The following is a 115,343-nucleotide window of genomic DNA, read 5'->3' as shown; positions in this document are numbered from 1 at the left end:
AATCGGGCTCAACGTGGTGCAGGCCGCGCGCATGGTGGGCGCGGACCAGATTGTCGGCGTGGACATCAACCCCGCGCGCAAGGCCATGGCGGAGAAGTTCGGCCTCACCCACTTCGTCAATCCGAAGGAAGTCGAGGGGGACCTGGTGCCCTACCTCGTCAACCTGACGAATGGCGGCGCGGACTACAGCTTCGAGTGCATCGGCAACGTGAACACGATGCGCCAGGCGCTCGAGTGCTGCCACCGGGGCTGGGGCGAGAGCATCGTCATCGGCGTGGCGGGCGCCGGGCAGGAGATCAAGACGCGGCCCTTCCAGCTCGTCACCGGGCGCGTGTGGAAGGGCAGCGCGTTCGGCGGCGCGCGGGGCCGCACGGACGTTCCCCAGATTGTCGACTGGTACATGAACGGGAAGATCAACGTCGACGACCTCATCACCCACACGCTGAAGCTGGAGGACATCAACCAGGGCTTCGACCTGATGCACCGGGGCGAGTCCATCCGCAGCGTGGTGAAGTACTCATGACGGCGGCCCCCACACTGCTGAGCCAGCACCGCTGCTTCGACGGCACCGTCGGCTTCTACAAGCACGTGTCCGAGGCGTGCGGGGGTGACATGCGCTTCGGCGTCTTCGTTCCGCCTCAGACGCGGGAGCGCAAGGTGCCGGTGCTCTACTACCTCGCCGGCCTCACGTGCACGGAGGACACCTTCCTCATCAAGGGAGGCGCGCAGCGCGTGGCCTCCGAGCTGGGGGTGATGCTGGTGGCACCCGACACCAGTCCTCGAGGCGCGGGCTATCCCGGCGAGGACGCGTCCTGGGACTTCGGCGTGGGCGCGGGCTTCTACCTGGACGCCACCCAGGCGCCCTGGTCCGCGCGCTACCGCATGGGCACGTACGTCACCCGGGAGCTGCCCGCGCTCATCGCCGAGCACTTCCCCGCCCGGGAGGACCGCGAGGGCATCTTCGGGCACTCCATGGGCGGCCATGGCGCGCTGGTGTGCGCGCTGCGCAATCCGGGGCGATACCGCTCCGTGTCCGCCTTCGCGCCCATCGTCGCGCCCATGCGCGTGCCGTGGGGCCAGAAGGCCTTCAAGGGCTACCTGGGCGAGGACACGGCCACGTGGCGCGAGTACGACGCCACGGAGCTGATCCGCTCCGCGAAGACGCGGCTTCCTCCGCTGCTGGTGGACCAGGGAACGGGCGACAAGTTCCTCCAGGAACAGCTCAAGCCGGAGCTGCTGAAAGAGGCCTGCGAGGCCACGGGGCAGCCGCTCACGCTGCGCACCCATGACGGGTATGACCACGGCTACTACTTCATCTCCACGTTCATGGAGGACCACCTGCGGCACCACGCCGCGGCGCTGAACGCGTAGCCTCGCGGACACCTCGCGGGGGCCCGGTGACGGACACGTCCGGGCCCTCCGCGAGCGAGCAAGCCCGACCACTCGTCGGCTTTCGCTCGGGCCCTCGCGCCCGCCTTTGACGACCCTTTCGTCGAGGCATAGGGTGGGAGATCCGCTGGAGGGCCGGGCGATGACGGGTGCACTTCCATCCACGACGACACCGTCCGGCACGGGGCGCCTGAACCGGCCCCGGAGGCTCGCGGTCGAAGCGCTCGGCTGCGGGCTGCTCGTGGTGGCACTCGAAGGGGCCCACCACGGCGCGGAGCACCTGGGAGTGAGCGCCACCGACGGGCGCCTCTTCATGTCCCTGGCCGCGGGCGTCGTCCTCGCCTGCCTCACGCTGGTGCTCCAGCCGTTGTCCGGGGCGCACTTCAATCCCGCCCTCACCTTCGCGGACGCGCTGGAGGACGGCACGCCGTGGCGGGACGTGCCGCGCTACGTGCTCGCGCAGCTCGGTGGTGGCCTGGTCGGACGGCTGGTGGCCCACCTCATGTGTGGGGAGCCCCTGCTCATCGCGACGCGCGCGCCCTCGGCCAGCTCCGCGCAGTTCCTCACGGAGCTGGTCGCCACGTTCGGCCTGCTGGTGGTGGTGCGCGGGTGCGTGCGCAGCCGTCCCTCCGCCACGCCCCTCATCGTCGCGGGCTACGCCGCCGCCACCGTCTGGTTCACCGACTCGCGCTCGCTGGCCAATCCCGCGCTCATCCTCGCACGCGCCGTAAGCACCCGCGCCAGCGCCCTGCATGCGATGGATGTCGAGTCCTTCGTCGCCGCGCAGATGCTGGGCGCCACGCTCGCCGTGCTGCTCTTCCGCTGGTTGATGATGCCCGCGGAGAAGCCCGCGCACAGGCCCTGGTGTGTCGTCTTCCAGTGCTCGCGTCCAACCGTGGCCGAGCAGGCCGTCACCGTCTTCAATGGCCTCTCCGCCCAGGACCGGGCCCGGGCCACGGTGGATGGCGCCGCGTGTGACGGGGATGCGAACGGACCGCCGCCGCTCGTGGTGCGGCTGGTCCTGGCCGGTGAGGATGCGCCTCCGTTGGCGGGAGGCGGCGCTTCCTGGCGGGTGCCCGTGAGTGAAGATGGCACTCCGGATGAGGTGCAGCGACTCCGAGCGTCACTGCGCGAGCCCATCCAGAGATTGTTGCGCGAGCGCGGATGGTCGCGGCTGCACGCCGTGGGCGACGCGGCGCACGAGGCACCGCGTCACACCACTTGAAGACTTCGATCCACGAAGGAGAGGCTCCCCCTTGATGGAAGGACTTCCGCCGGCCGTTGCGTGGCCGCCGCTCCAGACGTTGATGCGTTTGACGCTGGCCCTGGGTGTGGGGCTCTTCGTGGGATTGGAGCGCGAGTGGCGTGGCAAGGAGGCCGGCTTGCGCACCTTCGGCTTCGCATCGCTGCTGGGGGCGATGGGCGGGCTGCTGGGCACTCCGTTCGCCATCACCGCCGTGGCCCTGCTGGGTGTGCTGGTGGGCTTCCTGAACTGGCAGTCGCTGCGCGCGAACGAGGGCGCGGAGCTGACCACCTCCGCCGCGCTCCTCGTCACCGGCTTCACCGGAGTGCTGTGTGGATTGGGGCATGTGGTGACACCCGCGGCGGTGGCCGTGACGAGCGCGGGGCTGCTCACATGGAAGGAGCGACTGGCGGGCTTCAGCAGCAAGATCACCGCCGAGGAGCTGCGCTCCGCCATACTGCTGGCCATCCTCGCCTTCGCCATCTACCCGGTGTTGCCGACCGCGCCCGTCGACCCATGGGGGCTCATCGTGCCCCGCGTGGCGTGGGTGACGGTCATCCTCATCGCGGCGATGGGGTTCGTGAACTACGTGTTGCTCAAGCTCTTCGGCACGCGCGGCGTGGAGGTGACGGGATTCCTGGGAGGGCTCGTCAACAGCACCGTCACGGTGACGGAGCTGGCCCATCGCGTGAAGGAGACGGACGGACGGCTCCAGGACGTGGCGTATCGAGGCGTCATGCTGGCCACGGCGGCGATGGCGATGCGCAATGCCGCACTGCTCGGCATCCTGTCCTATCGGGCGCTGGTGAACTCCGTGGTGCCGCTCACGCTCATCCTGCTGTCGAGCATCGGGCTCGCGCTGGTGAGGGCCCGCAAGACTCCGAGCAGCACGGCCGCCGTGCCCTCGCTGCCCCTGGAGAGTCCCTTCTCGCTCACGTCCGCGCTCAAGTTCGGAGCAATGTTGCTGCTGTTCCAGGTCGTGGGCACGGTGGGGCAAAGCCTCCTGGGCCACGCGGGTTTCTATGCGGTGAGCGCGCTGGGAGGACTGGTGTCGAGCGCCTCGGCGGTGGCCTCGGCCGCGTCACTGAGTTCGCATGGGTCGCTGTCACCGACCACCGCGGGAGTCGGCGCCACCATCGCGTCACTCGCGAGCGCCGCCGTCAGCTTCGTGGTGGTGGCACGAGTGGCGGGGCAGCGGGCGCTCACCGTGCGATTGGGATGGGCCCTCGGCACGGTGTTCGTCCTGGGCCTCGCCGGGGCCTTCGTCCAGACCCGAATCGGAGGGCTGTTCCCCTGAGCCCTGGGGCCGAGTCGAGCGAGTCGGTCCGCGGCTAACGACGCTTGCGCGAGCCGCCGCCGAGAAGTGCGAGGAGGATGCCACCCGCCAGCGCGGCGCCGCCGCCCGCGATGTACAGCGTGGTGTTCTCGCTGTACTTGCCCGTGAGGGCCTGCGTCGCGCGCTCGGTCAACGACTCGCGCGCATTCAGTCCCGTCCACAGCAACACGCCGCCCGCGACGGCGAGCATCACTCCCACGAGCCGAATCATTCCCACGGTGACTCCTCGAGTTGAACCGAGAGCGTTATAGCGCCCCAGGAGAGCGCCCGGTGGAAATGAGGGGCGTCCCCCAACGGCGTCGCCTGCCTACTCCTGCGCGGACGACTGAGCAGGCTGCTTGGGCTGCTTCGCCAGGTCCATGAGCTTCCTCATCCGGGTCGCCGTGTCGTCCTCGGGCAGGATTCCAGCCTGCTCCGCGATGGTGTCCGCCGCCTTCCGCCGACGCTCTTCCTGCAGCGCGGCCACCGCTTCGTGGTCGGGAAGGTTCGGCCCGAGTCCCCCCACGACGGCGGCACGAATGCTCATCGCGGCGTTCCTCACCACCTGCGCGTTCTGGAAGACCGTCCCCTGCTCCTTGGACTGCGTCGCGCCGGTCCCGTACGCGGACACCACGCCACTGAGAAGCGTGAAGGCCTTCACGGAGACAAGCCTCCCGCCGCTCGACCCCACCGCGTCCTCCAGCATGACATGCGGCATGACCCACACATCCGGAGAGATGCCCTTCTCACGGGCGGCGGCGATGCGATCCTCATCCGACGCACCGATTCGCGCCGCGCTGCCAGTCAGCCCCGTCACCGGCACGATGCGCAACAGGGGGTCGGCGGAGAGTTCGCGCCGGAGAGATTCGTCGAGCTGCTTCCGGTCGAGCGCCTTGGAGAGCGCTTCAGCGACCGTCGTCTCGAACACGGCGACCTGGATGGGGTCCTGGGGCGAACGCCGAGGTGCTTCGGCGATGGCCTTGGCGTAGGCCTCCTTGTCGCGCTCCTTCGCGTCGATGCGTGCCTGCTCCGCCGGGTCCGAGCTGCGAACGGTGGTCTTACCGTCAAGCCCCGTCGAGGTCGTGGTCACGGTCATTCCGGCACAACCGACGAAAGCGAAGACAACCAGGGCTGAGACAAGGGCGCGCGAATACATGTCATCTCCGGGGGGACTGTGCAGGAGGACTGACCATGGACCGTCAATGTCCATGGGCACGCTCAGGACGAGGTCCCTGGAGAAAAATTCACACGGGACAGGTGGCAGTGTCGCGCGCCTCGAGTGGCCCCCATGGGCGCGCGCTCAGGCCAGTCGATACGGCTCGCCCCTGAAACCCTCTGCGCGGAGTTCGTCCGCCAGCACGAGGTAGGGGTTGTCGGCCGGGTCCAATCCCCGCAGGAACGCGTCCCATGCGGCGCGGTCCGCCGCCTCATCGAGAGGCACGGTGAGCGACTCGAACCAGGCACGCGGAATCGGTGGTTCGGCGGAATGGTCGAAGGTCCGTGCGCTGTGCGAGAACCCAGCGCTGCACGGATGGGCCGCGCTCAGTGCGGCCAAGGTGCGTTCCAGCCAGTCCTCGTACCCACTCGACGCGGGCACCACCCTGCGCGCGAGGTGCGCGGATTTGACCGCGGTCCATTCGAGCGCCGTGCGGCTCTTGCCCCAGGCGAAGTGCAGGTCATCGAGGAGGATCAGCGCCTTCTGGCGAGGCCCGTCGGGATCTCCCTTGCGATTGACCTCGTCACGGACGTCGTCGAAATCCAGGCTCCTCGCATAGCCCGTGTCGAGGATGGATGCCCAGGCGGCCTCGACACGCTGGAGCGGATCTCCGACATCCGTGTGGCCATCCAGCCGAAAGAGCACCCACTCCAGGCAAGCCAGGCCAAGAGCCGCCTTGGCTTTGTAGTCGAGCGACCAGATCTTCTCGACCAACTGCCGAGGCTGCGCGTTCGGATCGCTGAACGAGACAGCGATTTCGTTGCTCCAAGCGAAGGACAGCGGCGCCGAAGACAGGTCGGCCGGCATGTAGCGAGGACGGTGAAGCACGCGAATCTCCAGGCCAGCGTCCTCGATACACGTCAGCGACAGGCGTCAGCGCTTCGTCCGCCCCTTGACCGCGCCGCGCCCCTTGCCGCCCGACGCAGGTGACTTGCCGGGCTTCGCCGCGCTCTTCGCCTGGACCTTGGGAGCCTTCGACCGGGGCGACTTCACCTGGGTCTTGGGCACCTTGGACCTGGTCGGCTTCGCCGTGGCCACCTTGGCCTTCGCGACCTTGGCCTTGGGCGACTTCTTGGCGACGGGCTTCGAAGGAGCGGCCTTCTTTGCCGCGGCCTTCTTCACCGGAGCCGGAGCCTTGCCCGAAGCGGCCTTCTTCACCGTGACGACGGGCTTCTTGCCCACCGCCTTCGGTCTCGCGGTCGGAGAACGCGCCACCGGGGCCGCCTCCGAGGACGCCTTGGCCGCACCACGCTTGACGGCGGTCGTGCGCTTCGGTGCCTTCTCGGGCGAGGGATTGACGCTCTCGCTCTTGGGCCCAGGCTGCGTGGCTACCTCCGTCGTGGGCCGAGCAACAGGCGACTCGGACACAGGCGGAGCGCGGACTTCCGCCGCTGGGGGCGACAGACGCTCAGGCGACTTCGCGGGGACCTCCGCGGGCCGCGCCGCCACCACCTCGGGCGTCGAACGCGCTGCGGGCTCTCGCTGCTCGCGAACCGGCGGCTTCGCCGGAGGCTCGGGCGGAACCGAAGGCTGCCAGTTCTCCGGCGCGAACTCGGGCTTCGTCTCCACGGGCGGCTTCGGTGGCACGAACACGGACGCGGGGCGGTTGAAGCGAGAGTCCTTCGACGCGGGCTTGCCTCCACGTCCCTGCCCCTGCCCATGACGCGGCTGCGAGGGCCGGCCACCCTTCCCCACGGGCTGGCTCTGCGAGGCCAACGCACGCAGCCGGTCAAAGCCGGGATGCGGTGACGCCCCCATGCTCTCGCTCGTGCTCGGATCCGACCAGGACGTCGTCGTGTCAGGCACCTCGGGAACGGTTTCCTCGCGGACCTCTTGCGTCTCCTGCACGGGCGCGCTGCTCACATCCGAGCTCGCGCCCTGCTCCGGCCGCACGAACATCCGCCGCTTCGGCCCGTGAGCTTCTCCCGGGGACCGAGCCCCCGGAGGACCGGCTTGCGTCTTCGCCGTGTCGTCTCGCCAGGGCTTCTTGAACGTGGACTCGCTGCGGGGAGGCGAGGCCTCCTCGCGTCGCCCCTCGCGCACGAAGCGCCCACGAGGACGAGAGGGTTCCTCACGCGCGGCCCAGGAGCGAGCCGGCGCTCCCTTGGTCGTGTCGCGCTCCCACTGTCCGGGCTTGCCCGGCTTGGGCTTGCCGTACGGCAGTTGCTGCTCGCGCGGCTCGGGGCGACGACGCGCGGGTGCGCCACCCTCATGACGCGACAGCGGCGCTTCGCCCGCGAACTGGAGCGCGTCGAAGTCGATCTTCCGCGCCGTCGGATTCGCCGATAGCAGTCGCACGCGCAGCTTCTGCCCCACGCGCACGCGCCGCCCGTTCGGATACACGAGCGAGTGCGTCTGCTTGTCCAGCTTCGAGCCGGGCCCCAGCGTCTCCGCCTTCACCAGACCCTCGACGTGCTCGGCGTCCAGTTCGACGAAGAACCCGAAGTCGGTGATGGCCGCCACGGTGGCCGCGAACTCCTCGCCGACCCGGTCCTTCATCATCAGGGTCGCGTAGAAGGACACCACCTCTCGCTCCACCTGCATGGCCGCGCGCTCCCTGTCGGAGCACTGCATGGCCATGTCCTCGAGCTTCTCCTCCTCGCGGTCCAACATCGCCAGGGACGGCTTGCGCCCCTCCCGCGCCCAGTGCGCCTTCAACAGCCGGTGCACCAGCAGGTCCGGATACCGCCGGATGGGCGAGGTGAAGTGCAGGTAGTGCTCCGCCGCGAGGCCGTAGTGGCCCACCTTCGACGGCGTGTACACGGCCTGCATCATCGAGCGAAGCAGGAGCTGGTTCAGCGCCCGCTGCTCCGGGTGACCCGTGAGCTGGCTGATGAACGCATCCAGCTCCTTCGAGGACACGCCGTCGTCGATGACCAGCTTGAAGCCATACGCCTGCGCCAGCGCCCCGAAGGCAGCCAGCTTCTCCGGGTCCGGCTCGCCATGGAACCGGTACACCGTGGGCAGGCCCTCGTCCTGGAAGAAGCGCGCCACCGCCTCGTTGGCGGCGAGCATGCACTCCTCGATGAGCCGGTGGCTGTCCTTGCGCTCGCGCTTGTCCATGCGCTCGGGCAGGCCGTCCTTGCCCAGCACTACCTTGTGCTCGGGGATGTCGAAGTCGATGGCGCCCCGCTCCTTGCGCATCTTCATCAGCGCGCGGGCCAGCGACATCATCTTCTCGAAGTGCGGCTTGAAGGCATCGCGGTGCGGCACGCTCTTGCCGTCGAGAACGTCCTGCACCTCGTTGTACGTGCAGCGCGCCGCGCTGCGCATCACCGCCGGGTAGAGCGTGGACGAGCGCCGCTGTCCCTGGGCGTCGAACGTCATGTCCGCCACCATGCACAGCCGGTCTTCGTCCGGCCGCAGGGAGCAGATGCCGTTGCTGAGCCGCTCCGGAAGCATGGGCAGCACGCGGTCCGGCAGGTACACGGACGTCGCGCGACGCAGGGCCTCCGCGTCCAATGCGCTGCGCTCGCGCACGTAGTGCGTCACGTCCGCGATGGCGACCACCAGCCGCCACCCGCCCGCGAGGTCCTCCACGTACACCGCGTCGTCGAAGTCGCGCGCGTCCTCACCGTCGATGGTGACGAGCTGCATCGAGCGCAGGTCCTTGCGCTGCTCGCCGCTCGCCTCTTCCTCCGACACCTTCACGGCGTAGCGGTCCGCCTCGTCCATGACCTCCGGAGGGAACTCGTCCGAGAAGCCCTGCGAGTAGGCGATGCCAATCACTTCCGAGCTGGGAGTCCCCGGCTTGCCGAGCGAGCCGGCCACCTCGCCGAACAGTCCGCGTCCCGGCTCCAACAGGTTCGCGCCCACGCCCAGGCGCACCTTCACCAGGTCTCCTTCCTGGGCCATCTGCGTCTGCGGCACGCGGATGGGGCCGGGAAGGCTGGTGTCGGTGGGCAGCACCAGCGCATGGCGGCCCTGCGTCGTGTAGACGCCCACCGCCAGCTCGCGGCGACGGTCGACGACGCGCACCAGGCGCCCCTCGTACCGGCCGGGCCGACCCGCCACTTCCACCACCACCCGGTCATTGTCGAGCGCGCGCTGCGCCTCGGCGGGAGGCAGGAAGATGTTCTCGCCCTCTCCACCCACCGGATGCACGAAGCCGAAGCCGTCGCGGTGGACGTGGAGGATTCCCTCCACCGTGTCCAACACCTCGCCGAACGCCGGACGACGCGGGCCCCGATGACCGAAGCGCTCGCGCCCCTCGTCACGACGCGACGAGCCCGGCTTGTTGAAGTCCCGGCGCTCGCGGCCACGCGCGCCGTCGGTCCGCGCGAAATCTCGCGAGCCTTGGGCGTTGGGTGAGCCGCCCTTGAAGCCACCGCCCTCCTGGCCTCGGGCACCCTGGCCCGTGAGGCGCTCGCGCGTGGGGGCGTCATAGGGGCGCCCCTTCTCCTGCCGGGGTCGGTGGTCGCCGCGCACGGCGACGACGTCCGGCACGTCGGGAGCTACGGGGGGAGGAACAGGCAGGCCGTCATCACGCCGAGGTTGGGGGCGCAGGAAGCGCTTGCCCTCCTTGACGATGTGGCCCTGACGCACGAGGTCCCGGAGGGAGCGCTTGAGCTCGGTCTGCTGGCCAGGGTGCAGGCCCGCGAGTCGCAGGAGCTCCTTGATGCCCAGCGGGTGGTCGGCGTCGGAGAGGATCTGCTGGAGAAGGTCGGAAGAAATGCTCACGGTGGGGTCGCGGCTCGGCCGCTACGGGAACGGGTAAGCCCGAAGCGGCCGGGCGGGAACCCCCCGGCGACCGACTGCTTCCCGGAACCTTCTCCAGGAAGCGAAGTTCAGGGCTTGACCGTGACGTTGATCTTGAAGGAGCGGTCCACCAGGCCCGGCGTCAGCGCCTTGGCCAGGAAGAACTCCACCTCGAAAGTCCCCGGGTTTCGGGGAGTGAAGAAAAACTCGCGCGTGGCCGAGCCGCCGTTGGGACCCGGTTCGAAGTTGGCTTCGCGCAGACCCACGCGCTTGGCCGCCGTGGGCTCGATGGCCCAGGTGAACCCGGGCTGCTCGGGCAGGCGCACGGTGAGGCCGTGGTTGAGCTTCACGTCCACGGACGTGGGGACCTCGCCCTCGATGTGGACCATCTCCATCTCGTCGCGCGACACGGCGCGAGCTTCCGACGGACGCGGCTCCACGTTCTCCGCGGTGATGCGACCACCCCAGCCGGAGAGCTTGTCCACCACGCCCATGACCTGCAGCGTGTGGCCCACGTTCTTGCGCAGGCTCTTGACGGCGGCCTTGCCCTCGATGAGGAACGACACCTGCTGGCGCGTGCCGCCGTTGGAGACGACGAGGATGAACTCCTCGCCGTTCATCTCCAGGTTTCCGCGCACGGCCGCGAAGCCCTTGATGCCCGCGCCCATGCCGGCCGCCGTCACCATGGAGACTTCACCGGGCGACAGGTAGCGCAGCCGGGGCTCGGTGTCCGCGGGCGGAGCCTCCACGACCTCGGCCTCCGGCTTCTTCGCGGAGTACTTGCGCACGTCCACCACGCCGCCGTGGTTGGTCGTCTTGCGGATCATCCCGCTGACGGAGACCTTGTGGTTCACGTAGGCGGGGAGGACTTCCTGATCCGGTCCCTGCAGCAGGAACGTGAGCTCTCGCTTGTCGCGCCCCACCACCACCAGGTTGGGCAGCTCGTTGAGGACGACCAGACGGCCCTTGAGGCTGCCCTCGCCCATCACGCCACGACCCTCGCCCGCGGTGAGCAGCTGCTCCATCTCACGCTTGGTGAGCGGCTCGCCCGGGGGCGGCAGCTTGGTGGCGCGAGGACGCGGCTTCTCCACGGCGGGAACCGCGGGAGCGGAGGCGGCCTTTCCGGCGCCCTTGCCCGTCGTGCCCTTCGTTCCAGCGGGAGTCTTCGCAGCGGGAGCCGCCGCCTTCGCCGTCGCGGACTTCGCGGCGGGAGCGGGCTTCGCCGCTGACTTCTTGGAAGGCGCCTTCTCCGCGGCCTTCTCCTTCTCGACAGCCTTGTCCTTCTCGATGACCTTCTCCTTCTCGGGAGCGGTCTCGACGGCCGCCTTCTTCGCTGCGGCCTTCGCGCCCTTCGTCACCGAATCCCCGACCCCCTTCACCAGCTTCGTCGTCGAGGTAGCGACCCGCTTGGACGCGTTCTTGATCAGGTCCAGCCGGGCGGATTTATCCTTCTTCGCGGCGGACTTCGCGCCAGTCTTTCCAGCGGGAGTCGCCTTCTTGGCCCCGGACTTGGGCTTGGCCATCGACGCTGTCTCCTTGAGAGTTCCCGTGTACTTTCAACGGGTTGCCACGCCACCCCCAGGAGGACTGGCAGGCTTCGCGATGATTGGAGCTTGTAACGATGATCAGATGGGCTGTCAAACTAACACTTGATTTTCTCTCGGACTTTGGGTGCGAACCGGGCTGAAGATGACGCCCATGAACGACGCCGCGACGCTGCTTCCGGAAGACGAGGCCCGAGCCCGGGTGCTGGCCCTGGCCACGCCCCTGTCGGCCGAGTGGCTGGCCCTCGATGATGCGCTGGGCAGGACGCTGGCGGAGGACGTGCTTGCCCAGCGGACGCTGCCTCCCTGGGACAACTCGGCGATGGACGGCTACGCAGTGCGCGCCGACGACCTGGCGGGCTCGCTGCCGGTGAGACTGCCGGTGTTGGAGACCGTCTACGCGGGCGGCACGCCGCGCCAGGAGGTTCGGCCTGGCACCTGTGTGCGGATCATGACGGGCGCTCCCCTCCCCGTAGGCGCGGACGCCGTGGTCATGCGCGAGCGGGTCCGCCCCGTGCCGGATGGGGGCGCGGATCAGGTGGACATCCTGGATGCCGTGGAGTCGGGCCAGCACGTGAGGCCCCGCGGCGAGGACGCGAAGGAAGGGACACTCTTGCTGGCCCGAGGCACCCCGCTGGGCATCCCCGAGCTGGGGTTGCTCTGGGCCCAGGGCATCCTGTCGGCGCCGGTGCCGCGCGCGCCCCGGGTGGCCATCCTCTCCACGGGCGACGAGCTGTGCCGCGCCGACGAGCCCCCCAGGGGCCGCATCGTCGACACCAACGCCCCGTCACTGGCGCTCGCGGTCCGCCGCGCGGGCGGGCACCCGTCCCTGCTGGGCATCGCCCAGGACACGCGGGACTCCGTGGGCGAGTTCCTGTCGCGCGCCCACGGCTTCGACGTGGTGCTCACCAGCGCGGGCGTGTCCGTGGGCGAGCGCGACTACGTGAAGGAGGTCCTTGCCGCCATCGGGGTGCAACAGCACCTGTGGCGCGTGGCCATCAAGCCGGGCAAGCCGCTGGTGGTGGGCAAGCGTGGAAGCACGCTGTTCTTCGGTCTGCCGGGCAACCCCACCTCGTCGCTGGTCACCTTCGAGCTCTTCGTCAGGCCGGCGCTCCGCAGGCTGCTCGGCCACACCGACGTGGACCCCTCGCGAGTGCCTGGGCGCCTGGACGGTCGGCTGTCCAAGCCTCCAGGGCTGGCGCACTTCGTCCGGGTGACGGCTGCCTGGAAGGACGGCAACCTCTGGGCGCGCCCCCTGGCCACCCAGACGTCGGGCGTGCTCCGTTCCGCGGCGACGGCCACGCATCTGCTGCACTTCGCGCGGGAAGCCAGCAGCTTGTCTCATGGAGACCCGGTGGAATTGTTGCCGCTCTCCTGGGGGGCTTGAGAAACCGGAGCCGTCCATCGTGCATCTTTGCGGAGGATTTCAGGCGGCAGCGGTGGTGAGTCCGCCTTGACTTGCGCGCATGGGGGCACCAAACAGGGGGCCTCGCATCTGGAGAATGAACCATCATGTCGGACATTCGCTCACCCCAGGTTCTTCCGACCCGTAAACCGACGCAGCACCTGGAGCGGTTCTCGGAGGCGGACATCCCCACGGAGCGGGGTCCCCTGCGGACCATCGTGTTCAGGGATCGCCGCAACGGCCGAGAGCACGTGGCGCTCGTCGCGGGCAACGTGTCCGCGGAGGAAGGGGTGCCGGTGCGAATCCACTCCGAGTGCCTGACGAGCGAGGTCTTCGGCAGCTTGAAGTGCGACTGCCGCGAGCAGTTGGACCGGGCGCTGGACTTCATCACCCAGCAGAAGCTGGGCGTGGTGCTCTACCTGCGCCAGGAAGGCCGAGGCATCGGCCTGGGCAACAAAATCAAGGCGTACGCCCTCCAGTCCAAGGGGCTGGACACGTACGAGGCCAACCGCCAACTCGGCTTCGCGGACGACCTGCGCAGCTACGACATCGCGGCGGAGATGCTGCGCTCGCTGGACGTACGCTCGGTGGACCTCATCACCAACAATCCGCTGAAGATCGCCGGGATGGTGGAGGAAGGCATTCCCGTCCTGCGTCGAATCCCTTCCCGGACCGAGCACAATCCGCATAACGTCGACTACCTGAGGACGAAGCGCGAGCGTACGGGGCACCTGATTGAGCTCTTCGCCGAGGACGACGACACGGAAGCCAAGGCCGGCTGAGAAGGCGCCTGCGCGGCGGCGCAACGCCGTCGTGCGCAATCAAGCCCGTGTGCCCTTCGAGGTGCGCTTCTGGGGAGTGCGCGGCTCCATCCCCTCCCCTGGTCCGCAGACGAAGCGCTACGGCGGCAACACGCCGTGCGTGGAAGTGCGGTGTGGGGACGAGCTGCTGATCTTCGACCTGGGCTCGGGAGCGCGTGCGCTGGGCGATTCCTTGCTCCTGGGCCCCCCCGGGCCGGTGCGCGGCAACATCTTCATCTCGCACTACCACTACGACCACCTGCAGGGCCTTCCCTTCTTCGCGCCCATCTTCATCCCGACGAGCGAGCTGACCCTGAACGGGCCGTCACGCAACGGGCGCACCACCCGCGAGCTGCTGGGTGGGCAGATGGTGCAGCCCTACTTCCCGGTGACGGCGGAGGGGGCCTTCCGCGCGAAGCTCACGTACCGCGACCTGTCTCCAGGAGGAACACTCCAGCTCGGCCCCGCCCAGGTGCGCTGGTTGGAGTTGAACCACCCGGGCGGCAACCTGGGGTACCGCGTGGAGTGCGGTGGCCGCTCCGTGGTCTACGCCACGGATGTCGAGCACGGCAGTGATCTGGACTCGGGGCTGTTCGACTTCGCGCGCGGCGCGGACCTGCTCATCTACGACTCCATGTACACGGAGGACGAGTACCACGGCCGCTGTGGGCCGGCGCGCACGGGCTGGGGCCACTCGACGTGGCAGGCCGCCGTGGCCGCCGCGGACGCCGCGCAGGTGAAGACGCTGGTGCTCTTCCACCATGACCCCTCGCGCGACGACGCGGCCATGGACAAGCTGCTGCGGCAGGTGCGCAGGCGCCGCCCGGAGGCCATCGCGGCCAAGGAGTCGATGGTCATCAAGCTGTAGCCGCGCGAAGCGGGCGCGGCCCTGGCTTCCTTCAGCTGTCGCGCGCTGACACCGCGCGCTTCACCGCCTCGCGCAGCCCCGCGAATGGCAGGCGCTCCATGGCGGTGGGGACGTCCACCCACTCGAAGTCATCGTGCTCGGGGCCCAGGCGGACCTCGGTGTCCGGCGCGACGTGGACGGCGAAGCCACTCTCCTCCACGAGCACGGGCGGCAACGCCTCGCCGATGGCGAAGGAGTGACGGTAGGCCAGGTCCTCCACGGGAAGTCGAAGGCCCGTCTCCTCCTCCAGCTCTCGGATCGCGGCCTGGGTGGGTGACTCTCCATCCTCCACGCGGCCGGTGAGGATCTGCCAGAAGCCGCCGCGCTCGGGACGACGTCGCAGGAGCAACACGCGCGCCTCCGGGCCTCGACCTCGCACGACGGCGATGCTGACGGTGCGCATGGGCGCAGGGGCATCCACGCGCTCGCTGTCGAACACGGCGCAGAAGCTCCGGGCGAGCGCCTCTTCCACATCCGGGACAGGGACTGCGTGCCCGCGCTCCCGCTGCATGGAGGTGACACCGGCCTCGCGGATTCCGCAGGGCACGATGAAGCGGAAGTGCTCCATCTTCGTGTTCACGTTGAGCGCGAAGCCGTGCGTGGTGAGCCACCTGGACAGGTGGACACCGATGGCGGCGATCTTCCGCGCGTCGGGCGCACCCTCCTCGCCAATCCACACGCCGGGCCACTTGACGATGGGGCCCGCGGTGATGCCCCACTCGGACAGGACCTGCATGATGGAGCGCTCCACGTCACGCACGTAGCGGCGGACGTCGCGGCGCGACTCAGGGAGCAGGAAGATGGGGTAGCCGACTATCTGGCCGGGCCCGTGATAGGTGACGTCGCCGCCCCGGTTGGTCTCGAAGACATTCACGTCCTCGGCGGAGAGGCTCGCATCGGAGGCGGTGATGTTCTCCCGCTTCGCGCCCCGGCCCAGCGTGAGCACGGGCGGGTGCTCCAGCAACAGCAGCACGTCACCGCTCAGGCCCTCCCGACGTGAGTCGCCGAAGAGGCGCATCAGGTTGAGGCCGTCCTCGTATTCCACCCGGCCGAGCCGGTAGACGGTGATGGTGTTCACGACGTTCCCTTCCGCCGGCCCTTTCGAGGGGGCGTCGGCTTCGTCACGTTCTCGAGTTCCCAGGTACCTGGGGGAACCCGCTGGAGGAGTGCCTGGAGTTCGTGGCCGGCGCGGGGGGAGCGCTCGGCCTCGGCGGCGAAGGCGGAGAGGACGCTGTCGGACAGCGCGGTCGCCGGCTCACGCAGCGCCAGTCGCGCGCGGGCCATCTCCACGTAGTCCTCGCGCGTGGGCGGGTGCAGGCTGAGCAGCACCTGGACGTGCTCCAGGATGCTCACGGGGATGACGCCTCGCGCCGCGCGCGACAGGGCCTCCGTCGTGGGCACCAAGAGGCGCTCCTCGCCTCCGCGCAGGCTGAGCTTCCCCGGCTCGGGTGCGAGCCCTCGCGCGCTGAGCACCACGGAGGGCCGCGACTCACGAGAGAGGAAGAGAGAGAGCGCAGCCTGGTGCTCCATGCTCAGGCGCTCCACGTCCTCGACGAACAGGGGCGAGGCCGACAGGTCCTCCGCGAGCGAGGCCACCGGGGTGATGGTCCCCCTGCCCTGTCGCTGGAGCATCTGGAGCAGGACGCTCTTGCCCCAGCCCTCGGCCCCCACCAGCAGGACGCAGCGAGCACCCGACTGGAGCGCTCGCTCCATCGACGAGCGGACATCGGGCTGACCCACGAAGTCCATCGCGGCCGAGGCACGCACCGGCGAGCGAGGACGCGTCGGGAGCGGCACGGGACGCACGTCTCCGAGCAGCGATGCGGACTCCGTCAGACACGCCTTGCAGATGAAGGCACCTGCCGGTCCCGCGACCAGGTCTCCGACCTCCGCGCGAGGGCGGCAGCAGAACGAGCACCACGCATCCAGCGCCGCGTCCGCGCGAGCGGGTCCGCGCTCGATGATTCGCGGTCCGCGCCTGCGCCTCGGCGTAGTGTCGTCCTCCGACGCGTGCGCGGCGAAGGCCTCCACATCCGAGTCTCGCGCACCGGCCTGCCCCGTCGGCGCGAGCGGCCCATCTCCGAACGGTTCCTCACCTTCCGGCGAGCCGGGTCTCCATCGTGACTCGAAGAGCTGCTCGTCCACGGCGCAATGTGGTCGCTCCGCACGCACGAACTCCGAACCGCGAGAAGGCAACGCATCCCGAGCCACGGACGGAACCGTCCCACGCGGAGTGGACTCCGCCGAAGCCGCGCTCCGGCCGACCAGAAACTCCAACCCCTTCGAGCCCCCTGACTCCACCGAGGCCTCGCTCTGAGCGGACAGGAACTCCAACCCCTTCGAGTCCCCTGGGTCCACGGAGGCCGCGCTCCGCGCCGGATGAAGCTTCTGCCCCTCGGACGCCCCTGGGCCCACGGAGGCCGCGACCCGGGCGAGCTGGGCCTCGAGCCGCTGGAGGTCCTCGCTCACTTCCGTGTCCAGCACCCAGGCCGCGAGCTCGGGGGACTTCCCTGTCGGCTGCGACTCCACATCGCGCAGCGCGTCCTGGATGAGGCGTTGCCGACGAACAAGCTCAGGGAGAGGGAGGTCCTCCACGGACAGCACCAGTTGGCCGTCGTCGTCCTCCTCGCCCCCTTCAGTCGCCGGCAACGTCTCCGTCATCCCTTCGAGGCGGTTCACCTCCTCGAGGATGTCCAGGCGGCTCGTATCCAGCCTGCGCGCATGGCGCAGCAACTGGAGCGCTCGGGGGGCATTGCCCGCGTTCCGATAGAACGCCGCCGCTTTCTGGAGGCACTCCACGGCGTGAGTCACGTCACCCCGCAGCTCGGCGGACTGCGCGGCGCGGATCAGCTCGCGAGGGTTCTCGGCCATACGGACAGAGCCTAACCGTCTTGGTGGACCACCGCCCGGCCTCGACGCATTCCACGAGACGCAATCGCCGGCGAGCGGTCAGCCCCCTCCCCGGCGGCCCAGGGGACATCCCAGCCTCGAAACCCGGGCGACCACACCACCCGGGCCTCTGGGCGAGACATACGCCATGGCCAGGAACAGCAGGTCCGGCTTCTCCAGGTACTTGATGACTTCGTAGACGAAGTCCGCGGCCACCGAGCCGTCGATGACGCGGTGATCGCACGACAGCGACAGGTTCATCATGTCGCGGATGACGATCTGATCCTTCACCACGGCCGGGCGCTTCTTGAGCTTGTGCACGCCCATGATGCCCACCTCGGGGTGGTTGATGATGGGCGTGGCGAACAGGCCACCGCTCTGCCCCAGCGAGGTGATGGTGAAGGTGCCGCCCGTCAGCTCCTCCAGCTTCAGCTTCCGCTCCTTCGCGGCAGCTCCCAGACGCGCCGTCTCGCGAGCAATCTCCGCCAGCGTCAGCCGGTCCGCGTCCTTCACCACCGCCACGGTGAGGCCATCCGGCGTCGCCACCGCCATGCCGATGTTGTACTCGCCACGCACCACCAGCTCCTGCGCCGCCTCATCGAAGTTGGCGTTCAGGTGCGGGAACTTCTTCAGCGCGGCGATGGTCGCCTTGATGATGAACGGCAGGTAGTTGAGCTTGGTGTTGTCACCCGACGCCGCGAGCTGCGCGTTGAGCCGGGTGCGCAGTGCCACCAGGTCCGTCGCGTCCACTTCTTCCACGAAGGCGAAGTGCGGCATCGTGAACTTCGAGCGCACCATCTTCTCGGCGATCTTCTTGCGCAGCCCGCGCAGCGGAACGCGCTCGTCCGCCCGTCCCGACGACACGGCCGGCACCGCGGGACGGGCCTGCGCGGGAGCCGCCACCACGTTCTTCTGCTCCCCGCCCCCCTCCAGCGCCGCCACCACGTCCGCCTTCGTCACCCGCCCCTGCGGTCCACTGCCCGGAATGGTCGCCAGGTCCAACCCATGCTCGCGCGCCATGCGCCGGGTCACCGGCGTGGCCAGCACCTTCGACGCCTGCGCCGAAGCACCCGCCGCGGGAGCCGTCGCCTGCGCCGGAGCCGCCGCGGCCGCCTGCGCTGGAGCCGCCGCGCCATGGCCCGCCGCCTGCGCCGGAGCCGCGCCGTCGATCTCCAGCGTGACGAGGGGGTGGTGCACCTTCGCGATGTCCCCTTCCTTGCCGTGCGTCGACACGACGCGCCCGGCCTTCGGGCTGGGGACGGTGACGGTGGCCTTGTCCGTCATCACCTCGGCGAGCACCTGGTCTTCCTTGACGACGTCGCCGGCCTTGACGTGCCACTTGACCAGCTCGCCCTCCATCACGCCTTCACCGAGGTCGGGGAGCTTGAATTCGAAGGTTGCCATGGGGGGTGTCTTTCCGAGAGGAACAGGGGTTGCGTCAAGCCACGAATGAAGGCCCGGTCAGCCGAGCCGCTCGAGGCGCTCGCGCTCCATCAGGCCCTTCATGAAGAACTCGGCGGCGCGGTAGCTGGAGCGCACCAGCGGACCCGAAGCCACGTAGAGGAAGCCGTAGGACTCGGCCAGCTTCTTGTACGACTCGAACTGCGCCGGGGTGACAAAGCGCTCCACCCGCAGGTGGTACTGCGAGGGCTGCAGGTACTGGCCCAGCGTGAGCACGTCCACGCCCACTTCACGCAGGTCCTTGAAGGTCTGCTCCAGCTCCGCGTCCGTCTCGCCCAGGCCCACCATGACGGACGTCTTGGTGTAGAGGCCCTCGGGACGGTTCTTCAGGTACTCGAGCACCTTGAGCGACTGGGCGTACTTCGCGCGGCGGTCTCTCACTGTTGGCGTGAGGCGCTCCACCGTCTCCACGTTGTGGGCGACGACGTGCGGCTTGGCCTCGGCCACCGTGGTCAGGTCCTTCTCCACGCCCTTGAAGTCGGGGATGAGCACCTCGACGATGGTGCGCGGGCTCTCCCGGCGCAGCTCGCGGATGGCGGAGGCGAAGTGGCTGGCGCCGCCGTCCGGCCGGTCATCCCGGTTCACCGACGTGACGACGATGTACTCCAGGTCCATCTCCTTGACGGCCTGGGCCAGATGGATGGGCTCCATCGGATCCAACGGCGGGGGCGCCCCCACCTTCACGTGGCAGAAGCGGCACGCGCGCGTGCACACCTCACCCATCAACATCACCGTGGCCGTGCCACCCCCCCAGCACTCGGCGATGTTCGGGCAGCGGGCCTCTTCGCAGACGGTGGCCAGCTTCGTGCGCTTCACGATGGCCTTGACCCGCTCGTACCCTTCGCCGTGCGGCAGCCGGACCTTCAGCCAGTCCGGCTTGCGGGTGGTCTCAGTCACCTGGGGCAGCGGGAACCGATCAGGAGTCGCCATGGGTCGCGGGCCTTCTATGGTTTGGGCGGAAGACGTTCAAGCCTGAAGCCTCTAACGCGAGGCGTCAGCTCTGGCAGGCCCTTCGCGCGCGTCGCTTTCCTACTAATGCTCCCGCTCCGGCCGGGCAGCCCCGGACCTGGGCACCGGAGGGCCTGGATGTCCCGACTTGGGCGCCGCTGCCCCGACGGCGTGCCAGTCCATCGCTGGCCCTCCTGGTGTGCAGGCATCCTGGCCACCCGCCCCAGCGGACGCCGGACATGGAAAGGCCGTCCTCGGAACCACGCTCCGGGACGGCCTGACCTTCGACGAGCCTGGGCCTAGAAGTGGCGGGGGTGACCCAGCGTGGCCTCGGCGCCCTCGTGGACGATCTCCGAGAGCGTCGGGTGGGCGTGGATGGTGCCCGCCAGTTCCTCGGTGGTGATCTCCAGCTTCAGCGCGACGCACGCCTCGGCCAGCAGCTCCGTGGCGTGGGGCCCGATGATGTGGATGCCCAGCACCTCGTCGTACTTCTTGTCGGAGACGATCTTGATGAGGCCGGTGGCCTCATTGGTGATGGACGACTTCGTCACCGCGCCGAACGGGGCGTTGCCGATCTTGACGTCGTAGCCGCGCTCCTTGGCCTTCTTCTCCGTCAGGCCCACCGAGGCGACCTCGGGGTAGCAGTACGTGGCCGACGGGGTGAGGTCGTAGTTGATGGGCTGCGGGTTCTTCCCGGCGATGTGCTCCACCGCGAGCACGCACTCGGAGCTCGCCATGTGGGCCAGCATCGGCGTGGGGATGACGTCGCCCACGGCGTAGACGTTGGGCTCGCTGGTGCGCAGCATCGCGTCGACCTTGATGTAGCCGCGCTCCGTCTTGATGGACGTCTTGTCCAGGCCCACGTCCTCGGTGACGGGCGAGCGGCCGACGGCGGACAGCAGCAGCTCCGCCTCCAGCGTCTTCGTCTCGCTGCCGACCTTCATGGTGACGCGCACGCCGTCCGCCGTGTGCTCCACCTTCTCCACCGCGGAGCCGGTGTGCACGTCGATGCCGCGACGGCGGAAGAGCTTCTCCAGCTCCTTGGAGATGTCCGCGTCCTCGATGGGGAGCAGCGCGGGCAGGAACTCCACGATGGAGGTCTTGCTGCCCACGTGGTTGAAGATGGAGGCGAACTCACAGCCAACCGCGCCAGCGCCCAGGACGATGATGCTCTTGGGGATGCGGTCGAGCTGCAGGACGGAGTCGCTGTTGAGCACGCGCTTGTGGTCCACCGGCACGTTCGGCAGGGACTTGGGCACCGAGCCCGTCGCGATGATGATGTTCTTCGCGTCCAGGACCTGCTTGGAGCCGTCCTCGGCGGTGACTTCCACCTTGCCCTTGCCGGCGATGCGGCCGTGGCCCTTGATGACCGTCACCTTGTTCTTCTTCATCAAGAAGTCGATGCCGTTGGCACCCTTGGTGACGACCTTGTCCTTGTGCTTCATCGCGTTCGGCCAGTTGACCGTCGGGCTCGACAGGTCGATGCCGAAGTCCCCCGCCTCCTTGACGTGGTGGAACAACTCCGCCGTCCACAGCAGGGACTTGGTGGGGATGCACCCGCGGTGGAGGCAGGTACCGCCCAGACGCTTGTCCTTCTCGATGATGGCCGTCTTCAGCCCGAGTTGCCCCGCGCGGATGGCACCCACGTAGCCGCCAGGGCCCGAACCGATGATCACCACGTCGAACGTCTCAGCCACGCACGCCTCCGTCATTATTTGCGGATGGAACCCGGTGGGGCTGATAACCCCCGCTCCCGGTCGGAATCAAGGAGATTGCTCGTGCGCCGTTTCCCGCTCAGAACCCTCCTCCTGATGCTCGTGGCGCTGCTCGCCTTCACCCGCCTGTGGTGCGTGACGCACCAGGATGAGACGGCCGGGGCCTCGCCCGCGAGCTCCCCCCCCCCGGACGCCACCGCCACGTCCCCCGCCTCCCCCTCGCCGCTTCCCCCCTCCCCTGAGTGCCGCGCGGTGGAGCGGACCCTGGACGCCACCCTGCGCGCCCCCGACGAGCCCACCGTCGTGGCCGAGGCCCGCAAGCGGCTGGACGCCTGTGACAAGCCGCCCCCGCGCGCCTGTGAGCTGGGCGGAGCGCTGGCCGCCCGAGCCCCCTTCACCCAGGGGGCGGACACCCCCATGCGGGGGCTGCTCGCCGCCCTCTGCGAGCGCTGTCCCTCCAGGGTCAACGCCTGCGCGCAGACCGTGGCCCGTGCGCTGCTGGACACCGCCGTCGGTCAAGCGCCGAACATCCCCGAGCTCCAGTGGAGCCTGGAGCACGCGGGCCCAGGCACCCCGGCGGCCTGTGATTCCATCGTCCGACTGGGGCTCGCCCCCGCCGCCCAGGCCTCCGTCGACCTGCCCCCCACCGTGCGCACTCTCCTGGATGGACTGGTGTCCCGCTGCGCGAGCGCGGACCTGCTGCCCCTGTCCGTGCTGCGCGCGGCCGCCGCCCAGCAAGGCGCCCGGGCCCCGGCGCTGCTCACGGCGGCCAGCGCGAAGCCGGTGGAGACCGCGCCGGTGAAGCCGGATCAGCTCCTGGGGGCCCAGCCCGCGTTCCAGGCATTCGATGGAGACCCCCTCACGGGAGTCCCGGTGAGCAACGCGAGGCGGGGCACGCGCTGGTCGGCGGACGGAGCGCTGCGCGCGGGCTACGCGCCCACGCTCAAGCACCTGGTGGGGTTCCGTGTCCGGGCGCAAGGCCCGGGCTCCCTGCGAGCCATCGTCCGCACGCCGAAGGGCGTGGGCTTGAATGATCCAGAGGGAGGCTTCTCGTTCGTCAATCCCACCGTGTGCCAGTTTCGTGGCACGGGCGAGTGGGAGACCTGCAACCCCGCCGCGCCCCTGGTCGATGTGGACGCGGTCAGCGTGTTCCCCGAGAGCGCGGACGGCAAGCTCCTGGAGATGGAGATCCTCGGCGCGCGCTGAGCGGCGACGGCGTCAGGCGACTAGGCCGCGGTCCTTGGCGAGCTGGAAGATGGGCGCCGCGTCCTTCTTCAGGACGGCGCTGACGTCCTTGACAATGGACTCGCCCGACTTTGCGACCGAGAGGAAGTTGTCGAAGGTCCGGGTGAGGATGAGCACGCCGGAGATGATGACGCGCTGGAGATTGTGTTGCAGGTCCGTGCCCTCGTAGATGAGCCACGCCTGCTCGACACACGTCTTCCTCGCATCCACGAGGAAGTTGTTGAGGATGGTGCGCTCGTTCGCGTCGGGAACCTTGGACTTCGGGCTCACGGAGCCAATGTAGATGAGACGCGAGTTGAGCCGCGTCGAGGCCTCCTCCATCTGAGCCAGCATCGCCGCGACGTCCTCCTTGGTCGGAGGATTCTGCCAGCGGGAGAAGATGACTCGGTCGATGAGCTCTGCCTTGTACGTGGTGGGGCCGTTCACGATGCCTCCGGTGAGGCGGACGGTTTCGATGCCAAGAAGCGCCCGGCCGGCGTTCTCCACAGCGCCGCGCGTCTGGATGTGTAGCAGGAACACTCCTTTCGTTGAAGAGAGTCACTGCTGCACGCGATCACTCCACCGTCGCAATCCTGCTGTCCGTATGCAGCCGTGACGGACAAATCCATCCGGGTCGACGCTGACACGGCCTGAAAACGGGGTTTGATACGTGGAATGCCCTGATAGCCCTGTGTCCTTCGCACGCGAGGTGAGCCTCGCTCATCCAGCATTGCCGGGAAGTTTTGGCTTCGCGGCACGACGCGCGAGCACGGCCTTCACGTCTTCCAGGGAGAGGCCGAGCGGCCTCACCGCGACGAGGAGGTGGTAGAGGAGGTCGGCTGCCTCCTCGGCGGCGCGTCCGGCGTCCGCATCCGCGCAGGCCGTCACCAGCTCCGCGGCCTCCTCGCCCAGTTTCTTGAGACGCAGGTTGCGGTCCGCGAGCAGGCGGCGCGTGTAGCTGGGTTTTTCGCCCGGGGCATCGGGTCGGGTCGCGCGCTCGGCGAGGGTGGCATCCAGCGCGGCCAGCGCGTCTCCCCCTCCGGGACCGAAGCACGTGGTCTCGCCGGTGTGACAGGCCGGCCCGGCTTTCTCGACGCGGGCGAGGACCGCGTCACCGTCGCAGTCCGCGCGCAGGGACACCACCTGCTGCGTGTTCCCGCTGGTGGCGCCCTTGTGCCAGAGGCCACGCGAGCGCGAGCGGTAGTGCATCTGCCCCGTGGCGAGTGTGCGCTCCAGGGCCTCGCGGTCCGCGTGCGCCACCATCAACACATCACCGGTGCGCGCGTCTTGAGTCACCACCGTCACCAGGCCGCCGCCCTTGGTGAAGTCGAGTCGGTCCAGGTCCAGAATCACGTGGCCTCCGTCGCGCCCAGGCGCTCACGGGTGAGTGTGGCCAGGGCCGCGTTGGTGGCGATGCCATTGCCCCCGAAGGAGGTCCGCCGCCCGGTCCAGTCGGTGAAGACGCCTCCGGCTTCTTCGATGATGGGCTGGAGCGCGGCGGCATCCCAGGGCGAGAGCAGCTCGTCCACCATGACCTCCGCTCGGCCCGTGGCCACCAGCAGGTAGCCGTAGCAATCGCCCCAGGTGCGGGAGATGGCCGCGTCGAGGGTGAAGCGGCGCCAGGCTTCTCCGCGCTCGGGATGCTGACGGAAGCGCTCGTCCGTGGAGAGCACCACCGCGCGAGACAGGTCCGCCTGCTCGGATACTCGCGCGAGCTTGTCGTTCCAGAAGCAACCTTCCCCTGGCGCAGCCACCAGCAGCTCGCTCACGGCGGGGAAGTACGCGGCGCCCACGAGGATGCGCTCCCCTTCCGCCAGTGCCACCAGGGTCCCCCATAGAGGTACGCCTCGGATGAAGGTCTTCGTTCCATCGATGGGGTCCAGAATCCATCGGCGCCGCGCGCCCGGCCGTGTCTCCCCGAACTCTTCACCGAGGATGCCGTCGTCCGGAAAACGTGCTTCCAGCCATTCGCGTGCGGTCTGCTCCGCCGTGCGGTCCGCCACCGTGACGGGCGTCCCGTCGCTCTTGGTATCCACCGCGATGCCGCCGCGGAAGTAGCCCAGCGCCACGTCCCCGGCCTTGCGCGCGACTTCGGCCGCCGCCTGCATCAAGCCCTGTGCGCTCGTCATGTCGTGCTCCGGATGGGAAGGCCGCTCGCTCGGAGCAGCGATTTGATGGCCCCTACCGTGGTGAGCCCATCGTGAAGGATGCCCGCCACGAGCGCCGCGTCCGCGCCGCCACGCGTGAGTCCGTCCCGCACGTGCTCCGCGTTACCCGCCCCTCCGGACGCGATGACGGGCACATCCACCGCGTCCGCCACCGCTCGCGTCAGCTCCAGGTCGTAGCCCGAGCGGGCACCGTCCTGGTCGATGCTGGTGAGGAGCACTTCACCCGCACCTCGCGCCACACACTCACGCGCCCAGGCCACCGCTTCCAGCTCCGTGGGCTTGCGCCCACCATGCGTGTGGACACGCCAGCGCGAACCCTCTTTCCGAGCGTCGATGCTCGCCACCACGCACTGCGCTCCGAATCGCTCCGCGCACTCCGTGAGCACCTCCGGCCGGGCCACCGCCGCCGAGTTGATGCTCACCTTGTCCGCGCCAGACCGAAGCGCACGCCCCACGTCCTCCACCGTGCGGACGCCTCCCCCCACCGTCAACGGGATGAACAGTCGCTCCGCCGTGCGCCGCACCAAATCCCAGAGCGTGTCACGCTCCTCGGCGCTCGCGGAGATGTCGAGGAACGTCACCTCGTCCGCGCCCTCCTGCTCGTAGCGCAGGGCCAACTCCACCGGGTCTCCCACGTCGCGGAGACCCTCGAAGCGAACGCCCTTCACCACCCGGCCGCCCTTCACGTCCAGACAGACGATGAGTCGTCGCGTCAGCATCAGAGCACCTCCAGGGCCACGGAGCCCTTCATGCTGAACACGGTGCCGGAGTCCACCATCGCATCCCGCAGCGCGAGCCCCAGTGCCTTGAACGCCGCCTCGGTGACGTGGTGACTGTCCTTCCCTCGCAGCACCCGCAGGTGCAGCGTCACCTTCGCGTGCTCGCAGAACGAGCGCATCCAGTGCTCGTAGAGCCGATTCTTCAACGGCCCCTGGTAGAAGAACCGTCCGCCCGCGTCGAGGCACACCTGCACCAGCGCGTCATCCATGGGGAGCGTGCGCTCCGCGAAACGAGCCGCTGTCGCTGGAATCACCCGCTGCACCGCCGTCCCCAAAGTAATCGCCACGTCCTCCATCAGGTGGTGCGTGAGGTCGCCACGAGCGTGCAGCTTCAAGTCGAGTCCCGCGTAGCGCGCGAAGGTGGAGAGCATGTGGTCGAAGAACTTGAGCCCCGTGTCCACCTGCGTGCTCCCCCGGCCCACCGACAGCTCCACGCGGATCCGCGTCTCCTTCGTCTCTCGAGTGACAGTGGTCATTTCGCGAACTCCAGCGCGACGTCGCGCGCATCCAGGCGCCCCGTGTACAGCGCCATCCCAATGACCGCCCCGTACGCCCCCACCGAGGCCAGCGCCCTCAAGTCTTCCAGCGTCGTCACGCCGCCCGACGCGTAGAGCCGGTGACGACTGCGAACCACCACCTCGCGCATCAGCGACAGGTCGACGCCTTCGAGCTGCCCCTCCTTGTGGACCGCGGTCACCAGCAGGCCACCGAGCGGCAACGGCTCCAGCGCCGCGAGCACATCGCCCACCGTCATGCCACTGCCCGCCGTCCAGCCTCGCGTCACCACCTCGCGGCCTCGCACGTCCGCAGCAACCACCACGCGGCCTGGATGACGGCTCGCGACGTCGGCCAACCACGCCGCGTCCTCGATGGCCCGAGTCCCCACCACCACGGCCGAGGCGCCCCCTTCCAGCAGCGCCTCCACCCGCTCCAGCTCTCGCACACCCCCGCCCACGGTGAACGTGAGCCCCGGCTCGTGCGCGATAAGTCGCGCCACGGCCTCGGCATTGGAACCCCGGCCCAGCGCCGCATCCAGGTCGACCACGTGGAAGGCCCTGAAGCCGAAGGCGCGCCATCGCAGCAGCGCCTCCAGCGGGTCCTTCACCCGCACCCGCTCGTCTTCATACGAACCTCCAACGAGCTGCACACACGCGCCTTCGCGCAGATCGATCGCGGGAATCGCCCTCATGACGCCACCTCCCGCAAGAAGGCCCGCACGAAGGCGACACCCGAAGACGAAGACTTCTCGGGATGGAACTGCACGCCCACCACCCGGCCGCGTCGAACCACCGCGGGGAAGCGGTCTTCCTCGTGCGTCGTCCACCCCGTCACGACCGACGCGTCCTCCACGCGGCAGACGAAGCTGTGCGCGTAGTACGCGGTGTCCAGCTTCGCCTCCGACAACGTGCGGTCGCCCTCCACCTGGTTCCAGCCAATCTGCGGCACGCGTCGCGATGTCAGCCGCGTCACCCTTCCGGCGAAATAGCCCAGGCCCGCGCCCTCTCCCTCGTCGCTCGAATCGAACAGCAACTGCATGCCCAGGCAGATGCCCAGGCAGGGCAGGCCCTTCTGCAATGCCGAGCGCATCGCATCCCGCCCGGGCGCCAGTCGCGCCGCCGCCGAGCCAAAGGCGCCAACACCGGGCAGCACGAGCACATCCGTATCCACCGCGCGCGCCGGGCTCTCCTCCACGCGAACGTCGACGCCCTCCTGCGTGGCAAGGGCCTTGGTCAGCGAGTGCAGGTTGCCAGCGCCGTAGTCGAACAGGGTGACTCTCATCCCAAGGACTCCCGCAGCGCCACGAGCGCCGCCTCCAGCAAGGGCCACGGTCCACTGCCGATTCGGAGCGCATCCCCGACCCCGGCCAGTCCCTGGAACGCCCTCACGTTCACGTCACGCTCCCGCATCCGCTCCGCAACCCCAGACGCTTCGGGCAGCGGCACCATCAGGAAGTTGCCCTCGGACGGCAGCGGCTTCAGACCCTGCGCCACCAGCGCGTCCCGCAGGCGCTCCCTGTTCTCCACCGCCTCCTCCACCCGAGCACGCACCCAACCCGCGTCCTCGAGCAGCACGGCGACAGCCATCGCTTCCGCGAGCGTCGTCAGCTTGTACGGCCCCCGTGCCTTCTCGACTTCGGCCACGAGCTTCGGGTGGCCCACCGCCCACCCCACGCGCATCCCCGCGAGCCCGAAGGCCTTCGAGAACGTGCGCGTCACCAGCACGTTCGAGCACGTGCGCGCCAGGTCCAGGAAGCCGGGCCCGCGCGCGAAGTCGGCATAAGCCTCGTCGATGATGACCAGCCCCGGCGCACGCTCCACCACGCGCTCCACCGCCGCGCGCGACAGCACCGTGCCCGTGGGGTTGTTCGGTGAGCACAGGTAGATGACCTTCGCCCCCGTGGACACCAGCCACTCGGGCTCCACGTCGAAGTCGGCGCGCAAGGGCACCGCCGCCGTCCGCAGTCCGTTCACCTGCGCGAACAGCGGCATCATCACGAACGTCGGGTCTTGAAACACGAGCAACTCACCCGGCTCCAAGAACGCTCGCAGCGCGCTGTCGAGGACGTCATCGGAGCCGCAGCCCGTCGTCACGCACTCGGCTGTCACGCCAAGCTGCTCGGCCAACACGCCGCGCAGGTCGGGCGCATAGCTTCGGGGATAGCGCGAGAGCGACTCCAGGGAGGACTCGCGCAGCACTCGCTCCGCGGCGGGAGGCACCCCGAAGAGGTTGGTGTTGTCGCTCAGGTCCACGCGACAGGGTCGCTTCGCGGGCGAATACAACGGGATGTCCCGATAGGATGCACGCGTGGGAATCATTCGGCCCTCCAGGCCCGCGCGGCGTCCGCGTGCGCGAAGAGGCCCTCACTGTCCGCCAGCAGCCCCACGTCATCCGCCAATGCCTGGGACGCCGCGCGCTCCACGCGCTGGTAGGTGGTCCATCGGTAGAAGTCGAGCAGGTTGAGTCCCGAGTAGGCCCTCGCCAGCCCCGCCGTGGGCAGCACGTGGTTGGAGCCCGTCATGTAGTCGCCGTAGGCCACCGAGGAGCGCTCCCCCAGGAAGACCGTGCCCGCGTTGCGCACTCGCGCCAGGTCCGCCGAGGGCGCGGCGGTGGCGAGCAGCAGGTGCTCCGGCGCGAAGTCCGCGACGAAGGGCCACGCCTCCTCCAGCGACGCCACACTCAACACCGCGCCACGTGAGCGCAGCGCGGCGGCGACAATCTCCTCGCGCTTCGCACCCAGTGACAGGCGCCGCACCTGCTCCGCGATGGCCTCCGCCACCCCTTCGCCTCGCGCCACCGTCACGCAGGCCGCATCCGGGTCGTGCTCCGCCTGCGCCAGCATCTCCCGCGCCACCGCGTCCGGACTCGCCGTCTCGTCCGCGACGACGAGGATTTCACTCGGCCCCGCCGGCGCTTCGATGGCCACCGCCCCCACCACCTGGAGCTTCGCCTCCGCCACGTAGGCATTGCCCGGCCCGACGATGCGGTCCACCCGGGGGACACTCTCCGTGCCGTACGCCATGGCCGCCACCGCGCCCGCTCCGCCCAGCGCGAAGACCCGGTCCGCGCCCGCCAGCACCGCCGCCGCCAACACGCTCGCGTGGGGCAGACCGTCAGGCCCCGGAGGTGAGCAGACGATGACCTCGCCCACCCCCGCGACCTTCGCCGGCACCACCCCCATCAACACGCTGCTCGGATACACCGCCCGGCCTCCCGGTGCGTACACTCCGACGCGGCCCAGGGGGTCCGGCCTCCGGCCCACCAGCACACCGGGCTCCGTCTCCACTTCCACCGCGCGAGGCCGCTGCGCCTCGTGCGCCCGCGCGATATTCCGCGCCGCGCGACCCAGGGCCCGCGCCACCGACGGGTCCAATGATTCGAGCGCCTGCTCACAACGCGCGCGGGGGACCTCCAGTGCGGACAACTCCGCGCGGTCGAACTGGCGCGCCATCTCGAAGAGCGCCCAGTCCCCATCCAGCCGGACCCGGGCGATGAGCTCTCTCACCCGGGCGGAGATGCGCGCGTCCACATCCCCGCCTCGCTGCAGCAATCGGAGCCGGTCCTCGCGGGACAGGCTGGCCAGCGGTCCGCGATAGCGGAGGAACGAAGGAAGCGGCGTCATCACGCCACCAGCCTTTCGATGCGCGTGACGAGGATGCCCTCGCAGCCCAGGGCCTTCAGGGCGTTGACGGTGCGGTAGATGGTCTTCGCCGCCACCACCGCGTGCACCGCGACGAACGTCCCTCCGTCCAGCACGTCCACCACCGTGGGGCCATTGAGTCCGGGCAGCACCTCGCGCACCCCCGCGAGCGAGTCCCTGGGGACGTTGGCCATGAGGTAGCGCTTGCCCCGCGCCGCCAGCACCGAGCCCAGCGCCAGCTTCAGTTCGTCCAGCCGCTTGCGCGCCTCCGGGACGTTCGTCTTGCTCGAAACCAGTCGCGCGCTGGACTCCAGCACCGTGGCTACCTCGCGCAGGCCGTTCATCTTCAGCGTGGAGCCCGTGGACGTCAGGTCCACCACGATGTCCGCGATGCCCAGGTGCGGAGCAATCTCCGCCGCGCCCGAGACGGGAACCACGGTGATGCTCTGCCCTCGCCGCGCGAAGTAGTCCTGCGTCAGCCGGGGGAAACACGACGCCACCCGCATGCCGTCTCGCACGTCGTTGGAGTGGGTGATGCCGCTCTCCTCGCGCGCCGCCACGACGAGCCGGCACTTGCCGAACTCCAGGTCCATCAGGTGCTCGAGTTCTCGCCCCGCCTCGCTCACGAGATCCCATCCCGTGACACCCGCATGCGCCGCGCCGTCCGCGACGAACTCCGGGATGTCCTGGGCGCGCACGAAGATGGCCTCGAACTCGCCGCCGAGCGACGCGGTGAGTGCGCGCTCTCCTCTGCCGCGCACCTCCAGGCCCGCATCGTTGAAAAGTTCACGAACCTCTTCGGAAAGGCGGCCTTTGTTGGGAAGAGCGATCTTCAGCAACATGGGTAGACCTGCTGGGGGCTGCGGGGGAATCGAAGGCCGCGTGGAAACGAAAAAAGGCCCGTCCGGGGGAGGACGGGCCTTCATTCGCTGCGGCAGGTGCCGGGAGGGTGGTGCGTCTAGTGGCTCACCCAGGCATGCGCGTGGCGAACGGTCCCGTCGGGGCCGAGCCGATGATGCGCATGATGGGGATGCACGGAAGAGAAACGCACGGCCCCATCAGTAATGGCAAAGGCCCCCGCCGTCAACCCGACCTCTGGGCTCCCTGTCCAAGTCGCTTGCAAACCCTCGACGGGGCGAGCAGGAAAGAAGTCCATGCGAGTTTCGGACGTCATCATCGTGGGTGGGGGAATCATGGGCTGCGGCATCGCGCTGCGGCTGCGGCAAGCCGGCGCGCGCGTCACCGTCCTGGAGCGCTCCATCCCCGGCGCGGAGGCCAGCAGCGCCGCCGCCGGCATGCTCGCTCCACAGATGGAGTCCGACGGCCCCGGCCCCTTCCTCGAGCTGTGCCTGAAGAGCCGCGCCCTCTATCCCGCCTTCGCCGACGAGCTGCGCGAGCTGTCCGGCGTGGACATCGCCTACCGCCCCAGCGGCGTCCTCAAGGTCGCCTTCAGCGAAGCGGCGGTGCAGCACGTGGAAGCCACCGTGCTGTGGCAGCGCGGCATGGGCCTGCGCGCGGACGTGCTCGACGGTGCCCAGGCCCGCGCATTGGAGCCGCGCCTCTCCTCGAAAGCCGTGGCCGCCGCCCACTTCCCGGATGACCACCAGGTGGACAACCGGCTCCTCGTCCGCGCGCTGACGATGGCCGCCGCGCGCGTGGGCGCCGAGTTCCGAAGCGGCTACGTGCGCGGCATCGTTCACGAAGCGGGCCGCGCGGTGGGCGTGGACCTGGATGGCGAGGTGCTGCGCGCGGACGCGGTGGTGCTCGCCGCGGGCTCCTGGTCCTCGCTCGTCCAGGGCGCGGGCGTGGAGGCGAAGGCGGTGCGCCCCGCGCGTGGGCAGATGATTCAGCTCCAGACGCGCCTTCCCCTGCTCCAGCGCATCCTCACGTCGGAGAAGGGCTACGTCGTCCCCCGCGCGGACGGCCGCGTCATCGCCGGCAGCACCATGGAGCTGGTGGGCTTCGACAAGCAGGTGACCGCGGCGGGCCTGGCCCGCATCCTCGACATGGCCCTGGAGCTGTGCCCGGAGCTCGGGTCCGCCCCCATCACCGAGACGTGGGCCGGCTTCCGCCCCTGGACGGAGGACAAGCGGCCCTACCTCGGAGAGGGCCCCACCCCGGGCCTCTTCCTCGCCACCGGACACTTCCGCAACGGCATCCTCCTGGCCCCCATCACCGCGAAGCTCGTGGCCGAGGCCGTCCTCGGAGAGCGGACCACCCTGGACCTCGCGCCTTTCCGCCATGACCGCGCGAGTACGAGGGCCCAGGCCTGAAGGCTCGACTTCCTCCCAGGACCCGTCCACGCCTGCCCGGCCGCCCTCCCTCCCAGGGTCGTCTTCCGGACCAGCGCACTGGACTGTCAACCTGCAAGTGGAGGAAGGTGGTAATTTCCCTGACTCATTCGCCATTGAAACCCGGAAACCTTTAGAATCTCCCGCCGTGGAAGCCATCCCCCCTGCCCCACCCCGAATCCTCATCGTCGACGATGACGACTCTGTCCGAGACGTCATCTCCGTCCTCCTGCGTGAAGAGGGCTACAACTGCGTCGTCGCGAGCGGCGCCGAGATGGCGCTGGACGTGGCTGGCGAGGAGGACACCCCGCTCGTCATCAGCGACATGAAGATGCCGGGCAAGGACGGCCTCTGGCTGTTGGAGAACCTGCGAGAGCGACTGCCGGACACGTCCGTCATCATGCTCACCGGCTATGGCGACACGGAGTCCGCGGTGGACTGCCTGCGCCGGGGCGCGGTGGACTACCTGCTCAAGCCACCGAAGCTCACCGACCTCATCCGAGCCATCGAGCGCGCGCTCGCCAAGCGCCGCATCGAGATGGCCCGCAAGCGCTACCAGAAGAAGCTGGAGCGCAAGGTGCGAGACCGCACCGCGGAGCTGCGCAGCGCGCTGCACAACATCGCCAACACCTACCAGAACACGCTCCTGGCGCTGGTGGCCGCGCTGGACGCGCGCGAGCACGAGACGAGCGACCACTCGCAGCGCGTGGTCAGCTACACGTCCGCCATCGCCGGCCGGATGAGCATCTCCGGCAAGGACCTGGAGGAGATTGGCCGCGGCGCGCTCCTGCACGACATCGGCAAGATTGGCGTGCCGGACGCGGTGCTGCTCAAGCCGGGCAAGCTCACGCCGGACGAGTGGCTGGAGATGCGCAAGCATCCGGAGATTGGCTTCCAGATGATCCAGGCCATCCCGTTCCTCTCCACGCCCTCCGCCATCGTCCTGTCGCACCAGGAGCGCTGGGACGGCGCGGGCTACCCGCGCGGCCTCCAGCGGCAGGAGATCCACATCGGCGCGCGCATCTTCGCCGTGGCGGACACGCTGGACGCGATGACGAGTGACCGGCCGTACCGCAAGGGCACCTCGTTCGCGAACGCCATCCAGGAGATCCGCCGCTGCGCCAACACCCAGTTCGACCCGGAAGTCGTCCGGGCGTTCCTGGACATCGGCGAAGAGGGCCTCATCCGCATCAAGGAGGAGATGGCGCTGCGGAAGCTCAATCTTCCCGTGGCCGAGCAGGAGGCGAACGAGGCCGAGGCGGAGCTGGCGCGTCTGACGGACCTGGACGATGACCTGGAGCCCGCGCCGGTCGCCCCGCGTGCCGCCCCGAGCGAGCCCGTCGAAGTGAAGGTGCCGATCATCCGGTCGGCCACGGGCAGCGAGGGCTGAGCCCCTCACGCTGGGGGGATTGAGATGAACGTCCCCCTGGCGGCTGTTATGAGGTCAGGCCGCCCGTGACGACGCCCGCACTCCAGACGGATCCGCTCGCCCCTCCCCTGCTGGATGCGCAGGGGCGCCGCATGACGTACCTGCGGCTGAGCATCACGGACCGCTGCAACTTCCGCTGCACGTACTGCTCTCCCGCGTCCTGGGGCGGCAAGAAGGACCTGCTGAACGCGGAGGAGCTGGGACGCATCGCCGGCATCTTCGCCGCGCTGGGCATCCGCCGCGTGCGCCTCACCGGCGGTGAGCCGCTCATCCGTCCGGACATCCTGGAAATCGCCCGGCGCATCGCCAGCATCCCAGGCGTGCGGCACCTGGCCATCACCACCAACGCCAGCCACCTGGAGGCCCTCGCGGCCCCGTTGCGCGAGGCCGGTGTCGACCAGCTCAACCTCAGCCTGGACACGCTGTCCCCGGAGACGTTCCGCCGCATCTCCAAGCAGGGGGACTTCGACGCCATCCTCCGGGGCATCGACGCGGCCGCGGCCTCCCACTACGCCTCGCTCAAACTCAACGTCGTGGTGATGCGGGGCGTGAACGATGGCGAGGCCCGCGCGCTGGTGGAGTACGCGCACGCGCGCGGCATCACCCCGCGCTTCATCGAACTGATGCCCTTTGGCCAGGGCGTTCCGGTACCCACCGCCGAGCTGATGGACCGGCTGCGCGGCGAGGGCCTGGACCTCTCCGCCGAGCCCGAGGAGACAGGCGCCGCCGCCGACTCCGTCACCTCCGGTCCCGCGCGCTACTGGAAGGCGCCAGGTGGCCGCGTGGGCTTCATCTCGCCGCTGACCCAGAACTTCTGCGGCGGGTGCAACCGCGTGCGCGTGGCCTCGAATGGCGACCTGCGCAGCTGCCTGGGCGGCCGCGCACAGGCGCCGCTGCATCAGCTCATCCGGGGTGGGGCCACGGACGTGGAGCTGGCACGGGCCATCCGCGCTGCCCTGGGCGACAAGCCCGAGGGCCACCGCTTCACCGAGCCCGGCAACGGCGCCACGCTGCTGTCCATGATGGGCATCGGCGGCTGAAGGCCCGCCCCGGCGCCACGATGCTGTCCATGATGGGCATCGGCGACTGAAGGCCCGCACCACCGGCGCCATGCTGCTGTCCATGATGGGCATCGGCGGCTGAAGGCCCGCACCGGCGCCACGCTGCCACCCAAGCGGGGCCGAGACCGCGCTGCCTCGTCGCGAGGATGCACCCGAGTGCTCGCCGCTCGCGCGTCCCCTGAAAAGACGACGGGCGGGCCCGCGCGCTCGCGCCTGGCCCGCCCGAGTGGCCGCGGGCTCCCCGAAGGGAGCCGCCGCCGTGCCGACTACTTCACCAACCGGATGGCGAACGGGTACCGGTACAGCTGCCCCTCGTTCGCCTTCAGCCCGCCGATGATGCCGAACACCAGCGCCAGGATGCCGACGATGGGCAGCAACACCAGCCCGATGCCGATACACGACGTGGCGACGCCGACGAGGCCGGCGATGAAGAGGGTGATCTGGAAGTTCAGCGACTCCACCGAGTGCTCGCGAACAAAGGACGACTCCTTGCCCTTGGTCAGCATCAGCACCAGCGGAACCGCGAAGCCCAGGCCCACGAAGTTGGCCAGGATGGTTCCCATGTGGGCGATCAGCCCCATCGTCTTCTCATCCTGGGTCGGCATCGGAGTGCCGGTGATGTACGAACCCACTTGCTCCCGCGGCGGAGTCTCCATGAAGTATCCCCTCCAGATAATCGAGGGCGCGTGCACCGCGCCCATGCCTGCCTAACATGACATGCACCCACTCTCATTGTCACGTCTCGGACAGGTGATGTAGCAGGTCGTTTGACGCCCTCGATTCCTGGCTTCGTGGCTCAGCGATACAACTCGCTGCCTGCCTTCCGGAATTCCTCACTCTTCTGTTCCATCCCCGAGTCGAGCGCGGTGGCGTCGGTGACGCCAAGCTTCTCCGCGTAGTCGCGAACATCCTGGGTGATTTTCATGGAGCAGAACTGGGGTCCACACATGGAGCAGAAGTGGGCGACCTTGGCGCCGTCGGCGGGCAGCGTCTCGTCGTGGAAGGCGCGGGCGCGCTCGGGGTCCAGGGAGAGGTTGAACTGGTCCTCCCAGCGGAACTCGAAGCGGGCCTTGGAGAGCGCGTTGTCGCGGGCCTGAGCGCCCGGATGCCCCTTGGCCAGGTCGGCGGCGTGAGCGGCGATCTTGTACGTGATGACGCCTTCCTTCACGTCGTCGCGGTCCGGCAGCCCCAGGTGCTCCTTCGGCGTCACGTAGCAGAGCATCGCGGTGCCGAACCAACCAATCATCGCCGCGCCAATGCCGCTGGTGAAGTGGTCATACCCCGGCGCGATATCCGTGGTGAGGGGCCCCAGCGTGTAGAACGGCGCCTCGCCGCACACCGCCAGCTGCTTCGTCATGTTCTCCTGGATGAGGTGCATGGGCACGTGGCCCGGGCCTTCGATCATCGTCTGCACGTCGTGCTTCCAGGCGATCTTCGTCAGCTCGCCCAGCGTCTCCAGTTCGCCGAACTGCGCCGCGTCGTTCGCGTCGGCGATGGAGCCCGGCCGCAGCCCGTCACCCAGGCTGAAGCTGACGTCGTACGCCTTCATAATCTCGCAGATCTCCTCGAAGTGCGTGTAGAGGAAGTTCTCCTGGTGGTGGGCCAGGCACCACTTCGCGAGGATGGAGCCGCCCCGGCTGACGATGCCCGTCAGTCGCTTCGCGGTGAGCGGCACGTAGCGCAGCAGCACGCCGGCGTGGATGGTGAAGTAGTCCACGCCCTGCTCGGCCTGCTCGATGAGCGTGTCGCGGTAGATCTCCCACGTGAGGTCCTCCGCCTTGCCGCCCACCTTCTCCAGCGCCTGATAGATAGGCACCGTGCCGATGGGCACCGGCGCGTTGCGGAGGATCCACTCGCGCGTCTCGTGGATGTTGCGGCCCGTGGACAGGTCCATCACCGTGTCCGCGCCCCAGCGGATGGACCAGACCATCTTCTCCACCTCCTCCTCGATGGAGGACGAGACGGCGGAGTTGCCGATGTTGGCGTTGATCTTCACCAGGAAGTTGCGGCCGATGATCATCGGCTCCAGCTCCGAGTGATTGATGTTCGCGGGGATGATGGCGCGGCCCCGGGCAATCTCGTCGCGCACGAACTCCGGGGTGATGACGCGGGGGATGGACGCGCCCCAGGAGTGGCCCGGATGCTGCGCGGACAGCGACGCGTCCATGCGCAGGTTCTCTCGCAGCGCCACGTACTCCATCTCCGGGGTGATGATGCCGCGCCGGGCGTAGTGCAACTGGGTGACGTTGACGCCCTGGCGTGCCACGCGGGGCTTGCGGCGATGGCCGAAGCGCAGCCCCGCGAGCCTCGGGTCCGCCTCGCGCTCCTTGCCGTAGTCGGAGGTGATTCCCGCCAGCTCCTCCGTGTCATCGCGACGCAGCACCCAGGCCTCGCGCGTGGCGGGCAGGCCCTGGCGCAGGTCGATTCGCGCCTCCGGGTCCGTGTACGGACCGCTGGAGTCATAGACGAGCACGGGGGGATTCGACGTCACCCGGGCATCCGCGCCCGGTCCGTGCCGCGTGGGGGTTTGACTGATTTCCCGCACGGGGACTCGCAAGTCGGGGTGCAGCTCCCCACTCACGAACACCTTGCGCGAGGCTGGCAGGGGGCCCTGGCTGATGCCTTCGAGCACCTTGCCATCGACCTTGAGGCTTCTGGACGCTCCGCTCATCTCTCTCTCCTCGAGGACGGGCGGGAAGGCAGACGGAAGCCCCCAGGGGGGTTCCGGGCCGCTTCCCTCCGCCGGTATGACCCGGTTCAGGTTCCAAGGGTTGGCCGCGCCACGCGGCCGTCTCAGCCCCTTACGAGGGGCACCCCTAGCGACTGGGTGAGCATCTAGCGCACAGCGGGACCGGCTTCAACCTGCCCGGTGGCCAGGGCTGGAAGCGCTCCAGTCAACACCGCTCGCGCAAGGAATGCGGGGCACCACACGAACGCGCAAACCTTGCGTGTACAGGGCGCTGAAATCGCCGTAGCCCGAGGGAATCCGGGCTGGCCCTTTCCATGCAGCGGCCCCCGGGAGTTCCACCTATCTACCGGGAGAGCGCCACATGCAGATCGTCGGAGAGCTGATGACGCGCGAGGTGGTCGCGCTCAAGGAGACCCAGAACCTGGGCAAGGCGGAGGAGCTGCTGCGCCTGCACCGCATCCGGCACCTCCCCGTCGTCCGACAGGGAAAGCTCGTGGGCCTCATCACCCACCGAGACCTGCTGAGGGCCGCGGCCACGCACGCGACGGACCCCGCCGCGCAGCCACTGTGGGCCGCCGACATCATGACCCGGGACGTGACGACGGTGACGCCCGAGGCGTCGCTGCGCGATGCCGTGGTGCTGATGTTGCGCAACAAGTTCGGCTGCCTTCCCGTCGTCGGGCAGGACGGCGCGCTGCTCGGCATCGTCACCGAGGCGGACCTGGTGCGCTACGCGCAGCACCTCATCGAGGACAAGGACCGCCGCGAGCTGGCGAGGGAATTCAACGCGTAGGTCCCTCCTCCCCGCGTCCCTTGCAATGACCTCCCCACTCGCCTCGACACGCGCGGACGCCGAGGCCCTGTCGCCCAGCCTTCCCGAGGCCACCGTCGCGCCGTCGTCGCGGCGTCGCTGGACCCGGCCCGTGCTCGCGCTGGTGGGACTGGTCGCCGTGGCCGGGCTCGCGGGCTTCGGCGTGGACGGCGAGGTGGCATCGCGCACGGTGCTGGTGGCGGGCGTGTGCCTGGTGCTGTGGCTCACGGAGCTGGTGCCGCCCTTCGTGCCCACCCTGCTCCTGCTGGGCGCCACGCCGGTGGTGCTCGGTCCGCTGGGGCCGGAGTACCGGCTGTCCTCCGTGCTCACATGGGGCGTGGACCCGGTGCTCATTCTGTTCCTGGGTGGCTTCACGCTGGAAGTCGCGGCCATGCGCCACGGCCTCGACTCGGCGGTGGCGCGGCACGTCGTGCGCCTGTCGCGAGGCCGGCCCCGCCTCCTGCTGCTCCTCGTCATGGGCGGAGTGGCCTTCCTCTCCATGTGGATGTCCAACGTGGCCGCGGCGGCGATGATGCTCGCCGCGCTCAGGCCCGTGCTGCTCGCCTCACCTCCGGGCACACCGCTGCGGCCCGCCCTGCTCGCGGGAGTCGCGTTGGGCGCAAACCTGGGCGGCATGGCGACACCCGTGGGCAGCGGCCCCAATGCCCTCGCGGTGTCCGCCGCGAGCGCTCATGCGCACGTCACCTTCGCGGGCTGGATGGCGTTCGCCCTGCCCCTCACGGTGTTGATGCTGCTGCTCGGCTTCGGCCTCGTGCTCCTGCGCTTCCGCATGGGAGGTGCGCTGACCTTGCCCGCACAGCCCGCCCGCACGCTCGATGCCTCCGGCCGACGCGTGCTCGCGGTAAGCGCCGCCTGCGTGGTCGCCTGGCTGTCGGAGCCGCTCCACGGCGTGCCCGCACCGGTCGTCGCCCTGGGCGCCACCGCGCTGCTGTTCGGCACCGGGCTTCTCAAACGCGAGGACCTGGGACGCCTGGACTGGTCCACCCTGCTGCTCATCGCCGGTGGGCTGGCGCTGGGAAAACTCCTGGAGCAGTCGGGCCTGGTGGCCCACGCGCTCGATGGCGCCCGGCTGGAGGCGTGGCCGCGCGAGGCGAGACTGGGGGCGCTGGTCATCGTCGCCGCGGGCCTGTCCGCGCTGATGAGCAACACCGGCACCGCCGCGCTGCTGATGCCCCTGGCCCTGAGCGTGGAACCCTCCGCGTCCACGCCCATCCTCGTCGCCATGGGGTGCTCGTTCGGCATCCCCTTCGCCATCAGCACCCCGCCCAACGCGATGGCCGCGGGCGAGGGGCTCGACACCTCCGAGCTGTTGAAACTGGGGCTTCCCCTCATGGTGGCCGGTTGTCTGCTGGTCAGCTGGACGGGCCCCGTGGTGCTACGTCTCTTTGGCCTGCCATGAGTTACCCTCGTCCGCCCGTCCGGGACTTCAGGGCGAATCCCCGGTCCACCATGAAGCACCTTCGCGGCACACGGGTTGTAAGGGCAATGCCGGAACAGGGCCCGGCGGAAGGAGCGCCCATGACGTCCGTGACCGTCACTGAGTACGAAACGCGTCTGTATTGGCAGGGCGAGCGAGGTGCCGTCCTGACGAGCGACCGTGCGCCGCCCGTCCCCATCGGCTTGCCGCTCGTCGAGCAGGGCCCAGCGGACGATGGACGCTGGGCACCGGAGACCTTGCTGGTGGGCGCGGTGGAGGGGCGCACGCTGCTGGCGTTCCTGGAGCGCGCACGCGAAGCGGACGTGACTGTCCTCTTCTACCAGAGCTGCGCGGTGGCCCGGGTGGTGAGCGGTCCCGGCCAGCCACCCCACCTCACCGACCTCATCGTCCGTCCCCACGTGGCCGTGGCCACCGACCTGGACGCGGAGGTGGTGCGCCTCATCTTCTCCGAGCTGCCCGCCCACTGCTTCCCCAGCTCGGTCATCCAGATCGCGCCGCGCATCGAAGCGGTGGTGGAGACGTGGCACGCCCGCGCCGCCAGCCCTCGTGCGAAACCCGACGCCTCCCACTCGAAGCCCATCCCGGTCCTCACCCTTCCCTGACACCTCGAGCCCCCCTTCCATGTCCGCACAGCGCATCCTGGTCGTCGACGATGAGGACAATGCCCGCAGAGCCATCGCCACCATCCTGAACGAGGAGGGCTACGACGTGGCCGAGGCCGCCGACGGCGCGGAGGCCCTGGCGCGCGTGTCGGACTTCTCCCCCGCCGTGGTGCTCACCGACGTGCGCATGCCCCGGATGGACGGCCTCACCCTGCTGCGCGCCGCGCGCGAGCAGGGCAGCGACGCGACGTTCGTCATGATGACGGCCTTCGCCAGCGTGGAGATGGCCGTGGAGGCGATGAAGTCCGGCGCGGACAACTTCCTGCTCAAGCCGCTGGACGCCGACCAGGTGCTCGTCATCCTGTCCAAGGCCCTGGAGAAGCGCAGTCTGCGCCGCGAGGCGGAGGCCCTGCGAGACCAGGTCCGCACGCGCGTGCGGCGCTTCCACGACATCATCGGCGAGTCCCCGCAGCTCCAGGGCATCTACGACGTCGTGCGCCGCGCGGCGAGCACCCGCGCCACGGTGCTCATCCTCGGCGAGTCCGGCACCGGCAAGGAGCTCATCGCCCAGGCGCTGCACCAGGAGTCGCCCCGCCGCGACAAGCCCTTCATCCGCGTCCACTGCGCGGCGCTGTCGGAGAACCTGCTGGAGAGCGAGCTGTTCGGCCACGAGAAGGGCTCCTTCACCGGCGCCCTCGCGCGCAAGGAAGGCCGCTTCGAGCTGGCCGACGGCGGCACCCTCTTCCTGGACGAAATCGGAGAGATCTCCCCCACGGTGCAGGTGAAGCTGCTGCGCGTGCTCCAGCAGCGCGAGCTGGAGCGCGTGGGCGGCACCCAGACGCTCAAGGTGGACGTGCGCATCGTCGCCGCGACGCACCGGGACCTCGCCGCGGAGGTGAAGGCGGGCCGCTTCCGCGAGGACCTCTACTACCGGCTCAACGTGGTGAGCGTGACGCTGCCGCCGCTCAGGGAGCGCAAGAGCGACATCCCCGCGCTGGTGAACCACTTCCTGGAGAAGTACGGCGAGGCCTACGGCAAGCACGTGCGCGGCCTGGCACCGGGCACGCTCCAGGCGCTGCTCGCGCACGACTGGCCGGGCAACATCCGAGAGCTGGAGAACGCCATCGAGCGCTCCGTGGTCCTCACCCAGGGCCAGGAGCTGGCGACGGACGACCTGCCGCCCGTGCTGCGCGGCCCCCGTCCCACCGGCACGAGCCAGGGCGCGCTCATCCCCGGCGCCACGCTCGCGGCCATCGAACGCGAGGCCATCCTCCGCACCCTGGAGATGGTGCAGGGCTCCACGTCGCGCGCCGCGGAGGTGCTCGGCATCAGCGTGCGGAAGATTCAGTACCGCCTCAAGGAGTACGGCGCCCAGGCCGACGGCGCGCCCCCGAAGCCCGACGCCGACGAGCTCCCCGGAGACCTCGCCGCCGAGTCCTGACGCGAAGCCGGACACCGACGCGCGGGCGACGCGGTGTTCCATGACGGGCATCTACGACGTCCGTCGTTGACAGTTACGACGTACGTCGTAATACTTTCGCGAATGATGCCCGTTCCACCGCAGCCGACGCGCGCCGAGCTGGCCATCCTCCGTGTCCTCTGGCAATTGGGGCCCAGCACCGTACGTCGGGTGCATGAGTCGCTCCGGGACACGCAGGACAAGGACACCGGCTACACCACGGTCCTCAAGCTCCTGCAGAACATGACGGAGAAGGGGCTCGTCCAGCGCGATGAGAGCGAGCGCACCCATGTCTACGAAGCGGCCCTGAGCCAGAAGCGCACGCAGCGCGACTTGCTGCGGGACTTGATGGACCGGGCCTTCGGCGGCTCCGCGTCCAGCGTGGTGGCCCAGGCGCTTTCGATGAAGCGGGCCTCCGCGGAGGAGCTGGCGGAGATCCGGAAGCTGCTCGACGAGCACGAGAGGCGGGGGAAGTGATGGACGTGCTGGACTCGCTGGAACAAGCCCTGCTCGCCTTCGCCTGGCAGGGCGCGGCGGTGGCACTGGTGGTCGCGGGACTGCTGGCCCTGATGTCGCGCCGCTCGGCGCGGGGCCGCTATGTCGTCGCCTGTCTGGGCCTGCTGACCATGGCGCTGCTTCCGCTCGGCACGTTCCTGGGCGCGCTGTGGGGGACGTCGGTCCCCGTGACTCCGACGTCGGGCGGCCTGTCCGCGGAGATGCTCCTGTCGGCGACGCTGCCCCCGGGCACCTCGCTGGTGGACGTGGCGTCTCCGGCGACGGTGGCGGCCAGCACCTCCTGGCTGGAGCTTGTGCGCCCGTGGCTGCTCCCGGCCTGGTGCTGCGGCGTGCTGCTGCTGTCGGCGCGGATGCTCATCTCCTGGTACGCGGCCCAGCGGCTGTCCCGACTGCACACCCAGGAGCCCGCCGCCGCCTGGCGTGAGGCGCTGGCCCAGGCGCTCACGCGGCTGAGCCTGACGCGCCCCGTCCGACTGCTGGCGTCCGCCCGCGTCGACGTGCCCCAGGTCATCGGCCTGTGGCGCCCCCTCATCCTCGTCCCCGCGGGCGCAATCGTCGGCCTGACACCCGCGCAGTTGGAGGCGGTGCTCGCGCATGAGCTCGCGCACATCCAGCGCCACGACTACCTGGTCAACCTGCTCCAGGCCCTGGTGGAGACCTTCCTGTTCTACCACCCCGCCGTCTGGTGGCTGTCCCACCGCATTCGCGAGGAGCGCGAGCACTGCGCGGATGACCTCGCCGTGCAGTCCTGCGGAGACGCGTTCCTCTATGCGCGCGCCCTCGCGCTCATCGAACAGCTCCGCGCGCCGCCGTCCGCCCTGCTCGCGCTCGGCGCGGATGGGGGTTCGCTGCTCGCGCGCATCCGCCGGCTCCTGGCCGTGCCGGAGCCCCGTGCCCCGCGCAGGTCCTGGCGGCTGGTCAGCGGACTGGGGGGCGCCGCGCTCGCCGTCGCCCTGGGCACCTCCCAGGTCCCCCTGCCGGCGATGGCCGTTCCGCCCACCTCCAACACCGCCTCCGCAGACGCCTCGCCCGTCTCGAATCACGAGCGCGCCTTCGAGATCGAGGAGCCCCGGGTCCACCGGCCCCTCGTCGCGCCCACGCCGCGAGTCATCCCGGTCAACCTCTCCTCCACCGTGAGCCGTCCGGTCCGCGCGGCCAAGGCCCCGACGAAGAAGGCCCGCGAGCCCAGCCCGCGTCCGCTGCTCATCCCGGACACGGAGGGGATTGTCCGCACGGAGCTGTCCCGAACGCCGTATCCGCTCGACGCGGAGCCGGCCGCCCCCGCCGTCGCCATCGACAGCGTGCCTGTCGCCCCCGTCCAGGTGGCGGAAGCGACGCCAGAAGTCGCGAAGCCCACCCCGACGCCTCCGCCGCCCTCCACCAGGCCCATGCCTGAGCAGGATGGCGTCTTCACGCTCGGCCCTGGCATCACCCCTCCCCGCTTCCTGACGGGGCGCAGGCTGCACTTCGCGGACCTCACCCAGAACATACGCTCGCGCGTGAACGCCGTCCCCAAGGGCGCGGTGGTCACCCGCTGCACCATCACCGCCGAGGGCACCGTCACCGACTGCAAGTCCCTCCAGAGCCTCTCCGGACTGGAAGACGGCATCATCCGCACGCTGACCACGTGGCGCTACGAGCCCGCGATGCTGGATGGCAAGCCCGTGCCCGTGCACTACGAGTTCGACGTCTGGTTCACCAACGAGCCCGGCGGAGGCATGGACGAGCGTCGTCAGGTCGCCAGCGCGGACAAGCCGGGACAGCGCGCGGACGGCTCCAACCAGAGCGCCTGCATCCTCTGCGCGAGCGCCGCCTCCACCACCCTTGTGACTCCGCCCGTCGGCTTCTGAGCGTCGACGGGCTTGCTCCCGGTGCGCGCGGGTCCGCTACCGCGCCACCGGCAAGCGCAGCAGGAAGCGAGCCCCACCTCCGGGCGCCGCGCCCACCTCCAGCGTCCCGCCGTGCTGCGTGACGATGGCGTGAACGATGGGCAGCCCCAGTCCCGAACCCTGGGCCTTGGTGGTGAAGAAGGGCTCGAAGATGCGATCCCTCATGGCCTCCGGGACGCCCGGGCCCGAGTCGTCCACGGTGATCCACACCCGCGCTTCGTCCGCGCCGACGGTCAGCGTCACCCGACCTCCCGCGGGCGTGGACTCCAGTGCGTTGAGGCACAGGTTGATGAGCACCTGCCGCACCCGCTCCTCTTCTCCAGACAGCGCGGGCAACGGCGCCTCCGGCACACCGTGCGTCAGCGTCACCTTCCGCGTCTCGGCCTGACTGCTCAGCAGGTCCACCACGCGGCGCACCAGCACCTTCACGTCCACCGAGCCCGGGCGGAACTCCCGAGGACGGGCGAACTGGAGGAAGTCCTCCAGGATGTGGTCCAACCGGCGAATCTCGTCACGCACCAGCAGCAGGGGCTCCAGCAGCGTGCCCTGCTGTCCATCCGGCAGCCTGCGCACGCGCCGCTCCAACACGGACAACTGCAAGGCAGCGGCGTTGAGCGGGTTGCGAATCTCGTGGGACAGCCCCGCCGTCATCGTCCCCACGGCGGCCAGCTTCTCCGTCACCTGCGCGCGCCGGGCCAGCTCGCGCTTCTCCGCGTGCAGCCGCACCTGCCGCATCGCCTGCTCCAGCGTGAGGAGCAGCTCTCGCGGCGCGCACGGCTTCATCAGGTAGGCACACGCGCCCGCGCGCACCGCCGCCACGGCCGTCTCCAGCGTGGCGAAGCCCGTGAGCAGCACGACCTCCGAGTCCGGGGCTCCCGCCTTCAGCTCCGCCGCCAGCGCCGTCCCGTCACCATCCGGCAGGCGCAGGTCCACCAGCGCCACATCGAAGCCCTCGCGCGCCTTCTCCCGTGCGTCGCGGCACGTCGACGCCGCGCGCACCGCATAGCCCGCGTCTCCCAGCAGCTCGTCGAGGTTGTCGAGGAACGCCGCGTTGTCGTCCACGACGAGGACTCGCGCGGGAGGCTGGGGAATGGGCTCGCTCATGGCGTGGCCCCGGGGCGCGCGGCGTACCTCGTCTCCAGCGCGCCGATGAGCGCCCCCGTGTCGAAGGGCTTGGAGAAGACATCCACGCCCACGTCCAGCGGCGCCAGGTCCGGCCACGCCGTCATGACGAAGGTGGGCAGGCTCGGGTAGCGCGCCCGCAACCTCCGGAGCGTCTCTCCGTCCGGCCCGCCCGGCATGCGCAGGTCCACCAGCGCCGCGAACGGCGTCGCGCACGAGAGCAGGTCCGCGTCCAGCACCGACGACACCGTCACGCAGGAGAAGCCGCGAGCGCGCAGCACCTCGGAGAGGTTGTCGCTCAGCGCCGGGTCGTCCTCCGCCACCACCACCAGGCCGTCGCGTCTCGCATTGGCCAGCAGGCCCATCAGCGTGGAGATGGGCACGGGCTTGGGCAGCACCGCGAGCAGTCCCTCGCGCCGAGCTGTCGCCAGATCGTCCTCGCGCGGATAGGCCGTCATCACGACGGCGGCGAGCCCCGGGTCCACGCGGCGGATGCGTCGCACCGCGTCCGCGCCGCTCATGCCGGGCATGCGCATGTCCGTCACCAGCGCATCGAAGCGCGTGGCGCCCACCTCGCGCAGGGCCTCGTCACCCGAGCTGACGACGGTGGCCTGGTGGCCCTCGTCCCGGAGAATCTCGGCCAGGTTCTCCGCCAGCGCCCGGTTGTCATCCAGCAGGAGGTAGCGTCGCATGGGGGCCCTCCTCGGGCGAACTGGGGAGCTGCATCACGAAGCGAGCACCCGCTCCCGCGCGCGGCGCATAGGTGATGGTGCCACCGTGGCGCTCCAGGATGCGCCGGACCAGTGGCAGGCCCAGGCCGATGCCCCGGGCCTTCGTCGTCATCAGCGGCTCGAAGAGCCGTCCCCGGATGACCTCGCTGACCCCAGGGCCCGTGTCCTCCAGCACCAGCTCCACCTGGCCGGGCTCGCGCACGGCACCGACCAGCGACACGCCGCCACCCGATTCCTCCAGGGCCTGCACGGCGTTCTCCAACAGGTTGACGAACACCTGACGCAGCTGCCCCGCGTCCCCGTGCACCGGTGGCAGCGAGACGAGTCCCTCCGTCTTGACGGTGACACCCTCCGGACAGGCCACGGCCTTGAGGGCCTCCTGCCAGACCTCGTCCAGCCAGACCTCCTGGCGTTGCAGCGGCCGGTCCCGAATCATGTCCAGCAGGTCGGACACGATGTGGTTGGCGATGCCCACCTGCTCGCCAATGCGGTCCAGGTGCTTCGTCGTGCGCTCATCCACCACCGGACCCGCGCGGCTGCGCAGGATGTAGAGCGAGGTCTCGATGACGCCCAGCGGGTTGCGCAGCTCGTGGCCAATGGAGCCCACCAGCTGACCGAACGTCGCCAGTCGCTCGTTGCGCGCCTGCTGCGCCAGCAGGTCCTCGCGGTACGTGTGGAGCATGATGGCCAGCTCCAGGTCCAGGATGCGCCCCAGCGCCGCGCGGGCGCCGTGCAATGTCTCCGGCTGATTCAGGTACGCCGAGTCGATGATGGCGTTGAGTTCCTGGCGCAACACATTCATCGCCCCGAACATGTAGTGCTGCGGCAGGGAGATTCGCACGTGCATGCGGCCGATGCGGCAGCGCAGCGCGAAGTAGGCCTCGTCCCACGGCCCCCGCAGGAGCTGGTCCATCCACACCTGCAACGTGCCGCGCAGGTGGCCCACCTGGCTCTCGCCGCCCTCCAGCGCCCGACGCGCGCCCTCGTGCTCCAGGATGCGGTCGTAGAAGACGCGAGCGATGCGGGGGAAATGCGGATGCGCGATGGCATGGAGGCCGACGAGTGACTGCTCGTCCCGCGCTCCAAAGCCCACGTACCGCTTCAGCTCCTCGAACAAGGTTTCCGCCATGGTGTCGGGGCCCAGATTAACCGCTCGCCCCGCATCGGAGGAGGAACTCCGAAGCAAGCACCGAGCCAGCCACAGGAGGGCATGGACGACCCAGGAGCGCGCAAGAAATGCGCACCCATCGACTCGGGGCCGAGGGTGCGCAAATCCTGCGCGAGGCTGGACGTGTGGGCGCCGAGGCGGCTCGCTCGCCGCTCCAACTGCGTCAGTGCATCAGCGACTCCCGCCCCCCGCGCCCGAGCGACAGCGACTCGCGCGTCACCGTCTCGCGCCCCGTGGCCTTGCCGCGCTCCAGCAGGGACTTCAGGCGCAGCAGGTCATCGTCCATCTGCCGCTTGGGGTCCACGCCCAGCAGTCGCGCGAAGGCGTGGCCGATGGCGCCCGCGGGCGGGTTGTACGCGAGGCGGATGTCCACCCGCGTGCCCCCCTTTGGCGTGGGCTCGAAGTGGATGACGCCCGCGTTCTCCACCGAAGTCCCCTGCACGCTCTTCCACGCGAGCAGCTTGTTGGGCACGCGCTGGGTGACCACGGCCTGCCATTCGAAGTGCAGGCCCGCGGGGCCCTTCACCTTCCAGTGCGAGCGCCCGTCGGTGTCGACGCGAATCTCGTCCACGTGGGTCATGAAGCGCGGGAAGTTCTGCATCGCGTCCCAGAAGGCGAAGACCTCCTCCACCGGCGCATTCACCGTGATGTCCTTGTGCAGGCTGATGGCACGAGCCCCCACGCCGATGCCGGTGAGCCGACGCAGCTCCAGGTTGCTGAGCGCGCGCAGCCCCAGCACCAGGCCTCCCGCGCCAAGCAATGCGCCCACGACGCCTCCGCGTTGGATGGCCCCCGAAGCCAGCGACACGGCACCGAGCGCGCCGAAGAAACGCGCGGAGGGCGACCAGTGCGCCGAACCGAACGTCCGGGTGGGTCCCCGCCGTGCCACGCCGCCCTGCAGCTCGGACTGACGGGCCGACTCCGCGAAGGGCAACAGCCGGTTCTCCACGCCGCGCACGCCGCGCACGCGACCGATGAACGGAATGACGCGCTTGAACTCCTCGAGCAGGAGGGAGCCCTCCAGCGTCACCACGCCATCACGCGCGGCCACCTTCACGGAGCCGGGATGCGAGCACACGCGGCCCAGCGCCGACCGGACGCGCTCGGCGAGCGTCACGTCATCCACCGTCTCCGAGCGGAACCGTCCGATGGACTCCAGGAACAAGCCCCGCGAGCGCTGGGTCAAATCGCGCTTCACGACCCCCGCCGCGCTTCCGGCCTCGTGGGCGGCATGCACCGCCCTGCCCTGCAGGTGAGACCTGCGCCAGCGACCACTGCGCGGGTCGGACCAGTACATCAACCCCACACCCAGCCCCAGACCTCCCAGACCCCAAAAGGCTGCCTTCATGTCGTGCCTCCTGTTCGGTTTTTGATGAGCCCCATCCGGGGAACGTGAAGGCGCTCATGCCGCGGTGCAGCAGCCACTGGCCGACGGCTCCAGGCCCCGAAGGGACGCTCGTCACCCCTGGAGCCCGGGAGGGCACGAGGCCCCGCTCGGGAGATGGACGAGACGGTGCCCGCCTGCCCGGGCATGCACACCTTGAGCGGACGGACAGTCGCAGACCTCTTCAGGAGCTCCACACGCATGCCCCAGCAGCAACCGCCGATTCCCGGACCGCCGTCGCCATTGCCTCCCACGCGCGAGCCGACGCCCAACAATCCCGTGAAGGAACCCGACCCGCAGCATCCCCAGCGCGAGCCGCCGACGCGGAATCCTCCCGAGCAGGACCCGCCCATGCGTCAGCCGCCGGAAATCGAGCCGCCGTTGCCGCCCGACATCACCCCGCCTGGCATCCATGACCCGCCGCCCCCAGGGCAGCCGGGCATGCCCACCATCATCGCGGGCGAACCGGGCTCCCAGGACACTTGAGCCAGGGGCCGCCTGCCTGGGTGGCCACTCGATGTGCCAGGGCCACGGCCGAGCGGACACCGCGACGACCTCGCCCTCTCTCCGGGCTGGCGACAAGTGGCGAGACGTTCCTCTTCGTTCGCTCGTGCCCAATTTCAAGGGGAGAAGTGCGCCAGGAGGCACACGGACAAGGAGCTTCGCATGCAGGGACCTGCGTTCCAGGACCGCTCCACGGCGGGTCGAGCCCTCGCGGAGCGTCTCGCACATCATGGTCACCGCCCTGAAACCCGGGTGCTGGCCCTGCCGCGCGGCGGAGTGCCCGTGGGCTACGAGGTGGCGCGCGCGCTGGGTGCTCCGCTGGACGTGTTCGTCGTTCGCAAGCTGGGGACGCCCGGACACGAGGAGCTGGCGATGGGCGCCATCGCCACCGGCGGCGTGCGCGTGCTCAACCCCGAGGTCATCGAGGAGGTGGGCATCCCTTTGGAGCAGATCGACGCGGTCGCCGCGCGCGAAGGCCGGGAGCTCGAACGCCGCGAGGCAAGCTACCGACAGGGAAGACCCGCCCTGGACGTGCGCGGACGCAACGTCATCCTCGTCGATGATGGGCTCGCCACCGGCTCCTCCATGCGCGCCGCCGTGGCCGCGCTCCGGAAGCAAGGGCCCGCTCGCATCGTCGTCGCCGTGCCCGTCGCACCTCTGGAGACCTGCGAGGACCTCGCGACGCTGGCGGACGAGACGGTGTGCGTCCGGACCCCGGAGCCGTTCTTCGCCGTAGGCCTCTGGTATCGCCAGTTCGAGCAGACCTCCGACGCGGAGGTCAGGGACCTCCTGGAGCGCGCCGCGCGTGAGTCGTCCATGGCAGAGGCGCACCCTTCCCCTGGGTGAGCACGCGCCCTCGCGGTCCTCGCAGACCCGCATGTGGCAGGAGCATCGAGGACCCGCCCCCTTGCTCACCGAACAACGGGCGCACCTGTCCCAAGCTCCGGTGGCGCGGTGGCGGGCTCGATTCCGGTTAGGCTCGCGCTCCCCACACCCCCATGCACGAGTTCCCCACCCGCCGTCAGATGCTGCTGGCCGTCCTCATGGCCACCGCGCTCGCCGCTCTCATCGAGTGGGCCTGGGCCAGCCCCGATGCCGCGAGCCCCCTGCCCCGTGTCCTCACCACCGCGGCCCTGGTGCTGACCTGTGCCGGCACTCCCGCGTTGCTGCTCGCACACGCCCGGGAGCGGACCCGCCGCGAGCGCGACGCCGCTTTGCGCAGCGCCGGTGACTCCAGCGCCTTGCGCGACGCCATCATGGACGTCACCCCGGTGGGCTTCGCCTTCTTCGACCGGAACCTGCGCTACATCCACGTCAACGCGGCGCTCGCGGCGATGAACGGGCTGCCCGCGGGAGGACACCTCGGCCGTCACGTGTCGGAGGTGATGCCAGAGCTGGGTCGGCTCCTCGCGCCGCGACTCAAGAGCGCGCTGGAGACGGATGCGCCCGTCCAGGACACCTGCCTCGAGGTGGAGACCCCCGCCGCGCCGGGCGAACCGCGCTTCTGGTTCGGCAGCTACTCGCGCGTGCGTGGCACGGGCGGCGAAGTCCTGGGCGTCATCGCCTCGCTCTCTGAACTCACCGAGCGGATGCGCGCCGAGGAGAGCCTCCAGGAACACGAAGGCCTCCTCGACGTGCTCACGCGCTCGCTGCCCGACTACCTGTGGGGCGGCAAGCTGCGCGACGGCGCGCTGCGCGACTTCTACTGCACGCCCGTCATCGAACGCACCACCGGCTATCCCGCGTCCGCGTTCGCCGAGCCCGGCCCCGGTGGCGGCCCGCCGCCGCTCTGGGCGGAGATGATCCACCCCGAGGACCGCGCCCGCTACCGCGCCCGCATCGAGTCGCTCGCGCCCGGCTCCGAGGTGGAGCTGGAGCACCGCCTCATCTGCGCCGACGGCCGCGTGCGCTGGGTCCGCAGCCGCGCGGCGGCCTCCGCGAAGGACAACCAGGGCGAACTGCACGTGGGCTGCGTCGTCACCGACATCACCGACCGGTACCTCGCGGACGAGCTGCGCCAGCGCCTCCACGAGAGCTTCCGCCGCTCCGCCCAGGAGTGGCGCCGCACGTTCGACGCCGTCACCTCGCCGCTCGTCGTGCTCGGCGCGGACGGCACCATCCAGCGCCTCAACGCCGCCGCGTGCATCCTGTTCGGTGGGCTGGACCCCTCCGGCCAGCCCCTGTCCACCGTCGCGAGCGAGCCTCCCTGGTCCAGCACATTGCCGCTGGTGGACGAGCTTCGCCGCACGCATGGCAGCCTCATCCGCGAGGTGAAGGACCCGCGCTCACGCCGCACGTGGGAGCTGGCCGCCGCGTGGGTGGACGAGGTCGGCGGAGAGGACTCGCGCATCATCGTCGTCGCCACCGAGGTGACGCGGCTGCTGGAGCTGCAAGCCAGCCTGCGCCGCAGCGAGACGATGGCCGCGATGGGCGCCATCGTCGCGGGCGTGGCCCACGAGGTCCGCAACCCCCTCTTCTCCATCTCCGCCGTGGTGGACGCCGTGGAGGCCACCGTCGGCGCTCGCGCGGAGCTGGCCCCGTACCTGGACGTGCTGCGCGGCGAGGTGCGTCGCCTCAACCACCTGACGCAGGAGCTGTTCGAGTACGGCCGCCCCACCCGGGGCGAATGGGTGGAAGGCCCCGTGCGCCCCGTGGTGGAGGAAGCGCTGGCCGCGTGCGCGCTCACCGGGGAGCAGTCCCGCGTGACGGTGACGCAGACGCTCGCGGAGGCCCTGCCGGCGGTGCGCATGGACTCACGTCGACTGTTCCATGTCTTCCGCAACGTGCTGGAGAACGCCGTGCAGCACTCGCCCGCGGGCACCACCGTGAAGGTGGCCACCTCGCCCATGGAGGAGGAAGGCCGCGCCTGGGTGCGCTGCACCGTGAGGGACGGAGGGCCGGGCTTCCGCGAGGAGGACCTGCCTCACGTCTTCGAGCCCTTCTTCAGCAAGCGCAGGGGCGGCACCGGCCTGGGCCTGTCCATCGTCCAGCGCATCCTGGAGGAGCATCAGGGCGTCATTCGCCTGCGCAATCACCCGGAGGGTGGCGCCGAAGTCACGCTGCTGCTACCAGCGGTGTCCTCGCCTTCCGTCAGCCTGCACCTGGACTCGCTCGCCTCATGACACGTACCCGCATCCTCCTGGTGGACGACGAGCCCGGTGTCCGGCTGGGCATGAGGGGCTACCTCACCGCCCACGGCTTCGACGTGGACGAAGCCCAGAGCCTCGCCGAGGCCCAGGAAGTCTTCCGCACGCACCGCCCCGACGTCGCGGTGGTGGACTACCGGATGCCGGACGGCACCGCGCTGGAGCTGCTGCCCCGCCTCAAGGAAATCGACGCCGCCGTGCCGCTCGTCGTCCTCACCGGGCACGGCTCCATCGAGCTCGCCGTCCAGGCCGTCAAGGAAGGCGCCGAGCAGTTCCTCACCAAGCCCGTGGAGCTGGCCGTCCTCAAGGTCGTGCTGGAGCGGCTGGTGGCCCAGCGCCGCGAGCGACAGCGCCTTCGCGCCGACCTGTCCCGCACCGCGCGCGCCACGGTGGACCCGTTCCTGGGCACCAGCGCCGCCATCCAGGGCCTGCGCGCCGAAGCCGGGCGCATGCAACACAGCGACAGTCCCGTGCTCGTCACCGGCGAGACGGGCAGCGGCAAGAGCGTGCTCGCGCGCTGGCTCCACGAGGGCGGCCCGCGCGCGGACGCTCCCTTCGTGGACCTCAACTGCGCCGCGCTGTCGAAGGACCTGCTGGACTCGGAGCTGTTCGGTCACGAGAAGGGCGCCTTCACGGGCGCGGTGGCCGCGAAGCAGGGCCTCCTGGAAGTGGCGGACCGGGGCACCCTCTTCCTCGACGAGATTGGCGACATGGACATGGCCGTCCAGCCCAAGCTCCTCAAGGTGCTGGAGGAGAAGCGCTTCCGCCGCCTCGGGGACGTGCGAGACCGGCGCGTCGACGTGCGCCTCATCGCGGCCACGCACCAGGACCTGGGCGTCGCCACCCGCGAGAAGCGCTTCCGCAGCGACCTCTACTTCCGCGTCAGCACCCTCATCCTCCACGTGCCCGCGCTGCGGGAGCGGACCGAGGACATCCCCGTGCTCGCCCGCCACTTCCTCGCGGAGATGGGCGGCGCACGCGGACGCGGTGGCGTGGGCCTCCAGCCCGATGCGGAGGCCGCGCTGACGCGCTACCCCTGGCCCGGCAACATCCGAGAGCTGCGCAACGTGCTGGAGCGCGCCGTGCTGCTGTCCGGCGGCGGCCCCCTGTCACGCGGAGACCTGCGCTTCGAGTCCTCCGCCGACGAGGCCCGCGTCGAGGACGACCTGACGCTGGAAGAGCTGGAGCGCCGCCACATCGAGCGCGTGCTGCGACGGGAGAACGGCCACGTCGAGCGCGCCGCCCTCCGGCTCGGAATCCCCCGTTCCTCCCTCTATGAGCGCCTGAAACGTTTGGGAATCAACAGATCTGGATTCCAGAAGTCGGATCCATGATCTGGAAAACCCGGCACCAGGGCGGGGCGGCCGTGCTCGCAAGTGCCGGGAAAGTCATGGGGCCCGGGTGAGAAGGACCCCTGGCCCCTGACTTGCTCACGGCCGGCGCGTGTCCCAGAACCTCCTCATCGTCGACGACGAATCCGCGCTGTGCTGGGTGTTGGGACAGTTCTTCGCGAGCGCGGGGTACCGGGTGGACTCGGCGCAGGCGCTGGACGAGGCGCTGGGGCTGATGACGACGGGCCGCTATGACCTGGTCATCAGCGACCTGCGGCTGAGCGGAACGCAGTCCGAGGAAGGCCTGGTGCTGGCGGACTTCGTGCGCCGTTACACACCGGACACCCGGGTGGTGTTGCTCACGGCCTTCGCGTCGCCGGAGCTGACGGCGCGGGCCCGGGAGCTGGGCGTAGACCTGGTGCTGCCCAAGCCTCAGCCCCTGCCCTCGCTGGCTCGGCACGTCTCTGAATTGTTGGCGGCCCGTTGATGTGGGCCGTTCCCTTCTGGCACCGTCGGGACATGCGAGTGCAATCCCACCCACTCTGTCCCGGCGCGTCGTGTGGACGGAGTTCGAGGACCCTGGCGCGCCACGCGGCGTATCTCCGAGGGCCCACCGTCCTCGCGCTGCTGGGCGCCCTGTTGCTGACGGCGAGCGCGGCCCGGGCGCAGGCGCAGGCCTCGCAGGCCATCGACGTGCAGCAGTACAAGCCGGGCCCCGGCGCCTACGACGTGCTGGGGCTGCATGGCGCGCGCGTGGGCAAGCACCTCGAGTGGAACGTGGGGCTGTCGGTCAACTACGGGGAGAACCCGCTCAACCTGTTGGATCCTCGCCGCGACGAGTTCGTCTACCGCATCGTCGACAGCCAGCTCACGCTGGACTTGATGGGCGCGGTAGCGCTGTTCGACCGGTTGGAGCTGGGTGTGACGCTCCCCGTCTCCACGACGACGTCACAGCCCGCAACGGCCATCTCGCCCACGCTGGCGGATGGCGCCGCCGGCACGGGCGTGGGTGACCTGCGACTGGTGCCGAAGGTCCGGCTGTTGTCGACGGAAGGCGGCCTGCACCTGGCCCTCGTCGCGCCGGTGACGCTGCCCACGGGGGGCGGCTCCGACTTCCTGGGCACCAAGGGGCTGACCTTCCAACCGAGGCTCGTGGCCGAGTGGGCCGGAGACTCGTTGCGCCTGCTGGCCAACGTGGGAGTGAATCTGCGCGGCGAGCAGAAGTTGCGCAACCTGCGCGTGGGCAACGAGTTCTCGTATGCCGTGGGCGCGGAGGTGCCGCTCACCCAGGCGCTGTCGGTGGCGGCCACCCTGTCCGGCGCGCTGGGGCTGAAGGAGACGAACGCCGAGGAGCGTCCGTTGGAGGCGCTCGGCGCGGTGAAGTACCGCTTCACCGAGGAGCTGGCGGCGCACCTGGGCGCGGGCCCGGGACTCACGCGGGGCTACGGCACGCCGGGCTTCCGCGTGCTCGGAGGGCTGGCCTGGACGGCCTCGCCACCGGCGGCCACGCCCTCGCGACAGTGCGCGCTGGGGCCCGAGGACTTCGATGGCTTCCAGGACGACGACGACTGCCTGGATCCAGACGACGACAGCGACGGCATCCTCGATGGACCGGACGTGTGCCCTGGCGAGCCGGAGACCTTCAATGGCTATCAGGACGAGGACGGGTGCCCGGATGAGCAGGACCCGAACACACCCTCGACGACCGAGCCCTCCGCCGCGACGCCTGGCGCTCCGTTGACGCTGGCGCCCGCGCCGGTGGACTCGGATGGAGACGGCCTCATCGACACGGAGGACCGCTGCCCCTCGGAGCCCGAGGACATGGACGGCTTCGAGGACACGGACGGCTGCCCGGATGCGGACAATGACCGCGACGGCGTACCGGACGCGGTGGATGCCTGTCCGCTGGAGGCAGAGGCCATCAACGGGGTGAAGGACGAGGATGGGTGCCCCGACAAGGGCAAGGCGAGCGTGAGGCTGGAAGGCTCGCGCATCGTCATCCTGGAGAAGGTGTACTTCGCCACCGGCAAGGACGTCATCCTGCCCAAGTCCTTCAGCCTGCTGGCGCAGGTGTCCTCGGTGCTCAAGGCGAACCCGCAGTTGGAGCGGTTGCGCGTGGAGGGACACACCGACGACCAGGGCTCGGACACGAGCAACCTGGACCTGTCCCAGCGCCGCGCGAACAACGTGCGGGAGTTCCTGCTGAAGGCCGGCATCGCGCCGGAGCGCCTGGAGGCGATGGGCTACGGCGAGACGAAGCCAGTGGACAGCAATGCGACGGCGCGCGGTCGTGAGAACAACCGCCGCGTCGAGTTCAACATCGTGAAGACCGCCGAGCCCTCGGCACAAGAGGCCACGCCATGACCCGGACCCTTCCCTGCCTGATGGTGTTCGCGCTCGCGGCCTTCCAGGCCCGGGCCCAGGACACGGCGGAAGCTCCTTGCGGCGGCCTGCGCTTCGTCAACGGCCGCGTGGAGATGGGGCGCAAGCTGGAGCCGAAGGGGCCCTCGACGGAAGCCTGCTTGAAGCACGTCGCGGAGGCGCTCTCGGCCCGCCCCGCCATTCGCGCGGTGACGGTGGCCGCGCGGCTGCCCGACGCGGAGCGGCTGGACGGTCAGGGGCTCGCGGTGGCGAAGGCCGCGGCGGACATCCTGGTGTCGGCGGGCGTGTCACGCACGCGCGTCTCCGCGGTGGCGCCTCCCGCGGTACCGGGCGAGCCGGGTCAGCTCCAGCTCGCGTACGTCGAGCGTCCCACGCAGCCTCGGGTGGCCCGGGTGCGCGCGGCCAGCGGTGAGGTCTCCGCGGGCGCCGCTCCCGACGAACTGCGCCCCCGTGGCGTCGGTGATTCGCTCTACACCGGTGAGCTGTTCCACACGAGCAAGGACGCGAGCGCGGAGCTGGAACTGGCGGATGCGAGCCGGGTGCGCGTGCTGTCCGACAGCATGCTGCGCCTGGGGGCCATCGAGCTGGGGGCCAACGCGAAGCGGGTGGTGCGCCTGGAGCTGATGCGCGGCTCGGTGGAGACCCTCGCCGCGCCCGGGGGCGACGGCTCCGTGTTCGAGGTGCGCACGCGAGGCGCGGTGGCCGGCGTGAGAGGCACGCAGTTCCGGGTGTCGGCGCAGGAGGACGGCGGCAGTCGCCTGGAGACGCTCGAAGGCAAGGTGGCGCTGGGCGCGGAGAAGGGCGAAGTCGAGGTGGCCGGAGGCCAGGGCTCTCGCGTGCTGCCCGGCGCCGCGCCGGAGCCGCCCCGACCGCTGCTCGCCGCGCCCCTGCTGAACGGACCGCGCGGTGGGAGCTTCACCACGGCGCCGAAGCTGGAGTGGTTCACCGTGCCGGGCGCGAAGACGTACCGCGTGGAGCTGGGCCGGACGGCGGACTTCGCCGCGGGCGTGCGCACGTTCGAGTCCCAGGCCCAGGAGTTCGCCGTGCCGGCGGGCCTCGCGGGCAAGTGGTTCTGGCGCGTGCTGCCGGTGGACGCGGATGGCTTCATCGGCTTCCCGTCGAAGATCTTCGCCTTCGACCTCCGGCCCTGAGACTTTCGAATGAGCCCGAGCCCCGAGACGCCCGCGCGCGGCCCGCGCCTGCCTCGCCCTTCCCCGCCGCTGCTGCGCGGACTGGCGGCCGTGGTGGGACTGGCGCTGGCCGGAGTGACGGCGGTGACGGGTGGCGCGCCGGGACTGTTCGAACGCGCGCTGTATGACCAGGCCGTGAGCCGGCTCCTGCCGGGAGTCCCTCGGAGCGCGGACCTGGTGCTGGTGGAGGTGGATGACCGGGCCCTGTCCGCGCTGGGCGAGCGCTGGCCGCTGTCGCGCGTGACGTGGGCCCGGGCCTTCCGCGCGCTGGCGGCCCAGCGTCCCTCGGCGGTAGCGGTGGACGTGGTGTTCGACCAGCCCGGCTCGCGCGATGCGCTGGAGCTCGGGGAGGACATGTTGGCGGCGCTGCGAGAGTCGGGCCTCGCGGACCAGCCCGCGGGCGCGGCCCTGGTAACGGACCTGGAAGCCCGGCTTCATGCGCAGGACGGAGATGCCCGGCTGGCGGAGGCGCTCGCGGAGAACGGCGTCGTCATCCTGGGCGCCGCCGCACTCACCGAGGACGTGTCGCTGATGCCGCCACTCGCGGACGGAGCGCTCGGATCGCCGTTGCCGCTGCCCGTGGGCTCGCTGCGGCTCCAGGCCCGAGAGGTCGCCGGCAGCATCGCCCCGCTGCGGATGGCGGCACAGGGCAGCGGCATGTTGAACATGCTGGTGGACGCGGATGGTGTCATCCGCCGCTATCCCTACGCCGTCGGCGTGGGCGAGCACGTCTGGCCCTCCCTGGCCCTGGCGACCGCGCTGCGCCTGATGCCCGAGCAGGGCGAGTCCCTGCAGCGCCGGGCGACCCTCGACCACGGCGCGCCGCTGATGCGCCTGCCCGCGCCGGACTGGCTTCCCCGGGTGAGTCTGGCGGATGTGCTCCACGCGGATCCTCGCTCGGTGGGACTGGACCTGGCGCTGCGCGGAAAGACGCTCTTCGTGGGAGTCACGGCGACGGGGCTCCACGGACAGAGCACGCTCCCGGGTCAGGTGGCGGTGCCGGGCGTGGAGATTCACGCGTTCGCGCTGGACAACCTGCGCGCGGACCGCCTGATGCGCTCCTCGGGAATCGTGGCCCTCACGGGCCTGCTGGAGACGGCCGTGTTGCTGCTGGTCTTCGGCTGGCGCTGCCGACGCGCGCGCACGCTGGGCGCCGTGGCTCGCACCGCGCTGGGGCTCGCCGGGGTGCACGTCGCGCTGGTGGGCTGGCTCGCGGCGGACTTCGGCTGGGTGTTGCCGCTGATACCGGCGTGCGTGGGGTTGGGGTTGATGTTGCTGGTGGACTCGGCGGCGCGCACGGAGGAACTGGGTCGTCAGCGGGGAGCGCTGCGCCGGCTCTTCGTCCGCTACCCCCAATCCTCCCCGGGCACCTCCGTCACGCCGGGCGACCCCCGGTAGGGCCCTGCCCTCGAGCGTCACCCGAGCAACCCGCCAGGTTCAGCCCTGTAACCCGCCCGCGTGCATCCGTGGCAGCATCCACGGGACATGGCCCGCTACGCCCTCATCGCCGAGCCCGACCCCCACCGAGCCGCTGGCCTGCTCGCCCTCGTCGCTGGCGAGGGGCTCGAAGGCGTGCTGGCCCGGGATGGCGCGGAGGCGCAGGAGGTGGTGCGCCAGCGCAACGCGCCCGCCCTGCTCCTCACGGACCTGGCGCTGCCGCGAGTGGACGGGTTCACGCTGCTGACCTGGCTGCGTGAGCGACAGGACGCGGAGGGCACGCAGGTGGTGGTGGTCACCGCCTTCGACGAGCTGCGCGTGCGAGCGTGGCAGCTCAAGGACGCCCTGGGCATCCACTCGCTGCTGAGCCGCCGCGCGCCCGCGGAGACGGTGCGAGACACCGTGCGACGCGTGCTCGCGGGACAACGCCCCCTGCCCTCCACGCCCACGGAGAACACCCCGGACGAGGAGCACCAGCGGCTGGCGCGCATCGAGGCGATGCGACTGGTGGATGAAGGCCCGCCCGAGGCGGAGCTTCAGGAGCTGGTCACCGAGGTGGCCCAGGCCTTCGCCGTGCCGGTGGCGCTGCTGACGCTGGTGCTGGGTGATCGCCAGTGGTTCAAGGCGCATGTGGGGCTACCGCACGCGCTCGCGCGGGACAGGGGAACGCCGAGGGACTGGGCCTTCTGTCACCACGTGGTGATGGGCCGCGAGTCCCTGGTCGTTCCGGACGCCACGCGCCACCCGGTGTTTCGGGACAACCCGCTGGTGCGCGACGGCATCGTCGGCAGCTACGCGGGCGCGCCGCTGGTGACGCCTGGTGGCGAGGTGTTGGGCACGCTGTGTGTCATCGACACGCGGCCCCTGGTGCTCGGCACCGAGGACCTGGCGGCGCTGCGGGAGCTGGCCCGGCGCGTGGCGGGCGACCTGGAACTGAGGTCCCGCGCGCGGATGGAGGCGAGGGATTTGGGTCGCTCGCGACAGGAGCCCTCGCGTTCGGAGGTCGCCGCGCTGGCGCAAATCCGAGACGCCATCCAGGCGCTCGATGTGGCGACGTTGCTGGTGGCGCCGGGGCGTCAGCCCTTCGCGGGCAACGCCGCGCTGTCGGAGATGCTCGGCCTGCCGCTGGAGGGCATTCCGAAGCTGACGTTCGACGACTTCCGCCAGCACGTGGCGAAGCTGACGGCGGACCCGTCGGGCCGCTCGCTGCTGCTCGACCTGGCGTCCGAATCATCCCGAGGGCTGCACCTGACGCTGGCCCTGGAGCACCCACGTCCCCGTCGGATTCGCTGGGTGGCGCGGCCGTTCCCCATTCCGGGCGGCACCGCGCAGCTCCTGACGCTCTCCGAGCTGGGTGGAGTCTCGCCCAAGGACGAGCGGGAGCGGATGTTGCGCGTGGACCCGCTGACGGGGCTGGCCACCCGGCGCGTGGGCGAAGAGCGCCTGCTGCGGGAGATTGGTCGCTGCCGACGGGACGGCGTGCCCTGTGGGGTGCTCCTGGTGGATCTGGTGGGTCTGGGGCGGCTCAATCTCCGGCACGGCTTCGACGCGGGAGACAACGCTCTGCGCGACGTGGCTCGACGCCTGGAAGACGTGGGCGTGCCGTCCGGTTTCGCGGTGCGATGGGAGGGCGGCACGCTGCTGGTGGCGCTGCCGGGTCAGGATGCCCGGGCCACGGAGGCCCTGCGCGCACAGCTCCATGAGGAGCTGGAGTCCTTCGAGTTCCATGGCGCGGCCGTGGCCGTCGAGGGTGAAGAAGACCCCCGGGAGACGCTCGCCCGAGCGCACGCGGCCCTTGCCCGGGCCAAGGCCGACCACCGCGCCCGGACCCGCACGGGCTGACGGACAGGGGAACGGTGTAGAACCGGGTCTCATGGCTCCTTCACCTGTGCCCCACCGACTCCGACTGCCCCTCGCCTTCGATGCGGCGCGGCTCCAGGAGGAGCTGGCTCGCCTGCCGGCGGAGACCTGGGTGCCGCACTTCAATACCCGGTACTACGAGGGCGACTGGAGCGGCGTGCCCCTGCGCTCCGTGGGCGGAATGGAGGGACGGCTGTACCCCGACCCCACCGCGCGACAGAGTTACGAGGACACGCCGCTGCTCGCGCGCTGCCCGGCCTTTCGCGAGGCGCTCGCGGCGTTTCAGTGTCCCATCGGCTCCGCGCGACTGTTGAAGCTCGCCGCACGGGCGCACATCCGTGAGCACACGGACTACAACCTGGGCTTCGAGGATGGCGAGGTGCGGCTGCACATCCCCATCGTCACGCATCCCGACGTGGCCTTCGTGCTCGCGGGCCAGCGCGTGGACCTGCGGCCCGGCGAGTGCTGGTACCTGAACTTCAACCTCCCCCACCGCGTGGACAACTTCGGGGACACGGACCGCGTGCACCTGGTGCTCGACTGCGTGGTGGATGACTGGCTCCGCGAGGTCTTCGCTCGGGCCATGGCACCTGATGGCGAGGGCGGCGTCCGTGTCGCTTGAGGACTTCGAGCGCTTCCGCCAGCGCGTCCTGGAGGACGTCTCACTCCAGGAGGCACTGCGAGCGCGGATGGATGTGCCGGCCTTCCTCGCCCTGGCGACACGACTGGGCGCGGAGCACGGCTGTCACTTCACCGCGGAGGAGCTTCGCGACCTGATGAGGGACGCGCGCCGGAGCTGGCTCGGAGATTGGGTATGAGCCTCGCACCGGACGACGCGCGACTGGACGGTTGGATTCCCGCGCGCCTCCATGTGGATGGGGAGGTGCCTCGCGTCGACTGGTGCCACCTGGGCGACAGGCGCTTCACGGACCCGTTCTTCGACGAGACACTGGAGCGCAGGCTTCGCCATCCGTTCGCCCTGCTCTTCCGGCATCAGACTTCACTGGAGACGCTGGTGGCGCGACAAGCCGCGCGGCCGGGGTTGCCCGTCAAGGGGCTCGTCTTCCACATGTCCCGTTGCGGCTCGACGTTGCTCGCGCAGCTCCTGGCCTCACTGCCTCGTCACATCGTGCTGTCCGAGGCGAGTCCCGTGGATGTCGTCCTGCGCCTGCATCTGCGTCTTCGACACGTCACCGACGAGCAACGCATCGAGTGGCTGCGCGCCGTGGTCGCCGCGCTCGGTCAGCGGCGGCATCCCGAGGAAGACGGTGTCTTCCTCAAGCTGGACGCGTGGCACGTGCTGGAGTTGCCGTTGCTCCAGCGTGCGTTTCCCGGCGTGCCGTGGCTGTTCCTCTATCGGGACCCGGTGGAGGTCATGGCCTCGCACCAGAAGCACCGGGGCGCGCACATGCTGCCGGGAGTCCTGGAGCCTGCGCGAGTCGGCCTGGAGTCGGGGCAGCTCGCGGAGCTGTCGCTGGAGGAATACGGGGCCCGGGTGCTCGCGCGACTCTGCGATGCGGGGCTGCGGGCCTATCGAGAACGGAAGGGGCCCGCGCGGCTGTTGAACTACCGCCAGCTCCAGGACAGCGCGGTGTCCCAGCTCGTGGACCTCTTCGGTCTGGAGCCGACACCCATCGAGGCAGGGCTGCTGGCCGCCGCCGCCGCGCGCGACGCGAAAAACCCCGTGCTCCCGTTCGCGGATGACACCGAGGACAAGGCCCGGACTGTCTCCAACACCTCCCGCACGATGGCCGAGCGATGGGTCCGCGAGGTCTACGACTCACTCGAAGCCGAGCGCCTGCGCGACACCGCCGCACGCGGATGAGCCGGAATGGAAATGTTTGGCCATGCCAGCTTTGACCTGCTGCGTCGTCGTGTGCTGACCACTGTCTGTCCCTCCAAGTCCAGACGAAGTGCGGGAGAGAGAACGGAACCGGGCTCCGTCCAGCGGACGTTCGACTTCGGAGTGCGGGCCGTGCTCAATTGTGTCTGGGACAGACTTGCCGTGCGCATACGGCCGCTGGCCCATCACCCCACTCAACCACCGGAAAAATCCAATGAAACGGATAGGGATGGTCGTCGCGCTGCTCGTCTGCCTGAGCGAAGCTTCCCAAGCTCAAGCCGCTGCCTTGAATTCAGCGGCGTCGCGCGAACGCATCAGCGTGTCGCTGGCCGCCGATAAACGCGAGCTGGCGCTGACGCTGGCGAAGCAGGACTCGGTGCTGCGAAGGGACCTCGCCTCGCGTTTGAGTGGCGAGCACCTGGCGGTAGATTTGAAGCAATGGCTGAGCACGGTGTCGGCCCCCTCCTCTGTCACGGCCGTGGCGGGGCGAGCGGACCTGACCATCCGCCAGCGCAAGGGCCTGGAGCGCGAGCTCGACAGCCTGCTGCAGCTTCGCCTCGCGAGTGCTTCCATGCTGCCGGCGCTGCAGCGTGGCGTTGAACCTCTCTATGCATACGAGCCGGATGGGAATGACTCCCAGTGGCGATTCATCGAGGCCTTCGACCGCCTTGGCGGCGTGCACCACCTTGACGTGCACCGCATGCCCGAACAGCCGGTGTTGGTGGTGGACATCGACTCTCGGAGAGACCTGGCCGCCGGCATCAAGCTGATGCGCGAGCGCCTCGTGGCTCTCGGCCAGCGTCCCATGCCGCTCCAGCCCGTCAGCGCGGCGGCGACCAGCACGCCGGTGACGATGCTCGATCGCATCTACCTGAACGACGACGAGGAGCCCTGGATCTCCGGTGACGCGGAGGTCTACGCCATCGTCAATGGAGTCGACCCCAGCCGCGACGAGCCGCAATTGGATATCGTCGACATGCCCTATCTGGACAAAGACGGTCGGACCTACTCGCCCAACCAGGTCCTGATCTTCTGGGACCGCTACCGCTGGGCGGCGGCGAACGTCGTCCTCATGGAGCACGACGACAACACCAACTATCAAGAGCTGGTGAGCCACCTGTTCACCATCGCGAGTCAAATCCTGACGGCCCTGGGCCATCCGGAGATCTCCGCCCTGGTGGCCCTGGGCAGCGGACTGGTGGATCGCATGCCCAGTGAATGGTTCAGCAACGACGACGACTACGTTGATTCGTACTACACCGTGGAGAAGAACCACTTCTACACCAACCATGGTGGAGCACGCGGCAACGCGGTGGTGTCTCTGAGACCGTATGAGATCGCGGGCCAGTAGCAGGACGTAGGCAACGAGAGGCGCTCTGGCGCCCGGAGGGGTCGAGGAAGAACGACTCGATCCCTCACCAGGAGACAGGCTCAGGGCCGGGTGCGGACTCCGTACGCCGCCAACCCCTGCTCACAGAGTTCGAAGGCGTTGACGATGCTCTCGGTTGTCTCCGCGTGGCTCTTGCGCTTGCCGGGGGGCCCGCTTACGACGCCGTAGGCCAGTCGCGTCAGCACCCCGATGATGCTCGCCACCACGCGCGGAGTCGGGTCTCCCGCCGACGCACCCGTCTGCTCCGCGAGAATCTGCGCGAGCTGCTCCTCGGACTGGAGCGACATCTGGCGGATGCGGGTGTGCACGCTCGGGGTGCTCTGGATGACCTTGCGGAACGCGGCGCGCCGCTCGGCGGGAAGCGCGTTCAGCCGCTCCGCGATGGCCAGCGTGTGCCGACGGACCACCGCGAGCACGGGTTCCTCGACGGAGCGCTCCCGCACCGCGCGGAGCAGCTCGGACTCGTGCTCCTCACGGCCGTTGAGGACCAGGTCTTCCTTCGTCGGGAAGTAGTTGAACACCGTCTTGTCCGACACGTTGGCCGCCGCCGCGATGTCCGCCACCGTCACCGCGTCGAAGCCGCGCTCCGCGAACAGCCGCGTGGCCACCTCCGCGAGCAGCCGCCGCGTCTCCAGCTTCTTGCGCTCTCGCAACCCCAGTTCACTCGACATCCGCCGGGGACCCTACCGCCGGGCCCGGGGCCCTGCAACGAACCTGGGAATAACTTACATTGACAGAAACTTTTCTGTCACTAGATATTCATCACACTCCAACCAGAGAAGGTCCGCATGAAAATCCTCGTCACGGGAGCCACGGGCTCCATTGGCAGTCAGGTCATTCAGCAGTTGCGTGCGCGCGACGCGTCGTTTCGGGCGTTCGTGCGGGACAGGAGCAAGGGGGAGTCGTTGGGAGGTGACTTCGTGGTGGGCGACTTCGATTCACCCGAGTCGCTCCGGGCCGCGCTCCAGGGCGTGGACCGGGTCCTGCTGAACGGCACGCCGAGCGAAGGACTGGTGCGACAGCACCGCGCGGTGATTGACGCGGCGAAGCAGGCGGGTGTCTCGCACGTCGTGCGCATCTCGACGCGAGGCGCGAGCGCGACGACGGACTTCCTCGTCGGACGATGGCATGGGGAGGCGGATGCGTACCTGGAAGCCAGCGGGCTGGGCTGGACGGCGCTGCGTCCCACGTACTTCATGCAGAACCTGCTCCGGAATGCGGAGAGCATCCGAAACGGCGGGCGGTTCTTCGGCGCGTTCGGGACGGGACGCATCGCGTTCATCGACAGTGGCGACATCGCGAGGAGCGCCGTGGCGCAGCTCACGCATGCGTCCCCTCGCAGCGGAGCGCACTCGCTGACGGGGCCGGAGGCGCTCACGTTCGACGAGTTCGCCGCGAAGCTCTCGGCGCGGCTCGGCAAGCCCGTCGCCTACGTGGACCGTCCGGTCTCCGAGGTCATCGAGAACATGCGCGCGCAAGGGTTTCCGGAGGCCATGCTCGGCTCGTTCAAAGGCATGTTCGAGGCCTTCGCGAAGGGCGCGGCGTCGCAGCTCGCCACGGGCGTCAAGGACCTGACCGGGACGGAGCCGAGGACGCTCGATGCGTTCCTGGCGGACCACGCCGAGTCCTTTCGCTGAACCCACGCCGTCAAGGGTCCCCCATGATTCAACCCACTCAGAGCCTGCCTTCACGGGCGGGAACGTCGTCGTCTGTCCTCGCGCGGCTGCGTGTGCTGATGGTCGCCACCAGCTTCGTGGTCGTCCAGTGGCTCATCGTCGTCGGGCTGCTCGGCGTGCGAATCACCGTGCCTGCGGGTCCCGGCCCCGTGGAACGAGAGCCCTTGTTGCTGGGCCCTGTCTTCTTCGCATCGCTCATCGCGGGCTTCAGCGCCTGGGGCCTGCTCACCCTGCTGGAGCGATTGTTCTCGCGAGGGTTGCGCATCTGGACGGGCATCAGCATCACGGTCTTCGTGCTGACGCTGCCGTTCATGCCAGGGTTCTCGCTCGGGGAGCGCCTGTTCCTGCTGGTGGAGCATGGCGGAATGTTCGCCATCATCGTGCTCGGAATGCGGCGCACCCGGGCCCGTCCGTAACGAAGCCTCCGCGCGTCACCAGGTGACAGGCTCCGTGGACAGCGCCAGCGAGTCCACGCGGGCCATGAAGGAATCCACCTGCTCGCGGTTGGGGAGCCCCGACAACGCCCCCAGCCGCATCGTGGCCAGCGCCGCCGTCGCGTGAGCGAAGCGCGCCGCGTCCGCGAGCGAGCGTCGCTCTCCCAGGGCAACACAGAGGGCGGCGGAGAACGCATCCCCCGCGCCCGTGGTGTCCACCCAGTCCACGGGCAGGTTCGGCAGCCAGAGTTCGCCCTCGGTGCCCAGGAGCAGGTTTCCCTCGGGGGCGGCCACCACGGCCGTCCCCACGCCCCGGCGCAACAGGTTCTCCGCGGCGCGACGCGCGGAGTCTCGGTCCACCACCTCGAGCCCCGTCAGCACCTCCGCCTCCACGTCGTTGAGGCGGATGATGTGAACCGCCTCCAGCAACTCTTCCGGGAGGGTGATGGGCGGTGCTGGATCCAGGACGACATGCATGCCGGCGGCGCGAGCGATGTGGACCGCCGCGATGACCGCGTCCAAGGGAACCTCCAGTTGGACGAGCAGGACATCCGCGCTTGTGATGCGGGCCTCGGCGGCAATCACGTCCGCGACAGCGAGCCGCCGGTTCGCCCCTTCGGCGGAGAGGCTCTGCCTGCGGCCGCTCTCGTCCACCATCTCCAGCACGACGCCCGTGCTGAAGCCCGGGTCGCGTGACACCGCCCGCGTCTCCACTCCTTCACCTTCGAGTTGCTCCAGCAGGGCGAGCCCCCGAGCGTCCATGCCCACGCGGCCCACCAGCGTCGAGCGAGCACCCAGTCGGGCCGCGGCCACGGCGGCATTGGCGCCCTTTCCACCCAGGCTCTCCAGGAAGAGATGCCCCTCCACGTTCTCGCCCGCGCGCGGGAGCCGAGGCCCCTGGACCAGGAAGTCCGTGTTGATTCCACCGACCACGAGAATGTCGGCCTGTCGACGTGGAGCCATGGCTGTCGTCCCCCTCCCCCACCCCCGCGTCCGATGCCCCGCCCAGACCCGGACCACACCGAACACGGAACGACATCAAGCTAGGCATGCCCGGGAACCTCGGCCCCGTACGGCGGGCGACCACCCGTGCCACCGCCGCGCCGCCTTTTGATCGGAATGCCGCCCGGCCGAAACACCGCGCCCCGTCGAGGAGGCGAAGGAGCCAGAACCTCAGCGGCAATCTTGGGTGTGGGGCATCGCATCCCGCGGCGCCACGCATGAGGGAATCAACATGACCAAGATGAACATCGACCTGACGCAAGACTTCGACTGGAAGGCCGAGGTGCTTAGAGACCACGCCGCCAGGGCCACGAGCGACAAGGAACACGACGAGCGAACGTGGGCCCTGGCGAACCACCTGATCGAAACCAACGGCACCTACCCGAGCTGGGCGTTCGAGGAGGCGGAGCTCCGCATCAGGATTCAGCGGACGCTCTTACGCGGCCTGGAACAGCGGCATCCGCCCCGGTCCTGAGGCCGTTCGAGCGCGAGAACAGCGGCGCCCCCTGGTGCAGGGGGCCCGCCTCGCCCCTCATCCGGAGGAACGGACTCACCCGCCGCACCCAGCGCGTCGCTGCTTCCCGGAAGCTCCAGCGCTCCCTCAACCCCCTGAAATTCCTGACACTTCCGTGCCCCATCCGCGCCAGCGCGCGGCGCGGAGCGCATTGACACCCTGCGTTGCCGCATGCTACCTACCGGTCGGTAGGTCGTAGATCTGAAAAACTTACAGTCCATCGAGACGAGGGACATGTGACGACGAGCGGACGGAAGCCGGATGAAGGCGAGCGCTACAAGGCCATCCTGGAGACGGCGGCGCGGCTCATCTGTGATCGCGGTTACGAAGGCACCTCGATGCAGGAGATCGCCGCCGCGTGCCGGATGACGAAGGCGGGGCTCTACCACCACATCCAGAACAAGGAGCAGCTGCTCTTCGCCATCATGAACTACGGGATGGACCTGTTCGAGGAGCAGGTCCTCTCGCGTGTTCAGGACATCGTCGACCCGGTGGATCGGCTGCGCGCGTGCATGCGCCACAACATCCTGCTGGTGACGCGCGGGTGGAGCAAGGAGGTCATCATCATCCTCCACGAGCACGCCACGCTCACCGGTGAGGCGCGCGCGTTCATCGACAACCGCAAGAAGCGCTACGTCGACTTCCTGGAGGAAGCCTTCTCGCAGGCCGCGCAGCAGGGGCGCATCCGTCCCGTCGACCCGACCATCGGAGCGTTCTCGTTCCTGGGCATGGTGCTGTGGGTCTACAAGTGGTTCAAGCCCGACGGGCGGCTGACGGACGAGCAGATCGCCGACGGCATGGTGGACCTCCTCTTCCCGCCCATCGTCGCCGCCGCGGTCGACGGCCAGCCCGGGGTCTCCTCGCTGCGCGTGGTGCCTCGCGCCGCCTCGGGCTCCGGCTCCGGAACGGAGGAGCCGTGAAGACCGCTCGCTGGTGTTCGCTGGAAGAAGCCGTCGCGTCGATTCCCGACGGCGCATCACTGGCCACGGGTGGATTCATGCTCGGCCGCGCGCCCATGGCGCTGGTGATGGAGCTCATCGCCCAGGAGCGTCGCGGGCTGAGCCTCATCTCGCTGCCCAACCCGCTGCCCGCCGAGTTCCTCGTCGCGGGCGGCTGTCTGGCCCACCTGGACATCGCGTTCGGTGCGCTGAGCCTCGAGGGCCGCGTGCGGCCCATGCCCTGTATCAAGCGGGCGATTGAACAGAACACCCTCTCCTGGCGCGAGCACGACGGCTATCGAGTCGTCCAGCGGCTGCGCGCGGCCTCCATGGGGCTGCCCTTCATCCCCGCGCCGGACTCGGACGTCTCTGGCCTGGCGCAGGCGGAGCCGCCGCGCACCGTGGTGGACCCGTTCACCGGCCAGAGTGTCCCGGTGGAGCCGGCGTACTTCCCGGACGTCGCCCTCATCCACGCGCGAGCCGCCGACGAGCGCGGCAACCTCTTCATCGAGGACCCCACCACGGACCTGCTCGTCGCGGGCGCGGCGCGCCGGGTGATTGCCACGGTGGAGGAGCGCGTGAAGCGCCTGCCTCGCGCCACCATCCCTGGCTTCCAGGTGGACCGCATCGTCCTCGCGCAAGGAGGCGCGCTGCCCACCGGCTGCGCCGGACTGTACCCGCACGATGACGACATGCTGGCGCGCTACCTCGCGCTGGCGGAGACGGGCCGTGAGGCGGAGTTCCTCGCCTCGGTGAAGACGCGGAGGGCGGCATGAGCGCCACGGTCGACCCCACGCCGGCGGAGACAGTGGTCTCCCTGCTCGCGCTGCAAATCGAGAACGGCGCCGTGGTGGCCACCGGTGTCGCCTCGCCGCTGGCCATCCTCGCCATCGCGGTGGCTCGCGCCACCCATGCGCCGGACCTGACGTATCTGGCCTGCGTCGGCTCGTTGGACCCGGACATCTCCACGCTGCTGCCCTCCTCCGAGGACCTGGGCTACCTGGAGGGACGCTCGGCGGAGATCACCATCCCTGACTTGTTCGACCACGCGCGGCGCGGGCGGGTGGACACCGTCTTCTTCGGCGCGGCCGAGGTGGATGCCATTGGCCGCACCAACATGACGGCCAGCGGGAGCCTGGAGCGCCCCCGGACGAAGTTCCCCGGTGTGGCGGGCGCGGCGACGCTGCGGCAGTGGGTGCATCGGCCCGTGCTGCTGGTGCCCCGGCAGTCGCGCCGCAACCTGGTGCCGGAAGTCCAGGTGGCGACGACGCAGGACCCGCGCCGCACGGTGCGCCTCATCTCGGACCTGGGTGTCTTCGAGCTGGGCGCCTCGGGCGCGAGACTGACGGCGCGTCACCCGTGGGCGACGGCGGAGGACATCGCCGAGCGCACGGGCTTCGAGTTCACGGTGGAGGAGGCCCTCCCCGTCACCTCGCTGCCGGATGCGCGGACCATCGCCGCCATCCGCGCGCTGGACCCTCGCGGCTTCCGCGAGCAGCTGGTCGGTCGCTGACCCTCGACATCACTCGTTTCTGGAAATGCTCTCGGAGGTATGGAGATGAAGGCCGTCGTTCTGCGCAGTTTCGGTGAAGCGGGCAATCTCAAGATGGAGAACGTCCCGGTGCCCACCCCGGGCCGGGGCGAGGTGCTGCTGAAGGTGCACGCCTGTGGCGTCTGCTACCACGACGTCATCAACCGCCGAGGCAACCTGCCCCGCACCAGCGTCCCCGCGATTCTCGGCCACGAGGCCGCGGGCGAGGTCGTCGCGGTGGGCCCCGACACGCCGGGGTGGAAGACGGGCGACCGCGCGGCGACGCTCCAGCGGCTGTCGTGTGGCGAGTGCGCGCTGTGCCGCAGCGGGCGCAACAGCCTGTGCAAGACGGACAACCGCTTCTTCGGTGAGGAGCTGCCCGGCGGCTACTCGCAGTTCATGGTCGCCCCCGTCGCGGGCCTGGGCCGGGTCCCCTCGTCGCTGCCCTGGACGGAAGCGGCCACGGTCTGCTGCACCACGGGCACGGCCGTCCATACGCTGCGCACGCGAGGCAAGGTGCGCGCGGGCGAGACGGTGCTCATCACCGGCGCCAGCGGGGGCGTGGGCATGTCCGCCGTGCAGCTCGCGAAGCTGGACGGTGCGCGCGTCATCGCCGTCACTTCCGGCGAGGCCAAGGTGCAGCCGCTGCGCGAGGCGGGCGCGGACGAGGTCATCCTCTCGCGCGGGCTGGACTTCGCGTCGGAGGTGAGAAAGCGCACGAAGGGCGCGGGCGTGGACCTGGCGGTGGAGATCGTCGGCAGCGCCACGTTCGACCAGACGATGAAGGCGATGGCGCCGGGTGGCCGGGTCGTCGTCGTGGGCAACCTGGAGTCGGGCATGGTCCAGCTCAACCCGGGGCTCGTCATCGTGAAGGAGCTGGAGATCATCGGCGCCTACGCCACGAACCAGGCGGAGCTGGACGAGGCGCTGCGACTGACGGCCACCGGAGGCGTGCGGCAGTTCGTCACGGACACGGTGCCGCTCGCGGAGGCGGCGCGGGCGCACTTCCGACTGGAGAACCGCGAGGTCGCGGGCCGGCTGGTGTTGGTGCCGCCCGAGGCTTGAGCGGACGAGTCAGCGAACCGAGGTTTGAGGCACGAATTGGAAGCGAGGAGTCCCATGAAGAAACGGGTTGGAATCGAAGCGCTGGCGGTGGCTGTGCCGTCCCGATACGTGGACATCGAGGACCTGGCGCGCGCGCGTGGGGTGGACCCGGCGAAGTTCACCGCGGGCCTGGGCGCCAAGGAGATGGCGGTCACGGACCCGGGCGAGGACACGGTGTCCCTTGCCGCCACGGCGGCGGCTCGGCTCATCCAGCAGCAGGGTGTGGATCCGTCCCGCATCGGCATGCTGGTGGTGGGCACGGAAACGGGCATCGACCACTCGAAGCCGGTGGCGTCGCACGTCCAGGGCCTGCTGAAGCTGCCGCGCACCATGCGCACCTATGACACGCAGCACGCGTGTTACGGCGGGACCGCGGGCCTCATGGCCGCGACGGAGTGGATTGCCTCCGGCGCGGGCGCGGGCAAGGTGGCCATCGTCGTGTGCTCGGACATCGCGCGCTACGGCCTGAACACGGCGGGAGAGCCGACCCAGGGCGGCGGCGCGGTGGCGCTGCTCGTCTCGGAGCAGCCGGACCTGCTCGCGCTGGACGTGGGCCTCAACGGCACGTGCACCATGGACGTCTACGACTTCTGGCGGCCCATCGGCCGACGGGAGGCGCTGGTGGACGGGCACTACTCCATCAACTGCTACCTGGAGGCGCTGTCGGGCGCCTATCGCGGCTGGCGCGAGAAGGCGCTGGAGCACGGGCTGGTGCGCTGGTCGGGCACGCTGCCCGGCGAGCAGCTCGCGCGCATCGCCTACCACGTCCCCTTCTGCAAGATGGCGCGCAAGGCGCACACCCAGCTTCGCCTCTGTGACCTGGAGGACGCGGTGGGTCCGGGGCCCGGCACGCCGGAGGCTCGCGAGGAGGTGGCGAAGTCGGCGGCCAGCTATGACGCGCAGGTGGCCTCGTCGCTGGGGCTCAACTCGCGCATCGGCAACGTGTACACGGCGTCGCTGTACCTGGCGCTTGCGGGCCTGCTCCACCGCGAGGGCGCGCAGCTCGCGTCGCAGCGCATCGGCCTGCTGTCCTACGGCAGCGGCTGCATGGCTGAGTTCTTCTCCGGCGTCGTCGGTGAGAAGGCGGCGGAGAGGATGGCGCGCGCGGACCTGGACGGCGTGCTGGCCCGGCGCGAGCGCGTCTCCATCGAGGAGTACGAGCGGCTGATGAAGCTGCCCTCTGACGCTCCCGAGGCCAAGGCCCCGGCGCCCGGTGCGTTCCGCCTCGCGGAGATTCGCGACCACAAGCGCCTGTATGTCGAGGGCGGCGCGGCCTGACCGTCGTCCCCTGAAGGCCGCCCCGAGGACACCTTGGGGCGGCCGGTCCACGACGCGGTTTCCCGTCGTGGCCCCACGTACGAAGTCAGGGCGTGAGTTCCTCCACGCCTACCGACACGCGCCGGCCCCAATGCCACGCGCCCGCGATGAGGAGGACAGGTGACCTTCAGGGCGTGAACTCCTCCACGCCTCCCGACACGCGCCGGCCTCGGTGCCACACTCCGGCGATGCGGTGGACGTCCCGGATGTCCACCGCCGGGTTTCCCTCCACGAGGATGAAGTCCGCGCGCTTGCCGGCGGCGAGCGTTCCCCGGTCCTGGAGCTTCAGCAGCACGGCCGCATCTCGCGTCGCGTGCGTCAGCGCCGCGAGCGGAGTGAGCCCCGCCTGCACCATCAACTCCAGCTCACGGTGCTCCGCGAAGCCGGGGATGCGCAGCGGCGTCGCCCCCGAGTCCGAGCCGAAGCCGATGGACACCCCGGCCTCATGGAGCGTCTTGAGGTTGCGCAGGTTCATCGCCACCGAGGCCTTGTTCTCGGCCAGGGCCTTGGCATCCCCGAGCGCCTTCGCGCGCCAGGCCGGGTCCGCGAACCAGGCGGCGAGCGCGGGCTGCACGGAGTGCTCAAAGAAGGGCGTCCGCATCCACTCGGGCTGCTCGGCGAAGATGTAGAAGGTCTCATCGAGGCCCAGCGTCGGCACGTACCAGGTCCCTCGCGCCTTCATCTCCCGCACCAACTCCTCGTCCACCGGCCTGTCACGAACCCCGTGCGCGAGGATGTCCACGCCGTCACGCACCAGTCGCTTCGCGTCCTCCAGGTAGTAGACGTGCGCCGCCACGCGGAGCTTCTGTTGATGTGCCTCGTCGATGATGGCGGCGTAGACATCCGGCGCCATCTTCGTGGGCAGGGTGCCGTGAAAGTCATCCACCCAGATCTTCACCAGGGCGGGCCTGCGTGACGCCGTCTCCCGCACCGCCGCCCTCGCCTCTTCCGGAGTTCGCGGTCGGTAGAGCTGATCCTCCCCCACGTTCACCGGAGGAGCCGCTGACGGCACACCCAGCCCCCGGTCCGCGCCCAGGAGGTCCGCGCCTCGGGGCGCTCCCGCATTGAACTCCTCCTGGAGCGAAGGGAAGAGCGCGGTGTTGAACCCCAGCGACGTGACGGTGGTGACGCCGTACACCTCATACTGCCGCGCCTGTCGCGCCACGTTGTCGCGGGTGTAGTGGCCCGAGCCGGACTGCGTCCCATCAACCACACCCAGATGCGCGTGATTGACGACGAGCCCCGGCAACACACTCTTGCCGCGCACGTCGATGACCTGCGCCGAGTCGGGCACCGCGACGTCGCTCGAGGGCCCCACCGCGCGAATCGTCTCTCCCTCGATGACAAGCGTGGCGTCCTCGATGGGCGGACCGCCCTCGCCGTCGATGAGCCTGGCGCCCTTCAAGACGACCACGGAGACGCTCGAAGTGCCCTCGCCTCCTCGCACCGCATCAGACGCCTGACGCGCGCAGGCGAGCATCCCCAGGCATCCAACGAGCCACCATGACCTCAGGCGGAAACGAAGCGTCGACCAGGACACGCGAGCCTCCAGAACGTCAACGGAACCGACGGCCAGAGGTAGCGCGCCCTCGATGACTCCGGTGACGCGGAGTGCATCCGCACCGTGAGGAGCGTTCAGCCCACGACATCGGCGCGAGGCGGCTCCTCCCGCGGGGCGCCTGGGCCCGCTTCGCACTGGACTGACGCTCCTCCTCGGCGAGAGCGCCCTGCATTCTTCCCAGCGGGCCGGAGCAGGTACCGCTACACCTTCGCACCCACCCATCTGACAGGAACCCGCATGACCCAGATGACCTACCGCCGCCTTGGCCGCTCCGGCCTCACCGTCTCCGCCGTGGGATTGGGCTGCAACAACTTTGGCAAGCGCATCGACGCCAAGGGGACTCGCGCCGTCGTCGATGCCGCCATCGACGCGGGCATCACCCTGTTCGATACCTCCGACTCTTATGGCACCTCGGAGGAGCTGCTCGGAGAAGCCCTGGGCACTCGCCGCCGGGACCTCATCCTGGCCACCAAGTTCGGCAGCGACCTGAAGGGCGAGAATGGCGCGGACTGGGGCGCGCGCGGCTCACGCCGCTACATCCGTCGCGCCATCGAACGCTCCCTGCGACGCCTTCGCACGGACTGGATTGACCTCTACCAACTCCACTGGCCCGACCCCGAGACGCCCCTCGAGGAGACGCTGAGCGCGCTGACCGAGCTCGTCCGGGAGGGCAAGGTCCGCTACCTCGGCTCGTCGAACCTCAAGGGCTGGCAGGTGACGGACGCGGAGTGGCTCTCCCGCACGCGTGGCCTCGAGCGCTTCATCAGCGCCCAGAACGAGTACAGCCTGATTGGCCGGGGCGTCGAGGAGGACCTGGTGCCGGCGCTGCAACAACACGGCATCGGTCTGCTCCCCTACTTCCCACTCGCCAGCGGGCTGCTCACAGGCAAGTACAAGCGCGGCGCGGCGGCTCCGGAGAACACCCGCGTGAAGCATTGGAACATGGGCGGGCTGCTCACCGACGCGACGTTCGACGCCGTCGAGCGACTGGAGGCCTTCGCCCGCGAGCGCTCCCTCACCCTGCTCGACGTGGCCATCGGCGGCCTCGCCGCGCGCCCCACCGTGGGCTCCGTCATCGCGGGCGCGACCTCCGCCGAGCAGGTGAAGACCAACGCCCGGGCCGGCGCGTGGAAGCCCACCGCGGAGGACCTCACCGCGCTCGAAGCCATCCTGCCGCGTGGGCGCGGCATCAGCGTCAACGACGTGCTGCGCGGATAGCCCCACGACGAGCGCCCGGACTACAGCTTGATGACCTCGGTCCCCCGCCGGGGCAGGCTCACCCGGAACACGGTGTAGGGGCTCGCGCCCGACTCCACCTCCACCTGACCGTGGTGGGCCTGGATGATCTGCTGGACGATGTAGAGCCCCAGGCCCAGGCCGCCCGTGCGGCCTCGCCGCTGGACACCTCCTCGGAACGGGTCGAAGAGGTGGGCCTGGACGGCCTGCGGAATGACGCCCAGGTTCTTCACCGAGAAGCACACCGCGTCCGCGTTCGTGCCATCCAGCCAGAGCTGCACGGGCGCGCTCGTGTCGCCGTGCTGGAGCGCGTTGCCAATGAGGTTCGACGCCACCTGCGCCAGCCGATCCGCGTCCCAGTCCCCCACCACGTCGCCCTCCTGGAAGACCTCGATGGGCGGCCTGGGCGATGCGGACTGGTGCTCCTGCACCATGCGCGTGACGAGCGCGCCGAAGTCCGTCTCCCCGCGCCGCAAGGGAATGCCCCCAGCGAGCCTGGCGCGCGCGAGGTCCAGCACGTCCTCGATCATCCGCCCCATGCGCTTGCCGCTGGCCAGCATGCGGCCCGCCGTCCTCTGGACGGCCTCGTCCTCGGAGCGACGCTGGAGCAGGTCCGCCGCCGTGAGAATGGCGCTGAGCGGGTTGCGCAGGTCATGCCCGAGCACCGCGGTGAACATCTCGTTGAGCCGCAGCGTCTCCGTGAGCTCGCCGAGCTGACGCGCCAGTTGCTGCTTCTGTCGGTGGAGCTGGAAGAAGACCTCGGCCTTGTTGCGCAGGACCAGCGGCTCCAGCGGCTTGTAGAGGAAGTCGACGGCGCCGGTGTCGTAGCCCTTGAAGAGCCGCCGCTTGTCGCTCGAGCCCGCGGTCACGAAGATGATGGGGATGTGCCGGGTGCGCTCCATGCCCCGCATCAGCTCCGCCAGCTCGAAGCCATCCATCTCCGGCATCTGCACGTCGAGGAACGCCAGCGCCACGTCGTCGTGTTCGAGCAGCAGCTCGAGCGCCGCGGCACCCGAGCGCGCCTGAAGCAGTTCCACGTCGTCGCCGCGCAGCAGCGCGGCGAGCGCGATGAGGTTCTCGTCCAGGTCATCCACGAGCAGACACTTCACCCGCAGCGCCGTATCCACTGGTTCCTTCCCGGGAGCGTTCAACGTCTACCCCTTCTGGAAGATGCGGTCGTCCCGGGAGATCACCGAGAACGCCGTTTCATGCTGAGAGAAACGCAGAGACTCGCGGGCCCCCAGGCCCAGGAACCCCTTGCGACACAGAGAGTCCTTGAACAACCCCAGCGCCCGCTCCTGCAGCTCCCGGTCGAAGTAGATGAGCACGTTGCGACAGGAGAGGAACTGGACCTCCGCGAACACGCTGTCGGTGGCCAGGCTGTGGTCGGAGAACACGACATGTTTCTTGAGGGAGCGGTCGAACACGGCATTCCCATACGCCGCCGTGTAGTAGTCGGAGAGCGAGCTGCGCGCCCCTGACGCGATGTGGTTCTGCGTGAAGGTGGCGATGCGGTCCACCGGATACACACCCGCCTCCGCCTTCTGGAGCGCGCCCGGATTGATGTCCGTCGCGTAGATGAGCGTGCGCTCCAGCAGCCCTTCCTCCCGCAGCAGGATGGCCAGCGAGTACACCTCCTCGCCGGTGCTGCACCCCGCGACCCAGAGCTTGAGGGACGGGTATGTGCCCAGCATCGGAATGACGGACTCGCGCAGCACGCGGTAGTACGACGGGTCCCTGAACATCTCGCTCACCTGCACGGTGAGGTAGTCGAGCAGGGACGGGAAGAGGAGCGGCTCATGCAGCAGCCGGTCCTGGAGCTGCGACAGCGTCCGGCAGCCGAAGTTCTCCGCCGCCAGCAGCAAGCGCCGCTGGAGCGACACCGTGGCGTACTGCCGGAAGTCGTAGTGGTACTTCAGGTAGATGGCGTCGAGCAGGAGCTTCAGCTCGATGTCCAGGGCGTTGGAGTCCATGGTTGAAACGGTGACCTACGCGTTGGGCATCCAGACGCGGATGAGCGAGAGGAGCTTCTCCACGTCCAACGGCTTGGCGATGTAGTCGTTCGCCCCCGCCGCCAGACACTTCTCCTGGTCGTCGCGCATGGCCTTCGCCGTCAGCGCGATGATGGGAAGCTTCTGCCACTCGGTCCGCTTGCGGATCTCCCGCATGGCGGTCAGCCCATCCATCTCCGGCATCATGATGTCCATCAGGACCAGGTCCACGCCTTGTGACGCCTGGGCCAGACTGTTCGCGAGCCGGTCCAGGGCCTCCCTGCCATTCCGGGCGATCTCCACCTTCACGCCCCGAGGCTCCAGCACGCTGGAGAGCGCGAAGATGTTCCGCACGTCGTCCTCCACCACGAGGATGCGCCGCCCATCCAGGGTCGCCTCGCGATCTCTCGCCACCTGCAGCATCCGCTGCCGCTCCAACGGGAGCTTGGACTCCACCTGATGCAGAAACAGGGTGACTTCATCCACGAGCCGCTCGGGCGAACGAGCTCCCTTGATGATGATGGACTTGGAGTAGCGCCGCAGCCGCTGTTCCTCCTCGCGGGTGAGCGAGCGTCCCGTGTAGACGATGACGGGTGGGAAGGAGACCGTCTCCAGCTCCGCCATCTGCTCCAGCAGCTCGTAGCCGCTCAGGTCCGGGAGGTTGAGGTCCATCACCATGCAACCGAAGGTGTTGACCTTCAGCAGCTCCAGGGCCTCCGCCGCCGTGGCCACCCCGTCGATGCGCACGTCCTCGCTCTCGAGCAGCTTCTCGATGCTCTCGCGCTGCCGCGCATCGTCCTCGACGACGAGCACCCGCTGCACGCCCGGGGTCAGCCGCGTCTCCAACTTTCGCACGGCCTCCATGAGCTGCTCGCGCTTCACCGGCTTCAGGGCGTAGCCCACCGCCCCTCGCTCCAGCGCCTCGCGCGAGGCGTCCGTCACCGAGATGACGTGCACGGGGATATGCCGCGTCCGAGGATCTCTCTTGAGCTGGTCCAACACCATCAACCCGGACTGGTCCGGCAGGTTCATGTCCAGCAGGATGGCGCTCGGCTGGTAGGCGACGGCGACCTCATAGGCCGTGCCGCCCCGGTCCGTCGCGACACACAGGAAGCCCAGCTCCCGCGACAGGTCCCTCAGGATCTCCGCGAAATGGGGGTCGTCCTCGACGACGAGGATGAGGCGCGCGCCCGGAACCAGCCGCTCGCGGTCATCCTCGATGGGCGCGGGGAGTGACTTCATCTGCACGTCCGCGAGGACGGGTGCCGGAAGCTGCGCGGCACGCTCGGACGGAGTGGGCGCGAGAGGCAGGGGGCCAGCGGCAGACGCGGCGAGAGCCACCGGCACCGTCAGCGTGAAGGTGCTCCCCTTCCCCGGCTCGCTCTCCACCGACACGTCGCCGCCCAGCAGGCGCGCCAGGTCGCGGGAAATGGACAGCCCCAAGCCCGAGCCACCGTACTTGCGGTGGGTGCTGCCGTCGGCCTGACGGAACGCCTCGAAGATGAGGCCCTGCAGGTGCGCGGGGATGCCGATGCCCGTGTCCCGGACGGCGAAGGCCAGGTGCCCCGGCCCCACGGGCGAGACGTGCAACGACACCTCGCCCTTCTCCGTGAACTTCAGCGCGTTGGCGAGCAGGTTCTTGAGCACCTGCCCCAGCCGCTGCGGGTCCGTCTCCAGCGACTCCGCGCTCCCCGGGTCCACCCGCGTGGAGAAGCCAATCTGCTTCTCGCGGGCCAGCACGTGGAAGGAGCGCGAGATGTTCTCCACGAAGCGCGGGAGGCTGACGACCTCGGGCTCGAGCTCCACCTTGCCCGCCTCGATGCGCGACAGGTCCAGGATGTCGTTGATGAGCGCGAGCAGGTCATTGCCCGCCGAGGTGATGGTCTGCGCGAACTTCACCTGCTCCTCGGTGAGGTTGCCCGTCTTGTTGTCGGCCAGTAGCTTCGCGAGGATGAGCGAGCTGTTGAGCGGCGTGCGCAGCTCGTGGCTCATGTTGGCCAGGAACTCCGACTTGTAGCGGCTGGTGCGCTCCAGCTCCGTCGCCTTCTCCGTCAGCTCCGCCTGCGCCACCGTGAGCGTGTCCCGCTGCCGCTCCAAGAGGTTCGTCTGCGTCTCCAACTGCGCGTTGGTCTGCTCCAGCTCCGCCTGCTGCTGCTCCAGGCGGCTCTGCGAGTCGCGCAGGACGCGGCTCTGCTCCTCGATCTCCTCATTGGAGGCGCGCAGCTCCTCCTGCTGGGCCTGGAGCTCCTCGGACTGTCGCCGCGTCTCCTCCAGCAGTTGCTCCAGGCGCGTGCGGTCATTGGCCGAACGCACCGCCATGCCGACGGACTCCGACACCCGCTGGAGCAGCTCCAGGTCCGACGGATGCACCGGGTGGAGGAAGCCCAGCTCCAGCACCGCGTTCACCCTCCCGTCCACGTGCGTGGGCACCACGAGCAGGTGACGCGGCTTGCCCTGTCCCAGGCTGGAGTTGATGGGCAGGTAGCCCTCGGGGACGTCGCGCAGGTGGAAGACACGGTTCTCCTTGATGGCCTGTCCCACGAGGCCGTTGCCTGGCCGCGCCTGTGCGCTCGGGTCCAGGAAGGAGGGCGGGAGCGCGTAGCCGGCGAAGCGTTGGAAGCTCTCCAGGCTGTCCGCGAGGTAGATGGCACCCACCTGGGCATCCAGGTATTGGGCGAGGAACTGGAGGACCTGGTCCCCGAGCTGGTCCAGCCGAGGGCCCCCTTGCATGCGCGTGGCCAGCAGCGTCTGGCCTTCCTGCATCCAGGCGTGAATGGAGCGCGCCCGGTAGTCCCGCGAGGTCATGAACGCGGAGACACCCACCAGCACCAGCAGCAACGCGGAGCCCAGCCAGGTGACAATCAGTGACGTCGTCGCTGAGCTCTGGAATGCGCCGCTGCGCTCCGCCAGCAACTGCCGCTCCTCGTTCTCCATCTGCTCGACGAGCAGGCGCACCCGGTTCATCAGCTCGATGCCTTCGTTGGTGCGCACCCGCGTGAGCGCGGCCTCGGACTGGCCCGCCGTCTTCAAATCGATGGTCGTCTGGAGTTCGGCGATCTTCGCCTCGACGAGGGGTTTCAAGGCCTCCAGACGCTGAAGCTGGGAGTCGTTGTCGGACACGAGCTGCCGGATTCGCTCGAGCTGCCCGGGGATCGCGCGGCTGGCGCTGGTGTAGGGCTCAAGGTAGGTGCGCTCGCCCGTCAGCAGGAAGCCTCGCTGCCCCGTCTCCGCATCCTTCAACGTGGACAGCAGCGTCTTCATCCGCTCGCTGACCTCCATCGTGTGACGCACCAACTCCGCCGCGCCCGAGTGCGACTCGAGCGAGCGGTAGGACAGGATGGCGATGATGAAGATGGCGAGCGCGGCGACGATGAAACCCGCGAACGTCCCTGGCGGAAGGGGCGGCCCGAAACGCGAAGCGCGCCCGATCTTCACCTCGGTGGGAGACGGAGTCATCGCTCACGTCCTCCGGACAGCAAGGCGCTTCCCGCAGGGGAAACCATCAGACGGACCTGGGGTCCGCACGCACGGCACTGGAGAACACCTGTCATGAAGAGCGCGTCCAAGGCGGGGGGAGCGAGACGCAATGGCGCACCCCTACCATGGGCTCCCAGCACGTTCGTGTCCCCGGAAACGGGCCTCCGTGCACGGTGTCAGTTTCTGTACGTTGCGCGGCCTGCCAGCTCCCGGGGGCCTCGGCCACATCAACGCGGAGTGCTTCTCGACGACGCCTCCGGTGCGGCCAGGCACGCGGCCCCAAGCCTCGACCCAGGGAGACGCACCTCGAAGCCATGCCTCGTGGGCCCGCTGGACTGGCATAGGCTGCGGGCCGATGAAACTCACCCGGCTCCGTGTCACCGGCTTCCGCTCGCTTCGAGCCCTGGACCTGCGTCCCCGTGCCTTGTGCGTGCTGGTGGACTCCGAGGAGACGGCCACCCGGGACTTCGCCGCGCTGCTCGCGCTGCTCCGGGCGCTTTCGGAAGGACGACTGCAAGCGTACCTGCGCGAATCCGGCGTGCTCGCGGGGCCCGGGGCGACACAGCCTGTCAGGCTGGAGCTGAGCTTCTTTGACGACCACTATGGCGTGGAGCTCCAGCCCCAACCTGGTGGCGAGTGGCACGTGACGAGGGAGTCGGTGGACCTCAACGTGGGGCTGTCAGCCCTCCTCGTCGACCCTGCCCTCGATGCGCCCTGCGCGGAGGCCTCGCTGCCCGAGCTCGCGCCCCGGGAACCCTCATGGTCGACGCCCAAAGGGGCCACTCAGGACGAAAAGGAGAGCTGGTACGTGGGCAACGTGTTGGAGAGCTGGCTGTGGTGGCTGCGGTGCTTCCTGCGTGGCATCCAGCTCGACGACGACGCGCCTCTCGAAGCGCTGACGCTTCGCTTCTTCGTGGAGCCCTCACGCGACCCGCCTCCGAACGCCATCTGGGAGCAAGCCCAGGTCGCGCACTCCGCCGCGCGCCTGTCCCAGGTGGTGCTCTGCACGCCGTCGGAGTCGCTGGCGGAGACCTTCGACCTCCGCGACGTCATCCGCGTGGACACGCGAGAAGGCGTGGCCCACTTCACGCCCCTCGCTGTGCCCGAGGACACCTGAGCCACGGCACCGAGAGGTCTCCCCCTCAGGGAGTAAAGCGCCAGACTCGCAACGAGGCATCCCGTCCGCCCGTGGTGACCAGACTCCCATCGGGCCTCCAGGACACGGCCGAGACGTTGTTGTCATGGAAGCCGATGACAGTGGCTGGCAGCGTGGGCGCGCTCGCGTCCCACACGAAGACCTGACCGCCGAGCCCACCTCCCGCGACACGGCGGCCATCCGCGCTCCAGGCGAGCGCCTCCGGAGAGAATGCGAACGGCGTCTCCGCGAGCAGCTTCCCCGTCGCGACCTCGCGCACGGACAGGCCCGGCCTCCCACCGAAGGCGAGCTTCGTGCCATCCGGGCTCAGGGCGGCGGCCAGCGGCGCGATATCCACGCCGGGCGCCACCGAGGTGATGGCCTGGGTCCTCGGGTCCCAGAAGTCCCAGGTCATGCCGGCGTAGGCGACCACGAGCGTGCCCTCCGGAGTCCATGCGAGCGACAACACCTGCCGCGAGCCATCCGGGAAGCGGAACAGCTCCGCGCCATTGCTCGCCTGGTGGATCCGGATGACACCGCGCTCGGAGGCGACCACGGTGCCCCCCAGGACGCTCGCCACCCGCGTCCCATCGGGGCTCGGCGCGACCATCTCCAGCCCCAGGGATGACGTCGGCTCCCGTCGGATGGGGAGCTGCGCGAGCGTCCCGTCGTTCGTGCGCCAGACATTGATGACGCCATCGTCCCCACCCGTGAACAGCCGCGTCCCGTCGGTGTTCCACGCCAGCGCGTGCACTCCCAGCCCACCATGGCCGGACAAGGTCCGCAGCGGGTCGCCCACGCGGTCCCAGAGGCGCACCTCTCCCTCGTCGCCACTGGAAGCCAGCACCTCGCCGGTCGGGCTCCAGGCCGCCGCCTCGACGGTGTAGTGGTGCGACAGGACCTCGCGCCGGGACCAGGTCCCCGCGCCGGAGTCCACGGTGAAGACATCGAGGACCGGCGGCAGGTCATCCACCACGAGGAACTGGGGCTTCGTCGGATGGAAGCGAAACGCGTCGTAGCCCATCAACGTCCCTGGCAGAGGCGGCTGGCTGGCCTCCACCACGACCTCGCCCGTGCCCGCGTCGAGGACGAACAATGCGCGCGCGGCCCCCGCGACACCGAGCCAGCGTCCATCCGCGCTCCAATCCACCTCGGACGCCAGGTCCCACGCGCGCTCATACGTGGCCTCCACGCGATAGCCGTCGGTGGCGTACACCTTCACCTCGCCCTGCAAGCCCACCACGAAGCGCGTGCCGTCCGGGCTCCATGCGAAGCCCGCCACACCCGTCAGCAGCTCCTCGGGGCCCTGGGTGCCCACGACGTGGAACTCGACCCACCGCGAGAAGCCTCCGCCCTGTCCCGCCAGCATCGCGAGGCGCGAACCGTCGGGGCTCCATGACAGTCGACGCACCTTGTCCACGGCCACCAGCATCTCGCCCGCGCGCTCTCCGGTGGTGGGGTTCCAGAAGTGGACCTCCTTGCTGGCGTCCGTCGCGCTGGCCAGCCGCGTGCCATCCGGGCTCCACGCCAGTGTCCGCACGCTGCCGGCCTGCACGGGCCACTGATTCAGCATCCGGCCCGCCGCCACATCCAGGACCGACACGCGGCCCGTCGACATGCCGACGGCCACGACCGCGCCACCGCCGGGCTTCCAGGCCACCGTGGTGAAGCGAGCGGGAGGCACCGGCGCCATCAGCCGCGTCACGCGCCCGCTCGTCGCATCCCAGATGCGCAGCAGGCCATTCGCCGAGACGCTCCCATCCACCGCGGCGAGCAACGTGCCATCCGGGCTCCACTCCGGTGACGTCGGCAGGCGCGCGCCCGTGCGCTGCCAGGAGAGCGCCGTGTCGAGGACCGGCGCGAAGCGCACCGTGAAGACCTTGTCGGCGTCGAACAGCAGCTCACAGCGCCCGAGCGTGCCCTCACACGCGGAGGTCCCCACCAACTGCCAGCCCGACGCGGGCACCACGTCCAGGGTGACCCGAGTGCCCGCGGGGTGCCGCACACCGCAGGTGCCGGGGCAGTCGATGCCCGAGGGAGTGCTCGTCACCCGTCCCTGCCCCACGACCTCCACCTGGAGCCCCCAGGCTCCGTCGGGCTGCACGCCCCGGATGATGAAGGTGAGCTGGGGCGACCACGCCCCCTCGTTGCCAGCCGAGTCCACCGCGCGGCACCGCGCCTGGAAGGTGCCTTCTTGCGTGAAGGGGATGTCCACGCCGGACATCGTCCCGCTATCGACCTCCGGGGACTGGGGAAGCGTTCCGCCCGCGCCCCAATCGAAGACATAGGTCAGCGAGTCTCCGTCCGGATCCGCGGCCGTGCAGCGGAAGCGCACGGGCACACCGGGCTCCACCAGTGCATCCTCTATCTGGATGCGGGCCACCCCGGGCGCTCGTGACGAGGGCTTGGGTGGATCCTCCTTGGAGGAACACGCTCCGAGCACACAGGCCAGCGCCAGTCCGACAGACAGGGATGAGAGAGAGACGATGCGCAGGGACACAAGACGCGAAGTCATGGGCATTCTCCCGCGCGTCCCGGCCCCCCAGATGCGCGTGAGGCCCTTCCCTAGCCCTCCTCCCAGGCGGTGTCAAAGCCTGTCGGCGAGACTCGCTGAGAAGCATTCCCCACGAAACCATCGCAAGCAGCGGCACGAGAAGATTCCCGCGCCCACCGCGTCGCGACTGTCATTGCGTCGCCTCCTCGTCCCACTCAGGCCACCCGGGAGCCTCCCGCCCCCTGGAAGTAGTCGGCGAGTTTGCCGCTGTTCGCGGCCGCGGTGGGACTGCTCGCCGCCACGCCGGGCTTGGCTCCCGTGACGACCTCCACGGCCTTCTTGAAGATGAGCGGGAGCGCGGCGCCGAGGACCAGGTACTGGCGCGCGGGAATACTGCCGTCCCCCGCGAACCACGCCCACACCGCCACGCCGGAGCCGACAATCATCAGGCCCGTGATGACCCAGTAGGGAATGGACCGCATGAGCGCCTTGTAGCGCCCCGTCCCTAGATGCTCTCGCAGCCCGTACCAGTGCAGCAGCTCCTGCAACGCGCTGCCCAGCATTCCTATGAGGATGATTTGAATCGCGCTCATGTCGGCCCTCCCGAGGTTCGGTTCCACGAGGCAGGAGTCCGCTTCGTCGCGATGTGACGTGGAGCGACCGGGCACGCGGCCACCCCTTCGTTCGTCAGCGCTGGCGAGCACCTCCGCTGGCACACCTGGCACACCCGTGCCAGGTGCCGACGGCCCCGCGTGACTCAGTCCTTTCGGATGTTTGCCTTTGAGCGACCTGGGCGAAACGCACGGCATTCGCGTTGCACATGCGGTCCTGGGCACCAAGACGGTGCTTCTTGTGAAAAGGACCCGCTGAACATGAAGAAGACCTCGCTTCGCGCGTTGTTCTCCGCGCTGCTGCCCGCGCTCCTGCTGGCCCCCGTGGCCCCGGCCGTCGCCGCCGAGCGGCTGACCTCCGCCTTCGCCTGTTTCCAGAGCACCGAGGACCGGCCCGAGGCCGACTTCGACGCGACGACGCACGGCGTGCGCAACCGCTCGGAGGGCATCAACTGGCAGTGGATCGACCTGCGCTGCCCCGTCGTGGTGGACACGGCGTTTCCGCTGAGCAGCATCTCCCAGGTCAACGTCCATGGATACGACGGCCACAGCGGTCACGATATCTATGCGATGGCCTGCGTCGCCTGGCGCTGGGCCACGGGCGGCCGCTGCGGCGGCGCGGTGCGCAGCGCGAACACGGGCACCTATGACGTGCCGATGTACCACACGGGTGTGGACTCGCTTTACTACTGGAGGACGGCGCATTGGGACTACCCCTATGTCCTCATCCAGCTCCCGGGCCGTGGCGACGCCGGGTTCAGCTCGGCGGTGGGCTACACCCTCTACAAGCCGTGATGTGAGGGACCGGCCATGAAGAATCGCACCGTCCCCTTCCTCTCCGGACGCGTGCTCCTCGCGCTGGCGGCATGTGCCGTCGGCGCGGCGGGAGCCACGCTCACCCTCCGCGCCCCTTCCGCGGTGAGCCTCTCCGACGCGGCACCGCCCGTGGTCCCCGAGGAAGCCACCGTGCGACCTTCCCCGCCGGCCCCGGTAGACCCCGCCGAGGAGCAGCGGCGGGTGCTCGCCGAATACGCGGGCGAGCTTCAGCTCCACGACCAGGAGCCCATTCAACCCGGCTGGGCCGTGCCCACCGAGACGGGACTCCGCGCCGACCTGGACACGTTGCGCACGCGTCGGCCGTTCTCCGTGCTGGGCGTCGACTGCAGAACGCGCACCTGTGTCATGACCCTGGAGTGGCCCGACTACGAGCGGGCCACGGAGACGGCGGACGCCTTGCTGCACCATCGCTACGTCGTGCCGTGCGCTCGCACCGTCTTGATGCCGGAGCCGCCTCGGCGGAACCAGCCCTACCGCACGCAGGTCTTGCTCGACTGCATGCGCGGGTAGGGAACCCTGGAGGTCAGGAGCGCCACGCTGGGGGAGTCAGGGGCCCACGCGCCAGACTCCCCTGGCGTCGTCTCAGGAGAACAGCCCTTGACCGCCCAGATCAGCGACCAGGTCCTCTATCGCGACCAGACCTTCATCCTCACCGGAGTGAAGGGCACCGAACTCTTCGTGCCAGGACGACACGGCCTCAATCCCGTGGCGCAGTCGACTGCGTGCCTGCGCGGCTTCTTCTGCGGCTACCGCGTCACAGAGGAAGGACTGTTCCTCCAGAGGCTTCATGTCGGAGTGCATCCCGACGACAAACCCGCCGTCCGGGACGGACATGGAACGCCTCTATTCGGCAACGCGCCCCGGTACGACCCGACGTATGACGAGTGCGCCGTGTACGACCCACGCCACGCGCCTGTTCCCTTCACGGGGAGCCTGCTGATCGCCACGGATTTCATCCGTGAGTTGGCGGTTCACATGGGCTTCGCGCCTGCGTGGAAGTTCCGCGAGGTCCACGAGCTGACGTTCGAGGCGGGACGCCTGACGAGTGCGCAGGACCACTCCACTGCCATGGCCCACACACGAGAACAGCGCATCGTCGGACGTCGGCTCACTCCGGGAGCATCCGCCAGTCGCGAGGAGATCGAAGCGTGGATCGAATCGACCTTCCGGCTGGACTATGAGTAGCCAATCCACCCGGAGCGAGCGCGGAGCCCCGGCATCGGAAGCTCCGCGCTCCTCCAGGGGTGTCGCGCCGTTCCGAATCGCTCACGCCTTCGTCGGGTTTCGGGCCTGGTACTCCGAGTAGAGCGTCCGCTCCTCGCGAAACGCCTGCGCGATGCTCGGCCGCTCCCGGAGACGCGAGACGTAGGAGACCAGCGCGGGCCACTTCTTCAGGTCCACGGGGGTCGCCACACACCACCCCAGCACGGCGAACAGGTAGGCGTCGGCGACGCTGAATTCCTGCAACAAGAACTCGCGACCGCTCAGGTGCTTCTCCAGCAGGTCCATCCGTGAGGTCGCCTTCCCCAGGGCATAGGCCTTCGCCCCCTCGGGCGCCGCGGGGTCCAGCAGCGGCGTGAAGACCGCCTTGTGCAGCTCCGTGCCGATGAAACACAGCCATTGCTGGAGTCGCTCACGCTCCTTGCGCTCCGTCGGCGCGAGCCTCGCCTCGGGCCAGCGCTCCGCCACGTGCTGGAGGATGGCCGCGTTCTCCGAGAGGATGTCTCCGTCATCCGTCCGGATGGTCGGCACGAAGCCCAGCGGGTTGATCTCCCGATAGTCCTGGCCGTCCTGCGTGCGCTTCGTCTTCGGGTCCACCTCCACGAACGTGGCCTTCGCGCCAGTCTCGTAGAGTGCGATACGGGTCGCCAGCGAGCAGGCCAGCGGAGAGAAGTAGAGCTGCATGGTCATTCCTCCAGGACGTCGAACACGTTCCCCTCTGGGAACGCCGACGACTCTGGGCCCCGCCGACCTATGCGTCCAACGCATCCTTCGCATAGGCTCGATGCATGAATGACATCGCCAGCCCCCCCACCACCCGCCTCGACATCAAGGACCTGCGCGTCGTCGTGGCCCTCGCCTCGGCGGGTACGACGGCGCAGGCCGCCTCCGTGCTCCACCTCACGCAGCCCGCGGTCAGCCGCGCTCTGCTGCTCGCGGAGGACAAGCTCGGCACCCGCCTCTTCGACCGCACCCACCGCGGCCTCGTCCCCACCGAAGCGGGGAGACAGCTCGTCGCCGGCGCCTCGCGACTGCTCGTCGAGCTGGGTGACCTGGAGCGCTGTGTCCTCACGCCCGCCGCCCCACCCCTCCGCCTGCGCCTCGTGTGCGAGTGCTACACCGCCTACCACTGGCTCCCCTCCCTGCTCGTGGACCTGCGCAGGAGCATGCCGGGGCTGGAGGTCACCCTCGCCGTGGAACACACGCGCGACCCCATCCCGGCCCTCGAAGCGGGCGACATCGACGTCGCGCTCCTCACCCAGGCGACCATCCCTCGCGCCACGCTCGGGGCCCGCAAGCTCTTCTCCGATGAGATTGTCTTCGTCGTGGCCTCATCGCACCCGCTCGCGGGACGCAAGACACTCACTCGGGATGACCTGCGTGAGCACACCCTGCTCACGTCCCAGACACCTCCGGCGGAGTCCCACTGGTTCCTCACCCAGGTCTTCGGCCGGGAGCGCCCCCGCCTCCGCTTCGAGCGACTCCCCCTGACGGAGGCGATGTTCGACCTCGCGCGTGCGGGCCTGGGCGTCGCCGTCATCTCGGAGTGGATCGCCGGACCACATCTCGGCAAGGGAGACCTGGTCGCGAAGCGGCTCGCCTCGGGGCCGCTGCAGCGCTCCTGGCGCATCGCCTGGAGACGCGAGGCCAGTGAGGCCGCGCACCGCCTGGCGACCGCCCTGGAGGGTCTCGCGCCCCGCCGTCTCGCCGCGGGGTGAGCCACGACACGGCGATGAAGCTCACGTCTCGGGTGAGTAGTGACTGTTCCCCCAGGGCGCTGCGCGGGGTGAGCCACGCAACGGCGCTGAAGCTCACTCCACCGTGGGCGCTGGCGCGTTCACCGGCTCCGGGGGCTCGATGGCCGGCCGGACGATGAGCTGGTCGATGGACGGCCTGTCACGCCGCTCGAAGGGCGCGAGCTTCACGGCCCGCCCCGTGCGCGCGGACTCCTGGAGCGCGACAATCACCCGGACGTCCGCCAACCCCTCCCAGCCCGACGGCTCGGGCTCGCGGTCCTCCAGGATGCACCGCGAGAAGTAGAGCAACTCCGGCGCGAACTGGTCGTGCTTCGCGAACGTCCGCTCCTCCGTCGTCCCGCCGAGGGTCACGAAGTGTTTGCGCTCGGAGTCGTAGCCAAACCCCGGGTCCGCGCGCAGGTCCCCCTTCGAGCAGATGACCCGGTAGCTGGAGACCGCGGATGCGGCGTGGCTGATGCCGAACTGGCCCATCCGCCCCTCGGAGAAGCGCAGTAACGCGAACGCCGTGCCGTCGACGCCCTTGAAGCGCGCGTCCGGGTCCTCCTGCGTGAAGCAGACCACTTCCGTGGGCTCGGCCCCGAAGAGGTAGCGCGCGGCGTTGATGGGATACGGCCCCTCGTCGAGCAAGGCCCCGCCTCCCACGTCGGCGCGCGTGCGGATGTCTCCTCGGCGGGCCTGCTGCGTCATCACGGCGGAGAACATCATCGGGTCCCCCAACTTGCCCGAGCGCAGCAACTCGATGGCCCGCAGGTTCGCCTCCTCGAAGTGGAGCCGGTAGGCGACCATCAACCGGACGTCGTGCTCGTCCGCGACGCGAATCATCGCCTCGCAGTCCTCCACCGTCGTCGCCATCGGCTTCTCGCACAACACATGCAACCCCGCCCGGGCGGAGCGCTCGGTGAACTCCCGATGCAAGGTGTTGGGCAGCACGATGTAGACGGCGTCGACCTCCGCCTCCCGGCAGACCTCCTCGAAGTCCTCGTAGCCCGCGCAGTGTTCGACACCGTACTGCTCGCGCAGCGCCTCACGCTTCGTCCGGTCCGAGGAGAAGATGGCCACCAGTTCGGAATTCTCCCCCGCGTTCTGGAACGCCGGGAGGATGGCCACCTGCGCGAGATTTCCCGCGCCCACCACCGCATAACGAATTCGCCGAGTGCCTCGCTGAGCCATGGACACACCTCCCCTGGAGGACACGCTGTGCGCCAGTGTCAGCGGCCACAAGTCCCGCGACGAACCCGGGCGCCCCGCACGACAGGAAGGGGGGCGAACCAGCAACCACGTCGACAGGTCGCTCGCGGCATTTGAGGGAAGAAATGGGGGGAGTGCCGTTCAGCCAGCGCGGGCCTTGGAATCGCAGTCACCGCCGCGTCGCAACTCCTACCCCTGGACGACCCATGCTTGAAACTCCACGGTTGACCCTTCTTCTCGCCGTCGTGACAGCGATGAGTCTCATTGGCTGCCAGAGCGCCGAGCCCCCGGCGGACGAGCGCGTCATCACCTATGGCCACGGCGCCTTCCTCGGGGAGGGTGGCAAGGTCATCACCGCTGACCTTGGAATGGTGCAGCGCACGCAGAAGGACTTCCTGGAGACCCTGCGGCGTCAGGCCTTGGAGAAAGGCGGCCTCGACATCAACGGCCCGCGCAAGGTCATCACCAGTCAGGTGGAGGACGAGGTCCTCGCCAACGCGCTGTACATCGACTGGTTGAACGACACGCTGCGCCCCGAGGACTTCACTCGCATCCGCTCCCTCAACGGCGCTCTGCGCATGCACTACCTCAAGCGCCTGAGCACGTCGAAGGTGGGACGAGCCGAGCAGCACGAGACGAAGGGCGTGGGCGCCGACGTCGCGAGGAAGCTGGAGGCCCAGGGCATCAAGACCTTCTCCATCACGGAGAACAGCGGCGAAGCCTACATTCGCGAGTGCGCCGCCGCCGGGGTGCCCATTCCTCCGCCCATGTTCTCCGCGGGCTGGGTCAACCGAGGCGTCATCGAAGACGAGTTCATCAGCACCACCGAGAAGGCGGAGTTGATGCACTACACCAGCGACAAGCCGCCGGGTGTCTGCCTCGCCCTGCCCCGCTACCTGCGCGACGACAAGTCCATCGACCTGCTCGGCATCATCTGCCTCGGCACGCTCAGCAACAAGGCGTGCTTCTGGGACAACCCCGCGAGCAAGACCTTCATCCGAGGCGTGCAGGTGGACATCAAGGACTTCGTGGGTGGCTATGCCCTCGAAGCCAACGACCAGGGCACCTGCTCGGACTGCCACGCGGGCGAGAACCCCTTCGTCGTCCACCCGGAGAAGCCCCCCTTCGTCGGCTTGGACCTGTTCGGGACGGGCTGGTACGAGCCCATCGTCCATCAGGACTGGCCGCAGAACCCGGGCCCCTCGTATCTGCTGGAGGCCGTGTCCTCCGAGGGCCGCTGCGACAGCTGTCACCGCGCGGGCGGCTCCGGGCGCCGCTTCCCCGCGCTCTCCAAGGAGCTGCCCGGCTACTGCGCTATCGTCCTGGAGACCGCCGTCAGCCCTCCGCTGCCTGGAACGATGCCGCCCTACGGCGCGGACCGCTCACAGTTCACCGCGCACGTCGACGCCCTGCGCAAGGCCTGCAAGGCGCCGAAGCCGACGGGGACCACGGTGCCCGGCAACATCCCGGATGACACGGGCTATCTCTCGCCGCCCGTGGTCATCGACCCACTGTATGGCTGCGCGACGCAGGTCGCGGTGCGCGGCGCGGTGCTCGACGCGAAGGTGACGCTGACCATCAACGGCACCGACGTGGGCTCGCTCATCGCCCGCAGTCCCAACCACGAGGTGTTCAACGTGCCGGCGCTGGTCGCCGGTGACAAGGTCTCCGCCCGACAGGAGAGTGGTGCGGCGGTGTCCGGCCCGTCACCGGAGATCAAGGTCCGCGACCACAAGGTCGACTTCCCCACGGGACTGCCCGCGCCCGCCATCGACCCGACGCTCATCTACGAGTGCGCGGAGGTCATCTCCGTGCGCCACGTCCCGGGCGCGAAGCTCACCGTCACGGTGAACGGAGGCTCGGCCGTCTCTTCGTCGACCAGCACGGACTGGACGGCCATCCGCCCGGGCAAGACGCCCTTCGTCGTGGGCGACGAGTACAAGGCGGTCATCAGCCTGTGCGGCGACAAGAGCCCGGAGTCCGCGCCCCAGAAGGCCGTGAAGGCGCCCGCGAGCATCCCCGCGCCCTCGTTCGACCCGCCGCAGACCTTCGCGGGTCAGCAACTGGTCAGCCTGGGCTCGCTGACGAACGGAGCCCGGACGAGCATCGACGTGTTGGGTGTGGGCTCCGCGGGTGGCTTCTCCACGCCCATCTCCTGGTTCCCGGACTACGACTTCGCCACGCCCCTGGGCCGCGCCCTGAACTCCGGCGAGGTCCTGGTCGCCCAGCAGAAGCTGTGTGACGCGGGCCCAACGAACCAGACGCCGCCGGCGGGGAGCTGCAAGGAGCTGCCGGCGCCGCGCATCCTCCAGCCGCTCGCGGGCACCAACTTCGTCATCGTGTCGCAGGCTGTCCCCGGCGCACGCATCCGCGTCTATGACAGCACCAACAAGGAGATTGGCGACGGCAGCGGCAACGTCATCCTCTTGAGCCGCGACCTGGTGGCGACGGATATCCTCACGGTGGTCCAGCAGGTCGGCAAGTGCACCAGCGGCACCGCGTACCGCATCAGCGTGCGCGGCGGGTAGCCACGCGCACGTGGGCAGGAGGCTCGGCCGGCGCCAGGCGATTGGCGTGGAGCCGAGCCTCCCTGCTTCCCTGCTGAATGCAGCGGGCAAGACTCCTCTCCCCGACAGGGCGTCCGTACCCTAGCCAGGACCGGCACGAAGGAGAGAGAGCCAATGAGTGAGCAAGCCCAGGCCAGGGCGGCCGTCGTGTGGAAGAAGGGCGGCCCCTTCCAGCTCGAGGACGTCACCGTCGAAGCCCCTCGGGCGGACGAGGTGCTCGTTCGGATGGTCGCCACGGGCATGTGTCACACCGACATGATTGTCCGCGACCAGTACTACCCATTGCCGCTGCCCATCGTCCTGGGGCACGAGGGCGCGGGTGTCGTCGAGCGCGTGGGCGACCGGGTGACGAAGGTGGCCCCGGGCGACCACGTCGTGATGGCCTTCACCTTCTGCGGAAAGTGCGACCTGTGCCAGTCAGGGCATCCTGCGTACTGCCGGGAGTTCTACGCGCGGAACATGGGCGGTGGGCGGATGGACGGGTCCACCGCGATTCAAAAGGAGGGCAAGCCCCTCCATGACCACTTCTTCGGCCAGTCCTCCTTCAGCACCTTCGCCATCGCGACGGAGCGCAACATCGTCAAGGTGCGCAAGGACGTGCCGCTGGAGCTGCTCGGGCCGCTGGGCTGCGGCATCTCCACGGGAGCGGGCGCGGTCCTCAACTCCCTGGGAGTCAAGGCCGGGCGTAGCTTCGCGGCCTTCGGCTCCGGCGCAGTGGGGCTCAGCGCCATCATGGCCGCGCGGCTCGCGGGGGCCACCACCATCATCGCCGTGGACACCAAACCCAACCGCCTGCAACTGGCGCAGGAGTTGGGCGCGACGCATGCGGTGAATGGTCAGACCGAGGACGCGGTGGAGTTCATCAAGCGCGTCACCGGAGGCCGGGGCGTGGACTACACCCTTGAGTCCACGGGGAACCCGAAGGTGCTTCGGCAGGCCATCGACTCGCTCGACATCCAGGGGACGTGCGGTGTCGTCGGCGCGCCTCCTGTTGGCACCGAGGCGAGCTTCGACGTGAATGACCTCATGATTCCCGGCAGGAGCGTGCGCGGCATCGTCGAGGGCGACAGCGTCCCGGACGTCTTCATCCCCCAGCTCATCGACCTCTACGCCCAGGGTAGATTCCCGTTCGACAAGCTGGTGAGGTTCTACGCCATGGAGCAGATCAACCAGGCGGCCAAGGACTCGGAGAAGGGTGACACACTCAAGCCCATCATCCGGATGACGCGGCCCACCTGAGGGCCTCGCGCCCCAGCCACGGAGGAGACGACATGGCGGACACACCGATTGCCGTCACCGGCTGCACGGGTCGACTCGGGGGACGCATCGCGCGTCGGCTCGCGGCCCAGGGAGTCTCTCAGCGACTCATCGTTCGCGACGCGAAGCGGGCCCCTTCGCTGCCGGGCGCCGAGGTCCACGTCGCGACCTATCGAAATCGCGACGCGCTCGCCCGCGCGCTCGAGGGCGTGCGGACCGCGCTCTTCGTGTCCGCGAAGGAGGCGCCGACCCGACTGGAGGAGCACTTCGCGTTCATCGAAACAGCGGCGGCCGTGGGCGTGGAGACGCTCGTCTACACGTCGTTCTACGGCGCGGCCCCGAATGCCACCTTCACCTTCGCGAGGGACCACTGGGCCACCGAGCGGCGCTTGCGGGAGCAGCGCTTCTCCTCGGTGATGTTGCGAGACAACCTCTACCTGGACTTCCTCCCCATGATGGCGGGAGAGGACGGCGTGCTCCGAGGCCCCGCGGGGCATGGACGGGTCGCGGCCGTTGCACAGGACGACATCGCCGATGTCGCCACCGCCGTGCTGCTGAATCCCCGCGAGCATCGGGGCCGCACGTACTCGTTGACCGGACCGGAATCGCTGACGCTCGACGAGGTCGCCGCCGTGCTCAGTCGGAAGCTGGGGCGCCCCATCCGCTACCAGGCGGAGAGCATCGAAGAGGCGTATCGCTCGCGGGCCCGCTACGGAGCCGAGCAGTGGCAGGTGGACGCGTGGGTGAGCACGTACACGGCCATCGCCGCGGGTGAGCTGGCGGACGTCACGACCGACGTCGAGCGCGTGGCGGGACATGCGCCCATGAGCCTGGAGACCCTGCCCCTGACGTGAGCCTAGGGCGCCGGCTTGTGGGCCTTCAGCACCCTCTTGAGTTCCTCCGCGATGAGGTCGAGCTTCCGCTCCGTGTCGAAGCCGTCGCAGGTCGCGCGGTACTCGACCTCCTTCGCGTTCCAACTCGGGATGACCCAGAGCTTCTCGCAGTCACACCGCAGCCTGGCGAGCAGCTTGCGACCCTTCTTCGCGCGCAGCTCCGCGACCCAGCAGGAGTCCGCGCAGCCACACGAGCGGTACTCCAGGACCTGCGACTTGTCCTCCCAGGGAATCGTGTAGAGGGGATGTTGCGCCGGCGCGAGCCCCGGCAGCGCGAGCACCGCGACGCCCGCCAGCCACAGCCATGACCTGGCACTCCGCTGCGACATGGTCCGCCCCTCGGCCTTTCAGCGCATGCCCAGGAGCGGGCCCGCGCGATGAGGGGAGTATAGCCGCTCGCGACGCGTCCACTGAGCCATCGTCAGCTGCACTGCGATGTCGAGCGCCGGGCAGTCTCCGCCTCCAGTTGCTTCAGCCGCTTCGTGTCGTTGGCGTCCATGCCCCCGAAGCGCTTGGCGCCACACATAGACCGTCGGCTCGCTCACCCCGTGCTTCTTCGCGGTCTCCGGTGAGGAGGACCGCGCGGACCTGGACACGCTGATGCGGGTGAAGTGGCCGCGCTGAGTCCTCGCTCCTGGGCGGGTTCGGTCGTAACCTCCGTGGTGCACCCCAGGCCACGTGCCACCGGAGGGCTCATGCATTCGACCGAAGGTCGCGCGGGCAGGGCAACTCGTTTCGACCTGATGCTTGCGTACGGACAATGGCAGGGTTCGGGTCGCCACCGGCATCTGCCGCGCGGTGCCGCGGCGGCGGCGGAGATCTGCGCGCGCTACGCGCCGCGCGTGGACGTTCCGCTCAGCGACGCGACGGGCGATGACTTCGATGTGATCGCCTGGCCCGCCTTGTTCGAGCAGTTCCGCGCGGCGCACGAACTCCTGCGGCGGCACGCTCCCGAGCGCGTGCTCACGGCAGGCGGCGATTGCGCGGTGGACATCGCGGTGATCGGCTATCTGGCACAGCGGCACCCCGGGCTCACCGTCGTCTGGATCGACGCGCATTACGACGCCAACACGCCCGCGACGTCGCCGAGCAGGAGCCTGCACGGCATGCCGGTCAGCGCCATCATGGGCTACGCGCCCGGCCCGATGAGGGAGCTGCTGCCGGCCCCCATCTCCGCGGACCGGTTCTTCTATTACGGCGTGCGAGTGGGGGACGAGGGCGACCTGGAATTCCAGAGGCAGCATGGACTCGCGCTGCTCGACGAAGCACGCGTGTCCGGCCGGAAACTCCACATCCATTTCGACCTGGACGTCCTGGATCCGGACGAATTCCCCCACCTCGCCTTTCGCGAGCCCGGCGGTCCTTCAGTGGCCGATGCGGTGTCGCTGGTCGAACGGCTGGCCGCCACCAACGATGTCGTCGGCCTGACGATCACCGAGTTCGCGCCCGACAGCGACGCCGCCGCCGCGAATGGAGGCATGGTCATCGCGCGCCTGTGCGATGCCGCGCTGAAGGGGACGGAGCGGGCGCGCGATTCGGGAGGCGGTGCCTAGCCGTTCGTGCCGGTCGACGGCTCGAAGCCGTCCGTCCGCTCGCCGTCAGCGCCGCCCTGCAGCGGGCGGAAAACCGTGGCGCTTCGCCCCCCAGGCGACGAGCAGCGTCGGCACCAGCAGGATGACGAGCATCCACGGGAAGGAAACGACTCCCAGCGTCTCGAGGAGCACGCCGCCCGCGATGCCGCCCCCCGCGATGGCGATGTTCCAGGCCGTGACGATCATCGACTGGGCGACGTCCGCCGCCTCTCCCGCCGCCTTCGCGGATGCCGTCTGGAAGAGCGTGGCGGCTCCGCCATAGGCCAGCCCCCAGACCGCGACGCCCGCGTAGACGACAGCGGGAACACTCCCCCACAGACCGAGCGCGAACGACACCAACACAAGGAGCGCCGTGCTGACGAGCACCAGCTCTCGCAGCCAGCGATCAATCAAGACGCCGATGACCCAGATGGAGACGAGCGCGAAGACACCAAAGACAAGCAGGACGATGTCGATGTTCTTCGCCATGCCCGCCGGAGCGAGGAAGGGCGCGATGTACGTATAGAGGACGTTGTGCGAGAGCACGAAGGCGAGCGTGACGAACAACACGGACCGGATCCCCGGCAGCATGAACACCTTCCGGATGGACATGCGACGGTCCCCCGTCTGGCCCGGGAAGTCTGGGAGCCTGACGAACACCCAGCCGACCAGGATGACGGTGAGGATGCTCATGATGCCGAAGGTGACGCGCCAGCCGACGGCGGCACCCAGGAAGGTCCCGGCAGGGATTCCGAGCGAGAGCGCGAGCGGGATGCCCACCATGGCGATGGCCATCGCCCTGCCCTGCTGGTGCTCCGGCACCATGCGCGCCGCGTAGCCGGCGACAAGCGCCCACAACAATCCCGCGAACACCCCGGCGAAGAACCGCGCGCCGAGCGTCAGCACGAAGTTCGTCGACACCGCCGTCACCGTGTTGACGACAACGAAGCCCAGGAGGGCGAGGATCAACAACGGTCGCCGTCGCCAGCCCTGCGTCGCGGCCGTCAGGGGAATCGCCGTCACCAGCGTGCCGATGGCGTAGAGCGTGACCAGCTGGCCGACCAGGGCCTCGGAGACACCAAGGTCCGCGCTCATCCGAGGCAACAGCCCCGCGGGCAGCGCCTCCGTCAGCACGGTGATGAACGCGGCCATGGCCAGGGCAAGCAGCCCGGCGATGGGAAGCCGCTCCTCCCGCTCGGCCGTGCCGTCAGCGTGTCGGAGTGCTGGAGCAGGCGCGGCCTGGGCGCGGGGCGTGGTCGTCGAAGTCATGGTGTCGCCAGTCAGAGGAGAGGGAGGACGTCGGACGACGGCGAAGCCCCCACCCACGGGGCGAGGCGACCTCCGTCGACGTCGATGGCTGAAACAATAGATTCGAGGTGCGGTCACGACCACCGCGCTACAGTTCCGAGCACATCGGACAGAAATGTCCGCAATCGAGGTTTGGCGCATGGACAGTCTCGGCTCACTCAACGCCTTCGTGCAGGCCGCGGATGCGCGCAGCTTCACGCTCGCCGGACGGCAGCTGGGGGTGTCGTCATCGGCCATCGGCAAGGCCGTGGCTCGACTGGAGGAACGGCTCGGCGTGCGCCTCTTCCACCGCTCCACCCGCACCATCACCCTGACGCCAGAGGGCTCGCTCTTCCTCGAGCGCTGCCGCCGCATCTTCTGCGAAGTCGAAGCTGCGGAGCTGGAGCTCGCGCAGACGCAGGGTGCGCCGCGCGGCAAGCTGCGCGTCAGCATGCCCCTGGCCGGCATGTTGATGATGCCGACGCTGAGCGCCTTCATGCGCGCGTATCCCGAAATCGAGCTCGACCTCGACTTCTCCGACCGGCTCGTCGACGTGATTGATGAAGGGTTCGACGGGGTGGTGCGCGCGGGCGAGGTGAGCGACTCCCGGTTGATGACGCGGGTGCTGGGCACCTTCCGCCTCACGCTCGTCGCCTCGCCCGACTATCTCGCGCGAAGAGGGACGCCCCGGAAACCCGAAGACCTCAAGTCCCATGCGTGCCTGCATCACCGCTTCGCGACCAACGGCAAGCTGGAGCGCTGGCCCCTGCGACGCGGGCGCAAGGAGCTGGAGCTGCCGACGACGGCGGTCGTGAGCACCATCGAACCGCTCATCTTCATGGCCGAGCAGGGCCTCGGCATCACCTGCCTGCCGGACTTCGCCATCCGCCGCCAGCTCGCGGACGGCACCCTGGCGACGGTGCTCGAACACCACACACAGCACGAAGGCACGTTCCGGATGCTGTGGCCGTCCAGCCGCTACCTGTCCCCCAAGCTGCGCGTCTTCGTGGACTTCATGGCGAAGCACCTCTTCAGCCAGAGTCGCTAGACTGGCGCGACACCATGACCGCCCTGCTCACCGAAGAGAACGTGCTGCGGCAGCTCCGCCATCGACTCCAGTCGAGCACCTGGCGCCACATCGTGGTGCTCACGGGCGCGGGCATCTCCGTGGCCTCGGGCCTGCCCACCTACCGCGGTCCCGGTGGACTGTGGACGCGTCCTGGCATGGAAGAGGTCCCAGACGTGGAGCTCCTCGCACGCGACCCCTCTCGCGTCTGGAAGCTCTTCGGCTCGCTGCGAGGACTCGTGGGGGACGCCCAGCCGAACGCGGCGCACCTCGCGCTCGCGGAATGGGCGGGGCGGCTCGGGAAGGGCTCGACCTTCACCCTCCTGACGCAGAACGTGGATGGGCTCCACACCCGCGCGGGCAGCCCGGAGGTCGTCGAGCTGCACGGCTCCCTGCTGCGCACCTGCTGCTCCAATCTGGCGTGTACGCAGAGCCCTTTCGCGGACACTTCACAGCCCGATGCGGCCCCTGCGTGCCCCGCGTGCGGTCACTTCCTCCGCCCCGACATCACCTTGTTCGGTGAACCCCTCCCCGTGGACGCCGAGTGGGCGGCCAAGAAGGCCCTGCGGGACTGTGACCTCTTCATCGCCATCGGAACGTCCGGGACGGTGGCACCCGCAGCCAACTTCGTCCGGGGCGCGAAGTACGCGGGGGCCTGGACGCTCCTCGTCAATCTCACCCCCATGGAGCCCCGCCATCCGGACTTCGACGTCGAGGTCCTGGGGCCCGCGGAGCAGGTCCTTCCCGTGCTGCTCTCGGCGGCGTCGACCTTGGCCTGAAGTGACGCATGTCAGGGATTCCGCCAGGCCATGCAACGCGTCAGGCAATTCCAGGGGAACTGTTCTTTTGGTGCGTTGAGGAAATCAGACATGGATGCCCCTAGAATGGCAGCCATGAACTGTCTGAGTCTTCGCGCGGCGCTTCCATGGATGGCCACCGCCCTGTTCCTCACCGCTTGTGGTGGTGGCCGGGACGCAACGGGAGAATGTCGAGGCACCTATCTGGGAGAGGCCGTGGTCTGGCCCATCGATGGCGTGGCCTCCCGGTTGATGGACGAGGCCTACGATTCCAACTGGGTGAACTTGACCTATCTCCCGCGCGGTCAGGCAGGACTGACGGGCTTTGGCGTGGACATCCTCCTGGATAAGGACAGGCGCATCGATGAGGGCAGTGGCTCGCGGACGGTGCTGCTCATCAACAAGGAGACCGAGTTCGCCCCGGAGGTGAATCTGCTGGTGCACGGCTGGTATGGCACCCTGAGAAAATCGTCGGGCTCCGGGAGGGGCTACCACGAGGCGTCCGGACTGCCGAGGGGAGGCTCCGTGACGTTCGATGTGGTGGACGACAAGCGCGCCGCGGGTCACTTCATCTACCGCTATGAGAATGGCGACGAGTTGACCTGCACGTTCGACGCGCCGACCCCGGCGGAGGCTGAAGGCATCTTCGACGGCGCGGGTGACGGCGACGACGATGACGACTGAGCTGGCAGCAGCCCAGGCGTCACGACTCAACGCCGAGCGACGAAGACCACTGAGACGCTTCGAGGCTCTTCGTTCCGGTAGGAAATCGTGACGATAAGATCACAGGGGTGCTTCGGGCTCGTCCAGTCGCCGCACCAGACCTGGAAATCAGTGGACTCGTCGAAGCTCACGAGGTCGTGACCGAGTGCCCGCAGCTCCGTCGCGATTCGATATCCCTCTGCATCGGGAGCCGCGGCTGACTTGAGCCGCGCTGCCAGCACCTGCTCCAGCTCACGGGAAAGTCGATCCAGGTCGCGCGTCTGGGCAAAGCTCTCGTAGGAGAAGCAGGGGTCAAGCATGGAGGGACCCCATCTGAACATCTTCCCGCGCGGATTCCGACCCGCGACGAGTGGATGGTGCCCTCCCCCTAATCGCCATGGCCCCCACGCAGCTTCGCTGACAGGTGTCGTGCGAGGACTTCGACGTCCGGCGCGGCGAGGATGGAGTCGTGGTTGCCTGGAAGCGGCAACACCTCCACGCCTCCGGTCGCCAGGAGCCCCCAGCCTCCATCACGCACGGACTCCGGCAAGGCGCGCTCGCTCTCTTGCGCCTGGAAGAGCGTGACCTTGCCCCCGTAACGCCCCGGCGAGTACCTCCACAGCGCGCGCAGGTTGCTGTCATAGACGCGGTACAGGGGCCGCAGTTGTTCGAGCCCGAAGTCCTCCACAAGGACTCCCGCCGCGCGCCCCGCATCCAACAAGCGCTGGAGCAAGACGTCCTCGGCACGCGCCTCGTAGCTGGCCTCGACGGTCAGGTCCGGCACGTCCATCGCGAGCAGGCGCGACGCGGCCTCCACGAAGCGGGCGAGGCTCCAGCGTGAAGCATCCCCCTCCGGAGGACGCTGCTCGACCGCGTGGGCGTCGATGAGCGCGACGAGCTCAACGTGCTCGCCCTGTTGCTCCAGCAGCCTCGCCATTTCGTAGGCCACGTGCCCGCCCAGGGACCAGCCTCCAAGCCGATACGGCCCCGTGGGCTGGAGGGCGCGGACCTCTTCCAGGTAACGCGCCGCCATGGCCTCGATGCTCTCCAGCGGCGACTCGCCACCTTCGAGTCCCAGGGACTGGAACGCGTGGAACGGAACCTCGGGCCCCAACCTGCGCGCGAGCTCCGCGTAGGAGAGCACATTGCCGCTGACGGGGTGGACGCAGAAGAAGGGTTGCCCCGTGCCTGTCGTGTTCAGCGCCACCCGAGTGGAGACGCCTCCAGGCAACTGCCTCAAGCGTGCGGCGAGCGCCTCGATGGTCCCCGCCTGGAACACGGCCACGAGCGGGAGGTCCCTCCCCAGGTGCTTGCGAATCATCGACACCAGCCGCATCGCCAGCAGCGAGTGGCCTCCCAACTCGAAGAAGCCCGTGCGGACACCGATGGGCCGCACGCCCAGCAGCTCTTCCCAGAGGCGGACGAGCTGCAGCTCCAGCGCGTCACGCGGTGCCAGCGGCGGAGCCAGGGACTCGGACCTCACGGCCTCGGGGACCGGCAGTGCGCGACGGTCCACCTTTCCGTGAGGAGTGAGTGGGAGCGCCGCCAGCACCACGAATGCGGACGGGACGAGGAAGTCTGGCAGCCGCTCCCGGGCGAACCCTCTCAGCGAGGACACGTCCAGCAGCGCGCCCTCCTCTGGCACCACGTACGCGACGAGTCGCTTCCCCGTGGCCCCCTCCTCGCGTGCCATCACCAGCGCGTTCGCGACGCCCGGATGCTCCCGCAGCGCTGCTTCCACTTCACCCGGCTCGATGCGGAAGCCCCGGACCTTGACCTGCTCGTCGGCCCGCCCCAGGTACTGGAGTTCGCCATCCGGCGTGTACCGCACCCGGTCTCCGGTCCGGTACAGCCTGGCTCCCGGCGCGGTGCCGAAGGGGTCCGGTACGAAGCGCTCCGCCGTCAGCCCGGGCCGCGCGAAGTAGCCGCGCGATTGGCCGACGCCGCCCAGGTACAGCTCGCCCGTGACACCAATGGGCACCGGTTGCATCCGGACATCCAGGACGTAGGCCTGGGTGCCCGCGAGTGGCCGTCCAATCGTCGGCTCCGAGCGGGCATCTCGCCGAGCCACCGCATATGTCGAATAGGTCGTGTCCTCGGTCGGGCCGTAGAGGTTGAGCACCTGCCTCACGCCGGGAGCAGCCTCGTGGACCGCCTGCACCAGGGCGTTGCGAAGCGGCTCCCCCGCCAGGTTCACCGTCGTCACCGACTCCGGCAGCCCTCGCGAGCGCGCCAGCTCCTCCATCGCCGAGGGCACCGTGTTGACGAGCGTCACCCGACCGGCCGCCGGCAACGTGGGCAGTGCCAACGCGTTCTCCGCCAGCACCACCGTGCCGCCCACCGCGAGAGGTACGAACAGCTCGAAGACGGAGAGGTCGAAGTTGAGGGAGGTGGAGGCCAGCACGCCCGCGAGCTGGTCGCGCGAGAACGTCGCCGCGGCCCACTTCACGAAGGCCACGCCATTGCGATGCTCCAGCGCCACGCCCTTCGGCCTGCCCGTGGAACCCGAGGTGTAGAGCACATACGCCAGGTTCTCCGTCACGAGTCGGCTCGTGGGACTGTCGCTCCGCTCCAAGTCACCCTGGGATTCGTCGAGCGCGACGTGTTCGGCCTCCACGGGTGGCAGCGTCTGCAAAAGCCGCCGGGGCCCCACGAGGACTCGTGGTCGCGCATCCTCCAGGATGAACGCCAACCGGGCGGGCGGGTGCGTGGGGTCCAACGGCACATACGCGCCACTGGCCTTGAGGATGCCCAGCACCGCGACGAGCAGCTCCTCCGTGCGCTCCACGCACAAGCCCACCCGGGTCTCCGGTCCCACACCCCGCTCCACCAGACGGTGCGCCACGGCATTGGCCCGCTGGTCCAGGGTCCGGTACGTCAGCGACGCCTCTCCCGCCACCACCGCCACGGCCTCGGGGGTCCGCTCGGCCTGGAGCTCGAAGAGGGTGTGCAGACACGTCCCCTCCCCTTCGGGTGCGGGCGTGGCGTTCCACTCGACGAGCACCTGGTGTCGCTCCGCCTCCGTGAGCAACGGCAACTCGAGGACCCGTTGCTCCGGGTGTGCGATGGCGCCCGCGAGCAGCAGCGTGAGGTGCTCCAGCAACCGCTCCATCGTCGCGCGGTCGAACGGCGCGGTGCTGTACTCCAGATTCCCCGAGAGACCCCGCTCCGTGGCCGCCACGCCCAGCGTGAGGTCGAACCGGGACTGGCGCAGCTCGACCTCCACCGGACGCAGCGAGCGCAGGCGCGGCGCCAGCGCTCCCGCCCCGGGAGTGCTGTCGAAGGTGAGCATCACCTGGAACAATGGTGAGTGCCCCAAGCTGCGCTCCGGCCGCAGCTCCTCCACGAGCTTCTCGAACGGAACCGCCTGGTACGCATAGGCATCCAGCGTCACCTCGCGCACCCGCGACAGCAGCTCGCGGAACGTGGGGTTGCCATCGAGCTTCGTACGCAACACCAGGGTGTTGACGAAGAAGCCCACCAACCCCTCCGTCTCCGCATGCGTGCGACCCGCAACGGGCGAACCGACAGACACGTCGTCCTGTCCTGAATAGCGCGCCAGCAACGCCTGGAAGACCGCCAGCACCACCATGAAGGGCGTCACGCCCTCGCGCTGGGAGAAGGCCAGGAGGGACTCGGAGAGCGCGCGACCCGGCTCGAACGGGAGGGAGCTCCCCTCCAGTGACTGCACCGCCGGACGAGGACGGTCGGTCGGCAGCTCCAGCGCGGGCGGAGCACCCGCCAACTGCTTGCGCCAGTAGCCCAACTGCCGCTCCAGCTCCGCTCCACGCAACCACTCCCGCTGCCACACCGCGTAGTCCGCGTACTGCACCGGCAGCTCGCTCAACGGCGATGGCTGCCCCTTCGAGAACGCCTCATACAGCGCGCTCACCTCGCGCACGAGCACGCCCATCGACCAGCCGTCCGCCACGATGTGGTGCATCACCAGCACCAGCACGTGCTCCTGCTCCGACAGCCGCACCAGCATCGTGCGCAGGAGCGGGCCCGACTCCAGGTCGAACGGCCGCTGCGCCTCGGCCTCCAGTCGGCGCAGCAGCTCCGCTTCACGCGTGTCCTGAGGCTTGGACTCCAGCGTCACGAACGTCAGCGGTGGCTTCACGTCCGGAAGCACGACCTGGACGGGGTGCCCCTCGTCAGACCGGAAGACCGTCCGCAGGGACTCGTGGCGGCGCACCAACTCCGCGAAGGCGCGCTCCAGCGCGGCGACCTCGAGCGCCTGCTCGAACCGGATGGCGGCGGGAACGTTGTAGACGGTACCGCCGGGCGTGAGCTGTTCGAGGAACCACAAACGCTGTTGCGCGAAGGACAATGGCACTGCGCCCGTGCGCGGCACCGGAGTCAACGGCGGCACCTGACCCGCCTCGCCCGTCCGTCGCAGATTGTCGAGGCGCGACGCCAGCGCCTGCACCGTGGGGGCCTCGAACAGAACCCGCACGGGCAGCTCCATCCCGAGGACCGCGCGCACCCGGGAGGCGAGCTGGGTCGCCAGCAGCGAGTGTCCGCCCAGCTCGAAGAAGTCCTCGGTGGCCCCCACCCGGGGCACGCCCAGGACCTGGGCGAAGAGGCCCGCCAGCAGCTCCTCGGTCTGGGTGCGGGGCTCCACTCGAGCCGCGTCGCGACTTCCCTTCGACGCCTCCTGCGCGGGCAGCGCCCCGCGGTCCACCTTGCCATTGGACGTCAACGGCAACGCGTCCAACACCACGAAGGCGGAGGGCACCATGTGCGCCGGGAGCCGGGCTTCGAGCGCGCCGCGCAGCACATCGGTGTCCAGGGACACGCCCGCCCTGGGCGTGACATAGGCCACCAGTCGCTTGTCGCCCGGCGAGTCCTCGCGCACGACGGCGACCGCTTCCCGCACCGAGGGCTGTTGCCCCAGCAGGGACTCCACCTCGCCCAGCTCCACGCGGAAGCCTCGCAACTTCACCTGGAAGTCGAGCCGGCCCAGGTACTCCAGTTCGCCGGAGTCCAACCAGCGCACCCGGTCTCCCGTGCGGTACAGACGCGAGCCCGGCACCCGCGAGAAGGGATGGGGCACGAAGCGCTCGGCGGTGAGGTCCGGCTGGTGGCGATAGCCCCGCGCCAGTCCCACGCTCTCCACGCACAGCTCGCCCGGGACTCCCACCGGCACGGGATTCAACGTGGCATCCAGCACGTAGGCGCGCACGTTGGCCCACGGGCGTCCAATGGAGAGGCGCTGGTCCGCTGACAGTGGCTCCGACATCGTGGCGCACACGGTGACTTCCGTGGGGCCATAGGCATTGAACATCTGGACCTTGTCCCCCCAGCGCGCCACCAGCTCGGGCGTGCACGCCTCACCCGCGGAGACCAGGGTCCGCAGCGAGGGGAAGTCCTCTGGCTCCAACTGCGCGAGGACGGAGGGCGTCAGGGAGACCGCGGTGACGGGCTCTTCGCGCAGCAAGGTGCGCAGCAGGGTACCGGGCAACAGGCGCTCGCGAGGCGCCAGCACCAGGGTCGCACCGGCCAGCAGCGCGCCAAAAATCTCCCACACCGATGCATCGAACCCCACGGAGAAGAACTGGAGGACGCGACTGTCGCCCCCCAGGCCCATGGAGCGGCCCGTCTGGAGGGCCGTGTTGCAGAGGCCCTGGTGCTGCAACAGCGCGCCCTTGGGGCGACCCGTGCTGCCCGAGGTGTAGATGATGTACGCGAGATTCTGGGCACTGACCTCCGTCACCGGCGCGGAGTCGGGCATGGACCCAAGCAGGGCCGCGTCCGTGTCCAGCAACACCAGTTGCTCGGCACCCGAGGGGAAGAGGTCCGCGAGGGCCTCGGTGGTGACGAGAACCGGAGCAGCGCTGTCGCGCAGCATGTACGTGAGCCGCTCGATGGGATGGCTCGCGTCCAGTGGCACCCAGGCGCCACCGGCCTTGAGGATGCCGAGGATTCCCACCACCGTCTCCAGCGAGCGCTCCAGGCAGAGCGCGACAGGGACCTCGGGGCGGATGCCCAGGGACCGCAGGTGGTGCGCGAGTTGATTCGCGCGCGCGTCGAGTTGCGCATAGGTGAGGGACTGACCTTCGAAGCGCACCGCCTCGGAATCCGGAGTGCGGGTGGCCTGCGCCTCGAACAGGTGGTGCGCACACGCGTCCCGAGGGAAGTCCTGCTCGGTGGCATTCCAGTCCACCAACACCTGACGCCGCTCGTCCTCGGTGAGCAACGTGAGCGCGGACAACCGGGCATCTGGTCGGTCCACGGCGGACTGGAGCACTCGGCCCAGGTGCCGGACCATCCGGTCCATCGTCGCGGCCTCGAAGAGCGCGGTGCGGTACTCACAGGTACACCCCAGGCCCCCCTCTGTCTCCACCAGCGCGAGCGTGAGGTCCAGTCGCGAGGTACCGGTCTCCACGCCCGCGCTGCGAAGGGTGAGGCCGGGCACCGACACCTCGGTGACGGGCTGGTTCTGCAGCACCAGCTTCACCTGGAAGAGTGGATTGTGGCCCTGGCTGCGCTCGGGATTGACGTCCTTGACCAGCTCCTCGAACGGCAGGTCCTGGTGTGCATAGGCGCCGAGCGTGGCGTCCTTCACGCGGCCCAACAGCTCGCGGAACGAAGGGTCCCCGTCCAGTCGCGCCCGCAGGGCGAACTGGTTGATGAAGAAGCCGATGATTCCCTCGGTCTCCTCATGGTGACGGTTGGCGATGTCAGTGCCAATGACGAAGTCGTCCTGCCCTGAGTAGCGAGAGAGGACGACCTCGAACCCCGCGAGCAAGACCATGAAGAGCGTCGTTCCTTCGGCGCGGCAGAGCGCATGGAGTGATTCCGTCAGCTCGCGTGGCAACACTCGCGAGATGCTGGCGCCTCGGAAGTCCTGGACGGAGTCCCGAGAGAAATCCGTGGGCAGCTCCAACAACGAGGGAGCCCGCGCGAGATGCTCGCGCCACCAGGAAAGCTGCGCCGCCAGGGCCTCCCCCTTCAACCAGCCACGTTGCCAGGCCGCGTAGTCCGCGTACTGGAGGCGCAGCTCCGGGAGTGGAGAGGGCTCGCCCCTCACGAACGCCTGATAGAGCGTGCTCAGCTCGCTCATCAGCAGGCCCATGGACCAACCATCGGAGATGATGTGGTGCAGGGTCAGCAACAGCACGTGCTGCGTTTCGGAGAGTCGGAGCAGACCGGTGCGCAGCAGAGTGCCCGTGGCGAGGTCGAACGGACGACGGGCCTCCTCGCGCACCTGTCGGCGCACCTCTGCCTCACGCGTCTCCGGCGTGAGGGACTCCAGGTCCGCGAAGGGAATGGACCATGCGGCGGGTGGATGGATGCGCTGGAACGCGCCCCGGGCGTCTTCCGCGAACGTGGTGCGCAGGGACTCGTGGCGACGCACCAACTCCGTGAAGGCACGCTCCAGGGCCTGCACGTCCAGGGCACCCGTCAGCAGGAACTCCGTGGCGACGTTGTAGAAGGCACTGCCGGGCTCCAGTTGGTCGAGGAACCAGAGGCGCTGCTGCGCGAAGGACAGAGGCAGCACGTCCGTGCGCGGCGCGGGTAGAAGCGGCGGCGCCTGGATGGCGGACCTGGCCCCTGTCTCTGGGGACTCCAGCTTCCGAGCCAGCAGTTCGACGGTGGGAGCCTCGAAGACGTCCTTCAGCGGCAGCTCCACGCCGAAGGTCGCGCGCACGCGAGAGACCAGCTGCGTGGCCAGCAGCGAGTGGCCTCCGAGTTCGAAGAAGTCCTCGTCCACGCCCAGCTCGCCGACGTTGAGGACCTCCTCGAAGAGGACCATCAGCGTCGCCTCCGTGTCCGTTCGCGGAGGCAGCAATTCCCTCGACGTCATCCCTATCGTCTCGGGAGCGGGCAACGCCTTGCGATCCACCTTCCCATTCGGCGTCAGCGGCAGCGTGTCGAGCACCACCAGCGAGGACGGCACCATGTACTCGGGCAACCGATTCCGTGCGACGTCGCGCAAGGCGGGCACGTCCACGGACAGCTCCGGGCGGCCGACCACATAGGCCACGAGGCGCTTGTCGCCGGGCACGTCCTCCCGCACCACCACCGCCACCTCGCTCACGCTCGCGTGCGACGCCAGCGCCGCCTCCACCTCTCCCAGCTCGATTCGGTAGCCCCTCACCTTCACCTGCGCATCTCGCCGGCCCAGGAACTCCAGCCTCCCGCCCTCCCTCCACCTCACCACGTCGCCCGTCCGGTACAGCCGCTCTCCCTTCCCAAACGGACTCGGGACGAAGCGCTCCGCCGTCAACTCCGGCCTGCCCACGTACCCCACCGCCAACCCTTCCCCTCCTACGTACAGCTCTCCCGGCACCCCTTCCCCCACCACCTCCATCCCCTCGTCCAACACGTACGCCAGCGTGTTCTCCACTGGCTTCCCAATCGGCACCGAGCCCTCTCCCGCCTCCTCCTCCCTCTCCATCCGGTGACACACGCTGAACGTCGTGTTCTCCGTCGGCCCGTACCCGTTGATGAGCACGCCTCCCCCCGCCAACCGCTCCCTCACCCTCCCCGCCGGCAGCACGTCTCCTCCCGCCAACACCTGCCTCACTCCCCCCAGCGCCTCCGGTTGCCTCGCCTGCATCTGCTCGTACAGCGCCGCCGTCAGCCACAGCGACGTCACTCCGCTCTTCCGCAGCGCGCTTCCGAGTTCCTCCAGCGACGGTGTCCCCGCCGGGTACACCACCAGCTTCCCTCCGTGCAGCAGCGCTCCCCATATCTCCAACGTCGACGCGTCGAACGACACCGGCGCCAACTGCAACCACACTTCCTCCGCTCCGAAGTGCGCGTAGCTCGTCCCCACCACCAGTCGCGTCACCGCTCGCTGGGGCACTCCCACTCCCTTCGGCTTCCCCGTGCTCCCCGACGTGAAAATCACATACGCCAGGTTCTCCCCTCCCACGGCGGGACTCGGGTTGCTCTCCGGCTGGCTCGCAATCCCTTCCCACTCCGTGTCCACGCACACCACCGCCTCCCCTCCCTCCGCCACCTCGTCCGCCAACCTCTCCTGCGCCACGAGGACGGCCACCCCTGCCTCTCGCTTCATCCACCCCAGCCGCTCCAGCGGGTAGCTCGCGTCCAGCGGTACGTACGCTCCTCCCGCCTTGAGGATGCCCAGCACTGACACCACCAACTCCAGCGAGCGCTCCACGCACAGCCCCACCTTCACCTCGGGGCCTACCCCCATCCCTCTCAGGTGGTGCGCCAGCTGATTCGCTCGGCGGTTCAGCTCTCCGTAGCTCAGCCTCTCGCCCTCGTACTCCACCGCCACCGCGTCCGGACTGCGCCTCACCTGCTCCTCGAAGAGTGACGCCAGGCTCGCCTCTCGCGGGTACTCCACGCGTCGGCCGCTCCACTCCTCCACCACCACCCGTCGCGCCTCTTCCCCCTGCATCGGCAGCGTCCACAGCCTCGCCTCAGGCCGTGCCACTCCTGCCTCCAGCAGCACCCGAAGGTGCTCCACCATCACCTCCACCGTCCTCCTCTCGAAGAGGTCGCTGTTGTAATTCGCCACCACCGCCACTCCGTCCGCCACCTCCTCCACCACCAGCGACAGGTCGACCTTGGAGGTCGTCCCTTCCGCGTCCATTCCCCTGAGCGTCAGTCCTTCCTGACGCAGCTCGGTCACCGGCGTGTTCTGCAGCGTCAACGTCACCTGGAAGAGCGGGCTCCGACTCAGGTCTCTCTCGGGCTGCAGCTCCTCCACCAGCTTCTCGAACGGCACGTCCTGGTGGGCGTACGCTCCCAACAGCGTCTCGCGCACCTGTTTCACCAGTCCCGCGAAGCTCTCTTCACGCCCGATCCTTCCGCGCAACACCAGCGTGTTGACGAAGAAGCCAATCAAGCCCTCTGTCTCTGTCCGAGTCCGCCCTGCGATGGGCGAGCCCACGCACACGTCTTCCTGTCCCGAGTACCTGCCCAGCATCGTCTGGTACGCGGCCAGCAACACCATGAAGGGCGTGGCGCCCTCCCGCCTCCCGAGTCCCTCCACCGACCTCCACAGCGCGTTCCCCCACAGCGCCTTCACGAAGCCGCCCCGGTGCGTCTGCACCGCCGGCCTTGGCCTGTCGGTCGGCAACTCCAGCACGCTCGATGCGCCTTCCAACTGCGTGCGCCAGTAGGCGAGCTGCCGTTCCAGCTCCGCCCCCTGCAACCACTCGCGCTGCCACACCGCGTAGTCGGCGTACTGCACCGGCAGCTCGCTCAACGGCGACGGCTGTCCCTTCACGCGGGCCTCATACAGCGCGCCCACTTCCCTCACGAGCACACCCATCGACCAGCCGTCCGTCACGATGTGGTGCATCACCAGCACCAGCACGTGCTCCTGCTCCGACAGCTTCACCATCACCGTCCGCAGAAGTGGCCCCGACTCCAGGTCGAACGGCCGTCGGGCCTCTTCCTCGAATAATCTCCGCACCGAGCTTTCGCGCTCCGACAACCCGCTCACGTCCTCGCATCGCAGGACAAGCTCCGCCTCCTCGGCGATGACTTGAACGGGACCGCCCGCGCCCGCACGGAACGTCGTGCGCAACGACTCGTGGCGGCGCACCAACTCCGAGAGGCCATGCCGCAAGGCCTCGACATCCAGTGTCCCCGTCAGGCGCACCGCCACGGGCAGGTTGTAGGAAGACTCCCCGGGAGAGAGCTGATCGAGGAACCAGAGGCGCTGCTGTGCGAAGGACAACGGCGGCGCGAAGGAGCGATCCGCCCGCGCCTTCAGCGGCGGAGCAACACCGCCTCCCGCACGCACAGCCGACTCCAGCCTGGCGCCAAGGCGAGCCACCGTGGGCGACTCGAACAACTCGCGCAGCGGCAGCTCGACACCGAAGGCACCGCGGATGCGGGAGAGCACCTGCGTGGCCAGGAGCGAATGGCCTCCCAACCCGAAGAAGTCCTCGTGGACGCCCACCGTGTCCAGACGCAAGACCTCCGCCCAGATGCCCGCCAGCAGCTCCTCCGTCGGTGTGCGCGGAGAGACCCACGCATCTTCCGCTCCCGCCTCGTCACGTGCGTCAGGTGTCGGCAGCGCCTTGCGGTCCACCTTTCCGTTCGGAGACAGCGGCAGCGAATCCAGCACCACCCATGCCGAAGGCACCATGTACTCCGGCAGCAGGCGCTGCGCGTACGTCCGCAGGTCTGTCGACTCCAGCGTAGAGCCTTGCGGAGGAGCCACATACGCCACCAACCGCGCATCGCCCGGCACATCCTCCCGCACGACCACGACCGCCTCGGCCACACTCGGGTGCTTGCGCAGCACCGACTCCACTTCCCCCAGCTCGATGCGGAAGCCTCGCAGCTTCACCTGTCCGTCACGCCGGCCCAGGTATTCGAGCGAGCCATCCGCCAACCATCGAGCCCGATCCCCCGTTCGATACAGGCGTCCGCCCGGTACCGGCGAATAGGGGTCCGCCAGGAAACGCTCGGCGGTCAGGTCAGGACGGCGCCAGTAGCCTCGGGCCAGTTGCACGCCACCGATGTAAAGCTCTCCCGCGACGCCCACCGGCAGCGGATGGAACCGTTCGTCCAGCACATACATCCGCGTGTTCGCGATGGGGCGACCGATGGGCACCCTGTCCCCAGGAACGCCTCGCTCACACGTCCAGGCCGTCACGTCCACCGCCGCTTCGGTCGGTCCGTAGAGGTTGTGCAGCTCCGCACCCAGCCGCGCGTGGAACAAATCCCGCAGCTCGGGGGTCAGCGCCTCGCCGCTGCACACCACGCGCTTCAAGCGGACGCAGTCCGCGAGCCGGGGCTCCTCCAGGAATGGCCGCAGCATCGACGGGACGAAGTGCAGCGTCGTCACGCGCTCGCGCGCCACCAGGTCGACCAGATACGCGGGCTCCCGGTGTCCACCCGGTCGCGCCATGACGAGCCTCGCGCCCGTCATCAACGGCCAGAAGAGTTCCCACACCGAGACGTCGAAGCTGAAAGGCGTCTTCTGCAGGACGCGGTCCTCTCCCACCAACCCATGCGCCTCCTGCATCCACAGCAATCGATTGCAGATGGCCGTGTGCGTGTTCATCGCCCCCTTGGGCCTGCCCGTCGAACCCGAGGTGTAGATGATGTACGCCAGCGCGTCGCCCTCCAGTTCGACGGGAGGAGCGTCCGTGCTCTCGCGTCGCACCGCGTCCCATCCTGAGTCGAGGCAGAGGGTGTCCACCTCATGGCGGGGAAGGATTGCGAGCAGGCGCTGCTGGGTCAGCAGCACCGCCGGCTCCGCGTCGTCCAACATGTATTCGAGGCGCTCCTGGGGATAGCCCGGGTCCAGCGGCACGTAGGCCGCACCCGACTTCAAGACGCCCAGCAGCGCGACCATCAACTCCAGGGAGCGCTCGGCGCACACCGCGACGCGGCTCTCCGGCCCTACCCCTCGGGCGAGCAGTTGCCATGCGAGCTGATTCGCGCGCCGGTCCAGCTCCCGATAGGTGAGCTGGGTCTCCTCGAAGACCACCGCCACCGCATCCGGTGTCCTCTGGACCTGGGCTTCCACCAGATGGTGAAGCAGCGCCCCCGGTGCTCGCGGTCGCTGGGTGTCATTCCATTCCGTCAGCACCTGACGACGCTCGTCCGGAGTCAGCCACTCCAGGTCGAGCAGCCGTTGCTCCGGCGCTCGGACCGCGCTCTCCAGCAGCGACCGCAAGTGTCCCAACAGCCGGTCCACGGTCCGCGCATCGAACAGGTCGCTGTTGAACTCCAGCGCGCCGGAGAACCCCTGGTCCGTATCGGTCAGCTCCAGGGTCAGGTCGAACTTCGCGGTCCTTCCCGCGGACTCCGTCGGCTCCAGCCGCAAGCCCGCGGCCGACAACGCCGTCGTCGGGGCATTCTGGAGCACGAACATCACCTGGAAGAGCGGCGGGCGACTGAGGTCACGAACGGGCTGAAGCTCCTCCACCAGCTTCTCGAACGGGACGTCCTGGTGCGCGTAGGCCCCCAGCGTCGTCTCCCGCACCCGCGCGAGCAGGTCTCGGAAGCAATCCTCGGACGACACCGTCGTCCTCATCACCAGCGTGTTGACGAAGAAGCCGATGAGGCCCTCGGTCTCCTCGCGCGTGCGGTTGGCGATGGGCGAGCCGACGCAAACGTCCTCCTGGCCCGAGTACCGCGCCAGCAACGTCTGGAACGCCGCCAGCAGCACCATGAAGGGCGTGGCGTTCTCCCTTCGCGCCAGCTCCTTCACCGCATCCCGCAGCGCCGGAGGCCACGCCAGTCTTCGACTCTCCCCCCGGAACGTCTGCACCGCCGGACGAGGCCGGTCCGTCGGCAGGTCCAGCGCGCGCGGAGCGCCCTCCAGTTGATTGCGCCAATAGGTGAGCTGTCGCTCCAGCTCCGCCCCCTGCAACCACGCCCGTTGCCACACCGCGTAGTCCGCGTACTGCACCGGCAATTCGCGCAAGGGCGACGGCTGCCCTTGCGCGTACGCGTCGTACAGCGCGCCGACTTCTCTCACGAGCACGCCCATCGACCAGCCATCCGACACGATGTGGTGCATCACCAGCACCAGCACGTGCTCCCGCTCCGACAGCTTCAGCAAGAGCGTCCGCAGCAACGGCCCGTTCTCCAGATCGAAAGGCCGGAGAGCTTCCGCTTCTGCCCGCTGAGGGGTCTCACGGTCGCGCTGTTCGAACGGCAGCTCGGTCAGGTCCACCTGCTCCAGCGGCACGCGCCCTTCGGGCAGGATGACTTGCACGGGCGTTCCCGCGTCGGCTCGGAACGTCGTCCGGAGGGATTCATGTCGGCGCACCAACTCCGCGAAGGCACGCTCCAACGCCGTGACGTCGAGGGTCCCCGTCAGCCGTACCCCGGTCGCGATGTTGTAGAAGGCACTGCCGGGCTCAAGCTGGTCGAGGAACCAGAGGCGCTGCTGCGCGAAGGACAGAGGCAACACGTCCGTACGCGGCGTGGGCAGAAGCGGCGGAACTCGCTGCTCGACGGCCTCTGACCGAGGTTGCTCGAAGCGTCTCGCCAGCAACTCCACCGTGGGGGACTCGAAGACCTCTCGCAGGGGCAGTTCGACCGAGAAGACCGTGCGGATCCTCGACACCAACTGCGTGGCGAGCAGCGAGTGCCCGCCCAGTTCGAAGAAGTCGTCGTGCAATCCCACGCGTTCGACGTTCAGCACCTCCGAGAAGATCGCGGCCAGCGAGGCTTCGACGGGAGTACGCGGCGCCACGAAAGTCTCGGGCTCGGCACCGTGCGTGTCGGGAGAAGGGAGCGCCTTGCGATCCACCTTCCCGTTCGGCGTCAGCGGCAGCGTGTCGAGCACCACGAGTGAGGACGGCACCATGTACTCGGGCAACCGACTCCGCAGATGCGCCCTCACGACCGACAGGTCCACCAGGCGTGACGCGGCCTCTGCATTCTGTGCGCGCTCCGAAGATGGTGGCACGAGATAGGCCACGAGGCGCTTGTCGCCGGGCACGTCCTCCCGCACCACCACCGCCACCTCGCTCACGCTCGCGTGCGACGCCAGCGCCGCCTCCACCTCTCCCAGCTCGATTCGGTAGCCCCTCACCTTCACCTGCGCATCTCGCCGGCCCAGGAACTCCAGCCTCCCGCCCTCCCTCCACCTCACCACGTCGCCCGTCCGGTACAGCCGCTCTCCCTTCCCAAACGGACTCGGGACGAAGCGCTCCGCCGTCAACTCCGGCCTGCCCACGTACCCCACCGCCAACCCTTCCCCTCCTACGTACAGCTCTCCCGGCACCCCTTCCCCCACCACCTCCATCCCCTCGTCCAACACGTACGCCAGCGTGTTCTCCACTGGCTTCCCAATCGGCACCGAGCCCTCTCCCGCCTCCTCCTCCCTCTCCATCCGGTGACACACGCTGAACGTCGTGTTCTCCGTCGGCCCGTACCCGTTGATGAGCACGCCTCCCCCCGCCAACCGCTCCCTCACCCTCCCCGCCGGCAGCACGTCTCCTCCCGCCAACACCTGCCTCACTCCCCCCAGCGCCTCCGGTTGCCTCGCCTGCATCTGCTCGTACAGCGCCGCCGTCAGCCACAGCGACGTCACTCCGCTCTTCCGCAGCGCGCTTCCGAGTTCCTCCAGCGACGGTGTCCCCGCCGGGTACACCACCAGCTTCCCTCCGTGCAGCAGCGCTCCCCATATCTCCAACGTCGACGCGTCGAACGACACCGGCGCCAACTGCAACCACACTTCCTCCGCTCCGAAGTGCGCGTAGCTCGTCCCCACCACCAGTCGCGTCACCGCTCGCTGGGGCACTCCCACTCCCTTCGGCTTCCCCGTGCTCCCCGACGTGAAAATCACATACGCCAGGTTCTCCCCTCCCACGGCGGGACTCGGGTTGCTCTCCGGCTGGCTCGCAATCCCTTCCCACTCCGTGTCCACGCACACCACCGCCTCCCCTCCCTCCGCCACCTCGTCCGCCAACCTCTCCTGCGCCACGAGGACGGCCACCCCTGCCTCTCGCTTCATCCACCCCAGCCGCTCCAGCGGGTAGCTCGCGTCCAGCGGTACGTACGCTCCTCCCGCCTTGAGGATGCCCAGCACTGACACCACCAACTCCAGCGAGCGCTCCACGCACAGCCCCACCTTCACCTCGGGGCCTACCCCCATCCCTCTCAGGTGGTGCGCCAGCTGATTCGCTCGGCGGTTCAGCTCTCCGTAGCTCAGCCTCTCGCCCTCGTACTCCACCGCCACCGC

The 115,343-nt window shown here is 69.3% G+C and carries 90 protein-coding genes, 1 pseudogene and 1 riboswitch (1 of these 92 only partly in view); of the genes and pseudogenes, 51 read left to right on the top strand and 40 right to left on the bottom strand.

Features of this window, described 5'->3' with window-relative positions; all coding sequences use genetic code 11:
* From HUA75_RS10325 to HUA75_RS10310, 4 genes are all read left to right on the top strand, one after another.
* Window positions 1–523, top strand: partial view of an S-(hydroxymethyl)glutathione dehydrogenase/class III alcohol dehydrogenase gene (locus HUA75_RS10325; protein ID WP_141645331.1) — the final stretch only. 590 nt of this gene lie to the left of the window's left edge; only the last 523 of its 1,113 coding nucleotides appear in the window; its start codon lies beyond the left edge, outside the window; the stop codon is at window positions 521–523.
* Window positions 520–1,371, top strand: a complete 852-nt coding sequence (fghA, locus tag HUA75_RS10320; RefSeq protein ID WP_174486267.1) for an S-formylglutathione hydrolase — start codon at window positions 520–522, stop codon at window positions 1,369–1,371. Before HUA75_RS10325 ends, fghA begins: the two co-directional genes overlap by 4 nt.
* Window positions 1,372–1,531: 160 nt before the next feature.
* Entirely contained in the window at window positions 1,532–2,614 is a 1,083-nt protein-coding gene (locus HUA75_RS10315) for an aquaporin (protein WP_174486266.1), read from the top strand.
* A gap of 34 nt (window positions 2,615–2,648) precedes the next feature.
* Window positions 2,649–3,929: an MgtC/SapB family protein gene (locus HUA75_RS10310; RefSeq protein ID WP_254627483.1), complete on the top strand. Its 1,281-nt coding sequence runs from the start codon at window positions 2,649–2,651 to the stop codon at window positions 3,927–3,929.
* 34 nt (window positions 3,930–3,963) lie between these two features.
* Here HUA75_RS10310 and HUA75_RS10305 read toward each other — a convergent pair whose 3' ends face one another.
* From HUA75_RS10305 to HUA75_RS10285, 5 genes are all read right to left on the bottom strand, one after another.
* The gene (locus HUA75_RS10305; RefSeq protein WP_141645327.1) at window positions 3,964–4,179 is read right to left on the bottom strand and encodes a DUF3185 family protein; all 216 of its coding nucleotides are present in this window, start codon (window positions 4,177–4,179) and stop codon (window positions 3,964–3,966) included.
* A 96-nt stretch (window positions 4,180–4,275) separates the two neighbouring features.
* On the bottom strand, window positions 4,276–5,043 hold the full coding sequence (locus HUA75_RS10300; protein WP_246137422.1) for a hypothetical protein: 768 nt from the start codon (window positions 5,041–5,043) through the stop codon (window positions 4,276–4,278).
* 204 nt (window positions 5,044–5,247) lie between these two features.
* Window positions 5,248–5,970: a hypothetical protein gene (locus HUA75_RS10295; protein WP_141645325.1), complete on the bottom strand. Its 723-nt coding sequence runs from the start codon at window positions 5,968–5,970 to the stop codon at window positions 5,248–5,250.
* 66 nt (window positions 5,971–6,036) lie between these two features.
* Window positions 6,037–9,843: a ribonuclease R gene (rnr, locus tag HUA75_RS10290; RefSeq protein WP_174486264.1), complete on the bottom strand. Its 3,807-nt coding sequence runs from the start codon at window positions 9,841–9,843 to the stop codon at window positions 6,037–6,039.
* 107 nt (window positions 9,844–9,950) lie between these two features.
* Window positions 9,951–11,384, bottom strand: coding sequence for a protease inhibitor I42 family protein (locus HUA75_RS10285; protein ID WP_174486263.1), 1,434 nt, complete (start codon window positions 11,382–11,384; stop codon window positions 9,951–9,953).
* Between the two features lie 175 nt (window positions 11,385–11,559).
* On the opposite strand from HUA75_RS10285, the gene glp reads away from it, so the two are divergent.
* From glp to HUA75_RS10270, 3 genes are all read left to right on the top strand, one after another.
* Window positions 11,560–12,792 carry a gephyrin-like molybdotransferase Glp gene (glp, locus tag HUA75_RS10280; protein WP_174486262.1) on the top strand — a complete coding sequence of 411 codons (1,233 nt, stop codon included), beginning with the start codon at window positions 11,560–11,562 and terminating at the stop codon, window positions 12,790–12,792.
* Window positions 12,793–12,917: 125 nt separating this feature from the next.
* Window positions 12,918–13,592, top strand: a complete 675-nt coding sequence (gene ribA / locus HUA75_RS10275; RefSeq protein ID WP_141645321.1) for a GTP cyclohydrolase II — start codon at window positions 12,918–12,920, stop codon at window positions 13,590–13,592.
* A 49-nt stretch (window positions 13,593–13,641) separates the two neighbouring features.
* Window positions 13,642–14,478, top strand: coding sequence for an MBL fold metallo-hydrolase (locus tag HUA75_RS10270; RefSeq protein ID WP_174486498.1), 837 nt, complete (start codon window positions 13,642–13,644; stop codon window positions 14,476–14,478).
* 31 nt (window positions 14,479–14,509) lie between these two features.
* Here HUA75_RS10270 and lipB read toward each other — a convergent pair whose 3' ends face one another.
* From lipB to lpdA, 5 genes are all read right to left on the bottom strand, one after another.
* Window positions 14,510–15,595 (bottom strand): lipoyl(octanoyl) transferase LipB, encoded by a 1,086-nt coding sequence (gene lipB / locus HUA75_RS10265; protein WP_174486261.1) that lies wholly within the window; start codon window positions 15,593–15,595, stop codon window positions 14,510–14,512.
* Window positions 15,592–17,388, bottom strand: coding sequence for a ClpX C4-type zinc finger protein (locus tag HUA75_RS10260; RefSeq protein ID WP_174486260.1), 1,797 nt, complete (start codon window positions 17,386–17,388; stop codon window positions 15,592–15,594). The genes lipB and HUA75_RS10260 overlap by 4 nt, the downstream gene beginning before the upstream one ends.
* A 78-nt stretch (window positions 17,389–17,466) precedes the next feature.
* Complete coding sequence (locus HUA75_RS10255) at window positions 17,467–18,810, bottom strand: dihydrolipoamide acetyltransferase family protein (RefSeq protein ID WP_254627482.1); 1,344 nt, start codon at window positions 18,808–18,810, stop codon at window positions 17,467–17,469.
* A gap of 57 nt (window positions 18,811–18,867) precedes the next feature.
* A complete protein-coding gene (gene lipA / locus HUA75_RS10250) occupies window positions 18,868–19,797 on the bottom strand; it encodes a lipoyl synthase (protein WP_141649413.1) in 930 nt (309 codons plus the stop codon).
* A gap of 317 nt (window positions 19,798–20,114) precedes the next feature.
* Window positions 20,115–21,512: a dihydrolipoyl dehydrogenase gene (lpdA, locus tag HUA75_RS10245; RefSeq protein ID WP_174486259.1), complete on the bottom strand. Its 1,398-nt coding sequence runs from the start codon at window positions 21,510–21,512 to the stop codon at window positions 20,115–20,117.
* Between the two features lie 81 nt (window positions 21,513–21,593).
* On the opposite strand from lpdA, the gene HUA75_RS47510 reads away from it, so the two are divergent.
* Complete coding sequence (locus HUA75_RS47510) at window positions 21,594–22,736, top strand: hypothetical protein (RefSeq protein ID WP_371746086.1); 1,143 nt, start codon at window positions 21,594–21,596, stop codon at window positions 22,734–22,736.
* A gap of 12 nt (window positions 22,737–22,748) precedes the next feature.
* Here HUA75_RS47510 and HUA75_RS10235 read toward each other — a convergent pair whose 3' ends face one another.
* The 10 genes from HUA75_RS10235 to hisG form a co-directional block, all read right to left on the bottom strand.
* Window positions 22,749–23,201 (bottom strand): DofB protein, encoded by a 453-nt coding sequence (locus HUA75_RS10235; RefSeq protein WP_141647391.1) that lies wholly within the window; start codon window positions 23,199–23,201, stop codon window positions 22,749–22,751.
* A 273-nt stretch (window positions 23,202–23,474) separates the two neighbouring features.
* The gene (hisIE, locus tag HUA75_RS10230) at window positions 23,475–24,104 is read right to left on the bottom strand and encodes a bifunctional phosphoribosyl-AMP cyclohydrolase/phosphoribosyl-ATP diphosphatase HisIE (RefSeq protein WP_174486497.1); all 630 of its coding nucleotides are present in this window, start codon (window positions 24,102–24,104) and stop codon (window positions 23,475–23,477) included.
* Complete coding sequence (hisN, locus tag HUA75_RS10225; RefSeq protein ID WP_174486257.1) at window positions 24,104–24,883, bottom strand: histidinol-phosphatase; 780 nt, start codon at window positions 24,881–24,883, stop codon at window positions 24,104–24,106. The genes hisIE and hisN overlap by 1 nt, the downstream gene beginning before the upstream one ends.
* Window positions 24,880–25,644, bottom strand: a complete 765-nt coding sequence (gene hisF, locus HUA75_RS10220; RefSeq protein ID WP_368773779.1) for an imidazole glycerol phosphate synthase subunit HisF — start codon at window positions 25,642–25,644, stop codon at window positions 24,880–24,882. Before hisF ends, hisN begins: the two co-directional genes overlap by 4 nt.
* The gene (locus HUA75_RS10215) at window positions 25,641–26,177 is read right to left on the bottom strand and encodes an imidazoleglycerol-phosphate dehydratase (RefSeq protein ID WP_174486256.1); all 537 of its coding nucleotides are present in this window, start codon (window positions 26,175–26,177) and stop codon (window positions 25,641–25,643) included. The genes hisF and HUA75_RS10215 overlap by 4 nt, the downstream gene beginning before the upstream one ends.
* On the bottom strand, window positions 26,174–26,890 hold the full coding sequence (locus HUA75_RS10210) for a HisA/HisF-related TIM barrel protein (RefSeq protein ID WP_174486255.1): 717 nt from the start codon (window positions 26,888–26,890) through the stop codon (window positions 26,174–26,176). The genes HUA75_RS10215 and HUA75_RS10210 overlap by 4 nt, the downstream gene beginning before the upstream one ends.
* Window positions 26,887–27,480, bottom strand: coding sequence for an imidazole glycerol phosphate synthase subunit HisH (gene hisH / locus HUA75_RS10205; RefSeq protein ID WP_174486254.1), 594 nt, complete (start codon window positions 27,478–27,480; stop codon window positions 26,887–26,889). The genes HUA75_RS10210 and hisH overlap by 4 nt, the downstream gene beginning before the upstream one ends.
* Window positions 27,477–28,517, bottom strand: coding sequence for a histidinol-phosphate transaminase (locus HUA75_RS10200; protein ID WP_174486253.1), 1,041 nt, complete (start codon window positions 28,515–28,517; stop codon window positions 27,477–27,479). Before HUA75_RS10200 ends, hisH begins: the two co-directional genes overlap by 4 nt.
* On the bottom strand, window positions 28,514–29,821 hold the full coding sequence (gene hisD / locus HUA75_RS10195) for a histidinol dehydrogenase (protein ID WP_174486252.1): 1,308 nt from the start codon (window positions 29,819–29,821) through the stop codon (window positions 28,514–28,516). Before hisD ends, HUA75_RS10200 begins: the two co-directional genes overlap by 4 nt.
* Entirely contained in the window at window positions 29,821–30,681 is an 861-nt protein-coding gene (gene hisG / locus HUA75_RS10190) for an ATP phosphoribosyltransferase (RefSeq protein ID WP_141647382.1), read from the bottom strand. Before hisG ends, hisD begins: the two co-directional genes overlap by 1 nt.
* 312 nt (window positions 30,682–30,993) lie before the next feature.
* On the opposite strand from hisG, the gene thiO reads away from it, so the two are divergent.
* The 3 genes from thiO (at window position 30,994) to moaA (ending at window position 34,599) form a co-directional block, all read left to right on the top strand.
* Window positions 30,994–32,112: a glycine oxidase ThiO gene (gene thiO, locus HUA75_RS10185; protein ID WP_174456734.1), complete on the top strand. Its 1,119-nt coding sequence runs from the start codon at window positions 30,994–30,996 to the stop codon at window positions 32,110–32,112.
* Window positions 32,113–32,278: 166 nt separating this feature from the next.
* Window positions 32,279–33,520: an HD domain-containing phosphohydrolase gene (locus HUA75_RS10180; RefSeq protein ID WP_174456735.1), complete on the top strand. Its 1,242-nt coding sequence runs from the start codon at window positions 32,279–32,281 to the stop codon at window positions 33,518–33,520.
* Window positions 33,521–33,585: 65 nt separating this feature from the next.
* Window positions 33,586–34,599: a GTP 3',8-cyclase MoaA gene (gene moaA, locus HUA75_RS10175; protein ID WP_141647379.1), complete on the top strand. Its 1,014-nt coding sequence runs from the start codon at window positions 33,586–33,588 to the stop codon at window positions 34,597–34,599.
* A 287-nt stretch (window positions 34,600–34,886) separates the two neighbouring features.
* Here the strand turns inward: moaA and HUA75_RS10170 are convergent, their stop codons facing one another.
* Together HUA75_RS10170 and thiC are read right to left on the bottom strand one after the other, a co-directional pair.
* Window positions 34,887–35,276 (bottom strand): DUF4870 domain-containing protein, encoded by a 390-nt coding sequence (locus HUA75_RS10170; protein ID WP_141647378.1) that lies wholly within the window; start codon window positions 35,274–35,276, stop codon window positions 34,887–34,889.
* A gap of 140 nt (window positions 35,277–35,416) precedes the next feature.
* Complete coding sequence (gene thiC / locus HUA75_RS10165; RefSeq protein ID WP_174486251.1) at window positions 35,417–37,291, bottom strand: phosphomethylpyrimidine synthase ThiC; 1,875 nt, start codon at window positions 37,289–37,291, stop codon at window positions 35,417–35,419.
* Window positions 37,292–37,337: 46 nt separating this feature from the next.
* Window positions 37,338–37,448: riboswitch (TPP riboswitch) on the bottom strand.
* Between the two features lie 222 nt (window positions 37,449–37,670).
* Between thiC and HUA75_RS10160 the strand changes: the two genes are divergently transcribed.
* The 6 genes from HUA75_RS10160 (at window position 37,671) to HUA75_RS10135 (ending at window position 44,006) form a co-directional block, all read left to right on the top strand.
* The gene (locus tag HUA75_RS10160; RefSeq protein ID WP_174456737.1) at window positions 37,671–38,102 is read left to right on the top strand and encodes a CBS domain-containing protein; all 432 of its coding nucleotides are present in this window, start codon (window positions 37,671–37,673) and stop codon (window positions 38,100–38,102) included.
* Window positions 38,103–38,127: 25 nt separating this feature from the next.
* Window positions 38,128–39,540 carry an SLC13 family permease gene (locus HUA75_RS10155; protein WP_174486250.1) on the top strand — a complete coding sequence of 471 codons (1,413 nt, stop codon included), beginning with the start codon at window positions 38,128–38,130 and terminating at the stop codon, window positions 39,538–39,540.
* Window positions 39,541–39,659: 119 nt separating this feature from the next.
* Window positions 39,660–40,181 (top strand): OsmC family protein, encoded by a 522-nt coding sequence (locus tag HUA75_RS10150; RefSeq protein ID WP_174486249.1) that lies wholly within the window; start codon window positions 39,660–39,662, stop codon window positions 40,179–40,181.
* Between the two features lie 19 nt (window positions 40,182–40,200).
* On the top strand, window positions 40,201–41,622 hold the full coding sequence (locus HUA75_RS10145) for a sigma-54 dependent transcriptional regulator (protein ID WP_174456740.1): 1,422 nt from the start codon (window positions 40,201–40,203) through the stop codon (window positions 41,620–41,622).
* A gap of 105 nt (window positions 41,623–41,727) precedes the next feature.
* Window positions 41,728–42,117 (top strand): BlaI/MecI/CopY family transcriptional regulator, encoded by a 390-nt coding sequence (locus HUA75_RS10140; RefSeq protein WP_141646159.1) that lies wholly within the window; start codon window positions 41,728–41,730, stop codon window positions 42,115–42,117.
* The gene (locus HUA75_RS10135; RefSeq protein ID WP_174486248.1) at window positions 42,117–44,006 is read left to right on the top strand and encodes a M56 family metallopeptidase; all 1,890 of its coding nucleotides are present in this window, start codon (window positions 42,117–42,119) and stop codon (window positions 44,004–44,006) included. Before HUA75_RS10140 ends, HUA75_RS10135 begins: the two co-directional genes overlap by 1 nt.
* Window positions 44,007–44,042: 36 nt before the next feature.
* On the opposite strand, the gene HUA75_RS10130 is transcribed toward HUA75_RS10135, so the two are convergent.
* The 4 genes from HUA75_RS10130 to HUA75_RS10115 form a co-directional block, all read right to left on the bottom strand.
* Entirely contained in the window at window positions 44,043–45,149 is a 1,107-nt protein-coding gene (locus tag HUA75_RS10130) for a sensor histidine kinase (RefSeq protein ID WP_141646155.1), read from the bottom strand.
* A complete protein-coding gene (locus tag HUA75_RS10125) occupies window positions 45,146–45,859 on the bottom strand; it encodes a response regulator (protein ID WP_141646154.1) in 714 nt (237 codons plus the stop codon). Before HUA75_RS10125 ends, HUA75_RS10130 begins: the two co-directional genes overlap by 4 nt.
* Complete coding sequence (locus HUA75_RS10120; protein ID WP_174486247.1) at window positions 45,834–47,027, bottom strand: sensor histidine kinase; 1,194 nt, start codon at window positions 47,025–47,027, stop codon at window positions 45,834–45,836. Before HUA75_RS10120 ends, HUA75_RS10125 begins: the two co-directional genes overlap by 26 nt.
* Window positions 47,028–47,229: 202 nt before the next feature.
* A complete protein-coding gene (locus HUA75_RS10115; RefSeq protein WP_254627481.1) occupies window positions 47,230–48,414 on the bottom strand; it encodes an SRPBCC family protein in 1,185 nt (394 codons plus the stop codon).
* 237 nt (window positions 48,415–48,651) lie between these two features.
* On the opposite strand from HUA75_RS10115, the gene HUA75_RS10110 reads away from it, so the two are divergent.
* The 13 genes from HUA75_RS10110 to HUA75_RS10050 all read left to right on the top strand — a co-directional run bounded on the left by HUA75_RS10110 (window position 48,652) and on the right by HUA75_RS10050 (window position 63,494).
* Entirely contained in the window at window positions 48,652–48,936 is a 285-nt protein-coding gene (locus tag HUA75_RS10110; RefSeq protein WP_246137533.1) for a hypothetical protein, read from the top strand.
* 180 nt (window positions 48,937–49,116) lie between these two features.
* Window positions 49,117–49,800 (top strand): phosphoribosyltransferase, encoded by a 684-nt coding sequence (locus HUA75_RS10105; RefSeq protein WP_174465457.1) that lies wholly within the window; start codon window positions 49,117–49,119, stop codon window positions 49,798–49,800.
* Between the two features lie 152 nt (window positions 49,801–49,952).
* Window positions 49,953–52,076, top strand: a complete 2,124-nt coding sequence (locus tag HUA75_RS10100) for an ATP-binding protein (protein ID WP_174486246.1) — start codon at window positions 49,953–49,955, stop codon at window positions 52,074–52,076.
* Window positions 52,073–53,434 carry a sigma-54 dependent transcriptional regulator gene (locus tag HUA75_RS10095; RefSeq protein WP_141646149.1) on the top strand — a complete coding sequence of 454 codons (1,362 nt, stop codon included), beginning with the start codon at window positions 52,073–52,075 and terminating at the stop codon, window positions 53,432–53,434. The genes HUA75_RS10100 and HUA75_RS10095 overlap by 4 nt, the downstream gene beginning before the upstream one ends.
* Before the next feature lie 109 nt (window positions 53,435–53,543).
* On the top strand, window positions 53,544–53,918 hold the full coding sequence (locus HUA75_RS10090; protein WP_141646148.1) for a response regulator: 375 nt from the start codon (window positions 53,544–53,546) through the stop codon (window positions 53,916–53,918).
* Window positions 53,918–55,795 carry an OmpA family protein gene (locus HUA75_RS10085; protein WP_174486245.1) on the top strand — a complete coding sequence of 626 codons (1,878 nt, stop codon included), beginning with the start codon at window positions 53,918–53,920 and terminating at the stop codon, window positions 55,793–55,795. Before HUA75_RS10090 ends, HUA75_RS10085 begins: the two co-directional genes overlap by 1 nt.
* Window positions 55,792–56,964 (top strand): FecR domain-containing protein, encoded by a 1,173-nt coding sequence (locus HUA75_RS10080; protein ID WP_174486244.1) that lies wholly within the window; start codon window positions 55,792–55,794, stop codon window positions 56,962–56,964. Before HUA75_RS10085 ends, HUA75_RS10080 begins: the two co-directional genes overlap by 4 nt.
* Window positions 56,965–56,973: 9 nt before the next feature.
* Window positions 56,974–58,401: a CHASE2 domain-containing protein gene (locus HUA75_RS10075; RefSeq protein WP_174486243.1), complete on the top strand. Its 1,428-nt coding sequence runs from the start codon at window positions 56,974–56,976 to the stop codon at window positions 58,399–58,401.
* 87 nt (window positions 58,402–58,488) lie between these two features.
* On the top strand, window positions 58,489–60,282 hold the full coding sequence (locus tag HUA75_RS10070; protein WP_174486242.1) for a diguanylate cyclase domain-containing protein: 1,794 nt from the start codon (window positions 58,489–58,491) through the stop codon (window positions 60,280–60,282).
* A 31-nt stretch (window positions 60,283–60,313) separates the two neighbouring features.
* The gene (locus HUA75_RS10065; protein WP_174486241.1) at window positions 60,314–60,922 is read left to right on the top strand and encodes an aspartyl/asparaginyl beta-hydroxylase domain-containing protein; all 609 of its coding nucleotides are present in this window, start codon (window positions 60,314–60,316) and stop codon (window positions 60,920–60,922) included.
* Entirely contained in the window at window positions 60,912–61,118 is a 207-nt protein-coding gene (locus HUA75_RS10060) for a Nif11-like leader peptide family natural product precursor (RefSeq protein ID WP_141646142.1), read from the top strand. The genes HUA75_RS10065 and HUA75_RS10060 overlap by 11 nt, the downstream gene beginning before the upstream one ends.
* Window positions 61,115–62,125: a sulfotransferase family protein gene (locus tag HUA75_RS10055; RefSeq protein ID WP_174486240.1), complete on the top strand. Its 1,011-nt coding sequence runs from the start codon at window positions 61,115–61,117 to the stop codon at window positions 62,123–62,125. The genes HUA75_RS10060 and HUA75_RS10055 overlap by 4 nt, the downstream gene beginning before the upstream one ends.
* A 304-nt stretch (window positions 62,126–62,429) precedes the next feature.
* Window positions 62,430–63,494, top strand: coding sequence for a DUF3103 domain-containing protein (locus tag HUA75_RS10050; RefSeq protein ID WP_254627479.1), 1,065 nt, complete (start codon window positions 62,430–62,432; stop codon window positions 63,492–63,494).
* Window positions 63,495–63,574: 80 nt separating this feature from the next.
* On the opposite strand, the gene HUA75_RS10045 is transcribed toward HUA75_RS10050, so the two are convergent.
* A complete protein-coding gene (locus HUA75_RS10045; RefSeq protein ID WP_141646139.1) occupies window positions 63,575–64,204 on the bottom strand; it encodes a TetR family transcriptional regulator in 630 nt (209 codons plus the stop codon).
* Window positions 64,205–64,321: 117 nt separating this feature from the next.
* On the opposite strand from HUA75_RS10045, the gene HUA75_RS10040 reads away from it, so the two are divergent.
* Together HUA75_RS10040 and HUA75_RS10035 are read left to right on the top strand one after the other, a co-directional pair.
* Window positions 64,322–65,170, top strand: a complete 849-nt coding sequence (locus HUA75_RS10040; RefSeq protein ID WP_141646138.1) for an SDR family oxidoreductase — start codon at window positions 64,322–64,324, stop codon at window positions 65,168–65,170.
* A gap of 23 nt (window positions 65,171–65,193) precedes the next feature.
* Window positions 65,194–65,625: a DUF6069 family protein gene (locus HUA75_RS10035; protein ID WP_174486238.1), complete on the top strand. Its 432-nt coding sequence runs from the start codon at window positions 65,194–65,196 to the stop codon at window positions 65,623–65,625.
* 15 nt (window positions 65,626–65,640) lie between these two features.
* On the opposite strand, the gene HUA75_RS10030 is transcribed toward HUA75_RS10035, so the two are convergent.
* A complete protein-coding gene (locus tag HUA75_RS10030; protein ID WP_141646136.1) occupies window positions 65,641–66,606 on the bottom strand; it encodes a ribokinase in 966 nt (321 codons plus the stop codon).
* A 271-nt stretch (window positions 66,607–66,877) separates the two neighbouring features.
* Between HUA75_RS10030 and HUA75_RS10025 the strand changes: the two genes are divergently transcribed.
* From HUA75_RS10025 to HUA75_RS10000, 6 genes are all read left to right on the top strand, one after another.
* Window positions 66,878–67,120: a hypothetical protein gene (locus HUA75_RS10025; RefSeq protein ID WP_174486237.1), complete on the top strand. Its 243-nt coding sequence runs from the start codon at window positions 66,878–66,880 to the stop codon at window positions 67,118–67,120.
* A 275-nt stretch (window positions 67,121–67,395) separates the two neighbouring features.
* A complete protein-coding gene (locus HUA75_RS10020) occupies window positions 67,396–68,079 on the top strand; it encodes a TetR/AcrR family transcriptional regulator (RefSeq protein WP_141647025.1) in 684 nt (227 codons plus the stop codon).
* The gene (locus tag HUA75_RS10015; RefSeq protein ID WP_141647024.1) at window positions 68,076–68,873 is read left to right on the top strand and encodes a CoA transferase subunit A; all 798 of its coding nucleotides are present in this window, start codon (window positions 68,076–68,078) and stop codon (window positions 68,871–68,873) included. The genes HUA75_RS10020 and HUA75_RS10015 overlap by 4 nt, the downstream gene beginning before the upstream one ends.
* Window positions 68,870–69,610 carry a CoA-transferase subunit beta gene (locus HUA75_RS10010; RefSeq protein ID WP_174467928.1) on the top strand — a complete coding sequence of 247 codons (741 nt, stop codon included), beginning with the start codon at window positions 68,870–68,872 and terminating at the stop codon, window positions 69,608–69,610. Before HUA75_RS10015 ends, HUA75_RS10010 begins: the two co-directional genes overlap by 4 nt.
* A 45-nt stretch (window positions 69,611–69,655) precedes the next feature.
* Window positions 69,656–70,693 (top strand): alcohol dehydrogenase catalytic domain-containing protein, encoded by a 1,038-nt coding sequence (locus HUA75_RS10005; protein ID WP_141647022.1) that lies wholly within the window; start codon window positions 69,656–69,658, stop codon window positions 70,691–70,693.
* A gap of 54 nt (window positions 70,694–70,747) precedes the next feature.
* Complete coding sequence (locus HUA75_RS10000) at window positions 70,748–72,010, top strand: hydroxymethylglutaryl-CoA synthase family protein (protein ID WP_141647021.1); 1,263 nt, start codon at window positions 70,748–70,750, stop codon at window positions 72,008–72,010.
* A 166-nt stretch (window positions 72,011–72,176) separates the two neighbouring features.
* Here HUA75_RS10000 and HUA75_RS09995 read toward each other — a convergent pair whose 3' ends face one another.
* The gene (locus HUA75_RS09995) at window positions 72,177–73,529 is read right to left on the bottom strand and encodes an amidohydrolase family protein (protein WP_174486236.1); all 1,353 of its coding nucleotides are present in this window, start codon (window positions 73,527–73,529) and stop codon (window positions 72,177–72,179) included.
* Between the two features lie 318 nt (window positions 73,530–73,847).
* Here HUA75_RS09995 and HUA75_RS09990 point away from each other — a divergent pair, with 318 nt between their 5' ends.
* Window positions 73,848–74,828: an aldo/keto reductase gene (locus HUA75_RS09990; protein WP_141647019.1), complete on the top strand. Its 981-nt coding sequence runs from the start codon at window positions 73,848–73,850 to the stop codon at window positions 74,826–74,828.
* 20 nt (window positions 74,829–74,848) lie between these two features.
* On the opposite strand, the gene HUA75_RS09985 is transcribed toward HUA75_RS09990, so the two are convergent.
* From HUA75_RS09985 to HUA75_RS09975, 3 genes are read right to left on the bottom strand one after another with little or no spacing between them, the layout of a single operon-like run.
* Window positions 74,849–75,997, bottom strand: a complete 1,149-nt coding sequence (locus HUA75_RS09985; RefSeq protein ID WP_217446010.1) for a HAMP domain-containing sensor histidine kinase — start codon at window positions 75,995–75,997, stop codon at window positions 74,849–74,851.
* Between the two features lie 3 nt (window positions 75,998–76,000).
* Window positions 76,001–76,819 carry a protein-glutamate O-methyltransferase CheR gene (locus HUA75_RS09980; protein WP_174486235.1) on the bottom strand — a complete coding sequence of 273 codons (819 nt, stop codon included), beginning with the start codon at window positions 76,817–76,819 and terminating at the stop codon, window positions 76,001–76,003.
* A gap of 15 nt (window positions 76,820–76,834) precedes the next feature.
* A complete protein-coding gene (locus HUA75_RS09975; RefSeq protein WP_174486234.1) occupies window positions 76,835–80,293 on the bottom strand; it encodes a response regulator in 3,459 nt (1,152 codons plus the stop codon).
* Window positions 80,294–80,669: 376 nt separating this feature from the next.
* Here HUA75_RS09975 and HUA75_RS09970 point away from each other — a divergent pair, with 376 nt between their 5' ends.
* On the top strand, window positions 80,670–81,431 hold the full coding sequence (locus HUA75_RS09970; protein ID WP_174486233.1) for a hypothetical protein: 762 nt from the start codon (window positions 80,670–80,672) through the stop codon (window positions 81,429–81,431).
* A gap of 25 nt (window positions 81,432–81,456) precedes the next feature.
* Here HUA75_RS09970 and HUA75_RS09965 read toward each other — a convergent pair whose 3' ends face one another.
* Complete coding sequence (locus HUA75_RS09965) at window positions 81,457–83,964, bottom strand: WD40 repeat domain-containing protein (RefSeq protein ID WP_174486232.1); 2,508 nt, start codon at window positions 83,962–83,964, stop codon at window positions 81,457–81,459.
* Window positions 83,965–84,158: 194 nt separating this feature from the next.
* Complete coding sequence (locus HUA75_RS09960; RefSeq protein ID WP_174456765.1) at window positions 84,159–84,536, bottom strand: hypothetical protein; 378 nt, start codon at window positions 84,534–84,536, stop codon at window positions 84,159–84,161.
* A gap of 279 nt (window positions 84,537–84,815) precedes the next feature.
* On the opposite strand from HUA75_RS09960, the gene HUA75_RS09955 reads away from it, so the two are divergent.
* From HUA75_RS09955 to HUA75_RS09945, 3 genes are all read left to right on the top strand, one after another.
* Entirely contained in the window at window positions 84,816–85,349 is a 534-nt protein-coding gene (locus HUA75_RS09955; protein ID WP_141647013.1) for a hypothetical protein, read from the top strand.
* Between the two features lie 15 nt (window positions 85,350–85,364).
* Window positions 85,365–85,901: a hypothetical protein gene (locus HUA75_RS09950; protein ID WP_174486231.1), complete on the top strand. Its 537-nt coding sequence runs from the start codon at window positions 85,365–85,367 to the stop codon at window positions 85,899–85,901.
* Between the two features lie 87 nt (window positions 85,902–85,988).
* Window positions 85,989–86,576: a hypothetical protein gene (locus tag HUA75_RS09945; protein WP_174486230.1), complete on the top strand. Its 588-nt coding sequence runs from the start codon at window positions 85,989–85,991 to the stop codon at window positions 86,574–86,576.
* A gap of 81 nt (window positions 86,577–86,657) precedes the next feature.
* On the opposite strand, the gene HUA75_RS09940 is transcribed toward HUA75_RS09945, so the two are convergent.
* Window positions 86,658–87,296, bottom strand: coding sequence for a glutathione S-transferase N-terminal domain-containing protein (locus HUA75_RS09940; RefSeq protein WP_141647010.1), 639 nt, complete (start codon window positions 87,294–87,296; stop codon window positions 86,658–86,660).
* Between the two features lie 104 nt (window positions 87,297–87,400).
* On the opposite strand from HUA75_RS09940, the gene HUA75_RS09935 reads away from it, so the two are divergent.
* On the top strand, window positions 87,401–88,330 hold the full coding sequence (locus HUA75_RS09935; RefSeq protein WP_174486229.1) for a LysR family transcriptional regulator: 930 nt from the start codon (window positions 87,401–87,403) through the stop codon (window positions 88,328–88,330).
* Between the two features lie 93 nt (window positions 88,331–88,423).
* On the opposite strand, the gene HUA75_RS09930 is transcribed toward HUA75_RS09935, so the two are convergent.
* Window positions 88,424–89,539 (bottom strand): Gfo/Idh/MocA family protein, encoded by a 1,116-nt coding sequence (locus HUA75_RS09930; protein WP_174486228.1) that lies wholly within the window; start codon window positions 89,537–89,539, stop codon window positions 88,424–88,426.
* Window positions 89,540–89,811: 272 nt separating this feature from the next.
* On the opposite strand from HUA75_RS09930, the gene HUA75_RS09925 reads away from it, so the two are divergent.
* From HUA75_RS09925 to HUA75_RS09915, 3 genes are all read left to right on the top strand, one after another.
* Window positions 89,812–92,085 (top strand): hypothetical protein, encoded by a 2,274-nt coding sequence (locus HUA75_RS09925; RefSeq protein ID WP_217446009.1) that lies wholly within the window; start codon window positions 89,812–89,814, stop codon window positions 92,083–92,085.
* Between the two features lie 153 nt (window positions 92,086–92,238).
* A complete protein-coding gene (locus tag HUA75_RS09920) occupies window positions 92,239–93,363 on the top strand; it encodes an NAD(P)-dependent alcohol dehydrogenase (RefSeq protein ID WP_174486226.1) in 1,125 nt (374 codons plus the stop codon).
* A 32-nt stretch (window positions 93,364–93,395) separates the two neighbouring features.
* Window positions 93,396–94,235, top strand: coding sequence for an SDR family oxidoreductase (locus HUA75_RS09915; protein ID WP_174486225.1), 840 nt, complete (start codon window positions 93,396–93,398; stop codon window positions 94,233–94,235).
* Between the two features lie 2 nt (window positions 94,236–94,237).
* On the opposite strand, the gene HUA75_RS09910 is transcribed toward HUA75_RS09915, so the two are convergent.
* Window positions 94,238–94,603 (bottom strand): hypothetical protein, encoded by a 366-nt coding sequence (locus tag HUA75_RS09910; protein ID WP_174486224.1) that lies wholly within the window; start codon window positions 94,601–94,603, stop codon window positions 94,238–94,240.
* A gap of 366 nt (window positions 94,604–94,969) precedes the next feature.
* Here HUA75_RS09910 and HUA75_RS09905 point away from each other — a divergent pair, with 366 nt between their 5' ends.
* Entirely contained in the window at window positions 94,970–95,827 is an 858-nt protein-coding gene (locus HUA75_RS09905) for an arginase family protein (RefSeq protein ID WP_174486223.1), read from the top strand.
* 45 nt (window positions 95,828–95,872) lie between these two features.
* On the opposite strand, the gene HUA75_RS09900 is transcribed toward HUA75_RS09905, so the two are convergent.
* On the bottom strand, window positions 95,873–97,114 hold the full coding sequence (locus tag HUA75_RS09900; RefSeq protein ID WP_141648071.1) for an MFS transporter: 1,242 nt from the start codon (window positions 97,112–97,114) through the stop codon (window positions 95,873–95,875).
* 178 nt (window positions 97,115–97,292) lie between these two features.
* On the opposite strand from HUA75_RS09900, the gene HUA75_RS09895 reads away from it, so the two are divergent.
* The 3 genes from HUA75_RS09895 (at window position 97,293) to HUA75_RS09885 (ending at window position 99,679) form a co-directional block, all read left to right on the top strand.
* Window positions 97,293–98,180 (top strand): LysR family transcriptional regulator, encoded by an 888-nt coding sequence (locus tag HUA75_RS09895; protein WP_174486222.1) that lies wholly within the window; start codon window positions 97,293–97,295, stop codon window positions 98,178–98,180.
* A gap of 14 nt (window positions 98,181–98,194) precedes the next feature.
* Window positions 98,195–98,977 carry an NAD-dependent deacylase gene (locus tag HUA75_RS09890; RefSeq protein WP_174486221.1) on the top strand — a complete coding sequence of 261 codons (783 nt, stop codon included), beginning with the start codon at window positions 98,195–98,197 and terminating at the stop codon, window positions 98,975–98,977.
* A gap of 105 nt (window positions 98,978–99,082) precedes the next feature.
* A complete protein-coding gene (locus HUA75_RS09885) occupies window positions 99,083–99,679 on the top strand; it encodes a hypothetical protein (RefSeq protein ID WP_217446008.1) in 597 nt (198 codons plus the stop codon).
* A 26-nt stretch (window positions 99,680–99,705) separates the two neighbouring features.
* Here HUA75_RS09885 and HUA75_RS09880 read toward each other — a convergent pair whose 3' ends face one another.
* Together HUA75_RS09880 and HUA75_RS09875 are read right to left on the bottom strand one after the other, a co-directional pair.
* Window positions 99,706–100,017 carry a hypothetical protein gene (locus HUA75_RS09880; RefSeq protein WP_174486219.1) on the bottom strand — a complete coding sequence of 104 codons (312 nt, stop codon included), beginning with the start codon at window positions 100,015–100,017 and terminating at the stop codon, window positions 99,706–99,708.
* A gap of 68 nt (window positions 100,018–100,085) precedes the next feature.
* Window positions 100,086–115,301 (bottom strand): annotated as a pseudogene (locus tag HUA75_RS09875) (non-ribosomal peptide synthase/polyketide synthase); the annotation flags it as partial.
* Window positions 115,302–115,343: the final 42 nt, after the last annotated feature.

The organism is Myxococcus sp. CA040A (assembly GCF_013336725.1).
Lineage (GTDB): Bacteria > Myxococcota > Myxococcia > Myxococcales > Myxococcaceae > Myxococcus > Myxococcus llanfairpwllgwyngyllgogerychwyrndrobwllllantysiliogogogochensis.
The sequence above is the reverse complement of the archived record's forward strand: the minus strand, read 5'-3'. Positions and strand labels throughout refer to the sequence as shown.

Excerpts from the sequence above, each read along its gene's own strand:
- HUA75_RS10035 (WP_174486238.1), top strand. The coding sequence starts at position 65,194 with ATGATTCAACCCACTCAGAGCCTGCCTTCACGGGCGGGAACGTCGTCG.
- HUA75_RS10305 (WP_141645327.1), bottom strand. The coding sequence starts at position 4,179 with ATGATTCGGCTCGTGGGAGTGATGCTCGCCGTCGCGGGCGGCGTGTTG.
- thiC (WP_174486251.1), bottom strand. The coding sequence starts at position 37,291 with ATGAGCGGAGCGTCCAGAAGCCTCAAGGTCGATGGCAAGGTGCTCGAA.
- HUA75_RS09955 (WP_141647013.1), top strand. The coding sequence starts at position 84,816 with ATGAAGAAGACCTCGCTTCGCGCGTTGTTCTCCGCGCTGCTGCCCGCG.
- hisD (WP_174486252.1), bottom strand. The coding sequence starts at position 29,821 with ATGACGCCGCTTCCTTCGTTCCTCCGCTATCGCGGACCGCTGGCCAGC.
- HUA75_RS10110 (WP_246137533.1), top strand. The coding sequence starts at position 48,652 with ATGCCCCAGCAGCAACCGCCGATTCCCGGACCGCCGTCGCCATTGCCT.
- HUA75_RS10135 (WP_174486248.1), top strand. The coding sequence starts at position 42,117 with ATGGACGTGCTGGACTCGCTGGAACAAGCCCTGCTCGCCTTCGCCTGG.
- HUA75_RS09960 (WP_174456765.1), bottom strand. The coding sequence starts at position 84,536 with ATGAGCGCGATTCAAATCATCCTCATAGGAATGCTGGGCAGCGCGTTG.
- HUA75_RS10140 (WP_141646159.1), top strand. The coding sequence starts at position 41,728 with ATGCCCGTTCCACCGCAGCCGACGCGCGCCGAGCTGGCCATCCTCCGT.
- HUA75_RS10170 (WP_141647378.1), bottom strand. The coding sequence starts at position 35,276 with ATGGAGACTCCGCCGCGGGAGCAAGTGGGTTCGTACATCACCGGCACT.
- HUA75_RS09925 (WP_217446009.1), top strand. The coding sequence starts at position 89,812 with ATGAGTCTCATTGGCTGCCAGAGCGCCGAGCCCCCGGCGGACGAGCGC.
- HUA75_RS10105 (WP_174465457.1), top strand. The coding sequence starts at position 49,117 with ATGCAGGGACCTGCGTTCCAGGACCGCTCCACGGCGGGTCGAGCCCTC.
- HUA75_RS09915 (WP_174486225.1), top strand. The coding sequence starts at position 93,396 with ATGGCGGACACACCGATTGCCGTCACCGGCTGCACGGGTCGACTCGGG.
- HUA75_RS09930 (WP_174486228.1), bottom strand. The coding sequence starts at position 89,539 with ATGGCTCAGCGAGGCACTCGGCGAATTCGTTATGCGGTGGTGGGCGCG.
- HUA75_RS09910 (WP_174486224.1), bottom strand. The coding sequence starts at position 94,603 with ATGTCGCAGCGGAGTGCCAGGTCATGGCTGTGGCTGGCGGGCGTCGCG.
- HUA75_RS10160 (WP_174456737.1), top strand. The coding sequence starts at position 37,671 with ATGCAGATCGTCGGAGAGCTGATGACGCGCGAGGTGGTCGCGCTCAAG.
- HUA75_RS10295 (WP_141645325.1), bottom strand. The coding sequence starts at position 5,970 with ATGCCGGCCGACCTGTCTTCGGCGCCGCTGTCCTTCGCTTGGAGCAAC.
- HUA75_RS10065 (WP_174486241.1), top strand. The coding sequence starts at position 60,314 with ATGGCTCCTTCACCTGTGCCCCACCGACTCCGACTGCCCCTCGCCTTC.
- HUA75_RS09940 (WP_141647010.1), bottom strand. The coding sequence starts at position 87,296 with ATGCAGCTCTACTTCTCTCCGCTGGCCTGCTCGCTGGCGACCCGTATC.
- HUA75_RS10300 (WP_246137422.1), bottom strand. The coding sequence starts at position 5,043 with ATGACCGTGACCACGACCTCGACGGGGCTTGACGGTAAGACCACCGTT.
- HUA75_RS10315 (WP_174486266.1), top strand. The coding sequence starts at position 1,532 with ATGACGGGTGCACTTCCATCCACGACGACACCGTCCGGCACGGGGCGC.
- HUA75_RS09975 (WP_174486234.1), bottom strand. The coding sequence starts at position 80,293 with ATGACTCCGTCTCCCACCGAGGTGAAGATCGGGCGCGCTTCGCGTTTC.
- lipA (WP_141649413.1), bottom strand. The coding sequence starts at position 19,797 with ATGGCGACTCCTGATCGGTTCCCGCTGCCCCAGGTGACTGAGACCACC.
- HUA75_RS10130 (WP_141646155.1), bottom strand. The coding sequence starts at position 45,149 with ATGAGCGAGCCCATTCCCCAGCCTCCCGCGCGAGTCCTCGTCGTGGAC.
- HUA75_RS09995 (WP_174486236.1), bottom strand. The coding sequence starts at position 73,529 with ATGCTCGCCTGCGCGCGTCAGGCGTCTGATGCGGTGCGAGGAGGCGAG.
- HUA75_RS10095 (WP_141646149.1), top strand. The coding sequence starts at position 52,073 with ATGACACGTACCCGCATCCTCCTGGTGGACGACGAGCCCGGTGTCCGG.
- HUA75_RS10075 (WP_174486243.1), top strand. The coding sequence starts at position 56,974 with ATGAGCCCGAGCCCCGAGACGCCCGCGCGCGGCCCGCGCCTGCCTCGC.
- HUA75_RS10115 (WP_254627481.1), bottom strand. The coding sequence starts at position 48,414 with ATGAAGGCAGCCTTTTGGGGTCTGGGAGGTCTGGGGCTGGGTGTGGGG.
- HUA75_RS10210 (WP_174486255.1), bottom strand. The coding sequence starts at position 26,890 with ATGAGGGCGATTCCCGCGATCGATCTGCGCGAAGGCGCGTGTGTGCAG.
- hisH (WP_174486254.1), bottom strand. The coding sequence starts at position 27,480 with ATGAGAGTCACCCTGTTCGACTACGGCGCTGGCAACCTGCACTCGCTG.
- HUA75_RS10155 (WP_174486250.1), top strand. The coding sequence starts at position 38,128 with ATGACCTCCCCACTCGCCTCGACACGCGCGGACGCCGAGGCCCTGTCG.
- HUA75_RS09890 (WP_174486221.1), top strand. The coding sequence starts at position 98,195 with ATGACCGCCCTGCTCACCGAAGAGAACGTGCTGCGGCAGCTCCGCCAT.
- HUA75_RS09980 (WP_174486235.1), bottom strand. The coding sequence starts at position 76,819 with ATGGACTCCAACGCCCTGGACATCGAGCTGAAGCTCCTGCTCGACGCC.
- HUA75_RS10255 (WP_254627482.1), bottom strand. The coding sequence starts at position 18,810 with ATGGCAACCTTCGAATTCAAGCTCCCCGACCTCGGTGAAGGCGTGATG.
- thiO (WP_174456734.1), top strand. The coding sequence starts at position 30,994 with ATGCGAGTTTCGGACGTCATCATCGTGGGTGGGGGAATCATGGGCTGC.
- HUA75_RS10010 (WP_174467928.1), top strand. The coding sequence starts at position 68,870 with ATGAGCGCCACGGTCGACCCCACGCCGGCGGAGACAGTGGTCTCCCTG.
- HUA75_RS10200 (WP_174486253.1), bottom strand. The coding sequence starts at position 28,517 with ATGATTCCCACGCGTGCATCCTATCGGGACATCCCGTTGTATTCGCCC.
- HUA75_RS10045 (WP_141646139.1), bottom strand. The coding sequence starts at position 64,204 with ATGTCGAGTGAACTGGGGTTGCGAGAGCGCAAGAAGCTGGAGACGCGG.
- HUA75_RS09880 (WP_174486219.1), bottom strand. The coding sequence starts at position 100,017 with ATGCTTGACCCCTGCTTCTCCTACGAGAGCTTTGCCCAGACGCGCGAC.
- HUA75_RS09935 (WP_174486229.1), top strand. The coding sequence starts at position 87,401 with ATGAATGACATCGCCAGCCCCCCCACCACCCGCCTCGACATCAAGGAC.
- HUA75_RS10005 (WP_141647022.1), top strand. The coding sequence starts at position 69,656 with ATGAAGGCCGTCGTTCTGCGCAGTTTCGGTGAAGCGGGCAATCTCAAG.
- HUA75_RS09905 (WP_174486223.1), top strand. The coding sequence starts at position 94,970 with ATGCATTCGACCGAAGGTCGCGCGGGCAGGGCAACTCGTTTCGACCTG.
- HUA75_RS10120 (WP_174486247.1), bottom strand. The coding sequence starts at position 47,027 with ATGGCGGAAACCTTGTTCGAGGAGCTGAAGCGGTACGTGGGCTTTGGA.
- HUA75_RS10025 (WP_174486237.1), top strand. The coding sequence starts at position 66,878 with ATGACCAAGATGAACATCGACCTGACGCAAGACTTCGACTGGAAGGCC.
- HUA75_RS10260 (WP_174486260.1), bottom strand. The coding sequence starts at position 17,388 with ATGGCCGAGAACCCTCGCGAGCTGATCCGCGCCGCGCAGTCCGCCGAG.
- HUA75_RS09990 (WP_141647019.1), top strand. The coding sequence starts at position 73,848 with ATGACCCAGATGACCTACCGCCGCCTTGGCCGCTCCGGCCTCACCGTC.
- hisG (WP_141647382.1), bottom strand. The coding sequence starts at position 30,681 with ATGTTGCTGAAGATCGCTCTTCCCAACAAAGGCCGCCTTTCCGAAGAG.
- HUA75_RS09895 (WP_174486222.1), top strand. The coding sequence starts at position 97,293 with ATGGACAGTCTCGGCTCACTCAACGCCTTCGTGCAGGCCGCGGATGCG.
- hisN (WP_174486257.1), bottom strand. The coding sequence starts at position 24,883 with ATGACGAGCGCACAGGGCTTGATGCAGGCGGCGGCCGAAGTCGCGCGC.
- HUA75_RS10070 (WP_174486242.1), top strand. The coding sequence starts at position 58,489 with ATGGCCCGCTACGCCCTCATCGCCGAGCCCGACCCCCACCGAGCCGCT.
- HUA75_RS10000 (WP_141647021.1), top strand. The coding sequence starts at position 70,748 with ATGAAGAAACGGGTTGGAATCGAAGCGCTGGCGGTGGCTGTGCCGTCC.
- HUA75_RS10080 (WP_174486244.1), top strand. The coding sequence starts at position 55,792 with ATGACCCGGACCCTTCCCTGCCTGATGGTGTTCGCGCTCGCGGCCTTC.
- glp (WP_174486262.1), top strand. The coding sequence starts at position 11,560 with ATGAACGACGCCGCGACGCTGCTTCCGGAAGACGAGGCCCGAGCCCGG.
- HUA75_RS10125 (WP_141646154.1), bottom strand. The coding sequence starts at position 45,859 with ATGCGACGCTACCTCCTGCTGGATGACAACCGGGCGCTGGCGGAGAAC.
- HUA75_RS10145 (WP_174456740.1), top strand. The coding sequence starts at position 40,201 with ATGTCCGCACAGCGCATCCTGGTCGTCGACGATGAGGACAATGCCCGC.
- HUA75_RS09920 (WP_174486226.1), top strand. The coding sequence starts at position 92,239 with ATGAGTGAGCAAGCCCAGGCCAGGGCGGCCGTCGTGTGGAAGAAGGGC.
- HUA75_RS09965 (WP_174486232.1), bottom strand. The coding sequence starts at position 83,964 with ATGACTTCGCGTCTTGTGTCCCTGCGCATCGTCTCTCTCTCATCCCTG.
- HUA75_RS09950 (WP_174486231.1), top strand. The coding sequence starts at position 85,365 with ATGAAGAATCGCACCGTCCCCTTCCTCTCCGGACGCGTGCTCCTCGCG.
- HUA75_RS10285 (WP_174486263.1), bottom strand. The coding sequence starts at position 11,384 with ATGGCCAAGCCCAAGTCCGGGGCCAAGAAGGCGACTCCCGCTGGAAAG.
- HUA75_RS10150 (WP_174486249.1), top strand. The coding sequence starts at position 39,660 with ATGACGTCCGTGACCGTCACTGAGTACGAAACGCGTCTGTATTGGCAG.
- HUA75_RS10310 (WP_254627483.1), top strand. The coding sequence starts at position 2,649 with ATGGAAGGACTTCCGCCGGCCGTTGCGTGGCCGCCGCTCCAGACGTTG.
- ribA (WP_141645321.1), top strand. The coding sequence starts at position 12,918 with ATGTCGGACATTCGCTCACCCCAGGTTCTTCCGACCCGTAAACCGACG.
- HUA75_RS10030 (WP_141646136.1), bottom strand. The coding sequence starts at position 66,606 with ATGGCTCCACGTCGACAGGCCGACATTCTCGTGGTCGGTGGAATCAAC.
- HUA75_RS10055 (WP_174486240.1), top strand. The coding sequence starts at position 61,115 with ATGAGCCTCGCACCGGACGACGCGCGACTGGACGGTTGGATTCCCGCG.
- HUA75_RS09885 (WP_217446008.1), top strand. The coding sequence starts at position 99,083 with ATGGCAGCCATGAACTGTCTGAGTCTTCGCGCGGCGCTTCCATGGATG.
- HUA75_RS10100 (WP_174486246.1), top strand. The coding sequence starts at position 49,953 with ATGCACGAGTTCCCCACCCGCCGTCAGATGCTGCTGGCCGTCCTCATG.
- HUA75_RS10215 (WP_174486256.1), bottom strand. The coding sequence starts at position 26,177 with ATGACCACTGTCACTCGAGAGACGAAGGAGACGCGGATCCGCGTGGAG.
- HUA75_RS09970 (WP_174486233.1), top strand. The coding sequence starts at position 80,670 with ATGAAACTCACCCGGCTCCGTGTCACCGGCTTCCGCTCGCTTCGAGCC.
- HUA75_RS10085 (WP_174486245.1), top strand. The coding sequence starts at position 53,918 with ATGTGGGCCGTTCCCTTCTGGCACCGTCGGGACATGCGAGTGCAATCC.
- HUA75_RS09900 (WP_141648071.1), bottom strand. The coding sequence starts at position 97,114 with ATGACTTCGACGACCACGCCCCGCGCCCAGGCCGCGCCTGCTCCAGCA.
- fghA (WP_174486267.1), top strand. The coding sequence starts at position 520 with ATGACGGCGGCCCCCACACTGCTGAGCCAGCACCGCTGCTTCGACGGC.
- HUA75_RS10040 (WP_141646138.1), top strand. The coding sequence starts at position 64,322 with ATGAAAATCCTCGTCACGGGAGCCACGGGCTCCATTGGCAGTCAGGTC.